The 115343-nt window shown below is 72.3% G+C and carries 100 protein-coding genes and 1 riboswitch (2 of these 101 running past the window's edge); of the genes, 41 read left to right on the top strand and 59 right to left on the bottom strand.

Features of this window, described 5'->3' with window-relative positions:
- The 3 genes from RSE42_RS19035 to rplI all read left to right on the top strand — a co-directional run.
- A protein-coding gene (locus RSE42_RS19035) for a single-stranded DNA-binding protein (protein ID WP_021481583.1) crosses the window boundary here: on the top strand, window positions 1–382 show its 3' portion. 164 nt of this gene lie to the left of the window's left edge; the window shows 382 of its 546 coding nt (coding positions 165–546); its start codon lies beyond the left edge, outside the window; its stop codon occupies window positions 380–382.
- Between the two features lie 101 nt (window positions 383–483).
- Window positions 484–720, top strand: coding sequence for a 30S ribosomal protein S18 (rpsR, locus tag RSE42_RS19030; protein WP_021481584.1), 237 nt, complete (start codon window positions 484–486; stop codon window positions 718–720).
- 19 nt (window positions 721–739) lie between these two features.
- A complete protein-coding gene (gene rplI, locus RSE42_RS19025; protein WP_021481585.1) occupies window positions 740–1186 on the top strand; it encodes a 50S ribosomal protein L9 in 447 nt (148 codons plus the stop codon).
- A 96-nt stretch (window positions 1187–1282) separates the two neighbouring features.
- Here the strand turns inward: rplI and RSE42_RS19020 are convergent, their stop codons facing one another.
- Entirely contained in the window at window positions 1283–2647 is a 1365-nt protein-coding gene (locus RSE42_RS19020) for an MATE family efflux transporter (RefSeq protein WP_415298942.1), read from the bottom strand.
- 403 nt (window positions 2648–3050) lie between these two features.
- On the opposite strand from RSE42_RS19020, the gene RSE42_RS19015 reads away from it, so the two are divergent.
- Window positions 3051–5699 carry a replicative DNA helicase gene (locus RSE42_RS19015; protein ID WP_415297562.1) on the top strand — a complete coding sequence of 883 codons (2649 nt, stop codon included), beginning with the start codon at window positions 3051–3053 and terminating at the stop codon, window positions 5697–5699.
- A 430-nt stretch (window positions 5700–6129) separates the two neighbouring features.
- Here the strand turns inward: RSE42_RS19015 and RSE42_RS19010 are convergent, their stop codons facing one another.
- Together RSE42_RS19010 and RSE42_RS19005 are read right to left on the bottom strand one after the other, a co-directional pair.
- Entirely contained in the window at window positions 6130–6756 is a 627-nt protein-coding gene (locus RSE42_RS19010; RefSeq protein WP_415297561.1) for a PAS and ANTAR domain-containing protein, read from the bottom strand.
- Between the two features lie 801 nt (window positions 6757–7557).
- Window positions 7558–8727, bottom strand: a complete 1170-nt coding sequence (locus tag RSE42_RS19005; protein ID WP_415297560.1) for a choice-of-anchor L domain-containing protein — start codon at window positions 8725–8727, stop codon at window positions 7558–7560.
- A 364-nt stretch (window positions 8728–9091) separates the two neighbouring features.
- Here RSE42_RS19005 and RSE42_RS19000 point away from each other — a divergent pair, with 364 nt between their 5' ends.
- The 9 genes from RSE42_RS19000 (at window position 9092) to RSE42_RS18960 (ending at window position 21363) form a co-directional block, all read left to right on the top strand.
- Window positions 9092–10726 (top strand): glycoside hydrolase family 68 protein, encoded by a 1635-nt coding sequence (locus RSE42_RS19000; protein ID WP_415297559.1) that lies wholly within the window; start codon window positions 9092–9094, stop codon window positions 10724–10726.
- A 122-nt stretch (window positions 10727–10848) separates the two neighbouring features.
- Entirely contained in the window at window positions 10849–12384 is a 1536-nt protein-coding gene (locus RSE42_RS18995; protein ID WP_415297558.1) for a glycoside hydrolase family 32 protein, read from the top strand.
- A gap of 76 nt (window positions 12385–12460) precedes the next feature.
- Complete coding sequence (locus RSE42_RS18990) at window positions 12461–13441, top strand: carbohydrate kinase family protein (protein WP_415297557.1); 981 nt, start codon at window positions 12461–12463, stop codon at window positions 13439–13441.
- A 169-nt stretch (window positions 13442–13610) separates the two neighbouring features.
- On the top strand, window positions 13611–14663 hold the full coding sequence (locus RSE42_RS18985; protein WP_415297556.1) for a LacI family DNA-binding transcriptional regulator: 1053 nt from the start codon (window positions 13611–13613) through the stop codon (window positions 14661–14663).
- Between the two features lie 86 nt (window positions 14664–14749).
- Window positions 14750–16042, top strand: a complete 1293-nt coding sequence (locus RSE42_RS18980; RefSeq protein WP_415297555.1) for a sugar ABC transporter substrate-binding protein — start codon at window positions 14750–14752, stop codon at window positions 16040–16042.
- 234 nt (window positions 16043–16276) lie between these two features.
- A complete protein-coding gene (locus RSE42_RS18975; protein WP_415297554.1) occupies window positions 16277–17119 on the top strand; it encodes a carbohydrate ABC transporter permease in 843 nt (280 codons plus the stop codon).
- 162 nt (window positions 17120–17281) lie between these two features.
- Window positions 17282–18115 (top strand): carbohydrate ABC transporter permease, encoded by an 834-nt coding sequence (locus RSE42_RS18970; RefSeq protein ID WP_415297553.1) that lies wholly within the window; start codon window positions 17282–17284, stop codon window positions 18113–18115.
- A 99-nt stretch (window positions 18116–18214) separates the two neighbouring features.
- Window positions 18215–19183 carry a family 43 glycosylhydrolase gene (locus RSE42_RS18965; RefSeq protein ID WP_415297552.1) on the top strand — a complete coding sequence of 323 codons (969 nt, stop codon included), beginning with the start codon at window positions 18215–18217 and terminating at the stop codon, window positions 19181–19183.
- 113 nt (window positions 19184–19296) lie between these two features.
- Window positions 19297–21363: a glycoside hydrolase family 32 protein gene (locus tag RSE42_RS18960; protein ID WP_415297551.1), complete on the top strand. Its 2067-nt coding sequence runs from the start codon at window positions 19297–19299 to the stop codon at window positions 21361–21363.
- 121 nt (window positions 21364–21484) lie between these two features.
- On the opposite strand, the gene RSE42_RS18955 is transcribed toward RSE42_RS18960, so the two are convergent.
- Window positions 21485–22369, bottom strand: a complete 885-nt coding sequence (locus RSE42_RS18955; protein ID WP_415297550.1) for a choice-of-anchor L domain-containing protein — start codon at window positions 22367–22369, stop codon at window positions 21485–21487.
- A 472-nt stretch (window positions 22370–22841) separates the two neighbouring features.
- Here RSE42_RS18955 and RSE42_RS18950 point away from each other — a divergent pair, with 472 nt between their 5' ends.
- Window positions 22842–24668, top strand: coding sequence for a glycoside hydrolase family 68 protein (locus RSE42_RS18950; RefSeq protein WP_415297549.1), 1827 nt, complete (start codon window positions 22842–22844; stop codon window positions 24666–24668).
- A 152-nt stretch (window positions 24669–24820) separates the two neighbouring features.
- Here RSE42_RS18950 and RSE42_RS18945 read toward each other — a convergent pair whose 3' ends face one another.
- Window positions 24821–25888 (bottom strand): LacI family DNA-binding transcriptional regulator, encoded by a 1068-nt coding sequence (locus RSE42_RS18945; protein WP_415297548.1) that lies wholly within the window; start codon window positions 25886–25888, stop codon window positions 24821–24823.
- Between the two features lie 145 nt (window positions 25889–26033).
- Here RSE42_RS18945 and RSE42_RS18940 point away from each other — a divergent pair, with 145 nt between their 5' ends.
- From RSE42_RS18940 to RSE42_RS18925, 4 genes are all read left to right on the top strand, one after another.
- Window positions 26034–27131 (top strand): substrate-binding domain-containing protein, encoded by a 1098-nt coding sequence (locus RSE42_RS18940; RefSeq protein WP_415298940.1) that lies wholly within the window; start codon window positions 26034–26036, stop codon window positions 27129–27131.
- A 2-nt stretch (window positions 27132–27133) separates the two neighbouring features.
- Entirely contained in the window at window positions 27134–28198 is a 1065-nt protein-coding gene (locus RSE42_RS18935; protein WP_415297547.1) for an ABC transporter permease, read from the top strand.
- Window positions 28195–28971 (top strand): ATP-binding cassette domain-containing protein, encoded by a 777-nt coding sequence (locus tag RSE42_RS18930; protein ID WP_415297546.1) that lies wholly within the window; start codon window positions 28195–28197, stop codon window positions 28969–28971. Before RSE42_RS18935 ends, RSE42_RS18930 begins: the two co-directional genes overlap by 4 nt.
- A 296-nt stretch (window positions 28972–29267) precedes the next feature.
- On the top strand, window positions 29268–32075 hold the full coding sequence (locus tag RSE42_RS18925; RefSeq protein ID WP_415297545.1) for a GH32 C-terminal domain-containing protein: 2808 nt from the start codon (window positions 29268–29270) through the stop codon (window positions 32073–32075).
- A gap of 330 nt (window positions 32076–32405) precedes the next feature.
- Here the strand turns inward: RSE42_RS18925 and RSE42_RS18920 are convergent, their stop codons facing one another.
- The 8 genes from RSE42_RS18920 to RSE42_RS18885 form a co-directional block, all read right to left on the bottom strand.
- Window positions 32406–33860, bottom strand: coding sequence for a glycoside hydrolase family 32 protein (locus tag RSE42_RS18920; protein ID WP_415297544.1), 1455 nt, complete (start codon window positions 33858–33860; stop codon window positions 32406–32408).
- Window positions 33861–33874: 14 nt separating this feature from the next.
- A complete protein-coding gene (locus tag RSE42_RS18915) occupies window positions 33875–34894 on the bottom strand; it encodes a LacI family DNA-binding transcriptional regulator (protein ID WP_415297543.1) in 1020 nt (339 codons plus the stop codon).
- Window positions 34891–35805 carry a carbohydrate ABC transporter permease gene (locus RSE42_RS18910; protein WP_415297542.1) on the bottom strand — a complete coding sequence of 305 codons (915 nt, stop codon included), beginning with the start codon at window positions 35803–35805 and terminating at the stop codon, window positions 34891–34893. Before RSE42_RS18910 ends, RSE42_RS18915 begins: the two co-directional genes overlap by 4 nt.
- Window positions 35802–36683 carry a carbohydrate ABC transporter permease gene (locus RSE42_RS18905; RefSeq protein WP_086151565.1) on the bottom strand — a complete coding sequence of 294 codons (882 nt, stop codon included), beginning with the start codon at window positions 36681–36683 and terminating at the stop codon, window positions 35802–35804. Before RSE42_RS18905 ends, RSE42_RS18910 begins: the two co-directional genes overlap by 4 nt.
- Before the next feature lie 73 nt (window positions 36684–36756).
- Entirely contained in the window at window positions 36757–38094 is a 1338-nt protein-coding gene (locus tag RSE42_RS18900) for an ABC transporter substrate-binding protein (RefSeq protein WP_415297541.1), read from the bottom strand.
- Window positions 38095–38148: 54 nt separating this feature from the next.
- Window positions 38149–39636 (bottom strand): GH32 C-terminal domain-containing protein, encoded by a 1488-nt coding sequence (locus RSE42_RS18895; protein ID WP_415297540.1) that lies wholly within the window; start codon window positions 39634–39636, stop codon window positions 38149–38151.
- A 541-nt stretch (window positions 39637–40177) separates the two neighbouring features.
- Entirely contained in the window at window positions 40178–43381 is a 3204-nt protein-coding gene (locus tag RSE42_RS18890) for a glucodextranase DOMON-like domain-containing protein (RefSeq protein ID WP_415297539.1), read from the bottom strand.
- A 285-nt stretch (window positions 43382–43666) separates the two neighbouring features.
- Window positions 43667–44818 carry an ROK family protein gene (locus tag RSE42_RS18885; RefSeq protein ID WP_194226286.1) on the bottom strand — a complete coding sequence of 384 codons (1152 nt, stop codon included), beginning with the start codon at window positions 44816–44818 and terminating at the stop codon, window positions 43667–43669.
- Window positions 44819–45055: 237 nt separating this feature from the next.
- Here RSE42_RS18885 and RSE42_RS18880 point away from each other — a divergent pair, with 237 nt between their 5' ends.
- The 4 genes from RSE42_RS18880 (at window position 45056) to RSE42_RS18865 (ending at window position 50116) form a co-directional block, all read left to right on the top strand.
- A complete protein-coding gene (locus RSE42_RS18880; protein ID WP_415297538.1) occupies window positions 45056–46342 on the top strand; it encodes an ABC transporter substrate-binding protein in 1287 nt (428 codons plus the stop codon).
- Window positions 46343–46409: 67 nt separating this feature from the next.
- Entirely contained in the window at window positions 46410–47360 is a 951-nt protein-coding gene (locus RSE42_RS18875; RefSeq protein WP_144683782.1) for a carbohydrate ABC transporter permease, read from the top strand.
- The gene (locus tag RSE42_RS18870) at window positions 47347–48270 is read left to right on the top strand and encodes a carbohydrate ABC transporter permease (protein WP_415297537.1); all 924 of its coding nucleotides are present in this window, start codon (window positions 47347–47349) and stop codon (window positions 48268–48270) included. Before RSE42_RS18875 ends, RSE42_RS18870 begins: the two co-directional genes overlap by 14 nt.
- A 109-nt stretch (window positions 48271–48379) precedes the next feature.
- The gene (locus RSE42_RS18865) at window positions 48380–50116 is read left to right on the top strand and encodes a glycoside hydrolase family 13 protein (protein ID WP_415297536.1); all 1737 of its coding nucleotides are present in this window, start codon (window positions 48380–48382) and stop codon (window positions 50114–50116) included.
- Window positions 50117–50222: 106 nt separating this feature from the next.
- On the opposite strand, the gene RSE42_RS18860 is transcribed toward RSE42_RS18865, so the two are convergent.
- From RSE42_RS18860 to RSE42_RS18785, 16 genes are all read right to left on the bottom strand, one after another.
- Complete coding sequence (locus RSE42_RS18860) at window positions 50223–51245, bottom strand: hypothetical protein (RefSeq protein WP_415297535.1); 1023 nt, start codon at window positions 51243–51245, stop codon at window positions 50223–50225.
- A gap of 821 nt (window positions 51246–52066) precedes the next feature.
- Window positions 52067–53229, bottom strand: a protein-coding gene (locus RSE42_RS18855) for an IS3 family transposase (RefSeq protein WP_255218762.1) whose coding sequence is annotated in 2 segments (ribosomal slippage) — window positions 52067–52962 and window positions 52962–53229 — 1164 coding nt in all. Because the reading frame shifts where the segments join, the coding sequence is not laid out codon by codon here.
- Between the two features lie 498 nt (window positions 53230–53727).
- Entirely contained in the window at window positions 53728–54543 is an 816-nt protein-coding gene (locus tag RSE42_RS18850) for a CPBP family intramembrane glutamic endopeptidase (protein WP_415297534.1), read from the bottom strand.
- Window positions 54544–54712: 169 nt separating this feature from the next.
- Window positions 54713–55456, bottom strand: coding sequence for a GntR family transcriptional regulator (locus tag RSE42_RS18845; protein WP_415297533.1), 744 nt, complete (start codon window positions 55454–55456; stop codon window positions 54713–54715).
- A 109-nt stretch (window positions 55457–55565) separates the two neighbouring features.
- Window positions 55566–56258 (bottom strand): urea ABC transporter ATP-binding subunit UrtE, encoded by a 693-nt coding sequence (urtE, locus tag RSE42_RS18840; RefSeq protein ID WP_061268117.1) that lies wholly within the window; start codon window positions 56256–56258, stop codon window positions 55566–55568.
- Window positions 56258–57208, bottom strand: coding sequence for an urea ABC transporter ATP-binding protein UrtD (gene urtD / locus RSE42_RS18835; RefSeq protein WP_415297532.1), 951 nt, complete (start codon window positions 57206–57208; stop codon window positions 56258–56260). The genes urtE and urtD overlap by 1 nt, the downstream gene beginning before the upstream one ends.
- Window positions 57205–58428: an urea ABC transporter permease subunit UrtC gene (gene urtC, locus RSE42_RS18830; RefSeq protein ID WP_415297531.1), complete on the bottom strand. Its 1224-nt coding sequence runs from the start codon at window positions 58426–58428 to the stop codon at window positions 57205–57207. The genes urtD and urtC overlap by 4 nt, the downstream gene beginning before the upstream one ends.
- Window positions 58425–59309, bottom strand: a complete 885-nt coding sequence (gene urtB, locus RSE42_RS18825) for an urea ABC transporter permease subunit UrtB (protein ID WP_021479861.1) — start codon at window positions 59307–59309, stop codon at window positions 58425–58427. The genes urtC and urtB overlap by 4 nt, the downstream gene beginning before the upstream one ends.
- 246 nt (window positions 59310–59555) lie before the next feature.
- The gene (urtA, locus tag RSE42_RS18820) at window positions 59556–60821 is read right to left on the bottom strand and encodes an urea ABC transporter substrate-binding protein (RefSeq protein WP_021479860.1); all 1266 of its coding nucleotides are present in this window, start codon (window positions 60819–60821) and stop codon (window positions 59556–59558) included.
- Window positions 60822–61019: 198 nt separating this feature from the next.
- The gene (locus RSE42_RS18815) at window positions 61020–62003 is read right to left on the bottom strand and encodes an energy-coupling factor ABC transporter permease (RefSeq protein WP_415297530.1); all 984 of its coding nucleotides are present in this window, start codon (window positions 62001–62003) and stop codon (window positions 61020–61022) included.
- Window position 62004: 1 nt separating this feature from the next.
- Window positions 62005–62835: an urease accessory protein UreD gene (locus RSE42_RS18810; RefSeq protein WP_415297529.1), complete on the bottom strand. Its 831-nt coding sequence runs from the start codon at window positions 62833–62835 to the stop codon at window positions 62005–62007.
- 20 nt (window positions 62836–62855) lie between these two features.
- Complete coding sequence (ureG, locus tag RSE42_RS18805) at window positions 62856–63701, bottom strand: urease accessory protein UreG (protein ID WP_415297528.1); 846 nt, start codon at window positions 63699–63701, stop codon at window positions 62856–62858.
- On the bottom strand, window positions 63694–64491 hold the full coding sequence (locus RSE42_RS18800; RefSeq protein ID WP_415297527.1) for an urease accessory protein UreF: 798 nt from the start codon (window positions 64489–64491) through the stop codon (window positions 63694–63696). Before RSE42_RS18800 ends, ureG begins: the two co-directional genes overlap by 8 nt.
- A 1-nt stretch (window position 64492) precedes the next feature.
- The gene (locus tag RSE42_RS18795; RefSeq protein WP_114554011.1) at window positions 64493–66211 is read right to left on the bottom strand and encodes an urease subunit alpha; all 1719 of its coding nucleotides are present in this window, start codon (window positions 66209–66211) and stop codon (window positions 64493–64495) included.
- A gap of 3 nt (window positions 66212–66214) precedes the next feature.
- The gene (ureB, locus tag RSE42_RS18790; RefSeq protein WP_415297526.1) at window positions 66215–66589 is read right to left on the bottom strand and encodes an urease subunit beta; all 375 of its coding nucleotides are present in this window, start codon (window positions 66587–66589) and stop codon (window positions 66215–66217) included.
- Between the two features lie 43 nt (window positions 66590–66632).
- Window positions 66633–66935 carry an urease subunit gamma gene (locus RSE42_RS18785; protein WP_043654671.1) on the bottom strand — a complete coding sequence of 101 codons (303 nt, stop codon included), beginning with the start codon at window positions 66933–66935 and terminating at the stop codon, window positions 66633–66635.
- A 213-nt stretch (window positions 66936–67148) separates the two neighbouring features.
- Between RSE42_RS18785 and RSE42_RS18780 the strand changes: the two genes are divergently transcribed.
- Entirely contained in the window at window positions 67149–69101 is a 1953-nt protein-coding gene (locus tag RSE42_RS18780) for a glucoamylase family protein (RefSeq protein WP_415297525.1), read from the top strand.
- 36 nt (window positions 69102–69137) lie between these two features.
- Here the strand turns inward: RSE42_RS18780 and RSE42_RS18775 are convergent, their stop codons facing one another.
- From RSE42_RS18775 to RSE42_RS18755, 5 genes are all read right to left on the bottom strand, one after another.
- A complete protein-coding gene (locus tag RSE42_RS18775; RefSeq protein ID WP_415297524.1) occupies window positions 69138–70154 on the bottom strand; it encodes a LacI family DNA-binding transcriptional regulator in 1017 nt (338 codons plus the stop codon).
- 160 nt (window positions 70155–70314) lie between these two features.
- Window positions 70315–71484 (bottom strand): glycoside hydrolase family 1 protein, encoded by a 1170-nt coding sequence (locus tag RSE42_RS18770; RefSeq protein ID WP_415297523.1) that lies wholly within the window; start codon window positions 71482–71484, stop codon window positions 70315–70317.
- Window positions 71485–71507: 23 nt separating this feature from the next.
- The gene (locus tag RSE42_RS18765) at window positions 71508–72401 is read right to left on the bottom strand and encodes a carbohydrate ABC transporter permease (protein ID WP_409141538.1); all 894 of its coding nucleotides are present in this window, start codon (window positions 72399–72401) and stop codon (window positions 71508–71510) included.
- A 1-nt stretch (window position 72402) separates the two neighbouring features.
- Window positions 72403–73326, bottom strand: coding sequence for a carbohydrate ABC transporter permease (locus tag RSE42_RS18760; RefSeq protein ID WP_021481814.1), 924 nt, complete (start codon window positions 73324–73326; stop codon window positions 72403–72405).
- Between the two features lie 15 nt (window positions 73327–73341).
- The gene (locus tag RSE42_RS18755; RefSeq protein WP_415297522.1) at window positions 73342–74631 is read right to left on the bottom strand and encodes an extracellular solute-binding protein; all 1290 of its coding nucleotides are present in this window, start codon (window positions 74629–74631) and stop codon (window positions 73342–73344) included.
- Window positions 74632–74772: 141 nt separating this feature from the next.
- On the opposite strand from RSE42_RS18755, the gene RSE42_RS18750 reads away from it, so the two are divergent.
- Window positions 74773–75510 carry a TetR/AcrR family transcriptional regulator gene (locus tag RSE42_RS18750; protein WP_081895914.1) on the top strand — a complete coding sequence of 246 codons (738 nt, stop codon included), beginning with the start codon at window positions 74773–74775 and terminating at the stop codon, window positions 75508–75510.
- Entirely contained in the window at window positions 75507–78929 is a 3423-nt protein-coding gene (locus RSE42_RS18745; protein ID WP_415297521.1) for a GH36-type glycosyl hydrolase domain-containing protein, read from the top strand. The genes RSE42_RS18750 and RSE42_RS18745 overlap by 4 nt, the downstream gene beginning before the upstream one ends.
- A 13-nt stretch (window positions 78930–78942) precedes the next feature.
- On the opposite strand, the gene RSE42_RS18740 is transcribed toward RSE42_RS18745, so the two are convergent.
- The gene (locus RSE42_RS18740; RefSeq protein WP_415297520.1) at window positions 78943–80031 is read right to left on the bottom strand and encodes a DUF1080 domain-containing protein; all 1089 of its coding nucleotides are present in this window, start codon (window positions 80029–80031) and stop codon (window positions 78943–78945) included.
- A gap of 90 nt (window positions 80032–80121) precedes the next feature.
- On the opposite strand from RSE42_RS18740, the gene RSE42_RS18735 reads away from it, so the two are divergent.
- Window positions 80122–80781, top strand: coding sequence for a GntR family transcriptional regulator (locus tag RSE42_RS18735; protein WP_144722927.1), 660 nt, complete (start codon window positions 80122–80124; stop codon window positions 80779–80781).
- 15 nt (window positions 80782–80796) lie between these two features.
- Here the strand turns inward: RSE42_RS18735 and RSE42_RS18730 are convergent, their stop codons facing one another.
- Window positions 80797–81228, bottom strand: a complete 432-nt coding sequence (locus RSE42_RS18730) for a hypothetical protein (RefSeq protein ID WP_009861914.1) — start codon at window positions 81226–81228, stop codon at window positions 80797–80799.
- Between the two features lie 283 nt (window positions 81229–81511).
- Here RSE42_RS18730 and RSE42_RS18725 point away from each other — a divergent pair, with 283 nt between their 5' ends.
- The 8 genes from RSE42_RS18725 (at window position 81512) to RSE42_RS18690 (ending at window position 88157) form a co-directional block, all read left to right on the top strand.
- Complete coding sequence (locus RSE42_RS18725; protein ID WP_034653864.1) at window positions 81512–82963, top strand: basic amino acid/polyamine antiporter; 1452 nt, start codon at window positions 81512–81514, stop codon at window positions 82961–82963.
- Window positions 82964–83006: 43 nt separating this feature from the next.
- Window positions 83007–84278 carry an arginine deiminase gene (locus tag RSE42_RS18720; protein ID WP_085386983.1) on the top strand — a complete coding sequence of 424 codons (1272 nt, stop codon included), beginning with the start codon at window positions 83007–83009 and terminating at the stop codon, window positions 84276–84278.
- Between the two features lie 81 nt (window positions 84279–84359).
- On the top strand, window positions 84360–85745 hold the full coding sequence (locus RSE42_RS18715) for a hypothetical protein (RefSeq protein ID WP_415297519.1): 1386 nt from the start codon (window positions 84360–84362) through the stop codon (window positions 85743–85745).
- Between the two features lie 24 nt (window positions 85746–85769).
- Window positions 85770–85844, top strand: a riboswitch (Fluoride riboswitch).
- Window positions 85845–85885: 41 nt separating this feature from the next.
- Window positions 85886–86446, top strand: a complete 561-nt coding sequence (locus RSE42_RS18710; protein ID WP_043660589.1) for a universal stress protein — start codon at window positions 85886–85888, stop codon at window positions 86444–86446.
- On the top strand, window positions 86434–86880 hold the full coding sequence (locus RSE42_RS18705; RefSeq protein WP_396049840.1) for a CrcB family protein: 447 nt from the start codon (window positions 86434–86436) through the stop codon (window positions 86878–86880). The genes RSE42_RS18710 and RSE42_RS18705 overlap by 13 nt, the downstream gene beginning before the upstream one ends.
- The gene (locus tag RSE42_RS18700; RefSeq protein WP_043657313.1) at window positions 86877–87254 is read left to right on the top strand and encodes a FluC/FEX family fluoride channel; all 378 of its coding nucleotides are present in this window, start codon (window positions 86877–86879) and stop codon (window positions 87252–87254) included. The genes RSE42_RS18705 and RSE42_RS18700 overlap by 4 nt, the downstream gene beginning before the upstream one ends.
- 100 nt (window positions 87255–87354) lie before the next feature.
- Window positions 87355–87840: an SRPBCC domain-containing protein gene (locus RSE42_RS18695; protein ID WP_051876602.1), complete on the top strand. Its 486-nt coding sequence runs from the start codon at window positions 87355–87357 to the stop codon at window positions 87838–87840.
- Window positions 87837–88157, top strand: a complete 321-nt coding sequence (locus RSE42_RS18690) for an ArsR/SmtB family transcription factor (protein ID WP_034652607.1) — start codon at window positions 87837–87839, stop codon at window positions 88155–88157. Before RSE42_RS18695 ends, RSE42_RS18690 begins: the two co-directional genes overlap by 4 nt.
- 10 nt (window positions 88158–88167) lie before the next feature.
- Here the strand turns inward: RSE42_RS18690 and RSE42_RS18685 are convergent, their stop codons facing one another.
- From RSE42_RS18685 to RSE42_RS18635, 11 genes are all read right to left on the bottom strand, one after another.
- Window positions 88168–88773, bottom strand: a complete 606-nt coding sequence (locus tag RSE42_RS18685) for a flavodoxin family protein (RefSeq protein WP_034652636.1) — start codon at window positions 88771–88773, stop codon at window positions 88168–88170.
- A gap of 114 nt (window positions 88774–88887) precedes the next feature.
- Entirely contained in the window at window positions 88888–89301 is a 414-nt protein-coding gene (locus RSE42_RS18680) for a PRC-barrel domain containing protein (RefSeq protein ID WP_137281339.1), read from the bottom strand.
- On the bottom strand, window positions 89298–89738 hold the full coding sequence (locus RSE42_RS18675) for a hypothetical protein (protein WP_415297518.1): 441 nt from the start codon (window positions 89736–89738) through the stop codon (window positions 89298–89300). Before RSE42_RS18675 ends, RSE42_RS18680 begins: the two co-directional genes overlap by 4 nt.
- Window positions 89735–90964 carry an NRAMP family divalent metal transporter gene (locus RSE42_RS18670; RefSeq protein ID WP_415297517.1) on the bottom strand — a complete coding sequence of 410 codons (1230 nt, stop codon included), beginning with the start codon at window positions 90962–90964 and terminating at the stop codon, window positions 89735–89737. Before RSE42_RS18670 ends, RSE42_RS18675 begins: the two co-directional genes overlap by 4 nt.
- Window positions 90961–91467 (bottom strand): hypothetical protein, encoded by a 507-nt coding sequence (locus tag RSE42_RS18665; protein ID WP_415297516.1) that lies wholly within the window; start codon window positions 91465–91467, stop codon window positions 90961–90963. The genes RSE42_RS18670 and RSE42_RS18665 overlap by 4 nt, the downstream gene beginning before the upstream one ends.
- Window positions 91468–91519: 52 nt before the next feature.
- Window positions 91520–92173, bottom strand: a complete 654-nt coding sequence (locus RSE42_RS18660) for an ANTAR domain-containing protein (protein ID WP_051028361.1) — start codon at window positions 92171–92173, stop codon at window positions 91520–91522.
- Window positions 92174–92309: 136 nt separating this feature from the next.
- Window positions 92310–92723 (bottom strand): DMT family transporter, encoded by a 414-nt coding sequence (locus RSE42_RS18655; RefSeq protein ID WP_043657296.1) that lies wholly within the window; start codon window positions 92721–92723, stop codon window positions 92310–92312.
- Between the two features lie 2 nt (window positions 92724–92725).
- Complete coding sequence (locus tag RSE42_RS18650) at window positions 92726–93040, bottom strand: DMT family transporter (RefSeq protein WP_034652619.1); 315 nt, start codon at window positions 93038–93040, stop codon at window positions 92726–92728.
- Window positions 93041–93122: 82 nt separating this feature from the next.
- Window positions 93123–94067 carry a hypothetical protein gene (locus tag RSE42_RS18645; RefSeq protein ID WP_085386992.1) on the bottom strand — a complete coding sequence of 315 codons (945 nt, stop codon included), beginning with the start codon at window positions 94065–94067 and terminating at the stop codon, window positions 93123–93125.
- Window positions 94068–94154: 87 nt separating this feature from the next.
- Window positions 94155–95171: a zinc-binding dehydrogenase gene (locus tag RSE42_RS18640; RefSeq protein WP_415297515.1), complete on the bottom strand. Its 1017-nt coding sequence runs from the start codon at window positions 95169–95171 to the stop codon at window positions 94155–94157.
- A 91-nt stretch (window positions 95172–95262) separates the two neighbouring features.
- Window positions 95263–95973 carry a GAF and ANTAR domain-containing protein gene (locus tag RSE42_RS18635; RefSeq protein ID WP_171468603.1) on the bottom strand — a complete coding sequence of 237 codons (711 nt, stop codon included), beginning with the start codon at window positions 95971–95973 and terminating at the stop codon, window positions 95263–95265.
- 199 nt (window positions 95974–96172) lie between these two features.
- Here RSE42_RS18635 and RSE42_RS18630 point away from each other — a divergent pair, with 199 nt between their 5' ends.
- Window positions 96173–96802 carry a PAS and ANTAR domain-containing protein gene (locus RSE42_RS18630; protein ID WP_137281332.1) on the top strand — a complete coding sequence of 210 codons (630 nt, stop codon included), beginning with the start codon at window positions 96173–96175 and terminating at the stop codon, window positions 96800–96802.
- A 16-nt stretch (window positions 96803–96818) separates the two neighbouring features.
- Here RSE42_RS18630 and RSE42_RS18625 read toward each other — a convergent pair whose 3' ends face one another.
- Complete coding sequence (locus RSE42_RS18625) at window positions 96819–97691, bottom strand: alpha/beta fold hydrolase (RefSeq protein WP_415297514.1); 873 nt, start codon at window positions 97689–97691, stop codon at window positions 96819–96821.
- Between the two features lie 149 nt (window positions 97692–97840).
- Between RSE42_RS18625 and RSE42_RS18620 the strand changes: the two genes are divergently transcribed.
- On the top strand, window positions 97841–99793 hold the full coding sequence (locus RSE42_RS18620) for a BTAD domain-containing putative transcriptional regulator (RefSeq protein WP_415297513.1): 1953 nt from the start codon (window positions 97841–97843) through the stop codon (window positions 99791–99793).
- A 32-nt stretch (window positions 99794–99825) separates the two neighbouring features.
- Here the strand turns inward: RSE42_RS18620 and RSE42_RS18615 are convergent, their stop codons facing one another.
- Entirely contained in the window at window positions 99826–100398 is a 573-nt protein-coding gene (locus tag RSE42_RS18615; RefSeq protein WP_415297512.1) for a TetR/AcrR family transcriptional regulator, read from the bottom strand.
- A 78-nt stretch (window positions 100399–100476) separates the two neighbouring features.
- Here RSE42_RS18615 and RSE42_RS18610 point away from each other — a divergent pair, with 78 nt between their 5' ends.
- On the top strand, window positions 100477–101055 hold the full coding sequence (locus RSE42_RS18610) for a dihydrofolate reductase family protein (RefSeq protein ID WP_085388598.1): 579 nt from the start codon (window positions 100477–100479) through the stop codon (window positions 101053–101055).
- 29 nt (window positions 101056–101084) lie between these two features.
- On the opposite strand, the gene RSE42_RS18605 is transcribed toward RSE42_RS18610, so the two are convergent.
- The 8 genes from RSE42_RS18605 to RSE42_RS18570 all read right to left on the bottom strand — a co-directional run bounded on the left by RSE42_RS18605 (window position 101085) and on the right by RSE42_RS18570 (window position 108213).
- Window positions 101085–101894, bottom strand: a complete 810-nt coding sequence (locus RSE42_RS18605) for an anti-sigma factor (RefSeq protein ID WP_396049857.1) — start codon at window positions 101892–101894, stop codon at window positions 101085–101087.
- The gene (locus tag RSE42_RS18600; RefSeq protein WP_198947259.1) at window positions 101878–102459 is read right to left on the bottom strand and encodes an RNA polymerase sigma factor; all 582 of its coding nucleotides are present in this window, start codon (window positions 102457–102459) and stop codon (window positions 101878–101880) included. Before RSE42_RS18600 ends, RSE42_RS18605 begins: the two co-directional genes overlap by 17 nt.
- Window positions 102460–102547: 88 nt before the next feature.
- Complete coding sequence (locus RSE42_RS18595; protein ID WP_415297511.1) at window positions 102548–103270, bottom strand: class F sortase; 723 nt, start codon at window positions 103268–103270, stop codon at window positions 102548–102550.
- Entirely contained in the window at window positions 103267–104145 is an 879-nt protein-coding gene (locus RSE42_RS18590) for a DUF4397 domain-containing protein (RefSeq protein WP_415297510.1), read from the bottom strand. Before RSE42_RS18590 ends, RSE42_RS18595 begins: the two co-directional genes overlap by 4 nt.
- Window positions 104146–104290: 145 nt before the next feature.
- Window positions 104291–104944: a fasciclin domain-containing protein gene (locus RSE42_RS18585; RefSeq protein ID WP_415297509.1), complete on the bottom strand. Its 654-nt coding sequence runs from the start codon at window positions 104942–104944 to the stop codon at window positions 104291–104293.
- Between the two features lie 139 nt (window positions 104945–105083).
- Window positions 105084–106727 (bottom strand): ATP-dependent DNA ligase, encoded by a 1644-nt coding sequence (locus RSE42_RS18580; RefSeq protein WP_415297508.1) that lies wholly within the window; start codon window positions 106725–106727, stop codon window positions 105084–105086.
- Window positions 106728–106774: 47 nt separating this feature from the next.
- A complete protein-coding gene (locus tag RSE42_RS18575) occupies window positions 106775–107812 on the bottom strand; it encodes a cation diffusion facilitator family transporter (protein ID WP_415297507.1) in 1038 nt (345 codons plus the stop codon).
- A complete protein-coding gene (locus RSE42_RS18570) occupies window positions 107809–108213 on the bottom strand; it encodes an ArsR/SmtB family transcription factor (RefSeq protein ID WP_363372256.1) in 405 nt (134 codons plus the stop codon). The genes RSE42_RS18575 and RSE42_RS18570 overlap by 4 nt, the downstream gene beginning before the upstream one ends.
- 163 nt (window positions 108214–108376) lie before the next feature.
- Between RSE42_RS18570 and RSE42_RS18565 the strand changes: the two genes are divergently transcribed.
- Window positions 108377–109618 (top strand): SLC13 family permease, encoded by a 1242-nt coding sequence (locus RSE42_RS18565; protein ID WP_415297506.1) that lies wholly within the window; start codon window positions 108377–108379, stop codon window positions 109616–109618.
- Window positions 109619–109699: 81 nt separating this feature from the next.
- On the opposite strand, the gene RSE42_RS18560 is transcribed toward RSE42_RS18565, so the two are convergent.
- Both RSE42_RS18560 and RSE42_RS18555 read right to left on the bottom strand, forming a co-directional pair.
- Window positions 109700–110026: a type II toxin-antitoxin system HicB family antitoxin gene (locus tag RSE42_RS18560; protein WP_251177231.1), complete on the bottom strand. Its 327-nt coding sequence runs from the start codon at window positions 110024–110026 to the stop codon at window positions 109700–109702.
- An 83-nt stretch (window positions 110027–110109) separates the two neighbouring features.
- On the bottom strand, window positions 110110–110301 hold the full coding sequence (locus tag RSE42_RS18555) for a toxin HicA (RefSeq protein WP_415297505.1): 192 nt from the start codon (window positions 110299–110301) through the stop codon (window positions 110110–110112).
- 120 nt (window positions 110302–110421) lie between these two features.
- Here RSE42_RS18555 and RSE42_RS18550 point away from each other — a divergent pair, with 120 nt between their 5' ends.
- The 3 genes from RSE42_RS18550 to RSE42_RS18540 form a co-directional block, all read left to right on the top strand.
- On the top strand, window positions 110422–112131 hold the full coding sequence (locus RSE42_RS18550; RefSeq protein ID WP_415297504.1) for an alpha/beta hydrolase: 1710 nt from the start codon (window positions 110422–110424) through the stop codon (window positions 112129–112131).
- Window positions 112132–112262: 131 nt separating this feature from the next.
- Window positions 112263–114182, top strand: a complete 1920-nt coding sequence (locus RSE42_RS18545; RefSeq protein ID WP_415297503.1) for a heavy metal translocating P-type ATPase — start codon at window positions 112263–112265, stop codon at window positions 114180–114182.
- Between the two features lie 103 nt (window positions 114183–114285).
- Window positions 114286–115343: the 5' portion of a ferric reductase-like transmembrane domain-containing protein gene (locus RSE42_RS18540; protein ID WP_083711507.1), read on the top strand. It continues 343 nt past the right edge of the window; only the first 1058 of its 1401 coding nucleotides appear in the window; its start codon is at window positions 114286–114288; its stop codon lies beyond the right edge, outside the window.

Raw genomic sequence — 115343 nt, 5'->3', positions numbered from 1 at the left:
GCGCTGCTCGATCTGGCGCGAGGCTGCGGAGAACGTCGCGGAGTCGCTGACGAAGGGCATGCGCGTCATCGTGCAGGGCCGCCTCGTCCAGCGCTCGTACGAGACCCGCGAGGGGGAGAAGCGCACCGTCGTCGAGCTGCAGGTGGACGAGATCGGTCCCTCCCTGCGCTACGCCTCTGCCAAGGTCACCCGCGCTCAGCGCTCGGGTGGCGGTGGCGGCGGCTTCGGCGGCGGTGGCGGCTACGGAGGTGGCGCCAACTCCGGCGGCGCCTCCGGCGGCGGATTCAGCTCCGGCGGCGGTCAGCAGCAGAGCGACGACCCGTGGGCCACGGCTGGTCCCGCGTCGTCCGGTGGCTCGTTCTCCGACGAGCCCCCGTTCTGATCGTCCGCCACTCCCAGAACACACACCCGTCCCCGCGGGTGCTGCGCCGCTCGTCGGCACGGTCCGCACGCGGGGATCGCACCTTGTAGAGGAGCAACACCATGGCGAAGCCTGTGGTGCGCAAGCCCAAGAAGAAGTCCAACCCGCTGAAGTCGGCCAAGATCGAGTCGGTCGACTACAAGGACACCGCGCTGCTGCGCAAGTTCATCTCCGACCGCGGCAAGATCCGCGCGCGTCGCGTGACCGGCGTCTCCGTCCAGGAGCAGCGCCAGATCGCCCGTGCGGTGAAGAACGCGCGCGAGATGGCGCTGCTGCCGTACACGTCGACGGCTCGCTGAGCGGGAAGGGAGAGAACTCATGGCCAAGCTGATCCTGACCCACGAGGTCACCGGTCTCGGTGAGCCCGGCGACGTCGTCGAGGTGAAGGACGGGTACGCCCGTAACTTCCTCGTCCCGCGCAAGCTCGCCACGCCGTGGTCCAAGGGCGCCGAGTCGCAGGTGACTGCGATCCGCAAGGCGCGCAAGGCCCGCGAGATCGCGTCGCTCGACGACGCGAAGGCGATCCGCGACTCGCTGCAGGCGAAGCCGGTCGTCGTCGAGGCGAAGGCCGGCGCTGCCGGTCGCCTCTTCGGCGCCGTCACGACGGCGGACATCGCGTCCGCCGTGACGGCCGCCGGTGCGTCGGTCGACAAGCGCAAGATCGAGATCGGTCAGCCGATCAAGGCGACGGGGGACTACACGGTCTCCGTCCGCCTCCACCCGGAGGTCTCCGCGACCCTCGCGGTGAAGGTCGTCGCTGCCTGATCTGCTGCTGAGCAGTCCACGAAGGCCCGGCCCCTCCTCGGAGGGGCCGGGCCTTCGTCGCGTCCGGCCCAGTCGCCGGCTGCGCGCGTCGAGCCCTCAGGCGGTGCCGGTGACCATCCAGGCGCTCCCGCGCGCACGGAGCCCGGTGGTGACGGCGCGTGCCGCCATGAAGACCCCCGCGAAGGCGAGCCAGAGCCACGCGAGGCCCGCCGCGCCGTCGGGCGCCCAGTGCCGGACGGCGAGCGCGAACGGCGCGTAGACCACGAGCGTGAGCATGCCCGCCCAGGCGAGGAAGCGGCCGTCCCCGGCGCCGATGAGGACGCCGTCGAGCACGAACACCCACCCCGCCATCGGCAGGAGGACGCCGCACACCGCCATGCCGACGGCGACGGCGGTGCGCACCTCGGGGTCGGACGTGAAGAGGAGCGCGAACCACCAGCCACCCGCGGCCATGACGACGCCCAGCCCTGCCCCGGCGGCCACTCCCCACTGGAGGGTGCGGCGCAGGACGGCGCGGACGCGCGGGACGTCGTCGGCCCCCAGCCCGTGCCCGACGAGCGCCTGCGCCGCGATGGCGAGCGCGTCGAGAGCGAAGGCCGCGAGACCCCAGACGGAGTTCACGACCTGGTAGCCCGCGAGCGTGACCTCCCCGAGCCCGGTCGCGACGAACACGGTGAGGAGGATCGCGAGGCGGAGCGAGAGCGTGCGGACGAAGAGCGGAGCGCCGGCGCGCGCGTTGGCCCAGATCCCGCCCGCGGCGGGCCGCAGCGACGCGCCGTGCCGCCGGGCGCCGCGCACCACGACCACGACGAGTACCGCGCCCATGGTGAGTTGGGCGACGGCCGTCCCGATGCCGGACCCGGCGATCCCGAGCCCTGCCCCGTAGACGAGGACGACGTTGAGGACCGCGTTGAAGGTCGCGCCGCCCGCGGCGACCCACAGGGGCGTCCGGGTGTCCTGCATGCCGCGCAGCACGCCGGTGGACGCGAGGACGAGGAGCATCCCGGGGAGTCCGAGCGCGGACCAGCGGAGGTACACCACGGCGTGCTCGGCGACCTCACCCGTGCCGCCCATCGCGCCGACGGCCCACGGTGCCGTCGTCCACAGGACGGCCGCGAGGAGCGCACCCAGCCCGACGGCGAGCCAGAGGCCGTCGATCCCGGACTGGAGCGCCTCCCGCGTGTGGCCGGCGCCGATGCGGCGCGCGACGGCGGCCGTGGTCGCGTAGGCGAGGAAGACGCACAGGCCGACGAGGGTCACGAGGAGGGTCGACGCGAGGGAGAGGCCTGCGAGCTGCGCGGTGCCGAGGTGGCCGACGACGGCGCTGTCGACGAGCACGAACAGCGGCTCGGCCACGAGCGCGCCGAGCGCGGGGACGGCGAGGGCCAGGATCTCGCGGTCGAGCCGGGACCGTGCGCGGCGACCTGTGGACGACGTACCGGGGCCGGACGGCGGCCCGATGTCGTCGGGGTGGCCGGACGGTGTCCGGCGTGTCGTCGGCGTGTCGCCCGACTTTCTTTCTTCCACACCCCTGAGGGTAGTGATGAGGCTGGTCAGAGGCCGCTCACGGCGATGTACACAGGAAGATCGTGAGGTTGTCCACACCGTTTTCCACCGGGTGTGCACAGTGTGGGGGACTGTGTCCACAGGAACGGGGGTCCCTGTCCACCGGGCGTGCACAGGGCCGTTTGCAGGGCGTCCGGTGGCGATCTAGTGTCGCGGGGTCGTGCCTGTCGGAGGCGGGGGGCGCGGCCACCGGGACAGTCGTGTGGGTGGCCCGCGGTAGAACACGTGTACGACGAAGAGTGGTCCCGGTCGTGCGGTCCCGCAAGGGCCGTTCCAGTCCCGGGGGAGCGAGGGGCGCATGTCGATCGAGGAGCTCGAGGAGAGCTACGGGGGACCGGGGCCGTCGGGGTTCGACCGGACGCCGCCCCAGGACGTCGCCGCCGAGATGAGCGTGCTCGGCGGCATGCTGCTGTCGAAGGACGCCATCGCGGACGTCATCGAGCAGATCCGCGGCTCCGACTTCTACCGCCCGGCGCACGAGATCGTCTACGAGTCGATCATCGACCTCTACGGTCGCGGCGAGCCCGCCGACGCCATCACCGTCGTCGCGGAGCTGACCAAGCGCGGCGAGCTCCAGCGCATCGGCGGCGCGCCCTACATCCACGACCTCATGGCCGGCGTGCCGACCGCCGCCAACGCCGGGTACTACGCGCGCATCGTCCGCGAGCGTGCGGTCCTCCGCCGTCTCGTCGAGGCGGGCACGCGCATCGTGCAGCTCGGCTACGCGACCGACGGCGGCGACGTCGACGAGATCGTCAACAACGCCCAGGCCGAGGTCTACGCCGTGACGGAGCGGCGCACCACGGAGGACTACCTCCCCCTCGCCGAGATCCTCGGGCCCACGTTCGACGAGATCGAGGCCGCCCAGGGGCGCGGCGAGGGCATGACCGGCGTCCCTACCGGCTACTCCGACTTCGACCGGCTCACCAACGGCCTGCACCCGGGCCAGATGATCGTCGTCGCGGCGCGCCCGGCCATTGGAAAATCCGTTCTAGGAATCAATGTTGCGACGCACGCCGCGGTGCACCACCAAATGGCGGCCGTCATCTTCTCCCTGGAGATGAGCCGCAACGAGATCACGATGCGTCTGCTCGCCGCCGAGGCGAAGGTGCCGCTCACGCGGATGCGTTCCGGGAAGATGGACGAGCAGGACTGGCAGAAGCTGGCCTCGACGATGGGCAAGGTCGCCGAGGCCCCGCTGTTCATCGACGACTCGCCGAACATGTCGCTCATGGAGATCCGGGCCAAGTGTCGACGGCTCAAGCAGCGGCACGACCTCAAGCTCGTCGTCATCGACTATCTCCAGCTCATGAGCTCCGGCAAGCGCGTCGAGTCGCGCCAGCAGGAGGTCTCGGAGTTCTCGCGTGCGCTCAAGTTGCTCGCGAAGGAGCTCGAGGTTCCTGTCATCGCGATCTCGCAGCTGAACCGTGGTCCGGAACAGCGTGGCGACAAGAAGCCGCAGATGAGCGACCTGCGTGAGTCGGGCTGCCTCACCGAGGACACGAAGATCCTGCGCGCGGACACCGGCGCGGAGACCAGTCTCGGTGAGCTGTTCGCGCTCAACGCCAAGGACGTCCCCGTGTGGGCGCTCAACGACCGGCTCCAGTACGTGCGCCGTCACCTCACCCACGTGTTCCCCACCGGAGTGAAGCCGGTGTTCAGGATGCGCCTCGCGTCGGGCAAGGAGATCGAGGCGACGGCGAACCACCCGTTCCTCACCTACGACGGCTGGACGGCGCTCGGGGACCTGGAGGTGGGCTCACGCATCGGTGTGCCGCGCCACGTGCCGGGGCCGGAGCGGAACCTGGAGTGGGACGACCGCAAGGTCGTCATGCTCGCGCACCTCCTCGGTGACGGGTCGTTCGTGAAGCGCCAGCCGATCCGCTACGCCTCGATCGATGAGCGGAACCTCGCGACCGTCTCCGAGGCCGCAGGCGCTTTCGGCATCACCCCGATCCGCGACGAGTATGCCGCCGCAAGGGTCACGACCCTGCGCCTCCCGGCGCCCTACCGTCTCGCTCGGGGTCGCCGGAACCCCATCGCCGAGTGGCTCGACGACCTGGGCCTGTTCGGGGCGCGCAGCCACGAGAAGTTCATCCCGACGAGCGTCTTCCACCTGTCCAAGCGTCAGATCGCGCTCTTCATCAAGCACATCTGGGCCACGGACGGCTCGGTGACGATCAACAAGAACGGGCGCAGCGGTCGGATCTACTACGCCTCGACGTCCCGTGAGGTCGTCGACGGGCTGTCGCGCCTCCTGCTCCGCTTCGGCATTTCGACGCGCGTGCGCACGGCGACACCCAAGGGGTCGTACCGCCCCGGGTACACGCTCGACGTGAGCGGGGTGGATGACCAGCGCCGCTTCCTCCAGGAGATCGGCGTGCACGGCGACCGCGGCGATGTCGCCGAGAAGCTGCTGACGATCATCCGCGAGACGCGGGCCAACACGAACGTCGACACCGTCCCGCGCCGGGTCTGGGACGACGTCCGCGAGATCCTCGTCGAGCGCGGCATGACGCACCGCGAGTTCGCGGCAGCGATCGGCACCGAGTTTTGCGGCAGCGCGCTGTGGAAGAACTCCCCGTCGAGGCACCGCCTCGGCAAGATCGCGGCTGTGCTCGAGAGCGAGGAGCTGGAGATCATGGCCGTCAACGACCTCCTGTGGGACGAGGTCGTCTCGATCGAGCCGATGGGGGAGAAGCAGGTCTACGACGCCACAGTCCTCGACGGGCACAACTTCGTCGCGAACGGCATCGCGGCACACAACAGCATCGAGCAGGACGCCGACGTCGTGATTCTGCTCCACCGCGAGGACGCCTACGAGAAGGAGTCGCCACGCGCGGGCGAGGCGGATCTCATCGTCGCCAAGCACCGTAACGGTCCCACCGACACGATCACCGTCGCGTTCCAGGGCCACTACCAGCGCTTCGCCGACATGCAGATGTAGTGACGTGTTGTTGTCGACGTGCAGCTGTCGAGATGCAGGCTACTTTGCCCGATCTTGCGTCTAGTTAACCCGCACGCTGCGCAGTGTTGCGCGAACGCTCCGGGTGAGGTGTGCCGCTGAGCGGCGGTCCAGGCCCGTCAGTGGTTGGTGAGTGAGCTCCTACAGGAGGGGCAACACGTCCACACCACTTGCCCACCGGTTCAGTGTTCCGGTCGGCGATCGCTCGGATCGAGAGGTGGTACCGCATCGGGAGCGCGGAGGGTGTCGGTGGCGGCGCGGACCAGCAGGCCAGGACGGCCAAGATGCACTGCCCGCACGTGCACGAGTACACGCCCCAGAACACGAGCGTCTACGCTTCGGACGGGCGCCGGCGTTGCCGCGCCTGTCGCGAAGGCCGGTAGTCCGGCGCCGCCGGGCGCGTCCGTGTGGGTCAGGTGAGCAGGTTCGTCACATGCTCGGCGCTGGCGCGTCCGCATGACGCCTCGTCGACGACGAGCCGGGAGAGGTCACGCAGCGGGACGTTCTGGTCGTTCGAGGCGCGCTTGAGCATCTGGAAGGACTCCTCGGGGTCGACACCGAGCGCGCCGGTGACGATGCCCTTGGCTTGCTCGATCGGCCCGCGAGTGGCTGCCGAGGCCTGGATGTCGCGCCGCGTTTGCTCCTGCGCGTGGGCCTTGACGGTGCGGGTGATGTCGATGAAATAGCCCATCAGCTCGCTGACCTCGCCGGTGTCGCGGTCGCGTCGTCCTTGCCCGACGATGACGAGGGATCGCTGCTTGCCGTGGGCGTCCATGATCCGGTGGACGCTCGAGAACGGCTCCCCGGTGCGGCACGCCTCCTCGAGCATGGTGCGGGCCCGGTCGCGGTCGTCGGGGTGCTTGTGGGCGAAGATCAGCTCAGTGGTCGGCACGACCTCGCCCGGCTCGAAGCCGTGCATCCGGTACGTCTCGGGCGACCACCACCACCGGCTCGTGGCGAGGTCGAGGCGATACTGCCCGATGTTCTGTTCGGCTCCGCGGGCGAGGGCTTGCTCGAGCGCGTGGAAGTCAGTGGTCATGGGGCGTCTCCGTCTGCTTGAAGAGAGGTGACGAGCCAGGTCCAGACTCGTAAGTACTCCTCGACCGTACGACGCTTCCCCCGGTCGGGCACTCGCAAGGTCCCGGGAAGTGCTCCTAGCGCGGATGTGCGGCCGACGTGCCGTAGCGGGCGCCGGTGGTGAAGCAGCCGGCGGCTCGAGAAGCGCCCGCACGCTTCACCCTCGAGCCACCCTGCAGTGCCCACCGGGGGAGTGACGGTGACCGCTTGTACGTGCCAGGGAAGCGCCCCCGCGTGCCTCCGCAGCCGAATCATCGCGAGCGTGTCCTCGTCGCAGTAAGCACCGAACTCGTCCCCGTAGTGGGCACCATAGACAGTCACGACGCGGTAGATCGACGTACGGCGGCGGTCGTCGTCGAGCACGCCGGCGGCGAGTGCCGCGACCTCTTTCGCCAGCTCAAGGCTGGGGTGTCGTGCCAGATGTGCCCTGGCGTGTGCAGGGTCCACTCGTGACCATCTGGAGCCCGATTGATCTCGAACTCCCGGGCCAGAGTCCTGGGCACGCCAGGTCCTGCCGTCCCGGGTGACCCACGGAAACGGACACACGACTGTCCCTTGAGTTCGGGTAGGTGCGTCTCTGTTTGACGATGCCGTCCGGTGGTGGGCGACCCGGCACGGATTGCCTGTGTCCCATGTGCGGGCCGACCCCTGCATCGGGGCCGGCCCGCGATCGCTCAGGCATCGTTCGCATGTCGCGTGCGATCACTGGGGAGGAAGCCGCGGCACTCATGGGAGGACAGCGACATGCGAGCCTCGAGCGGTTCTAGGACGCGATGACGCCGCGACGACGTGCGTACCACCAGGCTCCTGCACCGGTCCCAAGCAGTCCCACCGCGAGCGTGATCATGCCCGCGATGTCTGCCCCGGTGTAGGCGAGTCCCTTGCCTCCGGCGCCCCCGTTGGGGCCACCGGTGCCGTCACCGGTGCCTGCGCCTGGACCGGGGTCCGAGGGGGAGGGGGCCGGATCGGTGGGCTCGTCGGTCGGTGTCGGTGTGGGAGTGGGCTCCGGTGTCGGCTCCGGAGGCACGTCGGTCGACACGAGCGACGCACCGGTGAGCACGACGGCGGAGTCGAGGTGCCCGTCGAGGGTGTCCGCGACCGCGATCTGTACAGACACCGCCTCTCCCGGCGTGACCTGCGTCTCGCAGGTCATGGGAACGGTGAAGGCGTTGAGCTCGGTGTCGTAGCCGCCTGCGGCGGGGTCGGTGCCCTCGAAGTTGGTGACGAGCTGCGGTGAGCCCTCGACGACTGTCGTCGTCCCGACAGGCGAGTCCGTGCCGGGCACGGTCGAGCAGAGCTCGCCGTCGACGGTGATCGCGAAGGCATCGCCGTAGCCGCGTTCTGCCCAGGATCCACCGGGGTTGGGGTTGGACGTGCTCGTACCACCGTCCCCACCCCCGTATTCCTCACTGCCGAACACGTACCCGAGGGAGAGCGTCGCACCGGCAGGGACGACCTCGAGAGTGAGGACGGCGGCGTCGTAGGTCGTCGCGCCGGACTGCGTGTCGAGCGCGGGATGGCCGGGCAGGCCGAGATCTCCGGTCGTGGTGAGGCTCGTGTTCGGTCCGATGAGCGAGGACCGGGTGAAGTCGACGTCGTCGGGGGATGCGGGGTTGGGATCGATGACCGACCCGGTGCTCAGCGCGACACCGGTCTGTTGCGACGGCACGAGGAGCGCGGAGTCGAAACCGCTGAGCAGACCTGCCTGGAAGTCGGCGCCGGTGAAGGTCGCGTTGGTGATCGTGACGTTCTCGCCCGCCAGGGCGGCGGCGAGGTCGGTCGCGGAGATCTCCCTGAGACTGGTGGCGTCCTGTCCGGGAGATGCGGTGGCGGTGTGTGGCAGGGCGGTGACGAGCGCGATCGCGAGACCGGTGGCCCCGAGGCTCTCGAGGCGTGCTGTGCGCCTTCTGTTCGCGCGGTTGTTCGTGGACATGGTGCTCCGTTGGTCTGTTGGGCCGCAGCGCGGCTGCGGTCGGACGGCGCGGCCGAGGTGATCCGGCCGCGGGGGATGTCCACACACGGAGTACCGCCGAGTATTGGGGGCGCGGACGCAGGAGAGCAAGGGATCCGGGCAGAGCTTCCACTGTGAGGTACATCACAGCGGCCATACCCTCGAATGGATCTCACCAGGTCACGGACCGTTGAGAGCGATCACATCGCCCGACCGTCACCAGTTGGCGTGCCCTCCGTTTACGAGACAACGCTTGCGGGGTCCGGCTGGTGGCGTGACCATCACTGGAGGGGGAAGTCCTCTCACGGTGCAGGCCAGCCGACACCGCACTGGGAGAAGAACGACGATGACGTTGCGAACCACGAGCTTGCGGCGACTTGCCGCAGCGATGACGGGCCTAGTCCTGGCATGCGGCGCGAACCTGATCGCTGCCGCCCCGGCACAGGCCCAGATAGGCCCGGGCGAGGACTGCGATCCAGTCACAGGGGAGCGGTGCTTCCCCGAGCCCACCGAGCACACCCAGGAGGCCTTCGACCCTGCAGAGGACTTCACCTCCCGCTGGACCCGGGCGGACGCGATGCAGATGCAGCGCATGTCCGACCCGGACGCCGGCTCTCGGGAGAGCTCGATGCCGGAGGAGTACACGATGCCGGAGGTCTCCCAGGACTTCCCGGAGACCAACGGTGACGTGTGGGTCTGGGACACCTGGACCCTCACCGACGAACGGTCCCACCAGCTCAGCTTCAAGGGGTGGGAGATCGCGTTCTCCCTGGTTGCTGACAGGAACGCCGGGTACACCTTCGACGACCGCCACACCGAGGCGCGCCTCGGGTACTTCTTCCGCAAGGCCAACGTGCCCGCGGACCAGCGTCCGGAGAACGGCGGCTGGATCTACGGCGGGCACGTCTTCCCCGACGGTGCGACGGGGGCGATCTTCGACGACCAGTCCTTCAGCCACCAGACCGAGTGGTCGGGGTCCACACGACTGTTCGACGGCAACAAGCTGCGCGTGTTCTACACCGCCGTCGCGTTCTACCGCAACGACGACGGGAGCAACCGCAAGCCCTACGACCCGCACCTGGTGCAGAGCGAGGGCCGCATCTTCGCCGACGAAGACGGGGTGTGGCTCACGGGCTTCCGTGACCAGCACGACCTGCTGGAGGCCGACGGCGAGTACTACCAGACCGGTGAGCAGAACGAGTTCTTCAACTTCCGCGACCCGTTCACCTTCGAAGACCCCGCCCACCCTGGCGAGACGTACATGACGTTCGAAGGCAACTCTGCCTTCGATCGCGGCGACCCGGCCGCGTGCACCGAGGCCGACCTCGGGTACCAGGAGGGCGAGCAGTACGGTGAGACGATCGAGGAGGTGCGAGCCTCCGGAGCGATCTTCCAGATCGGTAACGTCGGTCTCGCCCAAGCGCAGAATCTCGCTCTGACCCAGTGGGAGTTCCTCCCGCCGATCCTGTCCGCGAACTGCGTGACCGACCAGACCGAACGCCCGCAGATCTACATCCAGGACGGGAAGTACTACCTGTTCACCATCAGCCACCGCGGCACGTACGCCGCGGGCCTGGACGGCCCCGAAGGCGTCTACGGCTTCGTCGGGAGCGGCATCCGGTCGGACTTCCAGCCGGTCAACCAGGGCAGCGGACTGGCCCTGGGCAATCCGACCAACCTGAACTTCGCCGGCGGACAACCCTTCGCCCCGGACTTCAACCAGCCGCTCGGACACTTCCAGTCCTACAGTCACTACGTCATGCCCGGCGGGCTGGTCACCTCGTTCATCGACTCGATCGGCACCGAGGGCGACTTCCGCCGCGGCGGCTCACACGCGCCGACGGTCAAGCTGAACATCTCCGGCGCCGACGTGACGGTCGACCGCACCTACGGCGGCGACGGCCTCGGCGGCTACGGTGACATCCCTGCCGACCGAGCAGCTGACGTCGACCCCGCACCGGACACGAGACCGATCGGATGAGAATGGGCCGTCCGGCACCTCGTGCCACGGTGCCGGACGGCCCCTCCGCCGCGATGAGGATCATGAGGACAACAACCCGCACCTCGCCGCCGCACCCACGCACCGCACCCATCACTGCGCTGATGATCCTGCTCGCCCTCACCGCGGCCTCCTGCACGGCGGGTGACGATGAGGATCCGGGGCCGACACCCACACCGACCTCATCCGCCGAGCGCCAGTACGACGAGCCCTGGCGGCCCCAGGTGCACTACAGTGATCCCGAGGGGCGACTCGCCGACCCCAACGGCCTGGTCTTCGTCGACGGCGAGTGGCACCTGTTCCACCAGCAGGACGGCACCTGGGCGCACGCCGTGAGCACCGACCTGATGCACTGGCAGCCTCTGCCCGTCGCCCTCGAGCACGACGAGCTCGGCCAGGCGTTGACGGGCAGCATCGTCGTCGACGGCGCGAACACCAGCGGCCTGTTCCCCGACGGGGACGGCGGGCTGGTCGCCACCTACACGAGCACCGAGGGCGGCGAGGCGCAGAGTATCGCCTTCAGTACCGACCAGGGCCGCACCTGGCAGCGCTACGACGACAACCCGGTGATCGACAACGACGGCCGCCGGGACTTTCGCGACCCCAAGGTGTTCTGGCACGAGGCGACCCGATCATGGGTGATGGTGGTTTCCGCCGGGGACGCGGTCGAGATCTTCCGGTCCCCGGACCTGCGCACATGGTCCTTCGCGAGCCGGTTCGGCGACGGGCAAGGGCTGCACGCGGCAGTGTGGGAGTGCCCCGACCTCTTCCCCCTGCGCGTGGACGACGACCCCGACCGGGTGCAGTGGGTGCTGCACACCTCGGTCGGAGCGAACGACCAGACCGACGGCTCGACCGCGCAGTACTTCGTGGGCCAGTTCGACGGCACCACGTTCACCCGCGACCCAGAGGTCCCGCCCGAGACCTGGCAACAGACCGACGCCGGCCAGGACTTCTACGCCGCACAGTCCTTCGAGTCGGCGCCGGACGGTCGACGCGTGTGGCTCGCGTGGATGGGCAACTGGCGCTACCCGTACGGCACCCCGACGACGCCTTGGACGAATGCCATGAGCCTTCCTCGTGACCTCGGGCTCAGGAGCGTGGACGGTCAGGTGCGGCTCGTGCAAGTGCCGTCACCTGAGCTCGAGTCGCTTCGGGGCGAGCCTGTCGCGCACCCGGCCGGTGAGCTGGACGGCGACCTGGCTCTCGACCTTCCCGGTGAGGTCTACGAGACGGCGGTCGCGATTGACGTCGAGGACGCTGACGAGGTCGGTCTGCGCGTGCACGAGCGCCGCGACGACGAGGGGCGGGTCGTGGAGGGCGTCACCGTCGGGATCAGGCCGGGCGAGCTGGTGGTCGACCGCACGCTCGGAGGGCTGGACCGCGTGCAGGACGCAAGTGGGCAGGACGTCGACTTCCGCGCGCGTCGTGCCGTGCCCTACTCGCCGGCCGACGGGATCGTCCGGCTGCGGGTGGTCGTCGATCGTTCCTCGGTCGAGGTCTTCGTCGACGACGGGACGCTCGTCGCGACGCTGCTTTCGTTCCCGAGCGAGGGCGCCGACGGCGCCTCGCTCTATGCGCTCGGGGGAACGGCACGCGTCGAGTCTGCGACGACGTGGGCGCTGGCTTCGGTGTGGTGATGATTGCCCGAGGGCGGCGCAGCCCTTTGGTCACGCCGACTGCCGACGACGGTCATGGATGCGGTTCAATAGCGCGATGACCTACACCGACATCGTTGTCACGCCCGCAGGCTCCGGGCCTCTCGACCCCGCGGGCCAGTCCCAGCACGTCCTCGTCGTCGGCGAGGCCCTTGTCGACGTCGTGCACCGTGCCGACGGGAGCGTCGAGGAGCTGCCGGGCGGCAGCCTCGCGAACGTCGCGCTGACGCTGGGCCGCCTGGGGCGCGACGTCCGGCTCGTCACCTGGCTCGGCCGGGACGACCGTGGAGCAGCCGTGCAGGAGTGGCTCGAGGACTCCGGCGTGACGCTCACCCCGGGAAGCACCCAGGCGCTCTCTACCAGCGTCGCCACCGCGCGCCTGGACGAGCACGGCGCGGCGACGTACGAGTTCGAGCTCGAGTGGGACGTTCCCTCGGGTGCGACCATCGCACCGGGCACCCTTGCTCTGCACACCGGATCGATCGCGGCCGTGCTCGAGCCGGGAGCGTCGGCCGTGCGAGACCTCGTCAAGGCCGCGCGACCGACGACCACCATCACCTACGACCCCAACGCACGGCCCGCGCTCATGGGAGACCCGGCCCTCGCAAAGCCCCGCATCGAGGAGCTCGTCTCGCTCGCGGACGTCGTGAAGGTCAGCGACGAGGACATCGCGTGGCTCGTCCCAGGGTCGGACCCCGTCGCAGTCGCGCGCCACTGGCTCGCCCTGGGCCCCGCCGTTGTGATCGTCACCTTCGGCGGGGAGGGTGCCGTTGCTGTGACCGAGGCAGGTGAGCAGCGCGTGGCCGCTCCGCGTGTGGACGTCGTGGACACCGTCGGCGCGGGCGACTCCTTCATGGGCGCGCTCGTCGACGGGCTGTGGGAGGCCGGGCTGCTCGGTGCCGGTCGTCGCGCCGCGTTGCGGGCGATCGACGCCGGGACGCTCGCCAGCCTCCTGGAGCGCTGCGTCGCGGTGGCTGCCATCACCGTCTCCCGCGCGGGCGCCAACCCACCTCGCCGGGCGGACCTCTCCGTCCGGTGAGACGAGGCGCACTTCCGGGGCGCTGATCCGCCAGCCTGCAGGGCTGACGTCCGGTTCTGCCGAAGCGGTCGCCGGCGGCGGGAATGGTCACGCGCCGTGGCTTGACAACACCGCGCAGGGGGCGCACCATCATGGTGTTCAATCGATTAACCACGAGGAGGTGGGACGGATGGCACGGGTACGGATCTCCGACGTCGCTGCGGCAGCCGGTGTCTCGACGGCCACCGTCTCGTTGGTCCTCAACGATCGCGGCGCGCGCATCTCGGCCGCGACGGCCGACCGCGTGCGGCGTGCGGCGGCCGCGGTCGGCTACACGCCCAACACCGTCGCTCGTGGTCTGCGCACCCAGCGGACCCGCACTCTGGGGCTCATCTCCGACACGATCGCCACCACACCGTTCGCAGGACGCATGCTCGCCGGCGCGCAGGACGCGGCGCGCGAGCACGGCCACCTCGTCTTCCTCGTCAACACGGACGGCGACCCGCAGGTCGAGGAGGAGGCGATCCGCGCACTGGTCGGGCAGCAGGTCGACGCCATGATCTACGCCGCCATGTGGCACCGCGTGGCCGAGGTGCCGGCCGGCCTCCCCGACGGGACGGTCTTCTTGGACTGCCGCCCCACGGGCCGCGGCTTTCCTGCGGTGGTGCCCGATGACCGCGAGGGAGGCGTCGCCGCGGTGCGCGAGCTCGTCGCCGCGGGCCACCGCCGCATCGCCTACGTCGACGTCGACGAGGACGACGCGCCCGTCGCGTCCGGGCTGCGGCACGAGGGCTATCTCCAGGTGCTCGCTGAGGCTGGCATCACCCCCGACCCTGCGCTCCACGTGCGCGGCGAGACCTCGGCCGCAGGCGGCCGGGCCGCCGTCGGGCACCTGCTCGACCTCCCCGCGGACCGCCGCCCCACAGGGATCTTCTGCTTCAACGACCGCATGGCGGTCGGCGCGTACGTCGCCGCGCACCGCCGCGGGTTGGACGTCCCCGGTGACGTGTCCATCGTCGGCTACGACGACCAACAGCTCGTCGCGGGCGAGCAGGACCCGCCCCTGACGACCGTCGCGCTGCCCCATTACGAGATGGGGCGCTGGGCGACGGAGGTCGCGCTCGGGGTCCGCGAACCCCCGCGCGAGAACAGCACGTACCTGATGCCGTGCCCGATCATCCGTCGGGACTCGGTAGGTCCGCCGCCGGCAGCAACGTCAGCTCCGGCCGGCGACGGACCGTGATCAACCGTGACCGCTCCCTCCGCCAAGAATCGGCGGTCACCGAGAAGGTGCGGACGTGGACGTCCCACCGTGAGAGGAACCTGAAGATGAACCGCAGATCCCTCGTGGCGATCGTATCCGCATCGACCGTCTCCGCACTCGCCCTCACCGCGTGCGGCCAGGCCGGGCAGGGCGGCGCCAGCGGCTCCGGTGACGGACCCGTCCAGCTGACCATGTGGACGCACTCCGCCGGCAACCCGGCAGAGCTCGAGGTCTACCAGCAGATCATCAAGGACTTCAACGCCTCGCAGGACGAGTACGAGGTCGTCGAGGAGTCCTTCCCCCAGGGGGCGTACAACGACGCGATCGTCGCTGCCGCGGCGGCCGACGACCTGCCGTGCCTGCTCGACATGGACGGCCCGATCGTCCCGAACTGGGCGTGGGCGGGCTACATCCAGCCCCTCGGTCTGCCCGCCGAGATCACCGACTCCCTGCTGCCGACCGCCGTGGGGACGTACAAGGACGAGATCTACTCGGCCGGGTACTGGGACGCGGCGCTGTCGATCTTCGCCCGCGAGTCCGTGCTCACGGAGAACGGCATCCGCATCCCGACGACCGACGAGCCGTGGACGGTCGAGGAGTTCGACGCAGCACTCGCGACGCTCAAGGGGGCCGGGTACGACACGCCGCTGGACATCGGCGCGGAGGACACGGGGGAGTGGTGGTCCTACGCGTACTCGCCGATGCTCCAGAGCGCGGGCGGCGACCTGATCGACCGGGACACGATGCTCAGCTCGGACGGGCAGCTCAACGGACCGGAGGCGGTCGAGTTCTTCACCTGGTTCCAGGACGCCTTCGCGCAGGGCTATGCGAGCAACGCCGGGACCATCGGCAACGAGGAGTTCAACGCTGACGAGGTCGCGCTGAGCTATACGGGCGTGTGGAACGCGCTCGACTCGCTCGAGGCCGTCGGTGACGACCTGCTGATCCTGCCCCCGCCGGACTTCGGGAACGGGCCGAAGATCGGTGGCGGTTCCTGGCAGTGGGGCATCTCCTCCACGTGCGAGAGCCCCGAGGGCGCGCGCGCGTACCTGGAGTTCAGCTTCGCCGACGAGTACCTCACAGAGTTCTCCGACAAGCAGATCGTCATCCCCGCGACCGAGAGCGCGACCGAGGCGTCGGAGCACTTCTCTGCCGACGGTGACCTGCGGGCGTTCGTCGACCTGTCGAAGCAGTTCGCGGAGCTGCGCCCGCAGACGCCCGCCTACCCGGTGATCTCCTCCACGTTCGAGAAGGCGGCGAAGGACATCATGAACGGCGCCGACGTGCAGTCGACGCTCGACGGCGCGGTCTCCGAGATCGACGCGAACATCCAGTCCAATGACGGGTACGGCTTCTGAGCCGTCCCTCCTGACCGGCACGCACGGTCGGCTGCCGGCACCCCGGCTGCGCATCGCGATCGCGGTGCGTAGCCGGGACCGAGGCCGACCGCTCGTGCCCGGACGGAGTCGACCATGACGCTTCCAGCCAGCACCCCCGCGCCGCCTCACGCGGTGCCCGGACCTCACTCAGGAGCACCGCCACGCGGTCGGCGAGCGGCGGCCCGCCGTCGCGAGGGCCGATCCGGCATCGCGATGGCCGCGCCCGCGCTCGTCCTGCTCCTGCTGTTCCTCGTGATCCCGGTCCTGCTCGCCTTCGGGCTCTCGTTCACCAACGCGCGCCTCATCTCGCCGAACCCGCCGCGATTCGTCGGGCTCGACAACTTCGTACGCGCCTTCACAGCCGACCCGGTGTTCCTGCGCTCAGCGATCAACACGTTCGTGTTCGCGCTCGTCGTGGTGCCCGTGCAGGCCGGCCTGGGCCTGCTGCTCGCCGTCCTCGTGAACCAGAAGATCCGCGGCGTCACCGCGTTCCGCGTCATCTTCTTCATCCCGGTCGTCACGTCGATCGTCGTCGTCTCGATCCTGTGGAAGTTCATGTACCAGCAGGACGGGCTGGTCAACTCGTTCATCGACACCATCACGTTCGGTGCGTGGCAGGGCACGGCGTGGCTCAACAACCCGAGCACCGCGCTCGGCGCGATCATCGTGCTCTCCATCTGGCAGGCCGTCGGCTTCCACATGCTCATCTGGCTCTCGGGTCTGCAGACCATCCCCGAGGAGCTCTACGAGGCGGCGCGCATGGACGGTGCGACGCCGTGGCAGCAGTTCACCAACGTCACGTGGCCCGGTCTGCGCTCGACCATGGTCTTCGTCCTGGTGACCATCACGATCGCCGCGCTCGGGCTGTTCGTGCAGATCGACGTCATGACGCAGGGTGGCCCGGTCAACTCGACCACGACCCTCGTCTACCACGCGGTGCGCAAGGGCTACCGCGAGATGGAGACCGGCTACGGCGCCACGATCTCGCTGATCTTCTTCGTGCTCGTGCTGGTCGTCGCACTGGTCCAGCGGTTCCTGACCCGAGACAAGGACTGAGACATGGCCACCGCATCTCTCGACACGCAAGACTCGGCCCGCCCCACCGGTCGGCACGGGAAGGTGGCCGGCGGCTCCCGGACATCTGACTCAGGCCGTTCGCGCCAGGACCAGGACGAGCACGACGTTCGCCGCCGTCGCAGGATCTGGTCCTACGTCGCGATGAGCGCGCTCGCGCTCGTGTTCCTCTTCCCGCTCGTGTTCATGTTCGTCTCCTCCCTCAAGCCGGACGCGCAGATCCTGGCGGACGTTGACTCCCCGCGCGCGTTCCTGCCGGTGGGAGACATCAGCCTCGACAACTACTTTGGTGTGTTCGACCGGGTGCCTGTCGGGCGTTTCCTCGTGAACTCGGTGCTCGTCACCGTGCTCACCGTCGGGCTCGGGCTGATCGTCAACTCCATGGCCGGGTTCGCCCTGTCGCGCATGCGCTGGAAGGGCCGGACGGTGGTGCTGAGCCTCGTCATCGCGACCCTCATCGTGCCCTTCGAGACGATCGCCGTCCCGATGGTCTACTGGGTCTCCAAGCTGCCGACGCTCGTGCTGGAGGGCGGCATCCCGAAGTACGACTTCGGCTGGCTGAACACCTACCAGGTCCAGATCGTCCCGTTCATCGCGAACGCGTTCTCGATCTTCCTGTTCACGCAGTACTTCTCGACGATCCCCAAGTCTCTCGACGAGGCAGCGCGCATCGACGGCGCCGGATGGTTCACGATCTACCGGCGCATCGTCGCCCCGCTTGCGGGACCGGCGTTCGCGACCGTCGCGATCCTCACCTTCCTGCCTGCGTGGAACCAGTACCTGTGGCCTCTCATGGTCGTGCAGCAAGAAGAGCTGCGCCCCGTGATGGTCGGCATGCAGTACTTCTTCCAGCTCAACACCGCCTGGGGCGAGGTCATGGCGTACACGTCGCTGATCACTCTGCCCGTCCTGATCGTCTTCCTGTCCTTCCAGCGCGCGTTCGTCTCGAGCGTCGCCGCCAGCGGCGTCAAGGGCTAGCCGACTGCCCGACGGCACCCGTCAGGGCGGCCGTCACCGCGTCCGCGAACGTTTCCCTGCGCACCGCGCACCCGTACCTTCCAGCCCGGAAAGGCTCACATGTTCACGCTTCCCGACTCCTGGGTGTGGGACTTCTGGTTCGCCGACGACGGCGAGCGTCACCACCTGTTCTTCCTCTACGCCTCGCGTGCGCTGCACGACCCCGACGCCCGCCACTACCGCGCCTCGATCGGGCACGCCGTGTCCAACGACCTCGTGCACTGGACGCGCGTCGAGGACGCCCTCGTGCGCTCGGACGCCGGCGCGTGGGACGACCTCGCGACGTGGACCGGCTCGGTCGTGCGCCACCCCGACGGCACGTGGTTCCTCTTCTACACCGGCTCGACCCTCACCTCGGCCGGCAACGTCCAGCGCGTCGGGTACGCGACGTCGTCGGACCTGCTCACCTGGACCAAGGCCCCCGAGAACCCCGTGCTCACCGCCGACGCGCGCTGGTACGAGACCCTCGCCGACGGCCAGTGGCACGACGAGGCGTTCCGCGACCCCTGGGTGTTCGCCGCCCCGGACGGCGACGGGTGGCACATGCTGCTCACCGCACGCGGACGCAGCGGACCTGCGGACGACCGGGGCGTGGTCGGGCACGCGTGGTCGCCCGACCTGCGCACGTGGGAGCTGCGCGCGCCCCTCAGCGCGCCCGGCCAGGGCTTCGGACAGCTCGAGGTGACGCAGGTCGAGGTCGTCGACGGCGTCCCCGTCCTGCTGTTCTCCTGCCTCGCCTCGGACATGTCCGCGGCACGGGCGGTCGGGACGACCGGTGGCGTGTGGGCCGCCCCGGCGGCGTCGCTGCTCGGGCCGTACGACGTGGCCGCGGCGCAGCAGCTCACCGACGCGTCGTTGTACGCCGGCCGACTCGTGCGCGACCGGAGCGGGCAGTGGGTTTTGCTCGCGTTCCACCACGACGCGCCCGACGGGACATTCGTCGGCAGCATTAGCGGCCCGATGCCGGTCCGCTGGCAGGACGGGCGGCTCATCGCCGAGCACGCCACCGAGCGGACCACGACGAGCTGAACAACCCGCGGGGCGGCCGGGACCCGCGCAAGACGAAGGGCGAACGGGCCCGCGTCTCGTGCGGGTCCCTCGCCTCCCGCAGCAACTCACCCGATCGAGACGATGGAGTCACGATGAGAATTCGCACGACCGCACGCATGGCCGTCCTCGTCCTGCTCGCGGCGCCGCTCGCCACCGGTGCTGGCGCCGCCACGGCGGCCAGCGGGACGACGACAGGTACGACTGACGTGAGCGGTCCCGTTCCTGAGCAGACAGCGGGAGGGACCTACCGGCCCGTCTACCACCACTCGGTGCCCGACCACTGGAAGAACGACCCGCAGCGACCGATCTGGGTCGACGGAGAGCTGCGCTACCACTACCTGTACAACCCCGACTACGACGAGAAGGTCGGCACGTCGTGGCGACTGACGACGAGCACGGACGGCGTCGTGTTCCGGGATCAGGGCGTCGCAGCGCCCAAGGCGACGAACGCGAACTACGACCTGTGGTCCGGCTCGACCGTCGTCGACCACCAGAACACCGCTGGGTACGGGGCGGGCGCCGTGATCATGCTCACCACCCAGATGGACCACCCCACGCCAGAGGAGATCGCGGACGCCTCCGGCCCCCAGGCGCAGTTCCTGTGGTACTCCACCGACGGCGGGCGCACGTTCCGTCCCGACGGCGACCAGCCGGTCATGGCCAACGAGGGGCGCGCGCACTTCCGCGACCCCAAGGTCGTGTGGGACGAGGAGCGAGGTCGGTGGGTCGCGCTCGTCGCCGAGGCGGACCGCGTGAGCTTCTGGACGTCGCCCGACCTCAAGGACTGGGACCGCGTCTCGGAGTACGTGCGCGACGACCTCGGCATGATCGAGTGCCCCGACCTGTTCCCCGTTCGCGCCGACGACGGGTCGCTGCACTGGGTACTGGGGATCAGCGCCAACGGATACCTCACGGGCGACCCGGCGACGTACGCGTACTGGACCGGCGACTTCGACGGCGAGACGTTCACCCCCGACGCCCACGACCCGCAATGGCTCGACCACGGGTTCGACTGGTACGGCGCCGTCACCTGGGAGGACCCTGACGCGCCGCTCGACCGGCGGTACGCGATCGGCTGGATGAACTCCTGGGCCTACCCCTACACGACCCCGACGTGGGAGACCGACGGGTTCAACGGCACCGACTCGATCGTCCGAGAGATCCAGCTCGCCGCATCCGACGACCCGTCGGGCTACTCGCTCGTGTCCCGGCCGATCAGTGCGCTCGACGACCACGCGACGTCGACCACCACGCTCGGGGACGTCGTCGTCCCGTCCGGCGACCCCGTCGTGCTCGACGAGCAGGGCGCGGCGTACCGGATCGAGACGACGGTCTCGCGCGGCGCCGCCGAGAACGTCGGGCTGCAACTGCGAAGGTCTGTCGACGGGACGCGTCACGCCGACGTCGGCGCGTTCTTCGGTGAGGAGCCGTTCTCGTACCTCAACCGCGGCGGCACCAGCCATCCCGACGCGTCGGGGGAGAAGCTCGAGTCCCAGGCTCCTCTCACGGGAGGCTCGTCTACAGGTGCTTCCGGCGAGGTCCGGCTCACCGTCCTGGTCGATCGCACGACGGTCGAGGTGTTCGTCGACGACGGCCGCGAGGTTCACTCGAGCCAGGTGTTCGCCGAGCCGGACGACGTCGGGATCGCGCTGTACGCCGCCGGCGGCACCGCGGTGTTCCAGGACCTGACGATCACCAGATTCGCGGACGTGAACCGACCGCCCGCCCGGCTGCTCGCCGACTTCGAGGGCGATGCGTTGCCCTCCGGGTGGAGCGTGACGGGCGGGCTCGCCGGCCTCGCACCGGTGGTGTCCGACCTGCCTGGCCAGGCCGGGCACCGCGTGCTCGACACGTTCTCCGGTTCCGACGCGGCGACCGGGGTCGTCACCTCGGCCCCGTTCGTGGTCGACCGCCGCTGGCTACGGTTCCGGATCGGGGGCGGGAACCACCCCCTGGGCGTCGAGCCCGCGACCTCGGTGAACCTCCTGCTGGACGGTCAGCCGGTACGCACCGCGACGGGTGATGACGACGCGACGATGCGGCTCGTCGAGTGGGACCTTGCCGACCTCGCGGGCCGGACCGTGCAGCTGCAGGTGCTCGACGACTCGACGACCGACTGGGGACACCTCATGGTCGACCACGTGACCTTGAGCGACTGACGTCGCTCGACAGGCCGAGGGTGTGGGCATCGCGCTGGGGGCGACGCCCACACCCTCATTGCCCTCATGTGGTGTCGAGCGGCCGGGCGGTGGTGAGCCGCGCCGGTCGCGTTTCGGTCCGTCAGCGGCGCTGCTGCCACCGGGAGTGGCCGTAGCTGACCTTGTCGTGGTCCCGGTGGTGGTCTCGGTCGGCCTTCGGCCCGTTGCCCCGGCTTGAGACGAGAGAGTCGCGCCCGAGCAGGACGGTGCTGTCGAGCTGGCCGTCACGGGTGTCGGCCACGGCGACCCGCACGGTGCTGACCCGGCGCGGTGTGACTCGGGCCTCGCACGTGAGGACCGTGGTGAAGGCGTTGAGCTCGGTGTCGTGCGTCCCGGCACCCGGGTCGTTCGGCGCGAAGTTCTCTACGTACAGCTCCGCGTGCGATCCCGGGTTGACGGTGGCCGTGGACACCAGGTCCCTGGTGCGCGGGACCGTGGAGCACGGGGTGCCGTTCACCCAGATGGCGAACGCGTCGGCGAATTCCTGCTCGCTCCACCCGGCGTACTCCTCGCTGCCGAAGACGTACGACAGAGAGATGCGGTTGCCTGACGGCACGACCCGCATGGTGAGCACTGCCGCGTCGTAGGTGGTCTCACCGACCAGGCGGTCGAGCACGCGTGCGCCGCGACCGCCGAGGTCCCCGGTGGTGGTGAGCTTCTCGTTCGGGCCGAGGATGGCCGATGCGGAGAAGTCGGTGTCGGCATCGGACTGCGGGTCGGCGTCGATGACCGAGCCGGTCGTGAGTGCGACGCCGCGGGCGAGTCCGGTGGAGCTCAGGCCGGCGAAGCGCCCGGCCTGGACGTCGTTGCCGGAGAAGACGGCGCTGCGCACCGTGATGCCGCGCCCGGCGATCGTCGCCGCAAGATCCTCGGCCTCGAGGTCGCGCAGCGACGTGACGCTCTGCCCCGGCGAGGCAGACGCGGGAAGTGCGAAGGCGACTGCGCCGCTCGTGACCAGCGCGGCCACGCAGGCGGCACCGACGATGCGGGTCGCACGCCGGTGCTGACGGGGCCCGCGCCGTGGCTCGGCCGGTGGCCGACCGTGGGCTGTTGAGGTGTTCATGATGCTCCATGAGTTGGTCGGGATGCGCCCGAGGGCGCTGCCGTGCGGGCAGTGCCTGCACGGTCCGGTCTGCATGGAGGGGGAATGCCGCACGCTTCTTCACGTACGGGGTGTTCGGTCGAAGCCGCGGGATGCGGGTCGGCTGACGTGTCGACCTGTGGGACGGGCGGACCGTCCCCGGTGTCCTCACCTTCGTCTGTGCCTTCGAGGCCAGGGCTAGCGACGTCTTCACAAGCCCTTGACAGATGTGGCACAGATCACACTACGGTAGGAACGCGGTTGGGGGAACCGTTCGGACGAAGACGCTCACGCTTCCAGCAGAAGGTGAACGGACGTGAAGTCTTCGACACGCACACGACCACGCACGACGAGGCTGGTGAGCGGACTGCTCGCCACTGGCCTCTTCCTCGGGACCCTCGCGATGGGTTCCGCTACCGCTCTCGCGGCGGAGGACGACGAGGCGCCGGCGCCCGCGTCCCCGACCGAGACGGCCGATGAGACGACGCCAAACCAGGAGCCGGCCCCGACCGAGGGCGGCGAGCTCGCGCCGGCCGAGGAGCCTGCGCCAGCTGAAGAAGCACCACCCGCCGACGAGCCGGCACCGGCCGAGGAGGCACCACCCGCCGAAGAGCCGACCGACGACGGGACGATCACGCCGTTCCGGTTCCCCGGCTTCCCGGCACCCTCGATCCACAGCCAGCAGGCGTACGACCCGGAGAGCGACTTCACGGCGCGCTGGACACGCGCCGACGCGCTGCAGATCCGGGCAATGACGGACCCGGCAGCGCCCGCGGGCGAGAACTCCATGCCGGAGGAGTACACGATGCCCGAGATCCCGCAGGACTTCCCGGTCCTGGTGGACGACGAGGGCACGCAGGTCTGGGTGTGGGACACCTGGACGCTCACCGACGAGCACTCCAACCAGCTGAGCTTCAAGGGCTGGGAGGTCATCTTCTCCCTCGTCGCGGACTCGACAGCCGGCTACACGTTCGACGACCGCCACACCCACGCCCGGATCGGGTTCTTCTACCGGCCGGCGGACGTGCCCGCCGACGAACGGCCGGCGAACGGCGGCTGGATCTACGGCGGACACGTGTTCCAGGACGGGGCGGCCGGCGCGATCTTCGAGGACCAGTCGTTCTCGACGGTCACCGAGTGGTCCGGATCGACCCGGATCATGGAGGGCAACAAGCTGCGGATGTTCTACACGGCGGTCGCGTTCTACCGGGACGCGAACGACCAGGAGATCCAGCCCGCCGACCCGCGCATCGTCCAGACCGAGTTGCGCATCTTCGCCGACGAGGACGGTGTGTGGCTCACCGGTGCCCGCGACCAGCACCAGCTGCTCGTGCCGGACGGGACGCTCTACCAGACCCGTGAGCAGAACGCGTTTGTGAACTTCCGTGACCCGTTCACGTTCGAGGACCCGAACGCCGAGGACAGCCCGACGTACATGGTGTTCGAGGGCAACACCGGGGGTGAGCGCGGGTCGGTGCCGTGCACGGCCGAGGACCTCGGCTACCGCGAGGGTGACCCCTATGCGGAGGCGCCCGAGACGGTGACGGCCTCTGGGGCGAACTTCCAGATGGCGAACGTTGGTATGGCCGTCGCGGAGAACAAGGCGATGACCCAGTGGCGGTACCTGCCGCCGATCTTGTCGGCCAATTGCGTCAACGACCAGACGGAGCGTCCGCAGATCTACGTGCAGGGCTCGAAGTACTACCTGTTCACGATCAGCCACCGTCACACGTTCGCGCGCGGCCCGGACACCGACTCCACCGACCCGCGGTACTGGTACCTGGACGGACCGGACGGCGTGTACGGGTTCGTGGGCAACGGCATCCGGTCGGACTTCCAGCCGCTGAACGAGGGGAGCGGGCTCGCCCTGGGCAACCCGACGAACCTCAACTACGCCGTCGGCACCCCGGCCAGCCCGGACCCGTTCCAGACGGCGCACGCGTTCCAGTCCTACTCGCACTACGTGATGCCGAACGGTCTCGTCGAGTCCTTCATCGATGCGATCGGCAACCCGGACGTGCGACGCGGCGGGACGCTCGCCCCGACGGTGAAGCTCAACATCGCCGGCACCAGCGCGGTCGTCGACCGCAGCTACGGAGACGACGGCCTCGGCGGCTACGGGGACATTCCCGCCAACGCCGAGCAGGACGTCTCGCCCGAACCCGACCCGCGACCCATCCCCTGACCCGGCTCGCGCCGGTCGACTGACGGGTGCGGCGGCGACGTCGTCGGCATGACCTGCCGGCGGCGTCGCCGCCGCAACCACATCAACCTGGAGGGGCGTGCTCGCCGGCGACCGGCACGACGGTAGACCGAACCCGCGAGCGGCGTGACTGGCTACTGTCGTGGACGGATCTCACCCGAGCCGCGCACGACCAGGTGCGTCGGCACGACCATCGTCCGCGGGCGTGACACGTCGCCGTCAAGGCGCGCGAACAGCTGCTCGGCCGCGAGTCGTCCCATCTGCTGAGGATCCTGAGCCACGACGGTGGCGGGCGGGTCGAGCAGGTCACCGAGCGGCACGTCGTCGAAGCCGACGAGCGCGACCTCGTGGGACAGGCCGAGCGCGCGCAGGGCGCGTATCGCGCCGTTCGTGATGAGGTTCTGGGCGCTGAAGATGGCCGTGGGCGGGTTCTTGGACGTCAGGAGCTCGGTCACGACGCGCTGGGCGCCGGCCTCGTCGTGGAGCCCGGTGACCGCGATGGCGTCAGCTTCAGCGATGCCAGCGCGCGCGAGCTCGGAGAGGAACCCGTCGCGTCGCGAGCGGGCGGTCTCGATCTCCTCGAGGTCTCCGAGGAACGCGAGGCGCGTGTGACCGTGCTCGAGCAGGTGTCGCGTCGCGGCGACGGCCCCTTCCTCGTTGTCGCACACCACGGCGTCCGCCTCGATGCCGTGGGGGAGCCGGTCGACGAAGACCATCGGCGTGCCTCGGGCGCGCTCGGGTTCGAGGTAGGACTGGTCGGGGCGGATCGTGGTCAGGATGAGCCCGTCGACGCGACGGCGTAGGAAGGCTTCCACCATGCGCAGCTCGGTGTCCGCGTCGTCGTCCAGACTCGAGGCGAAGACGGCGACGCCCCGCTCGCTGGCCACCTCCTCGACCCCCCGGTGCAGCAGCGAGGCGAACGGGTTGGCCACCGAGCTCACGAGCAGGCCGAGCGTGCGGGTCCGTCCCTCCGACCGGCGCAGGTTCCCGGCGTAGACGTCGGGACGGTAGCCGAGCTCCTCGACGGCGGCCAAGACCTTGGTCATCGTGGCGGGCGAGACGTTCGGCTCGCCGTTGACCACCCGCGAGACGGTCTTGATGCCCACACCCGCGAGCTGCGCGACATCGCGCATCCGCGGGCGACGGGGAACCGAGGCGGTCTGCGCCTCCTCGTCCGCTATGCCCTGCAGGGCACCTGACATCGATGTCACGATCTGGTCTCCATTTCCGGTCGAGCGATTGACCGCTGTCCACATGATCGTCTATCACTGAGGTCTGACAACGTTGTCGGGCACACTTGATGCCCATGAACGAAGGATGACTTCAGTGACGAACTCCCGTTTCTCCCTGAGCCCCACCACTGCTGGTCCCTCACGCGTCCTGGCCGGGATCGCCGGCGTCTCCGCCCTGGCGCTCACCCTCTCGGCATGTTCTGACGCCGGCGACTCCGCTGGCAGCGGCGCGTCGGGTGACGGGGACGCCGTGGGTGTGTCCCTCATCGTCAAGACGACGACCAACCCGTTCTTCGTCGCCATGCAGGACGGCGCGAAGGCTGCTGCCGACGAGCACGGTGTCGAGCTCACCCTCGCCGCGGGCAAGGAGGACGGGGACGAGGACACCCAGATCCAGGCGATCGAGAACGCGATCGCCAAGGGTGACAAGGGCATCCTCATCACCCCGAACGGTCCGTCGGTCGTCGACGCTCTCGGCAAGGCGCGCGACGCGGGCCTGTTCGTCATCGCGCTCGACACCCCGCCGGACCCGGCTGACGCCGTCGACATCACGTTCGCGACGGACAACCGCCTCGCCGGGCAGCTCATCGGCGAGTGGACGGCCGCGTCCTTGGGCGGGGAGCCGGCGACCATCGCCCTGCTCGACCTGTTCGACGACAAGGTGGTCTCGGTCGACGTCGACCGCAACCAGGGCTTTCTGGAGGGCATGGGGATCGACGTCGCCGATCCCGCCGCCAACGGTGACGAAGCCGCGACCGGCTCCTACAGCGGCGGCGACTACGAGATCGTCGGCAACGAGGCGACGCAGGGCGCCGAGGACGGTGGGCGCTCCGCGATGGAGAACTTGCTGTCCAAGAACCCTGACATCAACGTGGTCTACACGATCAACGAGCCCGCTGCATACGGCGCGTACCAGGCCCTGCAGGCCGCGGGCGTGCAGGACGACGTGCTGCTCGTCTCGGTCGACGGCGGCTGTGCCGGAGTCGAGAACATCACGTCGGGGATCATCGACGCCACGAGCCAGCAGTACCCGGTGAAGATGGCCGAGCTCGGTGTCGAGGCCATCGCCCAGCTGGCCAGCGGTGGTGAGGAGCCGCAGACCTCGGAAGGTCTCGACTTCTTCAACACGGGCGTCGAGCTCGTGACCGACACGCCGGTGGACGGGGTCGATAGCATCGACTCCGCCGAGGCGACCGAGATCTGCTGGGGCTGAGCATGGCACCGCAGACCACAGCTCCCTCCACGGGCGGCCCGCCGGCGCCGGCGGACGGTGGACACGACCTCGCCAGCGAGTTCCTCGACCGCCGCACCCCCATCGACCGCGTCCGCGGGATGCTGCACCGGTATCCCGCGTTGAGCCCGGCCGTCGTGCTCGTCCTGGCGGTCGTGGTGTTCGGGCTGCTCAACGACCGCTTTCTCAACCCGGCGAACCTCTCCCTCATCACGCAGCAGGTCGCGGTCGTGGGCACGCTCGCGGTCGCTCAGACTCTGATCATCCTCACGGCCGGGATCGACCTGTCCGTGGGCGCGATCATGGTGCTGGCCGGCATGGTGATCGCGCAGACCGCGACCAACAACGGTCTCCCTGCCCCGCTGGCTCTCGCACTGGGCCTCGGGGTGGGCGTCGCGGCCGGCGGCATCAACGGCGCGCTGGTCACACGGCTGCGGCTGCCACCGTTCATCGCGACACTGGGCACCCTCAACGTGTTCACCGCGCTCGCACTGCTCTACTCGCGCGGCGCGACCGTGCGCGGCACGGACATGCCCGCACTCCTTCCGTGGACCGGGACCACGTTTCCCGTCCTGGGCGTGCGCATCAGCGTCGGCGTCGTGATGATGCTCGCGCTGTACGTCGTGGTCGCGATGATCCTGGGCAAGACCGCCTGGGGACGGCACGTCTACGCCGTCGGGGACGACAAGGATGCGGCCCGCCTCGCCGGCATCCGCGTCAACCGTGTCCTGATGAGCGTCTACCTCGCCGCCGGCGCGATCATCGCTCTCGGCGCGTGGATCCAGATCGGGCGCGCCAACGCGGCGAGCCCCAACGTCGGGATGGACCTCAACCTCGACTCCATCACCGCCGTCGTCATCGGTGGGACCAGCCTGTTCGGCGGACGAGGAACGGTGTGGGGAAGCCTGCTCGGTGCCCTCATCGTCGGCGTGTTCCGCAACGGACTGTCGCTCGCCGGTCTCGACGTGCTCTACCAGACTCTCGCCGTCGGCGTCCTCGTGATCGCCGCGGTGTCCGTCGACCAGTGGATCCGGAAGGTGCGCAGGTGAACGCCGACGAGACCCGTCAGCCCGTGCTCGAGGCCATCGACCTGGTGAAGACGTTCGGCCGCGTCGTCGGCCTGGACGGGGTGAGCCTCGAGCTCTACCCCGGCGAGGTGCTCGCCATCATCGGCGACAACGGCGCCGGCAAGTCCACCCTGGTCAAGTGCCTCACCGGCGCCTACGTCCCCGACGAGGGCCGTCTCCTGCTCGACGGACGACCCGTGCACTTCAAGCGGCCGCAGGACGCGCGCGAAGCGGGCATCGAGACCGTCTACCAGAACCTGGCGGTCTCCCCGGCCCTGGACATCGCGTCGAACCTCTACCTCGGACGCGAGCTGCGCAAGCCCGGCGTCCTGGGCTCGGTCTTCCGCGTGATGGACACCGCGGGGATGCGCAAGCGTGCCCGGGCAGAGCTCAAGGAGCTCGGCATCTCCACCCTGCAGGACGTCACGGTCCCGGTGGAGAACCTGTCCGGCGGGCAGCGCCAAGCCGTCGCCGTCGCACGCGCGGCGGCTTTCGGCTCCCGCGTCGTCGTGCTCGACGAGCCCACCGCGGCCCTGGGAGTGCGCGAGTCAGCCCAGGTCCTGGCCCTGGTCCGGGCCCTGCGCGACCGCGGGATCCCCGTGATCCTCATCAGCCACAACATGCCGCAGGTGTTCGAGGTCGCGGACCGCATCCACGTCCAACGTCTCGGCAAGCGCGCCGCGACCATCACGCCACAGACGCACACCATGACCGAGGCCGTCGCCCTGATGACAGGCGCCGCCGCCGCGGCCTGACACCTGTACACCTTCTCGTCGGCGTGCGCCGCATCCCGGACCGAAGGTCCAAGGCGGCGCACGTCGACGTGCAACCCCTACACACCGAACAAAGGAGTTCGTACGTGTCCACACCTATGCCCCGTCGCGCTCGTCGACGGCGCCTCACTGCCACGAGCCTGCTCGCCGCGGTGCTCCTCACGGCCACGGTCCCTGCCGCAGGGGCGGCCGGACCCGGCGATCCGGGCCCAACGGTGGCTGTCGTCGGGCAGGAGCCGTACCGGCCTGGCCTGCACTACTCGCCCGAGCAGAACTGGATGAACGACCCGAACGGCCTCGTCTTCCACGACGGGACCTACCACCTCTACTACCAGCACAACCCTCACGGGACGTCCTGGGGCAACATGTCGTGGGGTCACGCGACCAGCACCGACCTGTTCACGTGGACGGAGCAGCCGGTGGCGATCCGGCAGACCCTCGACGAGAACGGGGTCAGCGTCGAGGACATCTTCTCGGGCTCGGTCGTCGTCGACCATGGGAACACGAGCGGGTTCGGCACGACCGAGGACCCGCCCCTCGTCGCGATCTACACCAGCGCCTACACGCCCGCTCACCCGACGCACGCCGGGATCCAGGCCCAGTCGCTCGCCTACTCGACCGACGGTGGCTACACGTGGACCAAGTACGCCGCCAACCCCGTACTCGATCGCGGCTCGGCGAACTTCCGCGACCCGAAGGTGTTCTGGTACGACGGCGGCACACCCGAGACGTCGTACTGGGTCATGGTCGCGGTCGAGGCCGTCGACCACCAGGTCGTCCTGTACCGCTCGAACGACCTGAAGAGCTGGGACGACCTGTCGACGTTCGGCCCGGCCAACGCGGTCGGCGGCATCTGGGAGTGCCCCGACCTGTTCGAGCTGCCCGTGGACGGCGACCCGCAGAACACCCGTTGGGTGCTCGTCGTCAACCTCAACCCCGGGTCGATCGGTGGCGGCTCAGGCGGGCAGTACTTTGTCGGTGACTTCGACGGGACCACGTTCACCTCTGAGTCCACTGTCGAGGGCGTGCCTGTCCCGTCCGGCGACGTTCTCGCCGACTTCGAGCAACCGGGATGGGACAGCCCTATCGGGGAGTGGGCGGCGCACAACGAACCCGGCAACGAGACCGGTGGCCCGTTCGGCCGCGCGCCGGCCGCCGGTGCGGTCAACGGCCAGCAGACCGTCACCGGCTTCGTCGGGGACGGACTCGCGAACAGCTTCGTCGGCGGGGACTGGCCCGTCGGCACGCTCGAGTCGCCCCCGTTCACGCTCGAACGCGACCACCTGAGCCTGCTCGTCGGTGGCGGCAAGCACCCGCACGTGCCCGGCGCCCAGCTCGGCAACGAACCGCCGGCCGGCAACCTGTTGTGGGACGGGTTCGAGCTGCCCGACGACCTGACGCTCGCCGACGCCGGCTGGACCGGCACTGGCGACCTCGCACCCTCGGGCAGCCCGTCCACCTCGGGCGGTGACTACTACCTCGGCGCCAAGCGGCTCAACACGTGGGAAGGCGGGCCACGGGGCGACGACAACGTCGGGACCTTGACGTCCCCCGAGTTCACGATCGATGCCGACCACCTGAGCATGCTCGTCGGCGGGGGCCGACGCGTCGATGCCGACGACCAGGTGCTCCAGGTGCAGCTACTCGTCGATGGCGACGTGGTCCGCCACCTGACCGGGCCTCAGGCCGGCGCACTCAACTGGCAGTCCTGGGACGTCGAAGAGCTGCGCGGACGCACGGCCCGCCTGCGAGTGGTCGACGAGGCCACCGGGGGATGGGGACACCTCACCGTTGACCATGTCGTCCTGAGCGACGAACCCGCGCTCGTGCGCTCGGAGGAGACGAGCGTGAACCTCGTCGTCGACGGCGAGGTCGTGCGCACGACCACCGGCCGTGAGAGCGAGCACCTCGACTGGACGAGCTGGGACGTGCAGGACCTGCGAGGTCGGCAGGCGACGCTGCGCGTCGTGGACAACAACCGGTTCGGCTGGGGCCACGTCCTGCTCGACCAGGTCGTCGCGACCGACGAGCCGACCGTGCCCGTCGCCGAGTCGTACGGTTGGCTGGACTGGGGCCGCGACTACTACGCGACAGTGTCCTTCGACAACGCGCCCGACGGGCGCCGACTCATGCTGGGCTGGATGAACAACTGGTCATACTCGGGTGCGACACCGACCTCGGGCTGGCGCTCCGCGATGACGCTCCCGCGCGAGGTCGCCCTCACCGATGCCGGTGGGCGGATCGAGCTCATCCAACGCGTGGTGCCCGAGATCGACGGCCTCGCCGACGCTCCATGGACCGACGACCCACGCACCATCGAGGCGGGCACACACACGTTGCCGGTGACGGGTGACCTGCTGCGGGTCGACCTCGAGGTCAACCCGGGCACGGCCGATCGTGTCGGGCTGGCGGTCCGCGCCTCCGAAGGGTTCACCGCAGGCGACCCCGAAACGGGGGAACCTGCCGCGGGGGAGGGCACCCTCGTGCTGTACGACGCACGGACCCGTCGCGTTGTCGTCGACCGGACCCGATCGGGGGACGTGGAGTTCCACCCGGACTTCGCCTCGGTGTCCTCCATGCCCGTCGAGCGGCACCACGACGGCACGGTCGAACTATCCGTCTACATCGACCGGGCATCGGTCGAGGTCTTCGCGGCAGAAGGAACGCGGACGATCACCGACCAGGTGTTCCCGGACCCTGCGTCGCTCGGGCTCGCGCTCGTCGCCCAAGGGGGCGCGGCCGAGCTGCGGTCACTGACGGTCACGCCCCTACGGGCGTCGATGTTCGCGAACCCTGGTTCTACTGTGGAGCTCGATGTCGATGTCGACGCGCGCTGCCTCGCGGGTAAGGCCTACGTAGCGGTCCGGGCGACCAACCGAGAAGATGAGCCCGTCGTCGTGCGGCTACAGAGCGCCTACGGCTCCCGGACCACCACGGTCGCCCCAGGAGCATCCGCGTACCAGTCGTTCGCGAGCCGGTCCACGAGCATCCCCTCGGGCGAAGCGAAGATCCTCGGCACGTTTGCCAGCGCTGACGGGGCCTCAGGAGAGTACGCAGTGGCATACGACCCCATCGATTGCACGTGAGGCTCCGCGTCGCGCGCGGGGCGCCACGCTAGTTGAGATGAGGGTCGACCGCCCCGGGCGCAAGTGGCACACGCCAGCCCCCGGGGCGGTCGTCACGCATGAGGGAGGGAGGTCGTGGACCTGAGGTCCGCCGTCACGTCTGGTGACAGTGAAGGGAGCGATCTTGAGGATCAGGAGCCGCCGAACACGAGAGTCTGCGTCGCCGACGGCGAGGCTGCGCGGCGATGTCTCTATGCCGTTCTGTGCCGTTCGGGCAGTCCTGCCCGTGTCGCGTGAGCTCGGTTCGGGCGGTCGTCGCCGAGAAAAGGTCGGCGTTGCGGCTGGCGGCGGTCAGGCGAGCGCGGCGACAGGCCGACGGGCGTCCAGCCCTTGCGGCTCGGGGTTGTCGCTCACGGTCACGTGCACGCTCCCCGGCTGTGCCGTGTCGAGACTCGCGGTCACTCCGCCCGTGCCGAGGAGGACCAGGTTCGACGCGGTCGCCTCGCCCTCGCCGACGAAGACCTCGAGGAGCGGGCCGTCGAGGCTCAGGAGCAGCCGCGCCGGGCGGTCCCCCGACAGCGGGACGATGCTGGTCGATGGGAAGTCGGGGTGCACCGCCTCGGCTGCGGGGCCCCCGCGAGTGATGAGCAGCGTCCCGCTGCGGGGCTCGTGCACAAGATCCGCGAAGGCGTCAGCGTCGCCGCGCAGCTTCACGCTGAGCATGTCCGTGGATGAGGGGTCCCATCGGAGATCGACCAATGAGTGTCCACTGAGCGGCAGTTCGGCAGAACGGTCGTCGACGACGACAGTCGTCGGCGCCGCGTGCTCGAGACGCTCGCGGACGAAAGTCGGTGGTGTCTGCACGAGCCGGGGCAGTCCGTCTACCGTGCGCAGCTTGAGTACGCGCGGTAGCGACATCGCGCCGCGCCACGGGGTGGAAGGAAATACGTGCGCGTAGCGCCAGTTGCTCATCCAGCCGATGGTGACGGCCTCACCTCGTGGGGCGTTGTCGAAGGTGACGGCGGCGTAGTAGTCGCGCCCGTGGTCGAGCAGATGGAGCTCGCGGGAGTCGGGGAGGAAAGTGCTCCCGTCGAAGTGCCCGACGACGTAATGCATCGAGGAGCCAGCGGGGTCGGGGTCGTCGCCGACGGGGTTTGTGCTGAGCAGCAGCACCCAGCGGGTGTCGTCGGGGTCGCCGTCCAGCGACAGCCTGACCAGGTCGGGGCACTCCCAGACGACGCCGGTCGCGCCCAGTGGGCCGATGGCGCTCAGGTACTCCCACGACAGCAGGTCGGCGGAGGAGTAGAGCAGGACCTGCCGGTCATCCGCCTCGACGGTGAGCATGATCCAGCGGTCGGAGCCGTCGTCGCCGTAGCGGATGATCTTGGGATCGCGGAACGCGGTCGTACCCCGGTCGAGGACCGGGTTGGTGGGGTCGCTCTCCCACGTGAAGCCGCCGTCGGCGCTGATCGCGCGGGACTGCGCCTGACGCCCGTCGTCGTAGGCGCTCGTGTAGTACGCGGTGAGCTTGTCGTTGCCTGCTCGCGGCGCGACGACGGAACCGGAGAAGATCTGCTCCCCGTCGCGGTGCGGCAGTGCTACGGGGTGCTCGGTCCAATGCTCCAGATCGGGGCTGGTGGCGTGGCCCCAGCTCATGTTGCCCCAGTCGGAGCCCTCTGGGTTGTGCTGGAAGTACAGGTGCCACAGGCCCCCGTGGTGCACGAGCCCGTTCGGGTCGTTCATCCAGTTCCGCCGGGGGGTGAAGTGGAAGCGGGGGCGCGGCACGTCGGCGCTCGTGATTCGCACGGTGGGCTGCCTTCTCAGATCGAGTTCCGGCGTACCGGCGGGCACGCGATGAGACGGGGTCGGTCGTCGGGTGCGGGGTCCATGCCGAGGAGCATGCGCACGCCTGCAGCGCCGAGCTCATAGTGCGGCAGCGCGACCGTGGACAACGTAGGACGCAGGTGGGCTGCGATGACGTCCTGGTTGTCGAACCCCACGACGGCGACGTCGTCGGGGATGCGCAGCCCGCGCTCGCGCAGGCCGTCGTACACGCCCATCGCCACGCGGTCGTTGTGGCAGAACACGGCGGTGGCGCCGGACTCGACGACGTCCGACGTGCCGGCGTAGCCGCCCTCCTGCTCGGGAGACACGGAAAGGACGAGCTCGGGGTCGAAGCCGAGGCCGGTCGCCTCGAGCGCGGTGCGGTACCCGGCGAGGCGGCCTGTCTGCGCGGGGGAGGGGGTGGTGGTGTTGAGGAAGGCGATGCGTCGGTGGCCGGCCGCGAGGAGTTCTTCGGTGGCGGTCCGCCCGCCCTGCTCCTCGTCGGGGACCACGGCGGGCAGCCCGCTGCCGCGGGCGAAGCAGTCGACCAGGATCGTGTCGGTCTGGTGCAGCGGCTCGGGGACGACGATCTCGCGGTGGTACCAGGTGGAGTAGAGGATCCCGCGGACCTGGTGCTCGAGCATCATCGCGATGGCGTCGTTCTCCGCCGCCACGTTCCCGTCGGTGTTGGCGACGAGCAGGACGTAGCCGTGCTTCCACGCCTCGTCCTGTGCACCGTGGATGATCTGGCCGGCGAACGGGGTGGTGGCGATCTCGTCGGCGACGAGGCCGATGAAGGGTGAGGTGCCGCGGGAGAGGGTTTTCGCCAGGGCGTTGGGGCGGTAGCCGAGCTGCTCGACGGCCTCGTGCACGCGTCGTCGGGCGTCCTTGCCGATGCGCGCACCGGGCTTGTCGTTCACGACGTGCGAGACCGTGGCGACCGAGACGCCTGCGAGCTTCGCGACGTCGCGCATCGTGACGGTCGCTCCGTGCTTGCCGTTGCCTGTCGTGCTCATCCCTTGGTCGCCCCGCTCTCGAGTCCGTTGATCATCGCCTTGTTCAGGACGAGGAATACCAGCAGCAACGGGGTCACGGTGACGCATACGGCCGCGAAGGTAGCCGTCCAGTCGGTGTTGCCCATCGCGCCGATGTAGTTCTGCAGGCCGAGTGGGATCGTCTTGAGGCCGTCGGACAGGACGAACGTGTTGGCGAAGATGAAGTCGTTCCAGATGAAGATGCTGTTCACGAGGACCACCGTGATGATGGTGTTCACGGACAGCGGGGTCGTGATGCGGGCGAAGATCCGGTACGGGCCCGCGCCGTCGAGCGACGCCGCCTCGTACATCTCTCGGGGGATGTACTCGTAGAACGAGGAGAACAGGTAGATCGCCATCGGCAGCGAGAACGCCGCGAGCGGGATGATCATCGAGGCGTACGTGTCGAGCAGCCCCACCTGCGCGTAGTCGACGAAGAGCGGGACGAGCGCGATCTGGACGGGCACGATGATGCCCAGCAGGAACAGGGCACGCACGAGCCCGCTGAACCGGAAGCCGAGCACCTGCAGGGCGAAGGCACCCATCATTCCGGCGACGACGATGAGCGCGCTCGCGCCGAGGGTCACGACGAAGCTGTTGACGATGTTCATCCACAGGTTGCCGGTCGCGAAGGCCCGTGCGTAGTTGTCGAGCGTGAGCTCGCCGGGGATCGCGAACGGGTTGCCGCCGGCGAAGTCTGCCGCGGTGCGGAAGCTCGTCAGGAACAGCCAGGCGAGCGGGTAGACCTGGACGACGACGATCGCGACGATCGTGACGGTCAGCAGCGTGCGCTGGACGCGGAGCCGGGAGGAGCGCGACGAGTGCGCTCGGGCCGGCGGGCGCGGGGGGCGCGAGGTGTCGCCCGTGGATCGGGCCAGGACGGGCGTGGTCACGAGGCGTCCCTTCGACGGAGCAGGAGGAAGATGAGGCCGACCGCGACGAGGCACTCGACCACGATGAACACGGAGATCGCACTGGCGTAGCCGTAGTCGGTGTGCACGAACGCGGTCTTGTACATGTAGGTGGTCAGCAGCTCGGAGGCCTGGCCGGGGCCGCCGTTGGTGAGCAGGTACGGGATGTCGAACCCGCGCAGGGCGAAGGTCGTCGCCATGATCGTCGTCGTGATCCAGACGGGGCGGATGTAGGGGAAGCGGATCCGCCAGAACACCTGCCACCACGATGCGCCGTCGAGGCGTGCGGCCTCCTCGAGCTCGCGGGGCACGGCGATGAGCGCCGCGTAGACGATGAGCATGTACAGGCCGGTGAACCGCCACCCCTCAGGAATGGACACCGCGGCGAGCACGGTGTCCACGTTCGACAGCCACGCGGTCTGCAGGCTCTCCAGCCCGACCCATCCCAGGATCTGGTTGAGCAGGCCGACGGGCTCGAGGGAGTAGATGCGCTGGAACAGGAACGCGATCGCGACGGTCGAGATGACGGCCGGCAGCAGGTAGAGGGTTTTGACGAGCTCGCGCGCCCGGGGGAGCGCCGTCAGCAGTCCCGCGACGGCCAGCGCGCCGCCGAGCTGGAGCACGAGGCAGATAGCGAGGTAGCCGAGAGCGTTGCCGAACGCGGTCCAGAAGACGTCGTCGCGCGTGAACATCTTGATGTAGTTGTCCAGGCCGACGAAGTCCATGTCGCTGATCCCGTCCCACCGGAACAGGCTCAAGAACAACGACTGCACGATCGGGAGCAGCACCGCCACGCCGTACAGGACGAGCGGTGGCACCAGGAAGACGAGGACTGCGATCCGCGACCGGCGCGGAAGCATCGACGACCTCAGCGGCGTGCGCCGTGTCTGCGGTCGACGTCGCGGTCGGGCCGCGACGTCGACGGTGGCGGTGTCAGCCATCGGTGTTCTCCCGCAGCGTCGCGTCCATGGTCGTCACGAACTCCTCCGGCGTGATGTCGCCCTGGACCAGCAGCGTCAGCTCCTGCTGGAGCCGGGTGTTGGTGGCCGGGTCGAGCTGGGTGTCCCAGGGCATCGCGATCTTTGGTCCGACCGTGTCCGCCTGCTCGACCGCGCGGGAGTACAGCGGGGTCGCGTCGGCGGGGATCGTGGTCTGCGCGGTCGTCGTGGGAGACAGCGCGCCCGTGGCCGCGTAGATCTCGGGGTACCGCTCGAGCGCGAACTTCAGGAAGTCCCGGACCAGCGGGTCGTACGTTTGGGCGTTGACGGCCATGCCGATCCCGGAGGGCGTGACGTACTCGTCGTCCGTGGTGACGGCACCGTCGATCGTGGGGAGGGTGAAGTAGTCCACGTCGTCGCGCACCCCCGGGTCGAGCGCTTCCGTGGCGAGGTTGCCGAGCTCCCAGGTGCCGATGTTGTAGACGGCGGCCTTCCCCGAGGTGAACAGCGCCTGAGCGTCGGCGTAGCCGGTGGAGGAGAAGCCCTCCTGGAAGCACCCGGCCTTCCCGAGCGCGGACAGCCACTCGGCGGCGGCGACGCCGGCGGGGTCGGCGAACGACGCGTCACCGTTCTTGAGGTCCTGGACGTACTCGGGCCCGGCCATGCGGAACGGGTAGTAGGCCATGTACCGCTCGAGCGGCCACTGGTCCTGCCCGTTGAGCGCGATCGGTGTGATGCCCTGGGCGCGCAGGTCTCGGCAGAGCTGCGGGAAGTCGTCGAGCGTCGCGGGGACCGTGACTCCAGCCTCGTCGAACAGCGCGGTGTTGTACCAGAAGAACTCGAGCTGGAACTCGAACGGCACCATGTACAGCGAACCGTCGTCGAAACGCTGGTAGCCCAGGGCGGCCTCGCGGTAGTCCTCGGCGAGGCCGAGGTCGTCGAGCAGCGCGTCGACGTCGATCATCCGGTCCTGGCTCGCGAGCTTCTGCGCGAACGGCGTGGCGTCGGTGTCGAAGAGCTCCGGGAGCTTGTTCGCGGCCGCGAGCGTCTCGTACTTCTGGATGTACGACGGCCGGTCCGGCGTGGTGATGAGGTTCAGCGAGAAGCCCGGGTGCTCGGCCGCGTACTCGTCGGCGATCTGCTCCATGGCCGTGATCACGCCGCCGTCGGCGGGTCGCGACAGGAGCCAGGAGATCTCGCGGGGCGTGATCTCACCCTCGGGGTTCACGTCGGTGGGGTCGGCGCCGCCGGTCCCGCCCGCGCAGCCGGTGAGCGCGAGGGCGGTGGCGGCGGCGGCGGCGAGGAGTGCTGCGTTGCGCTTCCTGATGGCCATGGTCAAATCTCCGTCGATCAAGGGATGGGTAGGGGTAGCAGGTCGAGATGTGGTCTAGGTGGCTGCGGCGAGCACGTCGTCGAGAGCCGTGGCGTCGTCGAGAGGTCGCGCCGTGTCGTGCGTCGCACGGGGGGCGAGCGCGAGGCGGGTGAGGATGGCGGTGCCCTCCCCGACGAAGGCCCCGACGCGCCCGTCCGTCCGGTCGTAGAGGCGGGTGCTCAGCACCGTCGCGTCGTCGACCGTGGCGACGCACAGGTCGCCGTCGACGATCACCTCGAGCTCGTGCTCGCCGGGGTCGAGCGCGCACGGGCGCTCGAGCTCGACGGCGAACGGCACGTCGCCGGAGATCTGCCACTGTTCCGTGCCGGTCTGCCGGCGCGGCCACCGGTCCAGGACGAGGCGCTGTCGGTGCGGTTCGAGGCGCAGCATGTACCCTTCGTCGCCGTCCGCGCTCGCACGCAGCAGGAGGCCGACCTCCCGGGTGCCCTGGGCGACGTCGAACCGGGCGGTGAGCCGGAACGCGGCCGGGGCGTCCTCGGGTGAGAGAACGCTCGCGAGTCCGTCGGGGGCGACCAGTGACGTCCCGGCGGGGACGACGTCCACGGGCTCGGCGAAGGTGTCGCGCAGCTCGCGGGTGGGGTGGAAGGCGAGCGTGCCGTCCTCGCGCTGCTCGGCCTCGAGCACGGACATCGTGCCCGCCCACTGCCACGCTCCGTCGTCGTTCGCGCCCTCGCGCGAGGCGATCCAGCCGAAGAAGAACCGCCGGCCGTCGCGCTCCGCGGACTTGGCGGCGTAGTAGGCGCGCCCGTCGAGCGTGTCGTGCTCGGGCACGAGCCACGGGCCCTCGAGGCTGCGGGCCATCCGGTAGCGCGTGGTGAAGGCGTCGCTGAACTCGGAGTACACGAGGTACCACCACTCACCCCACTGGAACACCTCGGGGCACTCGTGGGCAACGTACCGGTGCGGGTCCCAGAACGGCGCCGCGGCTTCCCACGTGGTGAGGTCGCGCGAGACGCACTGGGCGATGACGCCCCGTCGGCGCTCCGGCCCGTGGTCGTGGCGGGCCGTGATCAGCATGCGCCACAGCCCGCCCTGGGCGTCCCAGAAGACGAACGGGTCGCGCCAGTCCCCGGTCTCATAACCGGGCGTCGCGCCGAACATCTCCTCGGGGCGGCTCTGCCAGGAACGCATACCGTCGCGGCTCGTCGCGTGCATCACTACCTGGAGCGGTCGCCCGTCCGCGCCCACGCGGGCCGGGTTCTGCCCGGTGTAGAACGCGTGGTGCGTCCCCTCGGCGTCCAGGACGATGCTGCCCGTGTAGACGTTGAAGTCCGGTGCGGACGGTCCACCCGAGGCGAGCGCCTCCCCGGCGTCGCGGAAATCGACCAGGTTGTCGGTGACGACCCGGTGCCAGGGCATGCCGTCCTTCGGCGTGCGACGCGTCTCGTGCAGGTAGAAGAGGTGGAAGACACCGTCCTCCTGCCAGGGGATGACGTCCCCCACCCAGGCGTCCGTCGGCTGGTAGAACCCTCGCTGGTCCATTGCTACCCATCGTCGTGGTTAAGCGGTTGCGCAGACCGTAGCGCGGCACACGACGGTTGGTCAACCGGTTGACCAACGAGACTCGGGGGGTGCTTCCAATGTCGCCAGATTCGTGGTGCGCGCACCCGCCTCCGACAGTGAAGGTCGACGCGTCGCCCTCACCTCACGGGTCCACGACGTCGCGACAACAGGCCGTCGCGCGTGAGAGACGTGGTGTTTTCGGGTTGGGTTGTGGCGGTGTCGAGACAGCGAGGTTGTGGTCTGCCGTACCGTCGCGTCTCCGAACCCCAGATGACCCTGGGTGCGCCCGGCGGCAGCAGGAGCGGGCGGCAGCGTCCACGGCGATTCATCGTCGTGGTCACCAGGGCGCACGGAGAGGGCCGGGTGCGATAGGGCCAGCTTTCTGCCCGGGCGTCGGTGACGCCGATGTACCCAAGACCCGATGGGTTGGATGTGTGTTCAGGGTGTTCGTCCTGAAAGGGGTGTGCGCGGCCCGGTGCCGCCGGACATCACCGGGCCGCGCTGGTTGTCCCCGGACGGGTCAGCAGTCGTGCCCGTCGTAGACGGCGTGCGACGTCGTGCTGACGGCCGGGTGCGGTCGGGCTGTGGTGGTGGTGGTGACGGTGGCGATCCCGGCGTCGACCGCTGTGGTGCGTGCGGCGAACGACTGGTACGCGTTCGCGCCGGGCTTGACGTGGGGGAACGTCTTGGTTCCGTAGGCGGTGCTCAGCGTGATCGACAGCGGCTTGTCGCTCGTGTTCTCGGCGCGCACGGCGACGAAGGCCTTGCCGGCCAGGCACCGGGTGCTGGTGGTGACGGCGACGTCCTCGTCCTCGTCGGTGTCGAGCTCGACGTAGGGCAGGACGACCGGTCCGCGGGTCCAGTTCATGGCGGTGGCCTGGCTGGTCGAGGCTGTGATGACGTCGAACGCGTTGCTGTCGGTGGTGTCGGTGTCGCGGGCCGGGTTCGTGTCGGTCCAGTCACCGGCGCCGCCGCCGCCGCGGTAGGGCCCGACGAAGCTGGGGCAGCCGGTGCCCTGCCAGCACTGGGCGCTGTAGATGGGGCGCACGTTGCCGACGCCCTCGCCGTCCTCGGCGGCGCTAAACATGGAGACCTGGTAGCCCGCGGTGCGCAGGTCGACGCCGTCGAGCGCGTCGGCCGGGACGGAGCTGATGATCTTGCCGCTGGGGATGACGCTGAGCTCGGCGCCTGCGACCCGTGTGAGGTCGGCGGCGTAGGTCCCACCGCCGAAGCGTGCGCCGTCGTTGCGCCCGTCCGCGACGATGGCGTACTGCCACGCGCCGGCGGCGAGGGTGTTCGTCCCCGGCAGGAGCGCAGTGGTGGTGTCCGAGGACCCGTCGCTGAGGTAGATGTTCACCCGCTGGGTGCTCATCTGGTTGCCGCCCCAGGGGTTGCGGATCTCACCGGCGGTGGAGACCACGAACCGGACGGTGTCGCCGTCTTCGTAGACGTCGAGCCCGGTCAGGTCGAAGCTGCCTGGGTTGAACGCACCGTCGGAGGGGTAGAGGTAGCTGCCGGGGCCGTGGTCGTCGCCGGCAGGGTCGGGGATGGCGCCGACCTTGGTGCCGAAGGCGTAGATCGTGAACCGCTGGACGTTCATCACGCCGTTGTCACCCATGGCGGCGATGCGCACGCGGTTGGTGATCTGGTCGAGCTCGATGTCCGCGGCGAACTGGCCCCCGGTCACGGTCGCGGGGGTGTCGGTGCCGTTGACGGTGACGGTGAGCTCGGCGGCGTCCGTGCTGCCGGCGACGTGCAGCGTGCGAGAGGAGGTCGTCGCGCCGTCCTGGAGTCCGTCGACGGTCAGTGTCGGTGCGGGGCCGGTGGGCTGGTCGTCGCTGGTGGCGTTCCAGCTGTCCCAGGTGTCGGCGTCGAAGTCGAGCCGGCCGAGCTCGTCGGAGGCCCAGTTGTCACCGGCCTTGAGGATCGGGACACCGCCGACGGTGTAGTTGTGCAGCAGCAGGCCGTTGCCGTCGGTGACCTCGTTGCCGAGCGTCACCGTGGTGCCGGCCGGGTCGGTGTGGCGCTTGAGCAGGTTGACCTGCTCGGCTGCGTCGAGCTCGTTCCACGCGTCGATGTGCAGCCCGTCGATCTCGATGTTCTCGGTGTTGGACAGGGCGTAGATGCGCAGGGCGCAGTTGGTGGTGCCCTCGACGCGGGTGTCGGTGAACCGCATGTTCTTCACGGTCGTGGCGGTGTCGGCGCGGTCGGTGGCGCCCATGTCCTGCCAGTGGGAGGAGGAGTTGAAGATGCAGGTGTTGTACTTGGTGTCCTTCCAGTACATGCGGTTGTGGATGATGTCGGTGTTCGTCACCGCGACGTCCTGGATCTCCCGCGGTGTCCAGCCCCACTGGATGACGGGCCCGTTCTCGTTCTTCCAGATCACGGTGTTCTCGATCGCCACGTCGGAGTGGTACATCTTCAGCACGTCGTCGTTGGCGTGGAAGAAGGTGTTCTTCATTCGCCCGCCGTCGTAGAGCTCGATCCCGTCGGTCTGCCAGTACCAGGACCCGACCTGCTTGTAGTTGTCGACGTTCATCTGGAAGTTCTCGACGCCGACCTCGGTGTCGCCCTCGTGGGCGTACACGACGAACGAGTGGTAGGGCGGCTGGTTGATGGTGACGCCCTGCAGGTCGAGGGTCTGGGGTTCGGTGGAGGACTCGAACTGGAGCATCTTCACGCAGGTGACGTGGCAGTTGTCGTTGATGTTGTGCTGGTACCCGTTGGAGGTGTCGGCCTCGTAGACGTACTGCTCACCGGAGAGGACGCCGAGCCCGGTGACCTTGAACTGCGGCTGGGTCTCGTGCAGGAAGCGGAAGGCGCCCTTCACGTAGGCGCCGGGGGCGAGGTACACCCACCGCACGTTCTCGGGCAGGACGGCGTGGTAGTCCGATCCCATGGAGTAGGTGCCGGGGGCGAAGTAGACGATCTCCTCGGTGATGTCGTCCAGGTCGTTCACCAGGCCGGGCTGGGGACGGTAGATGGTGCCGGACTGCTCGGTGGGGATGGTTCGCTCGGCCTCGGCCGCCGACGGCGTGGGGTTGGCGAAGACGAGCATGGAGTTCTGCGGCTCGGTGCTGACCGCGCGGTTGCCCTCGGCGCTGGTGGTCAGCACTCCGCTGGTGCCGCTCATGTCGTTGTAGGCGGTGATCAGCTGCGGGTCGAACTCGACGGAGAACCGGTAGCCGTCCTCGCTGAACGGCACCTTGACGCGGACGGTGTCGGCGTCGACGAGCTGGGTCTGAAGGCCCAGGTCGGTGGGGCGGATGGTGACCTGGTCGGCGGAGGTGATCTCCTGCCCGGTCTTGAGGGTGACGTCGACCCACACGTCGGTGGAGTACTCGAAGCTCGACCAGCTCATGGTCAGATCGGCGGCGGATGAGAACTCGGCGCCGTCCTGTTCGGTGTAGCCGATCTTGTCGTTGCCGCTGCGGGGCACGCTGAGGTACACGAACGACCCGAACTGGTCCTGCGGGTTGGTGGTCGTGGCGATGGTGGCGTCGTAGAACGGGGACTGGCGGACCTGGTCGTCGGCGATCGGGTCCGTGGTGGCCGCGGCGTCCTGGTGCCACCAGGTGCGCAGGTCGTCGGTGTTCGCGGTGCGGTCCAGCGTGACCGCGCCGTCCTGTGGGCTCGCCGGGGGGGCGGGTGGGGCCGCGGCGGAGGGGGTGGCGACCAGGAGGCCGGCGACCAGGGCTGCGGCGCCCATGGTCGCGACCGACATCGGTCGTGGTGTTCGGGCAGGATGCATGAGGGTTCTTCTCCTGGGTGCAGTCGGTTGCAAGCGGTCGGGCCCCGGTGAGGGACTCGTGCGCCCGCGGGTGCGGGCGGGCTGGTGGTGCGGGCATGGCAGTGCTCGCACCACCGGTGGTCGGTGGGTGCCGTCAGGTGCTGGGACCGAGACGTTCGTGCGGCATGTGCTCCTCCTTGAGCAGTTCATCGACGGTGATGGGGGTGTGGCTGATCGCCGCGCGGCTCGGTGCGAGCGCGCGGTGCTGCGGGGTTCGGGTCAGTGTCGGGGCAGGTCGGACAAGACGGTGCGCTGGATGGCGACGGCCGCGGCGCCGCGGGCCCACAGGGTGGGGTCGTCGTCGAGGATGCGCAGGTCCAGGGGTGAGGCCTCGGGCTGGCGTGCCTGGGCGATGCCGGCGCGCAGCCGGTGCTGGGCGACGTGCGCCAGGCGGATGCCCTCGCCGGTGAGCAGGATGCGCTCGGGCTGGGCGATGTTCGCCACGGCCGCGATCAGCGTGCCGAAGGCGTGGGCGGAGCGCCCGACGATCTGGTCGGCCAACGGGTCGCCGGCGGCCGCGAGGTCGAGCACCTCGTCGTAGGTCACGGCGCGGCCCAGGACCATGGCGGCCTGGGTGTGGATGGCTTCGGTGGACAGCATCGCGTCCGCGCAGCCTCGGTGGCCCTCGGGGCACGACGGACCGAGGGGGTCGAGCGGGAAGTGGCCGAGCAGACCGATCCCCGAATCGGGGCCGGTGACCAGTCGGTCGTGGATGACCAGGCCACCTCCGACCCCGGCGCCGATCGTCAGGGCCGCGAAGCTGTGCACGTCGCGCCCGTCCCCGAACCAGTGCTCGGCCTCCATGAGCGCGTCCAGGTCGTTGGCTATCGCCACCGGCAGTCGTGTGCGCTCGGCCAGCAGCCGCCCGAGGTCGACGCCGTGCCAGTGCAGGAACGGGGCCCGCTGCACGAGCGTGAACTCGCGGACCGCTCCGCCCAGCCCGACACCGACCGCAGCCGGTGCGCTTCCTCCGCTCAGATCGCTGACCAGCGCGTCGAGGACCTCGACGACGGACTGCGGGTCCTGGGCGGCGATCTCTCGGGTGCTCGTGGCCAGGATGTCCGCGCGCAGGTTGGTCAGCACGCCGTAGGCCCGGAATCCCGTGAGCTTGATCCCGACGAACTGCTGCAGGTCCGGGTCGACGTCCAGCGGCTGCAGAGGGCGGCCACCGCCGCGCGGCGCCGGCTCGTGCACCTCGTGCAGCACCCCCGCGTCCAGCAGCGGCTTGGTGATCCGCGTCAGGCTCGGGGTGGACAGGTCCAGTCGCCGGGCCAGCTCGGTGCGTGCGAGCGGGCCGTGCAGCAGCACCTCGAGTGCCACGCGGCGCGAGGTCGAGGACAGCGGCGTCCAGGGTGATGCGGTGTCGAGCACCTGCGCTCCTCAGTGAGTCGGTCAACACGGAGATAGTACCGTTACGAAACTCCGACGCAAGACCTCTGTCGTGACAGAACCGTGACTTCCTGCGACTTGACGGGATCGAGCGATATCGTAGTTAATGTTGGCACGAAGAAAACCTTCGTCTCGGATCGAGGGGAGCCCGGGCGTCGTCGAGGACGCGGCCGGCCCGAGAGGCAAGGCGACGACGTCGTCGACTCAGGAGGAAGTGGAATGCGTAAGCACACGGCGGTGCTGGCTGCCGGTTCGCTCGTTCTCGCGCTGGGCCTGGCGGCCTGCTCGAGCGGCGACGGCGGTGGTGGGGCTGAGGACGGCAAGACCCTGAAGGTCTGGTGGTGGGAGAACGACGACTCGGCGCTGTCGGCGGCCTGGAACACGGCGATCGACATCTTCGAGGAGGAGCACCCGGACGTCGAGGTGCAGTTCGAGCTCAAGACGTACGAGCAGATGCAGCAGTCCGGTCAGCTCATCCTGGACTCGAATGACGCCCCGGACGTGCTGGAGTACCTCAAGGGCAACGCGACCGCCGGCGTGGTCTCCAAGGCGGGCCTACTCACCGACCTCACCGACGTCGCCTCGGAGCGTGGTTGGGACCTGGACAACACCGCCCAGGACGTCGGCCTGTACGAGAACGGGACCATGGGTTCCGGGCAGCGCTACGGCGTCACGAACTACGGCGAGTACGTCGGCATGTGGTTCAACCAGGACATGTTCGCGGCGCAGGGTGTCGAGGTGCCCACGACGCTCGACGAGCTCGAGGGTGTCATGCAGACGTTCGTCGATGCGGGCGTCACCCCCTTGGCGCTCGGCTCGGCCGACTATCCCGGTCCCCACCTGCTGTACGCCCTGGCGCTGGCGCACATGGACGAGAGCTCCCTGGCTGCCTACCAGAAGTTCGACGGCGAGCCCGACTGGGCCGCATGGGAGGACGCCGCGACGACGTTCTCCGAGTGGGTCGACAAGGGCTACATCAGCACCGACTCGACGGGCATCCCGGCGCAGGACTCCGGCAACGCGTTCGCCGCGGGCAAGTACCCCTTGTTCTACTCCGGCACCTGGTGGGCCGGCAGCTTCGTCACCGATGCCACGAGCTTCGAGTGGGACCAGTTCCTCTTCCCGGGCAACGACATGCACCCGGGCTCGGGCGGCAACATCTGGGTGGTGCCGGCCAAGGCGAAGAACAAGGAGCTCGCCTACGACTTCATCGAGATCACCCAGCGGCCCGAGGTGCAGAACCAGCTCGGCGACCTGGGCGGCGTCCCGGTCGCCGCGGAGGACGGCGGCGTCACCGAGCCCGTCGGCAAGGTCGTCACGGAGCGCTTCAGCGAGCTGCTGTCCGGTGACGGCGGGACGCTCGCCTGGTACCCCGACTGGCCGGTCGCGGGTCTCAACGACGTCCTCATCGCCCAGACCTCGGACCTTGTTCAGGGCAACGTCGACCCCGCTCAGGCGGCGTCGAACATCCAGGCTGCGTACGACGCCGGCAAGCCGCAGGGCTGACCGGCCCACACCATGGTGCGGTGGCGCGAGCACGGCTCGCGCCACCGTGCGTACGAAGGACTCGACCATGACCTCACTGACCGGCGCACCCGTGCGCCGACGTCGCTTCTTGGGCACGGAACGACCCGCCGGGTACTGGTGGTACATCGTCCCGGGAGCGCTCGGCTTCCTCGCGGTGGTGCTCGTCCCGTTCGCGATGAACATCTTCTACAGCCTCACCACCTGGAGCGGGGTGGGCGACCCGCAGTTCGTCGGGCTCGACAACTACACCCAGCTCATGGGCGACGCGACGTTCTGGACCTCGTTCCGCAACAGCGCGTTCTTCGTCGTCGCGATGGCCGTGATTCCCACGGCGATCGGTGTGGTCGTGGCCGCCGTCCTGTTCGACTTCATCGCCCCGCGGTTCGGGACCCGCACCTCGAGCCTGCTGCGCTCGCTCTTCTACCTGCCCCAGATCCTGCCGATCGCGGTTGCGGGCGTGCTGTGGAAGTGGATGTACCAGCCCGAGTACGGGATCATCAACACCCTGCTCAGCGCCGTCGGCCTCGACGGGCTGCGCCAGAACTGGCTCGGCGACTCCGACCTGGCCATCTATTCGGTGATGAACGTGCTGATCTGGCTCCAGATCGGCTACACGGTCGTGCTGTTCATGGCCGGCCTGTCCCGCGTCGACCCGGCCCTGCACGAGGCCGCAGAGCTTGACGGCGCCGGATGGTGGCAGCGGTTCCGCATGATCACCCTCGTCCAGCTGCGGCCCGAGATCGCCGTCGTGCTCATCACGACGTCCGTCGCCGCGCTCAAGGTCTTCGCCCCCATCTACGTACTCACCAAGGGCGGGCCCGGCACGAGCACGATCGTGCCCGCGTACTTCTCGTTCTCCAACTTCTTCACCACCACGCGCGTCGGGTACGGCGCCGCGGTCGCCACCGTCCTCGCCCTCCTCGTGACGGTCATCGCGATCGCGCTCCTGCGCTACCAGACCCGGACCACAGAAGGGTTCGACGATGACGGTCGATAACCTCGCCCGCGGCGCCACCGTCCCGACCACCGGCGACGTCAGCCCGGCACCCGCCGCGCCCCTGCGCACCCGAGGCGGCTCGCGCACCCGGCGCCGCGTCAGCGGCTGGATCGTGCTCGTCGTGGTCTTCGTTGCGGCACTGCTGATGATCTTCCCGTTCTGGATCGCGCTCATCAACGGGTTCAAGCCCGCCGCCGAGTACATCCAAGATGGTCCGATCTCGCTGCCCAGCGAGCTCGACTTCTCCGCGCTCGTCGACTTCTGGCGCGGCGTCGACTTCAACCGCAAGCTCCTCAACAGCGTCGTCATCTCCGGCTCCGTCGCGCTCATCGCCGCGGTGCTCTCGCTGCTCAGCGCGTTCGCGATCGGCATCGGTCGGATCAAGGGACGGGTGTGGATCCTCGCGGTCTTCATGGTCGCGTTCACCATCCCCCAGGAGGCGCTGGTCTACCCCCTGTTCGTCCTGACCCGCGACCTCGGGCTCTACGACACCCTGGCCGGCGTCATCATCATCCTCGCGGTCCTGCAGAGCGCGTTCGGGACCTACATGCTCTCCTCCGTCCTGGGCGCGTTCCCCCAGGAGGTGCTCGAGGCCGCACGCCTGGACGGCGCGAGCCGGCGCCAGATCCTGGGCCGGATCGTGTTCCCCCTGACCCGGCCCACACTGTCGGTGCTCGTCACGTTCTTCTTCATCTGGACGTGGAACGACTTCTTCCTGCCCCTGATCCTGCTCCCGTCGGCGAAGAACCAGACCGTTTCGGTCTCCCTCGGCGCGCTCTCGGGCCAGTACACCTCCGACCCCACGGCCCTGGCTGCAGCCTCGCTCGCTGGCATCCTGCCCGCCCTGGTCTTCTTCTTCATCTTCCAGCGCACCCTCATGCGAGGCGTCAACCTCGGCGCCGTGAAGTAGCACCCCACCGCCTCCTGGCCCGGTGACCGCGCCCCCGGCACCGGGCCAGGACCTCGCGCGATCCCGGTCGAGCCCGGGCCTGCGCCGACCCACCACGAAGGACAGCACCATGACGCTCACCCAGCCCGACCACGCCACGACCACGACCGACCCCCAGTGGTGGAAGAGCGCCGTCGTCTACCAGATCTACCCCCGGTCCTTCGCCGACTCCAACGGCGACGGCATCGGCGACCTCCCGGGCATCCGCTCGCGCCTGGACCACCTGCAGCGCCTGGGCATCGACGTCATCTGGCTGTCCCCGATCTACCGCTCCCCGCACGCCGACAACGGCTACGACATCGCCGACTACCAGGACATCGACCCCGTCTTCGGCACCCTCGCCGACTTCGACGCCCTCCTCGCCGACGTGCACGAGCGCGGCATGAAGCTCGTCATGGACCTCGTCGTCAACCACACCAGCGACGAGCACCCCTGGTTCGTCGAGTCCCGATCCAGCACCGACAGCCCCAAGCGCGACTGGTACTGGTGGCGACCCGCCCGTGACGGCTTCGCACCCGGCGACCCGGGCGCCGAACCGACGAACTGGGAGTCCTTCTTCTCCGGCCCGACCTGGACCCTCGACGAGAACACCGGCGAGTACTACCTGCACCTGTTCGACCCCAAGCAGCCCGACCTCAACTGGGAGAACCCCGAGGTCCGCCAAGCCGTCTACACGATGATGCGCTGGTGGCTGGACCGCGGCGTCGACGGGTTCCGCATGGACGTCATCAACCTCATCTCCAAGGACACCGCACTGCCCGATGGCGCACCCGGCGCCAACGGCCTCGGCAACGGCTTCCCCCACTACGCCAACGGGCCACGCATCCACGAGTTCATGCAGGAGATGCACCGCGAGGTCTTCGACGGCCGCGACGGCGAGCACCTCACCGTCGGAGAGATGCCCGGCGTCACCTGGCAGGACGCAGTTCTGTTCACCGACCCCGCGCGCCACGAGCTCGACATGGTCTTCCAGTTCGAGCACGTCAACCTCGACCACGGGCCCGGCGGCAAGTTCGACCCCCGCCCGCTGCAGATCTCCGATCTCAAGGCGTCCCTCGGACGTTGGCAGCGCGAGCTTGGCACGACCGGCTGGAACAGCCTCTACCTCGGCAACCACGATCAGCCGCGCAGTGTCTCCAGGTTCGGCGACGACGGCCTGCACTGGCGTGAGTCCGCCACCGCGCTGGCTACCGTGCTGCACCTGCACCGCGGCACCCCCTACGTCTACCAGGGTGAAGAGATCGGCATGACCAACGTGCCTTTCGCCGGCGTCGACGCGCTGCGTGACGTCGAGTCGCTCAACCACTACCGCGAAGCCGTCGCCGCCGGCCAGGACCCCGAGAAGGTCCTGGCGGCCATCCGCCACATCGGCCGCGACAACGCGCGCACTCCCGTGCAGTGGGACAACAGCCCGCAAGCCGGTTTCACCATCGGAACCCCGTGGATCGACGTCAACCCGAACCACACGTGGCTCAACGCCGCCGCCCAGCACGACGACCCGGCGTCGATCTACCACCATTACCGTCGCCTCATCGAGCTGCGGCACACCCTGCCCGTCGTTGCGCACGGCGACTTCACCATGCTCCTGGCGTACCACCCGACCGTGTACGCCTACCAACGCCACCATGAGGACACCACACTGCTCATCGTGGCGAACCTCGCCGGCGAGGCGAGCGCCATCGAGATCGACGTCGAGCCGTACCACCTGCTCCTGAGCAACACCGAGAACTACACGGCGCCCACCAGCGAGCAACTCACGCTCCAGCCCTGGGAAGCCAGGGTCTACATCACGACATCGCCCCGATGACTGTGGCCGCTCACGGCTCGACCGCGCCGCGTGCAGAAGGCCCGAGTCGTGAGCGGGCCGGTGCTCGAGGGCGTGTCGGCGTTGCGACGAACCACCGCGACGCTAGTCAGCTCATGCGCTCGGCGAGCTGGTCGAAGAACTCGGCGAGCATCTCGTTCGCGCCGTCCCTGCTGAGCTCGGCCCCACCGAACCGGTAGACCTCGTACCCGGCTAGCCTGAGCCGACGATCCTCCGCGACCAGGTCGCTGTACAGGCTGGGGCTCGCGATCTCGCCCTTCGCATAGTGCTGCTTCCCATCGACCTCGATAACGACGCGGTGCCTGCTGGAGAACAGGATGAGAAAGTCCATCCGCTGTCGCGCCAGCGGGCTGCCGGGTTGCCCGGCAGCCCGCCGGGCAAGCTGGGTCGCGGGGTCGAAATGCAGGTAGACCTGCGGGATCAGAGCCGGAATCTCGAACTGTCCCTTGTAGCGCTTCGCGTAGGCGTTGAAGACGCGGAGCTCGACCGGGTTGTCTCCCAGGGATGCCAGCAGGCGATTGTGCAGATCCATGCCGACATCTCGATCACTCGCGGTATCGGCGAAGCCCTGACGTGCTCGCCACCACTCGATCAGATTGCCGAACGTCAGGCCATCGGCAGGGATCGGCTGGTCGTAGACGAGGCAGTACTCGGCGTTGCGGACGATCTCGATGTCGTTGTTGACGGCGTCGCGCAGTACCAACTCGGGCTTGGGTCCGTTCGCGGCGAAGATCAGATTCTTCGCCGGTGTACCCACACCGCCACCGCGGTCGTACTCGTCGAGTAGCGCAGTCAGGTTGGCGACGGCGCCGGCGGTGATGTCGAGTTCGTTGACGATGCGGCGCGCGAGGGCAACAAGACGGGGGAGGTCCCAGCCCGAGGTGTACTCCTGGATGACATCGCGTTTGCTGAAGTCGCCGTCATCCGGTCGAAGATCCGTGTTCGTCCACGGCAACCGAAGCTCCTCGGCGAGAACCGTCTCGAGGTCGCGCCGCGTATACCTGCCAATGAGCGCGTCCTCAACGGCGCTCCGGATCGTACGCGACGATACCTTCGTCGGCATCTTTGGGGAGCCGACGTGCCCTGCGTGGATAAAGCTGAACCCGGTCACAGCACCATTGTCCCGGTCGCTGACCGCAGCGCTTGGCCCTTGGCCGTTGCACAGCCTAGGAGCCACTGCCTCCCCGTCTGGGGCTCTCTGGAGCTGGCGTCATAGGTCGGCGGTGAGCTCCCGGAGCGCTCTCGACCGCGACCTTGGGGTGTCGCAGGAGATGGAAGCGCAGGGCCTTTCGTCTGCGTCGAAGTGCTGGGCGCTGCTTCTTCGGTGTTGTGGGGAGGGCGCGGTCGATCTCGTCGAGAGCTTCGAGCAGTTCCATTCGTCGCCGGTAGTAGGTGCTGCGGCAGGTGACGCCGCAGAAGGCTGCTGGCCGCCCATCCAGCGGTAGTTGGCAGAGGTTCGTGCAACTGGGGTTCATGCAGCGGAGCGGCTCGTAGAGCCGCGCGTCGTTCATCACGGGTGCCCTCGTGCAGCTCGTTGAGGCTGCCGCGTCGTGGCGGCTGGTCAAGCCGCCGTGCTGGTTGGTAGCCGGTCGGATCGTGTCGATGATCAACGATTCCATCCCCTTCCGGACGTGGATGAGTCTAGTTGGGAGCATCCTGCTAGCAACTTCAAGGAAGCCAGACCCTCGTGCTCGCGCCACCGGTGCAACGGATCATGTCTATCGCTTGGAGCGCTTTGGGACTACGCTCGGACATGCCGCCCGTGGGCGGTTGAGCCTGCGTGAGAACGCAAGTGGGGTGCCGCTGCGCTAACAGCGACACCCCGTTGACGGCTCTGATGTGTCCGGAGAAGACGAAGGGCCGTCGATGGCCAGTCTAGGGTGCGTGGTCCCGGGACTGCTGCAGGATCCGTTGACACGGGTTTGGTGGTGATCATGCCGCAAGCGCGGCGTTCTGGGCGGTGAAGGCGAGCTCGTACTCCACGGGGGTGAGTTTGCCGAGGGCGCGCTGGCGTCGGCGCCGGTTGTAGGTGCGTTCGATCCAGAACACGATCGCGTCGTGCAGTTGGTCGCGGGTGGCCCAGCGGCGACGGTTCAGGACGTTCTTTTGCAGCAGTGCGTGCCAGGACTCCATGGCGGCGTTGTCTCCGGCGGAGGCGACCCGTCCCATTGATCCCTGCAGGCCGGCGGCAGCAAGGACGGCCCGGAAGCTGCGCGCTCGAAATTGCGCTCCGCGGTCCGAGTGGACCACCACGACGCCGCTCGGGGCGCGACGGGCGACGGCGGTGCGTAGCGCGGTGACGGCGAGCTGGGCGGTCATGCGCTCGTCGATCGCGTAGCCGACGATGCGGTTGGAGAACAGGTCCTTGATCGCGCAGCAGTAGAGCTTGCCCTCGCCGGTGGGGTGCTCGGTGATGTCGGTGACCCAGACCTGGTCCGGCTCGGCCGCGGTGAAGTTGCGTTGGACGTGGTCGTCGTGGACCGCCGGGCCCGGAGTCTTGCCGGTCCCGCGCCTGCCCTTGCGCACGGTCACCGACCACAGCTTCTGCGCCGAGCACAACCGCCAGACCCGCCGCTCGCCGACGTCGTGACCGGCGCGCTCGAGCTCGTCGGCGAGGAACCGGTAGCCGAACTCCGGGTCGTCGCCGTGGGCGTCGATCAACGCGTTGGTCAGGTGAGCGTCTTCCAGGTCGCGGTCGCTGACCGGGTTGGCCGCCCAGGCGTAGTAGGCCTGCCTGGAGTGGCCGAGCACCCCGCAGGTCAGCCGCACGGGGATGCCCTCGGCGGCCAGGTCACGGACCAGCGGGTAGCTCATTTTGGGAGCGATCCAGCGGCGAAGTATGCGGCCGCGCGGCGCAGGATCTCGTTCTCCATCTCCAATCGACGCTTCTCCCGGCGCAGCTGGACCAGCTCGTTCTGCTCACTGGTCGTCTGACCATCGGTGACACCGTCGTCGATGTCGGCCTGGCGCACCCAGCGCCTTACCGACTCCACAGAGATGTCGAAGTCGGACGCGACCTCGGCGTGCGTCAGGTCGCCGCGTCGAGCGACCCGCACGACGTCACGCTTGAACTCAGGTGGGAACTTCTTGGGCACAGCGACATCCTTCCAGCAGGACCTCGTCCCGCAGATGGAGTGTCAACCGATCCTGCAGCAGTCCCCCCGGAGTTCATCCTGTTGGGAGCGAAGGCTGTTTCTCCACTCCAGCACGCGGGCGCGAACTGGCGTTTGGCCCGCCTGTGATCGCTGCAACCTACTTTTCGCGACCCCCGCGACACGCCCGAGATCACGCAGAGTACAGCGGCGTGTCCGCGAAATCTGAGCTGCACGTCGACAGTTGTTGCCGAGATGTAGGCCACTTTGATCGATCCTGCGTGGAGTACACCCTGACGCCGCTCCGATGCTCGCGGGTGTCGAGATGCCATGGAGTTCGTCGCATCACCGCTCCGCCTCGTTCGGTAGAACACAGCCGGGAGCTACCGACAACGAGGGCGCCTCTCGACGCAACCTGCGGGCTCAAACCGGTGGTTCGAGAGAGATCGGCGATCCGCGGCCGTGGCGTGCTGTCGCTGGGCTGCCTCTCCACAGTGCCGCTCAGGGCTCGACGCGCCATCGACGAGTCGTCTGAGCCCGCTGGGAGAGCGTCACCGACACGAGGGCAAGGATCACCACCCCTGCGTTGGCGGCGAGGGTGCCCGCCCAGGTCGTCGGCGGGATGCCGAGGGTGAAGCTGGCGGCGTTGAACACCGTGTGGGTGAGGATGCACAGGAGCACCCCGTTCGTGCCCGCCACCCGGAAGATCGCGCCGTAGAGGAAGCGGAACGCCATGACCTGGACCGCGAACATCCAGAAGTCGATCTGACCGGACTCGTGGTTGGTGCCGGGGATGAAGAAGAGCGGCACGTGCCAGAGGAGCCAGATGATCCCGACCACCAGCGAGGACGAGACGAACCCCCATCGCTGATCGAGCCCGGGTTGCAGCGCGGTCATCCAGCCGGCCTCCTCCATGCCGCCGATGACGAGGTTGCCCGGCAGGGACAGGAAGAACATGAACCACGGGAGCGCGTGCGCGGAGGGGCCGGAGACCAGCAGGTGGAGCGCGAAGTACAGTGCGAGCGCGGAGAGGGCGAGCAGAAACCCCGCGGGACGGCCGCGTACGGCGAAGACGAGCCGCAGCCACTCCCGGAGGCCTGAGACCCTCCGGTTCGCTCGCAGGACGACGTAGGAGGCGATCGCGGGCGAGAGGATGTAGAGCGCGAACGGCACGTTCGCCAGGAGCTCGGGAACCGTGGTGACGACGTTGTGCACCTCGTAGCCGGAGCGGCCCGCCACGATCAGACCGCCGGAGAGCCCGTAGGCGATCAGGAACGTGAGCGTCACGAACTGGCGAGCGATCCGTGCGTCCGTCACCCCGCAACGATAGGGCCGGCACCGCAGGCGGACGCCGCTCGTCCAGGCGCGCGGGACGACGTCGGTGCGAGAGGCCAGGACGACAGCCGCACGTCGTCGTCGGGTGGGCGCGGCCGTCCGGTCGCTGCGCGGACGAGGTGCGGTCGGGACGGCGGGTCGTCGTCCGCCGTCAGCCCGCGACCGCCATGCGCGCGAGCGCCTGGGCGGCGCGCTCCGTGACGACCGCGAGCGACGCGCCGACGTGGTGGTGCAGGGCGGTGCGAGCCTCGGGGAGCCGGTCCGCGAGCACGAGCTCGAGGATCCGGACGTGCTCGTCGACGGTGCTGCGCACGCGCTCGTCCTCGACGAAGTCGTACCGCCGCACGGCGCGCACCTTCTCGTTGACCTCCACGAGCGCCTCGGTGATCCGCTCGTTCCCGGCCGCGCGGGACAGCGCCGTGTGGAAGCGCTCGTCGAGCAGCACGAAGCCGGGGTCCGGTCGGGGAGGGGCGGCGCGGAGCTCGACCCACCGCGCGAGCTCGGCGCGCAGCACGTCCGTGTCGTGGCGCAGCCCCGGGTTCTCGATGACGCGGTCGATCCCTCGGAGCTCGAGGGTCGCGCGCAGCTCGTCGAGGTCGCGCAGCTCGGCCAGGCTCGGCACGACGACGGCGTACCCGAAGTCGGTGCGCTCGACGAGGCCGTCGGACAGCAGGCGGGACAGCGCCTCGCGCACGGGGGTGCGTGAGACGCCGAACCGTCGGCCGAGCTTGGGCTCGGTGAGCCGTTCGCGGGGGTCGACGCGCCCGTCGAGGATCTCGCCCCGCAGGCGTGCGTACACGGCGTCGCGCAGCGAGGTGGTGGCCCGTTCCGACGCGGTGACGACGTCCGTGCGGGCGCCCGGGTCGTCGGCCCGGGTCCCGGTCCGTGCTCTCACCGTCCGCACGCGCCGTCCCGTCGGTCGCCGGTGGCCACCCACCGCCCCGCGAGCACGGTGCCTACACCGCCATCGCCGGTGGCCACCCACCGCCCCGCGAGCACGGTGCCTACACCGCCATCGCCGCGCGCACGCTGTGCTCGGCGGCCTCGCCGCCCGCGCCGCGGCTCGTCACGCGCCCGGACTGCAGGACGACGTAGTCGCGTGCCGCGCCGAGCGCGAACCCGACGTGCTGCTCGACGAGCAGCACGGACAGCCCGCCGGCGTCGGTGAGCGTGAGGATCGCGTCCTCGATCTCCGTGACGACGGACGGCTGGATGCCCTCGGTGGGCTCGTCGAGCACGAGCACGCGCGGGCCGGTGAGGAGGGCGCGCGCGATGGCGAGCTGCTGGCGCTGCCCGCCGGACAGGAGCCCGGCCCGACGGCCGAGCAGCCCGCGCAGGGCGGGGAACAGGTCGAGCGCCTCGTCGAGGCGGCGCGGCCCCTCGCGCGACGTGTCGGCGACGAGCTGGAGGTTCTCCCGCGCCGTGAGGTCGCCGAACGACTGCTGCCCCTGCGGCACGTACGCGAGACCGCGCCGCACGCGCTGGTGGGTCGGGAGGCGGGTGAGGTCCTCGCCGTCGAGCACGACGCTCCCCGACCGGGCCTTGAGCAGCCCGAGCGCGGTGCGCAGGAGCGTCGTCTTGCCGGCGCCGTTGTGCCCGAGCACGGCGGCGACGCCCCCGGCGGGCACGGTGACGTCGACGCCGTGGAGCACCATGGTCCGGCCGTAGCCGGCGTGCAGGCCCGTGAGCTCGAGCATCACGCCTCCTTCTCGTCGGTCGTCGGGGCCGACGACGTCGGCGCCGCACCCCGTCGTCGGGCACCGCGGGTCGCGCCCGCGCTGCCGAGGTAGACCTCCTGCACGCGCGGGTCGGCCTGGACCTCGGCGTAGGTGCCCTCGGCGAGCACCTGCCCGAGGTGCAGCACGGTCACCGAGGACGCGAACGCCCGCAGGAACTCCATGTCGTGCTCGACGACCACGACGGTCCGCTGGGCGCCGATGCGTCGCAGCAGCTCTCCGGTCTGCTCGCGCTCGGCCTGGCTCATGCCGGCGACGGGCTCGTCGAGGAGCAGCAGCCGCGCGTCCTGGACGAGCAGCATGCCGATCTCGAGCCACTGCTTCTGCCCGTGCGCGAGGATCCCCGCCTGGACGTCGCGCAGGTGGGCGAGCCCGACGGTCTCCAGCGCCTGCTCGACGGCCGCGGGGGTCGAGGACCGGCGGCGCAGCAGCGTGAGCGGGCCCCGGCCGGCGCCGGCCGCGATGTCGAGGTTCTGCAGCACGCTCAGCTCCTCGAAGACGCTCGCGGTCTGGAACGTGCGCCCGACGCCCGCCCGCGCGATGCGGTGCGTCTTCTTCCCGAGGAGCTCGACGCCCCCGAACTGCACCGAGCCGGACGCCGTGGCGAGACCGGTGATCGCGTCGACGATCGTCGTCTTGCCCGCGCCGTTGGGCCCGATGAGGAAGCGCAGGTCGCCCGCGGTGACGGTGAGGTCGACGCCCTGGACGGCGACGAACCCGTCGAACTCGACGCGCAGCCCCCGGACCTGGAGGTAGTCGTGGCGGAAGCGCGAGTCGTCGACGCCGAGGACGGCCTGCGCGGCCTCCAGGTCGAGGCCGTCGCCCGCGACGCCGGTCTCGAGGACGGCGGCGCCGAGCGCCTCCAGGTCGGCCGCCGCGTCCGCGGCGGGCTCGGTGGGTCGGGTGGTCATGCGGTCCTCCCGGTGGTCGCGGGGTCGTGGTCGACGGCGGTCGTCCCCGAGGTGGCCGACCCGCCCGCGGTGGTGCCGCCGCCCGGGCGACCGCCCTCCGAGGCGGCGTCGCCCGCCGGGGTGGGGCCGTCGTCGGGCACGGAGGTGCTGCGCGACCGGCGCCGTCGCGTGAACAGCTCGGCGAGGCCGCCGGGCAGGAACGCGACGACGAGGATGAACAGCGCGCCCTGCGCGTAGATCCAGCCGGACGGGAACGTCTCGGACAGGCTCGTCTGCGCCCAGCTCACGGCGACGGACCCGAGCACCGGCCCGAGCAGGGTGGCCCGGCCGCCGATCGCGACCCCGATGAGGAAGCCGATCGACGGCACGACCCCCACGTCGGCGGGCGAGACGATCCCGACGATCGGCACGAACAGCGCACCGCCCACGGCGGCCATGAAGGCGGCGACGGCGTACGCGACGACCTTGACCTTCGCGGGGTCGTAGCCGAGGAACCGCACGCGGTTCTCCTGGTCGCGCACGGCGACGAGCAGCTCGCCGAACCGCGACACCATGAGCTGGCGCGCGACCGCGACCATGGCGAGGAGGGCCCCGGCGGCGAGGAAGAAGAGCATCCGCTTGTTCACGGGGTCGGCGAGGTCGTACCCGAAGAACGAGCGGAACCCGTTGAGGCCGTTGGTGCCGCCCGTCGTCGCCTGCTGGCCGACGAGGAGGATCGCGAACGCGGCCGCGAGCGCCTGCGAGAGGATCGCGAAGTACGCGCCCCGCACGCGCCGCGTGAAGACGGCGAACCCGAGCAGCGCGGCGAGGCCCGCGGGTACGACCACGATGGCGAGGATCGTCACGACGGGCGACCGGAACGGCTCCCACCAGCCCGGGACCTCGCCCGAGCCGTAGAGCATCATGAAGTCCGGGACGCCGTCCGGCCCGGCGTCCGCGAGCTTGAGGTGCATCGCCATGAGGTACGCGCCGAGGCCGAAGAACACGCCCTGGCCGAGCGTGAGCATCCCGCCGCGGCCCCACGCGAGCCCGATGCCGACGGCGACCATGGCGAGGCACAGGAACTTCCCCAGCAGGCCGAGCCGGAACGTGGAGAGCGTCGCGGGCGCGACGGCGAACAGCAGGACCGCGGCGACGGCGAACCCGACGACGACGCGGGCGCGCGACGAGCGGTACAGGGCGGCGAGCCGCGACGGGCTCCCGGTCGTGACGGCGGTCATGCGAGGCTCCTCGTCCGGACCGACACGAGGCCCTGGGGTCGCACCTGGAGGAAGACGACGATGACGACGAACACGAGCACCTTGGCGATGCTCGCGGTCGTCGAGTACTCGAAGGTGGCCTGGAGCAGCCCGAGCGCGAACGCCGCGACGACCGTGCCCTTGATCTGCCCGATGCCGCCCGCCACGACGACGAGGAACGCGTCGACGACGTAGCTCGTCCCGAGCGTGGGCCCGATGGACCCGAGCAGGGTGAGCGCGACGCCCGCGATCCCCGCGAGACCCGAGCCGACGAAGAACGTGAGGCGGTCGGTCGCGCGGGTGGAGACCCCGCTCGCCTCGGCGAGGTCCCGGTTCTGCACGACGGCGCGGATCCGCCGCCCGAGCGGCGTCACCTTGAGAACGACGGCCAGCGCGACGACCGCGACGACGGCGAGCGCCAGGATGAACACGCGCGTCTTCGGGACGGCGAGGCCGAACAGGTCGACCGCGCCGCTCAGCCAGGCGGGGGCACGCACGTCGACGTTGGGGGCGCCGAACACGTCGCGCGCGACCTGCTGGAGCACGAGCGCGACGCCCCAGGTCACGAGCAGGGTGTCGAGCGGCCGCTTGTACATGCGGTGGATGAGCGTCGCCTCGAGCAGCAGGCCCAGCAGCCCGCCGACGAGGAACCCGAGCGGCAGCGACACGAGGAGCGAGAGCCCGGCGTTCCCGACGACCCCCTGCACGACGAACGCCGTGTAGGCGCCCGCCATCATGAACTCGCCGTGCGCCATGTTGATGACGCCCATCTGACCGAACGTGAGCGCCAGCCCGAGGGCGGCGAGGAGCAGGACCGAGCCGAGGCTCAGGCCCGCGAAGAGCTGCGAGAACAGCACGTCCATGGGCGTTCGTGCCTTCCGGTGGGTGCGGAGGAGGACGGGTGACGTGACCGCCGAGGTGGGGGGCGGGGGTGCGCGTGCCGGGTCGTGGCGGGTCTGGCCGAGGGAGACTCCGTAGTGAGCTTGCGAACGGAGGAGGATCCCGACCGAGAACACGGGAGCCCGCGAGGAACGAGCGGGCGGATGGTAGACCCGGCACGCGCACCCCCGGTCCCCGCCGGACTCAGCGGGTCGGGAGCGGCGGAGTCGTCAGGAGAGGCCCTCGGCCCAGTCGTATCCCTCGAGGTACGGGTCGGGCTCGATCGGCTCGCCCGAGCTCCACTCGGTGTAGATGAGGCCGTCGGGGCCGATCTTGCCGATCAGGGCGGTCTTCGCGACGTGGTGGTTGTCGCCGTCCACGGTGACGGACCCCTCCGGCGCGTCGAAGGTCACGCCGTCGGCGGCCTCCTGGACGTCGGCGACGTCGAACGACTCGGCCTTCTCGACCATGCCCTTCCACAGGTAGAGCGACGTGTACGCGGCCTCCATCGGGTCCGACGTCACGCGGTCGGCGCCGTACTTCGCCTGGAACGCCTCGACGAACGTGGTGTTCTCCGGGCTGTCGATGGTCTGGTAGTAGTTCCAGGCCGTGAGCTGGCCCTCGACGTTCTCGATGCCGACGCCGCCGACCTCCTCCTCGGCGATCGACACCGACACGACGGGCATCGTGTCCGGGCCGAGCCCGGCGTTCTTGTACTCCTTGAAGAACGCGACGTTGGAGTCGCCGTTGAGCGTGTTGAACACGGCGTCGGCCCCGGCGGACCTCACCTTGTTGACGATCGTGGAGAAGTCGGTGTGGCCGAGGGGCGCGTACTCCTCGCCGAGGACCTCGATGCCGTGGGCCTCCGCGTAGGCGTTGATGATCTTGTTCGCGGTGCGGGGGAAGACGTAGTCGGAGCCGACGAGGAAGATCGACGTGACGCCCTGCTCCTTGAGGTAGTCGAGCGCGGGGACGATCTGCTGGTTCGTCGTCGCGCCGGTGTAGAAGATGTTCGGCGACGACTCGAGGCCCTCGTACTGGACGGGGTAGAACAGCAGGGAGTCCTGCGCCTCGAAGACGGGGAGCATCGCCTTGCGCGACGCGGAGGTCCAGCCGCCGAACACCGCGGCGACGCAGTCGCTCGTGATGAGCTTCTCCGCCTTCTCCGCGAAGACGGTGGGCTCGGACTGGCCGTCCTCCTGGACGATCTCGAGCTGCTTGCCGAGCACGCCGCCGTCGGCGTTGATCTCCTCCGCCGCGAGGGCGAGCGAGTCCGCGACGGTCTGCTCGGAGATGGCCATCGTGCCCGAGAGCGAGTTGAGGAAGCCGATCTTGACGGTGTCGCCGGAGGTGTCGACGCAGCTCTCGGCGGCGCTGGTCGTGGAGCCCCCGCCCTCGCCGGCCTCCGTCCTCGCGCCGCACGCGGTGAGCGTGAGCGCGAGCGCGACGAGGGCGGCGGCCGGGGCGAGACGGGTCGTGGCGCGTGAAGGTGTCACGAGGGTCCTTTCAGCGGGTTCTCACAGCGGGGTTCTCGGCGGGTGCCGACGGCTGCCGGACGGGCGGCCGCTCCTCGCGGGCTCCGGGTACGGGCGCGTATACGGCCGTGCGCCCTGCGCGGTGCCCACGGTCGTCGACGCTAGTGACGGCGTGTTTCGGGCGTTCTGCCCGGGTTGTTAACGGGGCGTGTCAGGCAGTCACGATCCGGTCACGCCGGCCCGGGCGGTGCGACGCCCGGCGGCGCGCAGGCCCGCGCCCAGCACGCCGGCGGTCAGCGCGACGACGAGCGCGACGCCGACGAGCCCTGTGACGCCGACGAAGATCCCGCCGACCTCGCCGTAGTCCGCGAGGGGTGCGCCCGCGAACGCGTGGTCGCGTGCGGCGTCGGCGAACCCGACCGACTCGGCGGTCGCCTCGAGCCCGTCGGGCGTCGCCGCGGCGAACGACGACACGACGACGGCGGCGAGCAGCGCCCCGGTGCCGAGGGCGAGGACGGCGCGCCGCACCGCGGCGAGGGGGGCGGACGGCGCGAGCGCGGGGGCCCGGCGGTCCTCGACGGCCGCGACGCCCGGCGCGACGGCGAGCACGAGGCCGACGACACCGGCGGTGATGAGCGCCTCGCCGAGCCCGACGAGGAGGTGCACGCCGAGCATCTGGCCGACGAGCTCGCCGACCGGGACCGGCACGGTCCCGCCGACGGCGAAGAGGCCTGCGAACACCGCGGCGGACACCGGGACGCTCACGAGCGCGCCGGCGCCGGCGGCGGCCGCGGCGCCCCGGCCGCGCGTCGCGCGGAGCACCCCGCGCGTCACCGCCCAGCCGACGAGCGTCCCGACGACGGCCATGAGGAGCACGTTCGTGCCCAGGGCGGTGAGCCCGCCGTCGGCGAACACGAGCGCCTGCACGAGCAGCACGGCGGTCACGGACAGCACGCCGAGCCACGGCCCGACGAGCGCCGCCGCGAGCGCCCCGCCCATGAGGTGCCCGCTCGTGCCGGCGGCGACGGGGTAGTTGAGCATCTGCACGGCGAAGACGAACCCGGTCGTCGCGGCCGTGAGCGCGACGCGCCGGGGGGTGAGGTCCTCGCGTGCCCGGTACGCGGCGTACCCGACGGCGGCGAGGGACACGACGGCGGTGGTCGCCGACGTGGGGTCGTCGAGGAAGTGGTCGGGGACGTGCATGTCAGGCTCCTGTCGTCAGCAGTGCGGTGCGGTGGTCGGGGAGGCCGAGGTCGGGGAGGCCGCGCGTGGCGCGCACGGCCGCCGCCCAGGCGGTGACGACGCCGTCGGTGCCGGCGTCGTGGGTGCTCGCCCCCAGGTGGCGGACGACGGCGCCCGGACCGTCGAGGTCGAGCCGCAGGGGGCCGGACGGGGCGGCGGCGTGCGCCGCGGGCGGCCGGGCGCCTAGGCACAGCACCGAGTCGACGACGCGGGCGTCGCCGAGGATCCCGGGCAGCGCCCGGTCGTCGTCGAGGTCGAGGTCCTCGACGAAGAGCTCGCGCGCCTGCCGGGGCGTGCTCCCTGCATCTGGTGACTCCCGCGGGGCCCCGGTCTCGTCGGTGGCCCGGGTGCGCGAGCGCAGGCGCCCGCCCCGCTCGCCGGTCCGGCCGAGCACGAGCGTCTCGCGGAGCAGCGCGACGGCGCTCCTGCCGAGGCGCACGTCGGTGCGCCGGTCGACGTCGGCCCCGTCCGCGACGACGAACGGCAGCGCGTCCCAGACGAGGAGACCGTCGTCGTCGACCCGGACGGCGATGTCCCAGGACGCGGACCGGCCGCGCCCGGCGTACGCGACGGTGCCCGACACCTCGACGAGCTCGACCTCGACGCCGTGCCCGACTTGCACCTCGACCCGGACGCGGTCGCCGCCCAGGAGCAGCGCGCGCGTCGCGACGAGCGCGACGCGCACCGTCGTGGGGCTCGCGGACAGCACGCGCGGGCTCAGCGCGCCGGGGCGCAGGTCGCAGCGCACGCGGCCGCCCTCGCGGTACGCCCCGACGCGCGTCACGTCGTCCACGTGCGGCCCGTCGCCCGGGGTCAGCCGCGCCCGGGCGCGGTCACCGGCTCCGCGGCTGCGGCGTCGTGCACGTGGGCGGGGGAGCGGTCGTCGTGGGCGGGCGAGTGGTCGTGCGGGGCGTCGCCCTCACCGTGGGTGTGGAGGAACCCGCCGCCGTCCTCGTCGGCGTGGAAGTGGGGCGCCATCGGGCCCGGGTCCTGCGGCACGTGCGCACCGGCCCGGTGCGCCGCGAGCAGCGTCTGCACCCACGTCGTGAGCGTGTCGATCGACTCGCGGTTGAGGCGCGAGAGCGCGAGCACGGGGGCGCCGTCGCGCGCGGCCGTCGCGTCGAGGACCATGCGCGGGACGTCCACCCCCACGTACGGCGCGAGGTCGGTCTTGTTGACGACGAGCAGGTCCGCCCGGGCGATCCCCGGTCCGCCCTTGCGCGCGACGTCGCCGCCCCCGGCGACGTCGAGCACGAAGATCTGCGCGTCGACGAGCGCGGGCGAGAAGGTGGCGGTGAGGTTGTCGCCGCCGGACTCGACGAGCACGACGTCGAGCGGCGCGAAGTCCTCCTCGAGGTCCTCGACGGCGAGGAGGTTGGCGGTGACGTCGTCGCGGATCGCGGTGTGCGGGCACGCGCCGGTCTCGACCGCGCGGATGCGCTCGGGGTCGAGCACGCCCGCGGAGCGCAGGAACCGCGCGTCCTCGTCCGTGTAGATGTCGTTGGTGACGACCCCGAGGCGCAGCACCTCGGACAGCTCGCGGCACAGGAGCGCGATGAGCGAGCTCTTGCCGGTGCCGACGGGGCCGGCGACGCCGAGGCGCAGCGAGCGGGTCGTGGGGGTCGTGGCGGTCGGAGCGTCGGGCAGGTTCTCAGGCACTGAACAGCCTCTCGGTGGTGCGGGCGTGGGTCTCGGCCCACTGCTCGACGAGCGGTGCGCCGTGCGCGGGGATCGCGCGGGGGTCGGTCAGGGGGGCGACGTCGTGGGCGAGCGCGTCGATCGCGGCCTGCGACGCGACGACCCAGCCCGTCGCGACGACCGGGTCGACGGGCTCGAGCTTCAGCGTGGCCGCGGCGACGGTCTGCACGTCCTCGTACCCGACGAGGCGCGCGACCTGCAGCGCGGACAGCCCCGCGCAGGCGGCCGTCACCCCGAGCACCAGGGGGCGCGGGGGCTGCGGCGCCCGGCGGCCCGACGGCGGTCGGTCGCCCGGACCGCCGCGTCCCTCGTCCGCGGGGCGCGCGGCGGCGACGAGCGCCGCCGCCGCGTCGAGCGCGGCGACCGCGGGGTGCCCCGCCCACAGGCGGCGCAGGAGCCGGAGGTAGCCCCGGCCGAGCCGCTGCGACGTCTCGCGGAGCGCGGGCGACGGCGTCCGCGCCGCCCACGCGACCCAGGTGTCGGCGAGGGCGACCGCGACGGGCGGGAGGTCGTCGTCGGGCGTGAGCGCCGCGTGCCGCGCGACGACCGCGGTCGCGGCCTCGGTGCGCGTGACGGTGGCCAGGCGGGCGCGCACGTAGTCGGGGACGCGCGCGGCGGGCATCCCGGCGCGCAGCGCGGGCTCGAGGCCCGCGGACTGCGTGTGGCCGCCGGTCGGCAGCCGCGCGTCGGCGAGGAGCGCGAGCATGAGCTCGGCGCGCCCGTCGGCGTCGTGGCGGGGGAGGCCGTCCATGTCAGAACAGCGAGTAGAGCTGCGCGAGGGGCAGCCGGTCGGCGGGGGCGGGCACGACGAGCTCGCCGTCGACCTCGATCGCGAACGACTCGGGGTCGATGTCGATCCGGGGCAGGTAGTCGTTGTTCCGCATCTGGGCCTTCCCGACGTCGCGCGTCCCGGCCACGGGCAGGAGCGTCCGGGCGAGGCCGAGCCGTTCCGCGAGGCCGTCGTCGAGCGCGGCGGGCGACACGAAGGACACGGACACGTCGGCCCCGATCGCGTCGGCGAGCGCGGGCCGCATGAGCACGGGCTGCGGCGACGGGATGGACGCGTTGGGGTCGCCGAGCGCGCCCCACACGAGCGCCCCGCCCTTCATGACGACGCTCGGCCGCACGCCGAACAGCTTCGGCTCCCACAGCACCAGGTCGGCGAGCTTGCCGGGCTCGACGGACCCGACGTGCGCGTCGATCCCGTGCGCGACGGCCGGGTTGATCGTGTACTTCGCGACGTAGCGCCGGGCACGCAGGTTGTCGGCCGGCAGGACGGGCCCGGGGGCGCCGCCGGGGATCGGGCCGCGCCGCGCCTTCATGACGTGCGCCACCTGCCACGTCCGCGTCACGACCTCGCCGATGCGCCCCATGGCCTGGGCGTCGGACGACGTGATGGAGATGGCGCCGAGGTCGTGCAGCACGTCCTCGGCGGCGATCGTGGTCCCGCGGATGCGCGACTCGGCGAACGCGAGGTCCTCCGCCACCTGCGGGTTGAGGTGGTGGCACACCATGAGCATGTCCAGGTGCTCGGCGACGGTGTTCACCGTGTGGGGGAGGGTCGGGTTCGTCGAGCCAGGGATGACGTTCGGGTGGCTCGCGACGGTGAGGATGTCGGGCGCGTGCCCGCCGCCCGCGCCCTCCGCGTGGAAGGCATGGATCGAGCGGCCGCCGATCGCCCGGAGCGTCGACTCGACGAACCCCGCCTCGTTGAGCGAGTCGGAGTGGAGCGCGACCTGCAGGCCCCAGTCGTCGGCCGCCCGGAGCGCGGCGTCGATCGCCGCGGGTGTCGACCCCCAGTCCTCGTGCACCTTGTAGCCGCCCGCGCCGGCCATCGCCTGCTCGCGCAGGCCCTCGGCGCTCACGGTGTTCCCCTTGCCGAGCAGCAGCACGTTCACGGGGAGCCGGTCGAGCGAGCGGTGGATCGCCTCCAGGTGCCAGGCGCCGGGCGTGACCGTCGTGGCCTTCGTTCCCTCGCTCGGGCCGGTGCCGCCGCCCGCGACCGTCGTGATGCCCGTGGCGAGCGCCTCGACGACCTGCGACGGCGAGATGAGGTGCACGTGCGAGTCGATGCCGCCCGCGGTGAGGATCCGGCCCTCGCCGCTCACGACGTCCGTGCTCGGGCCGATGTGGAGGTCGGGGTGCACGCCGTCCGCGACGTCGGGGTTGCCCGCGCGGCCGAGCGCGACGATCCGCCCGTCGCGGATCCCCACGTCCGTCTTCACGACGCCCCACCAGTCCAGCACGACGGCGTTGGTGATCACCGTGTCGAGCGCGCCCTCGGCGCGGGTCGTCGTGCCCTGGGCCATCGACTCGCGGATCGACTTCCCGCCGCCGAACACGACCTCCTCGCCCCCGAAGGTGCGGTCCTCCTCGACCTCGATCCACAGGTCCGTGTCGCCGAGGCGCACCTGGTCGCCCGTCGTCGGGCCGTAGAGCGCGACGTAGCGCTCGCGGGAGATCGCGACCATGCGTCAGTCCTCCTCGGGTGCGGTGGGGTCCAGGGCGCCGCCGTCGGGCTTGCCGCGCTGGAGACCGGGGACGCGTCGTCGGCCGCGCAGCGCGACGGCGTGGACCTCGGCGGACGCGCCGGGCTCGAACCGCCGCGACGTGCCGGACGGCACGTCCAGCCGGAAGCCGTGCGCCGCCGCGCGGTCGAGGTCGAGCGCCGCGTTGGCGTCGGGCAGGTGGAGGTGCGAGCCGATCTGCACGGGCCGGTCGCCCGTGTTCGTCACGACGAGGGTCACGCGCTCGTCGTCCGAGCGGTCGGCGTTGAGGACGAGCGGCACGTCCTCCGCGCCCTCCCAGAGCCGGATCGCGCCCGGTCCCGAGGTGCTGATGCCTGCCATGCCTCGCCGTCCTCTCGTCGTGCGTCGCGTCGCCGGGAGCGGCTCAGGCGATGGGCTGGTGGATGGTGACGAGCTTGCGCCCGTCGGGGAACGTCGCCTCGACCTGGACGTCGGGCAGCATCTCCGCGACGCCCTCCATCACCTCGTCGCGACCCAGCACGGCGCGCCCGGAGACCATGAGCTCTTCCACGGCGGCCCCCTCGCGGGCCCGCTCGATCACCCACGTCGTCAGGAGGGCGACCGTCTCCGGGTAGTTGAGCAGGACGCCGCGCTCGCGCCGGTCGCGGGCGACCATGCCGGCGACGGCGAGCAGCAGCTTCTCGGTGTCGGCGGGCGTCAGGTGCATGGCGGCGATCCTGTCGCGCCCGCGTTTCGGGCGTGTATACCCCGCGTTATACGTTCGTGTACCCGCTGCGCGGCCCGTCGTCCGCCACGCCTCCGCGGTCGTGCGCCGGCTCCGGGCGAGCCGTTGACCCCTGCTCGACCGAGGGCTACTCTCTCCGCCCCCATTCGGAAAGTTCGGCCGAAATTTCGGGGCCGCGACACGAAGGAGTGCCTGATGGATGGATCGACCGACCGCGCGTGCGAGACGACGCGGCGCCGACGCAGGGCGACGGGCCTCGTCGCCGGTGGGCTCGCCGGCGGGCTGGCGCTCGCGGCGGGACTCGCCGTCCCGGCCGCGGCCGAGAGCGTCCCGGCCGCCGCCGAGGGCGCCCCGCGCACGGCGAGCGTCCCGGCGACGGTGACGCCCGCCGTCGGGCAGCCCGCCCTGACGGGCGCGCAGCGCGCGACGCTGGAGACGTACCTGGAGGACACGTACACCTCGCTGGAGGCCATGACCGACGAGGAGACCGGCCTGCCCGCGGACAACATCGAGGGCGACCTGGACCCGGCGTCGAGCAGCGCGTACACGTCGCCGACGAACATCGGCGGCTGGCTGTGGTCCACCGTCGTGGCGCGCGACCTGGGCCTGGTCGACGAGGCCGAGGCGCGCGACCGCCTCGCGACGACGATCGACACGGTCGCGTCCCTCGACCGGCACGACGCGAGCGGCATGTTCTACAACTGGTACGACCCGGCGACGGGCGACCGGGTGGAGACGTGGCCGGACGACGGCAACCCGGTGCACCAGTTCCTCAGCTCGGTGGACAACGGCTGGCTGGCCGCGGGCCTGCGCGTCGTCGCGGAGGCGGAGCCGAGCCTCGCGGAGGAGGCGCTGGCCGTCTACGACGGCATGCACTTCGGCGCGTTCTACAACGCGGAGGCGCGCCCGGACCTCGGCGTCGGGCTGCTGCGCGGCGGGTTCTGGGACGAGGAGCCGCCCGGGTGCTCGGTCGCCGGGGACTACCTCGGCACGGGCACCGACGTCTACTACACGTGCCACAACTACGACACGACGGTCTCGGAGACGCGCATCGCGACCTACCTCGGCATCGCCGAGGGCGAGGTGCCGCCGGAGGCCTACTACGCGAGCTACCGGACGTTCCCGGACACGTGCGACTGGTCGTGGCAGGAGCAGAAGCCGATCGGCGAGACGCGCGAGCACCTCGGCGTCCCGGTGTTCGAGGGGGCGTACCGCTACCGCGACCTCGCGGTCGTGCCGGGCTGGGGCGGCTCGATGTTCGAGGCGCTCATGCCGGACATGCTCGTCCCCGAGGCGGAGTGGGGCCCGACGTCGTGGGGCGTCAACCACCCGCTCGTGGTGCGCGCGCACAAGGAGCACGGCCTCGACGAGGCCGGGTACGGAGCCTGGGGCTTCTCGCCCGCGAGCAACCCCTTCGGCGGCTACGCGGAGTACGGCGTCGACGCGATCGGCCTGCGCTCCGACGGCTACCTGTCCGACGGCGAGACCGACGTCGACCTCGGGTTCGAGGGCTGCCGCGAGGCCACGAACCCGGCGCCGGAGTTCGGTGACGGCGTCGTGACGCCGCACGCGTCGTTCCTCGGGCTCGCGTACGACACCGAGGGCGTGCTCGACAACCTGGCCCACCTCGCGGACGACCTCGACGCGTACGGGCCGGGCGGGTTCTACGACTCGGTCGCGGTCCGCTCGGGCACGGTCGCCGAGCGCTACCTGTCGCTCGACCAGGCGATGATCGTCGCCGCGATCGGCAACGTCCTCGACGACTCGCGCCTCAAGGACTACTTCGTCGACGACCGGCTCGAGCAGGCGCTGCGCCCGCTCATGGAGGCGGAGACGTTCTCGGCCGTCGCCGACCTCACGCCCGGCGTGGGCGCCGACGTCGAGGTCGAGGCGCGCTGCCTCGGCAACCGGGCGGCCGTCGCGGTGCGCGCCACCAGCACGTCCGACGGCCGCACGACCGTCGAGCTCGCCACCCCGTACGGGACGCGGTCGTACGACGACGTCGCCCCGCACCGCAGCACCTACCGGGCGTTCTCGGCGCGCACGGCGGAGATCCCGTCGGGCACCGCGACCGTGACGGTGACGTCCGACGACGGCGCGACCGTCCAGGAGCTGCCGTACCGCTACGCGGGCGTCTCCTGCGGCTGACCCCACGCACCGCGGCCGACCGCCGTGCCGCGCGCGTCAGGCGCGCGGCGCGGCGGTCGACGCGCGCACGACGAGGCTCGTCGCGAGCTCCGTGCGCAGGGTGCGGCCGCTCGCGCTGCGTGCCCGGTGCACGAGCGCGACGGCCGAGGCGCCCATCTCGACGAGCGGCTGGCGCACCGTGGTGAGCGGAGGGTCGGTCCAGGGCGCGACGGGCAGGTCGTCGAACCCGACGAGCGAGACGTCGTCCGGCACGGAGCGACCCGCCTCGCGCAGCGCCCGCAGCGCGCCGAGCGCGGTGTCGTCGCTGCACGCGAAGATCGCCGTCGGGGCGTCGTCGAGGGTGAGTAGCCGCTGCGTCTCCTCGTAGCCCGCGGCGACCCCGTAGGTGCTCAGGCGCACGAGGTCGTCGTCGACGGGCACGTCCGCCTGGATGAGCGCGGCGCGGTAGCCCGCGAGGCGGGCGAGCGCGTTGTCCTGCTCGGGGACGCCCGTGATCGTCGCGATCCGTCGGTGCCCCAGGGCGAGCAGGTGCGCCGTCGCCTCGAGCGCGCCCTGGAAGTTGGCCGCCCCGACGCTGAGCACGTCCTCGGGCGGACGGCGGCGCGGGTCGACGACGACGAGCGGCACCCCGGCCGTGGCGAGCGCGGCGCGCGCCTCGGCGTCGGGCACGGCGACGACGCTCACGAGACCGTCCGTGCCCCGGGCGAGCGCGTGCCGGACCCAGGCGCCGCAGTCGTCGGGGTCCAGCTCGACGGACAGCACCACGTCGAGCCCGAGGCGCCGCGCCTCCGCGACCGCCCCGCGCACGACCGCCTCGGACCACGGGCCCTCGAAGTCGACGATCCGGACGTCGACGAGCCCCGTCCGCCGGGACGTGGGGGGCCGGATCTCGTAGCCGTGCCGCCGCAGGACGCCCGCGACCCGTTCGCGCGTCGCCGCCGAGACGTCCGGGCGCGCGTTGAGCACCTTCGACACCGTGGGGACGGACACCCCGGCGTCGGCCGCGACCCGGGCGAGGGGGACGCCCTGCCGACCCGGCCGCGACGCTGCCATCCGAGCCCTCCGTCCGTCGTGCGACCCGCGGCCGGTCCGGCCGGGGGAGCATGCCCCGACTCCGGATGGTAGCGAGGCCCCGGGTCGCGGCCGGGCCTGGCACGGACGACGACGGCCCGGCCGGGACCGCGAGGTCCGGACCGGGCCGCCGTGCGTGCGGTCAGTCGTCGAGCGAGACGGTCCCGCGGGCGACGCCGCCGAGCCAGCCGAGGCTGGGCTTGGGCGTGCGCTCGAAGGTCTCCGGGTCCCACGCGACGAGCCCGAACGTCGGGGCGAACGAGCCCCACTCGTAGTTGTCGAGCAGCGACCAGTGCAGGTAGCCGAGCAGCGGGAGGCCCGCCTCCATCTCGGCGTGCAGCGCGCGCAGGGCGTCGCGCGTGTAGTCGATGCGGCGCGCGTCGTCCGCCGTCGCGATGCCGTTCTCCGAGACGAGGACCGGCAGGCCGGTGATCTCGTGCCCGAGGCGCGCGGCCTCCGCGATGGCGGCCGGGTAGTACTCCCACCCGGTGAGCGTCTTCTCGGAGTCCTCCGGGGCGGGCAGCGGCCCGTCCACGGTGATCCGCGTGCGCGTGTAGGCCTGGACGGCGACGAAGTCGTCGCCGCGCGAGGCCTCGAGGAAGACGGTCTCGCGCGGGTAGGCGTACTCGCGCAGGACCTCCTCGGCGCCGGGGTCGGCGAAGAACTGCTGCGGCGCGACGGACCACCCGACGGGCACCCCGACGGTCCGCACGAGCTCCACGGCCCGGCGGTGCGCGGCGATGAGGTGCTCGGTCGCGACCGGGTCGGGCGCGTGCATCGTGCCCGCCTGGAGCTGCTCGGTGCCCTTGGCGGCCGTGATCATCATCGCGAGGATGTTCGGCTCGTTGATGGTGAACACGTGCGACGCGCGGTCGAGCAGCGGCAGCACGTGCTCGACGTACCGTGCGAACCGCTCGACGGACCGCGGGTCGGTCCAGCCGCCGTCCTCCGTGAACCAGCGCGGCGACGTGAAGTGGTGCAGCGTGACGAGCGGCGTGACCCCGTGCTCGAGGCAGCAGTCGATCATGCGGCGGTAGTGGTCGACCTCGGCCCGCGAGAAGCGGCCCTCGGCCGGCTCGATGCGCGCCCACTCGATCGAGAACCGGTACGAGGTGAGCCCGGACTCGGCCAGCAGCCGGATGTCGTCGGCGTACCGGTGGTAGGAGTCGGCGGCGTCGCCCGACGGCTCGGCGAGGGTCGAGGCCGGGTCGACCTCGCGCGCCCACCAGTCGCTGTTGACGTTGTTGCCCTCGATCTGGTGGGCCGCCGTGGCGGCGCCCCAGACGAAGGACTCGGGGAAGGTGATCGACACAGGCACTCCTCGTCGGTCGCCGGTCACTTGATGCCGGTCATGGCGATGCCCTGCACGAAGTAGCGCTGCAGGAACAGGAACAGGATGAGGATCGGCGTCACGACGAGCACGGACCCGGCCATGAGCAGGCCGTAGTAGGTGCCGTTCGAGCCGACCGAGTACAGCGAGAGCGCGACGGGGAGGGTGTACATGTTCTCCGTCTGCGCGACGACCAGGGGCCACAGGAAGTTGTTCCACGACCCGAGGAACGTGAGGATGCTCAGCGTCGCGAGCGGCGGCCCGCACTGGGGGAGCACGATCCGGAAGAAGACCCGGAACTCGCCCGCGCCGTCGATCCGGGCGGCCTCGATGAGCGCGTCCGGGATGCCGAGCATGAACTGCCGCATGAGGAACACGCCGAGCGGGCCGGCGAGGAACGGCAGGATGAGCGCCGGGTAGGTGTTGACGAGGCCCATGTTGGACACGAGCACGAACATCGGCACGAGCGTGACGACGCCCGGGACCATGAGCGTGAGCATGACGAGCGCGAACAGCACCTTCTTGCCGGGGAACTGCATCTTCGCGAGGGCGTAGCCCACCATCGAGCAGAAGACGATGTTGCCGAGCACGACGACGACGGCGACGACGATCGAGTTGGTGAAGTACTGCCCGTAGTTGAGCTGGGACAGCCACCGCTCGTAGTTGTCGAGCGTCGGGTTCTCGGGCCACCAGGTGATGGGCCGCTGCAGGAGCTCGCCCTGCGTCTTGAAGCTGCCGAGCGCCATCCAGATGAACGGCATGAGCGTCAGGAGCAGCCCGACGACGAGCGCGGTGTACGTGGCGCCGCGCGACCAGCGGACCGGGCGTCGCGGCCGACGGCGCGGCGCGTCCTGGGGGGCCGACGTCGCGGAGGGGGTCCGCGAGGACGTGACGGTCATGTCAATCCTCCTTCGACCGCAGCAGGCGGAACTGGACGGCGGCGAGGGCGGCGATCAGCGCGAAGAGCACGTACGCGGCTGCGGAGGCGAACGCGTAGTTGCCGTACCCGAACTGGTTGTAGACGTAGTAGCTGATGGTCAGCGTCGAGTTGACCGGGCCGCCCTTGGTCATGACGAAGGGCTCCTCGAACACCTGGAGGAAGCCGACCGACAGCAGCACCGCGCCGAGCAGCAGCGTCGGGCGCATCAGCGGGACCGTGATGGAGCGGAAGCGGCGCCACGAGCCCGCGCCGTCGACCTCGGCCGCCTCGTAGACGTCGCGCGGGATCGCCTGCAGGCCGGCCAGGAAGATGATCATGAGCGTGCCCATGTTGCGCCACGCGGCCATGAGGATGATCGACGGCATCGCCCACGTGCTGTCGTTGAGCCAGTCGGGACCGTCGATCCCGACCCAGCCGAGCACGGTGTTCACGAGGCCCGAGTCCTGGAGGATGAACCGCCAGACGACCGCCACGGCGACGATCGACGTCACGACAGGCGTGTAGAAGCCGACGCGGAAGACGCTGCGGAACTTCTCGATGCCCGAGTTGAGCGCGACGGCCAGGGCGAGGCCGAGCACCATCGTCAGCGGGATGCCGACGAGGACGAAGTAGAAGGTGTTGACCAGCGCCTTGCGGAACAGCTCGTCCTGGAAGACGCCGGTGAAGTTCTCGATCCCGACGAAGTTCACCGCGAACGGGGTCTTGATGTCACGGATCGTGAGGTCCGAGAACGACATCCCGAACGAGGCGAGCAGCGGCCCCAGCATGAAGACCGTGAAGACCGCGACGAACGGGAGCGCGAACAGCCAGGCGACGAGCGCTTGCCGTCGCCGGTGGACGGCGCCGGCCGTACGCCGGCGCCGTCCCTCGGTGGTGGTGGTCATGACTGACGGGCCCTGTTACCAGCCGAGCCCGAGCGTGTCGGCCTTGGCCTGGATGGCCTTCGCCGCGTCCTCGGAGGACACCTGACCGTTCGCGACCTTCTCGGCCTCGGTCTCGATGGTGGCCGAGAGCTCGTCCCAGCTCGGGACGGTCGGCGGGGCGATCGTGTTCTCGAGCTGCTCCTGGAGCACCTGGGTGCGGGCGTTCGCGGTGAGCGCCTCGTAGTCCCACGCGCTGTTCAGCGCGGGCAGGTCGCTCGTCGCGTCGAACCACGCCTGCTGCGTCTCGGGCTCGGAGAGCCAGCGGATCAGCTTCCAGGCGCCGTCGGCGTTCTTGGCCTCGGCGAAGACGCCGAGGTGCGCGCCGCCGATGTAGGAGTCGTTGTTGGCGGAGCCGGCGGGCACGGGCACGGTGGCCACGTTCTGCTCGACCCAGTCCTCGCCCTGGAGGTCGGCGAGCACGTTGACCATCCACGGGCCGGAGATGAACGCCGGGTCGGAGCCGTCGACGAACGCGCTGTTCTGCGAGTCGCCGTAGCCGGACAGCGGCGACAGGCCCTCGGTGAAGAAGGACGCGTAGTAGTCGAGCGCGTCGACCATGGCCTGGTTGTCGAGGTCGAACCCGTCGCCGGCCTCGTTGAGGACGGAGCCGCCGGCCTGCGAGTAGAACGGCAGGATGACCTGCGTCGAGTCCTCGGCGTCGCCCATCGGGAGCTGGAGGCCGTAGGTCGAGCCGTTGGCCTTCATGGCCTCCGCGAACGCGGTGAGCTCCTCCCAGCTGGTGGGAGCCTCGACGCCCGCGGCCTTGGCGAGGTCGGAGCGGTAGTACAGGACGCGCGTCTCGACGTACCACGGCACGCCGTACGCGACGCCGTCGGCGACGGTCGAGGCGGCGGCGCCCTCGACGAAGTCGTCGTTGTCGACGAGGCCCTCGGGGACGGGGGCGAGGCCGCCGGTCGCGACCATCGTCGGCATGAAGGACGAGCCGATCATGATCGCGTCGGGCACGGTGCCCGCGGCGACGGCGGTCTGGAACTTCGTCATGACGTCGGCCCACGGGATCGTGGTGACCTCGACGTTCGCGTCGGGGTTCTCCTCCGTGAAGCCCTGGACGAAGTCGGGCAGCTTCTCGCCCTCCTCACCCATCGCCCAGATCGTGATGTCACCCTCCGCGGGCGCGTCGTCCACCGTCGTGGTGGAGCCGGCGCTGGTCTCACCACCCGTGGAGTCGTCGTCCGCGCGACCGCACGCGGTCAGGGCCAGGAGTCCGACGACGCCGATGGCGACCGCCTTGCGTCCGAGCTTCATGAGCAATCCTCCTCATCGAGCAGTCGGCTCGTCCGTGTGAGCCGCTGTGGAAACTACCTTAGCGTGCGCTCGGTTAGTATTTTCAACCGGGGCGTCCAGGCCGTACCGTTGGCGCCGACAGACCTGCCGAAGGAGACGGTGATGAACGAGAGCGACCCCGCAGGTGGCGGCGCCACGACGGGGACGGCCGGGGGCCCGAGGACGACGACCGCGACGGGCGCTCGCGGCACGACGGCGGCCGGCCTCCCCGACCGCCGCATCGTCCGCGGCGAGCAGCGCCGCCGCGAGATCCTCCGCACGGCGGTCGAGGTGTTCGGCGAGCAGGGCTTCCGCGGGAGCTCGCTGCGCGAGATCGCGGCCCGCGTCGGGATCTCCGAGGCCGGGCTGCTGCACCACTTCGGCAGCAAGGCCGGCCTCCTCACGGCGACCCTGGAGGAGCGCGACCGGCGCGACCGGGTGCGCCGCGGCGAGGACGAGGCCGCCGGCGCCGACCTGCTGACGACCATCCGCGACCAGGTGCGCCGCAACGCCGAGACGCCCGGCCTCGTGTCCCTCCACGTGGTGGTCGCCGCCGAGGCGACCGACGCGACCCACCCCGCGCACGACGTCGTCCGCGACCGCTACCGCGCGCTGCGCCACCAGGACGACACCCGCTTCCAGGACGCCGTCGCCCGGGGCGAGCTGCGCCCCGAGGTCGACCCGGCCGCGATCGGCCAGCTCTTCTCCGCCGTCATGGACGGCCTGCAGCTCCAGTGGCTGCTCGACCCCGACAACGTCGACATGGTCGCCCTCTTCGACCAGTTCCTCGCGCTGCTGCGCCCCGACGGCACGTCGCCCGCAGCACCCGAGCCCCGCACCACCGAGCAGGAGACCGCGTGACCCTCACCGCGACCGAGACCCCCGCCCGCGCCACGCTCACCTCGGGCGGCCTGACCGTCGAGCTCACCGGCGGCGGCGACGTGCGCGCCGTCAGCACGGACGGCCTGCTCGTGAACCAGTACCTGCCGGGCGAGCACGACCGCATGCCCGGCGGCATCCTGCTGCGCGCCACGCGCCCCGACGGCACGGTCGAGGTCGCGCGCCTCACCGGCTCGGCCCCCGCCGTGACGGCGGTCGAGGTCGGCGCCGACCGCGTCGTGTGGTCGGGCGCCGCGCTCGGGCTCGCCACGCGCGTCGCGCTCACGCTCGACGGGCGCACGCTCGTCTGGCGCGTCGACCTCACGGCCGGCCCCGCGACGGACGCCGGGACGCGCTACGACGTCGTGCACGCGCAGGACCTCGCGCTCGCGCCGCCCGCCGCGGCGCTGTCGAGCGAGCCGTACGTGTGCCAGTACCTGCTGCACCGCGCGCTCGAGCACCCCGACGCCGGGACCGTGCTCGTCAGCCGGCAGACCATGTCCGCGCAGCCGCGCCTCCCGCTCGCAGTCGCGTTCCTCGTCGAGGGTGCCGTCGCGCACCTCACGGACTCTCTCCAGGTCTTCACCGCGCGCTCGCGGCGCGACGGGCTGCCGCACGGCCTGCTCGGGCCCGTGCAGCCGGGCGTGCTCCAGTACGAGTACGCGATGCCGACGCTCGTCTCGCGCCCGCTCGACCTCTCGACCGGGACGGCGCGCGTGCACGCCGTGACCGTGGTCGACGCCGACGCGCCCGGGCCGCTCGCGGCCCACCTCGACGAGGTGTCCGGCTGGGCCGCCGCCGCGGTCGCCGCCGCGGCCACCGACCGCCCGACCGCGCGCTTCACGCCCTCCGCCTCCGCGCTGCGCGACGCGCCGCTCCTCGCGGGCGACGAGCTCGACGAGGCCGGGCTGCTCGCCGCCGTCGGCCTCGCTCCCGACGACGTGCTCCTGCCCGAGCGCGACGCCGACGGCACGCTCCTGTCGTTCTTCACCGCGACGGGGACGCACGTCGTCGACGCGCGCAAGGACACCGTGACCGAGCGCTCGCACGGGCACGTGCTCAAGGCGGGCGACGACGTGCTGCCCACGGACGACGTCCTCTCCACGACGGCGTTCGCGCCCGGCGTCTTCGCGTCGCACGTCGTGCTCGGCAACACCACGGCGAACCGCCTCGCGACCGTGCACCGCCACCACCTCAACCTCCTGCGCAGCAGCGGCCTGCGCGTGCTCGTCGACGACGGCCGCGGGCCCCGGCTCCTCGGCCTGCCGTCCGCGCTCGTGCTCGACGTCGGCGGCGTCCGCTGGCTCTACGAGACGCCGCTCGGGCGGGTCGACGTGCGGACCGTCGCGCACGACCGCGAGAACCGCATCGACGTCGCCGTGCGCTGCGAGCGCCCGCTGCACGTCACCGCGACCCTCGAGCTCGAGGACGAGGCCGGCGGCTGGCTCGCCGAGCACGTCCCCGCGGCCCCGGGCGACGCCGTCGTGGTGCGGCCCGTGCCGGGCGGCGACGTCGACGCGCACTACCCGGACCTGCGGTACGCCCTGGCGTCGTCCGCGCGGCTGGTCGTCGAGGAGGACGGTTCGGAGACCGGCGCCGGGGGCGCCGCGTCCGGCACGACCCGCCGCCTGACGAGCACGACCGGCACCGGGTCGCTCACGCTCGCCCTCACCGGCTCGCTGCGCGGGGCGGATGCCGCGCTCGGGCTCCTCGCGGGTGCGCACGACCCCCTGGCGGACGTCGACGCGACCCTCGCGCGCCACGTCGAGACCGTCCGTGGCGTCGTGCGGGGGCTGCGGTTCGCGCCGCACGCGACGGTCGAGACGCAGGAGCTCGACCTCCTCGTGCCCTGGTACGCGCACGACGCGCTGATCCACTTCCTCGTGCCGCACGGCCTGGAGCAGTACTCGGGCGCGGCGTGGGGCACGCGCGACGTGTGCCAGGGCCCGTTCGAGCTCGCGCTCGCGGGCGGGCGCCACGACGTCGCGCGCGAGATCGTGCTGCGCGTCCTGGCCCACCAGCACACGTGGGGCGAGTTCCCGCAGTGGTTCATGTTCGACGCCTACGCGGAGCGGTACAACGACTCCTCGCACGGCGACGTCGTCGTGTGGCCGCTGTTCGCGCTCGCCCAGTACCTGGAGGCGAGCGGCGACCTCGCCGTGCTCGACGAGCACGTCCCGTTCTGGGACCACGAGCAGCGCCGCCCGGCCGCCTCGGGGCCCGACGCCGCGGCGACGGTCCGCGACCACGTGGCCCGCCTGCTCGACCACCTCGACCGCGACCGCCTGCCCGGCACCGCGCTGCCGGCCTACGGCGAGGGCGACTGGGACGACACCCTCCAGCCCGCCGACCCGCGGATGCGCACCGACCTGGCGTCGACGTGGACCTCCGCGCTGCTCGTGCAGGCCGCGGAGCTGCTCGCCCGCACGACCGCCGGCCGAGACGACCTCGCCGCGCTCTCCGGGCGCGCCGGCACGCTCGCGGCGGAGGTCCGCGCGGACCTGCGCGAGCGCGCCCTCGTGGACGGCGTCCTCGCCGGGTACGTGCGCCACGGCACCGACGGCGACGAGCTCGTCATCCACCCGTCGGACACCGTCTCCGGGATGCGGTACCGCCTCATCCCCATGACGCAGTCGATCATCGCGGGCATCCTCACGCCCGAGGAGGCCGCGGACCACGAGCGCCTCGTGCTGGAGCACCTGCACTTCCCCGACGGCGCGCGCCTCATGGACCACCCGGCCGCGTTCGACGAGGGCGTGCCGCACACGTTCCTGCGCGCCGAGCAGGCCGCGAACGTCGGCCGCGAGATCGGGCTCATGTACGTGCACGCGCACATCCGCTACGTCGAGGCGCTCGCGGCCCTGGGCCGCGGCCGCGCGCTCGACGAGCTGCTGCGCATCAGCCCGGTCGACCTCGGCCGGCGCCTCGCGCACGCCGCCCCGCGCCAGCGCAACGCCTATTTCTCGTCGAGCGACGCGGACTTCCCCGACCGCGAGAGCTTCGCGCGCGACTTCGACGGGCTCCGCGACGGCAGCGTCGGGGTGCGCGGCGGGTGGCGCGTGTACTCCAGCGGCCCCGGCATCTACCTGCGCCAGCTCGTCCAGGGCGTCCTCGGGCTGACCGAGCGCGGCGGGGAGATCGTCGTCGACCCGGTGCTGCCCGCGGCGGCGGACGGCCTCGCCGTCGACCTGGACCTCGGCGGCCGCACGCGTCGCGTGGCCTACCGCGTCACGGCGACCGGGGACGGCGTGCAGGTGCGCGCCGGGAGCGGTCCGGACGCGCTCGCGCCCGTCCCGACGACCGCGCGCACCGGCGACTACCGGCAGCGTGGCGTCGTCGTCGCGACGCGCGACCTCGGGGACGCCGCGTACGTCGAGGTCACGGTGCCCGCCGGGTCGTAGGCCCGGCCGCCGGTCAGGTGCAGTCGACGCCCGCGTAGGGCGTCTCGACGACCACGGGGCCGTCGACGCCGGGGACCGTGAGCGTCGCGGTCCCCGCGTCGACCGACGCCGCACGGGCGCTGAAGGCGCGGTACGCGTTGCGCCCCGGCGCCACGGCGTCGAACGTGCGCTCGCCGGCCGGCGTGCCGAGCGTGACGTCGAGCGGGTCGCTCCCGACGTTCTCGGCGCGGACGGCGACGTGCGCCGTCCCGCCGAGGCACCGCGCGTCGGCCTCGACGTGGACGGGCGGCAGCTCGCGGACCCGCACCTCGCGGAACGACACGACGTCCGGCGCGGAGCCGTGCGCCTGGAGGCCGACGTACCCGACGAGCCCGCGCGAGCTCGAGTCCGGGTCGAGCGGACGGTCGGGGAACGGCACGCCCGGCAGGTTCTCGTACTCGTTGATGACCACGCCGTCGCGGATCACCGTGTAGTGCTGCCCGACGACGCGCACCTCCAGCTCGTTCCACGTGCCCTTGGCGGTGGGCCGGGCCTCGTCGAGGCCGAGGTCGGCGAACCCGTAGACCGAGCCCGTCTTGCGGGGGTCGTTCGAGCCGCCCTCGGGGGAGTCGTTGACCTGGATCTCGTGGCCGCAGTTGACCGCGATCCACGACAGGTTGCCCGTCTCGTTGCCGTTGAACGTCGTCGGGCAGCCCTCGACGGGCCCGGACAGGTCGGGGAACCGCACCTGGATCCCGCTGTTCGCGCGCGCGTCGCCGGGGGCGTCGTCGCGGAACTCGACCACCATCGAGAGGTCGCCGTACTGGCGCACCGGGTACCAGAGCGTCCCGAACCCGCCGCCCGCGCCGGCGCGGCTGCGCACCGTGCCGTCGTCGAGACGGTCGAACCCGCCGTCGCCCGCGTACTCCCACGCGTCGAACGACTCCGGCGTGCCGTCGAGGATCACCTCGTAGCCGTCGTCGGCGGGTGCCGCGGCGGGCACGACCGCCGCCGCGGGCGCCGCGAGCGCGATCCCCGCGGCCAGGGCCGTCGCCCCGGCGAGCCGGGCGCGGCGCACCCTGCCCTGGGTCGCGCGGGCGGGGGTACGGGTGGTGCTCGTCATCGGAACTCCCTCGTTCGACGCGGTCCCGTCCACCCTCGCACGGTCCGCGCGGGCTCTCAACGGCACCCGGGCCGGTGCGAGAATCGACGCGTGGCCGGAGCCGAGGAGCGAGTGCTGGAGTCCGCGCGGGTCGCGTCCCGGCTGCGGGACGAGATCCTCGACGGCGTGCGCGAGCCCGGCTCGCGCCTCGTCGAGCGCGACCTCGCCGCCGGGTTCGGCGTGAGCCGCATCCCCGTGCGCGACGCGCTCAAGGTCCTGGAGGGGGAGGGGCTCGTCGCGCTGCGCCCGCACACGTGGGCCGTCGTGCGGGCGTTCACCGACGCCGACCTCGCCGACCTGGACGAGGTCCGCACCGTGCTCGAGCCGCTCGCGTTCCGCCTCGCCGCCGAGCGCCACGAGCCGGCGGGGCTGGAGCGCCTGCGCGCGGCGCTCGACCGCGAGCAGGAGGGTGCACGCGCGGCCGACCCCGTGGGGTCGCGCCGCTCGGCCGCCGACTTCCACGAGATCGTCACGGCGCTCGCGGGCAACCGGCTGCTCGACGACATGATGCAGGGCATCCGCAGCCGGATGCGCTGGGCGCTGTCGCAGCACGACGACCTCGCCGACGTCACCGACGAGCACGTGGCGCTGTTCGACGCGGTGCGTGCCCGGGACGGCGACCGGGCCGCGGAGCTCGCCGCGGCGCACGTCGAGAGCAGCCGACGGCGGCGGGCGGCCCTCGCGGCGCGTCGCGCCGCGTCGCGGGCCTGAGCGTCAGACCGCGCGTCAGACCGGCCCGGACGTCCCGTCGCCGACCGACCGGGCCGGGATCTGGACGGCCTTGTCCCACGCGCCGACCAGGCGGCCGTCGGAGGTCTCCAGGCGGAACGGTGCGAGCGGGAGGTTGCCGGCCCGGCGCCGGGCCCGCAGCACGTCGAGCGCCTCCTCGTCCGTCTCCGCGCCGAACGGTTCGCCGCGCCGCGCACCCGTGGCGGTGACGACGCGATAGCTCGTCATCCGGTCGTCGTCGTGGTGGACCTCGTCGGCGAGCGCGGCGACCTCCTGGGCGATCTCGAGGCTCGGCAGCGCGCCCCACGTGCGGCCGGGGCCGTCGAGGGTCCAGGTGCCGGTGTCGTCGCGCCGGACGACGTACTCGCGCGAGGCGCTGCGGGCACGCCAGGTCCGGTGGTCGACGGCGGTCCAGGTGAGCATGTTCATGTGCGGTGAGGTGGGTCGGACGACGGTCGGTCACTCGTCGGTCGAGCAGTTCCCCCCTGCCGTGTCCGGCGACCCACCGGCAGCGTACGCGTACCGATCGCGCGCGCGTGTCCACCCTGAGGAGGAGATCGGGCAGCGGGTCCGGCGCCCGGGGTAGGTCGCGCGGGGGACCTCGGCACCCGACGCGCGGCCCGACCGCGACGCTGCCATCATCGACCGGGTCAGCACGGTGCCGCCGAGCCGCTCGGCGCGGGCCGGCACGCGAGCGCGAGGGGCGTGGGGCATGACCGCTGAGGGCACGGCGCAGGGCACGACGTCCGGCACCACGAAGGTCACCGTGCTCACGCTCACGGCGATGGTCGTGGGCTCCATGGTCGGGGCGGGCGTCTTCTCGCTCCCGCGCCGCTTCGCGCAGGAGACCGGGGTCGCGGGCGCGCTCGTGGCGTGGGTCGTCGCGGGCGCGGGCATGTTCACGCTCGCCCTCGTCTTCCAGCGGCTCGCGGTCCGCAAGCCCGGGCTCGACGCCGGGGTCTACGCGTACGCGAAGGCGGGCTTCGGGGAGTTCACGGGCTTCTACGCCGCCGCCGGGTACTGGGCGAGCGCGTGCGTGGGCAACGTGACGTACTGGGTGCTCATCATGTCGACGCTCGGGGCGTGGGTCCCGGCCCTGGGCGCGGGGGACACGGTGCTCGCGCTCGTGCTCTCGTCGGTCGGGCTGTGGCTCTTCTTCGCGCTCGTGCGGCAGGGGATCCGGGAGGCGACGGCGATCAACCGGATCGTCACGATCGCCAAGCTCGTGCCCATCCTCGTCTTCGTCCTGCTCGCCGTGCTCGCGTTCGACCCCGCGGTCTTCGCGGCGAACCTCCACGGCGCCTCGTACACCGGGTCGCTGTTCGACCAGGTGCGCGACACCATGCTCGTCACCGTGTTCGTCTTCCTCGGGGTCGAGGGCGCGAGCGTCTACTCGCGGCACGCGCGCCGCCGCGAGGACGTGGGCCGGGCGACGATCCTCGGGTTCACGAGCGTGCTCGCGATCTTCGCGTCGGTGACCATCGTGTCCTACGGGATCCTGCCGATGGCCGAGATCGCGGAGCTGCGCCAGCCGTCGATGGCGGGCGTGCTGGAGGCCGCGGTCGGGCCGTGGGGGAGCGTCTTCGTGGGCGTCGGGCTGATCGTCTCGGTTCTCGGCGCCTACCTCGCGTGGACCCTCATGGCGGCGGAGGTCCTGTTCGTCGCGGCCAAGGACCGCGACATGCCGCGGTTCCTCACCCGCACGCGCCGGGAGGACGTCCCGGTGAACGCGCTGCTGCTCAGCACGGCGCTCTCGCAGGTGGTCCTCGTCGTCACGTACTTCTCCGACGACGCGTTCGACTTCGCGCTCGACCTCACCGCGTCGATGACCCTCATCCCGTTCCTCCTGGCCGCGCTCTACGCGCTGCGGCTGCGGCTCACGCGCGAGACGTACGACGGCGCCCCGGCCCGCACCCTGACGGGCGACCTCGTCGTGGCGGTCCTCGCGTCGGCGTACACCGCGTTCCTGCTCTTCGCCGCCGGGCTCGACCTCGCGCTGCTCGCGTTCGTCTTCTACGCGCCCGTCACCGTCCTCTTCGTCATGACGCGCCGCGAGCAGGGGCGGCGAGCGTTCGGGCCCGCGGAGCTCGCGCTGCTCGGCGTCGTCGTGGCGCTCGCGGTGCTCGCCGTCGTCGGGCTCGCGACGGGGTGGGTGTCGCTGTGAGACCACCGGACCGTACCGACCGCACCACTGAGAGGGAGCACCCATGAGCGTCGCGTCCGCCGTCCCGTCCACGGTCCCGCCCGCGCAGCACGGCGTCCACTCGGAGGTGGGGCGCCTGCGCAAGGTCCTCGTCTGCGCACCGGGGCTCGCGCACGAGCGGCTGACCCCGACGAACTCCGACGACCTCCTCTTCGACGACGTCATGTGGGTGGAGGCCGCCCAGCGCGACCACCTCGACTTCGTCAACAAGCTGACGAACCGGGGCGTCGAGGTCGTCGAGCTGCACGACCTCCTCGCGCAGACGCTCGCGATCCCCGAGGCGCGGGCGTGGGTGCTCGACCGCAAGGTCGTGCCGAACCAGGTGGGCCTGGGGCTCGTCGAGGGCACGCGGGCCTACCTCGACTCGCTGAGCGAGCGCGAGCTCGCGCGGTTCCTCGTGGGCGGCCTCGCCACGACCGACCTGCCCGACGACTACCGCACCGGCTACGTGAACCTCGCGCGCGAGTCGACGGGCGGGTTCGAGTACCTGCTCCCGCCGCTGCCCAACACCCTGTACACGCGCGACACCACGTGCTGGGTCTACGGGGGTCTGACGCTCAACCCGCTGTACTGGCCGGCGCGCCAGGAGGAGACGCTCCTCATGAAGGCGGTCTACGCGTTCCACCCCGAGTACCGGGAGTCGACGGTGTGGTGGGGCGACCCGGAGCAGGACTGGGGCCAGGCCACGCTGGAGGGCGGCGACGTCATGCCGGTGGGCAACGGCGCGGTGCTCGTCGGGATGAGCGAGCGCACGTCGCGCCAGGCGATCTCGCAGCTCGCGAAGGCGCTGTTCGACGCGGGCGCGGCGGAGCAGGTCGTCGTCGCGGGCATGCCGCGGCTGCGCGCGGCGATGCACCTCGACACCGTGTTCACGTTCGCGGACCGCGACCTCGTCACGGTGCACCCGGCGATCGTCGACGGCATCCACACCTTCACGCTGCGGCCGTCGGACCGTGCGCCGGGCGTCGAGATCACCGACGAGGGCGACACGCCCTTCGTCGACGTGGTGGCGCGCGCCCTGGACCTGCCCGCGCTGCGCGTCGTGGAGACGGCGGGCGACGCGTACGCGTCCGAGCGGCAGCAGTGGGACTCGGGGAACAACGCCGTCGCCATCGAGCCGGGCGTCGTCGTCACCTACGACCGCAACACCCTGACCAACGCGGCGCTGCGGCGCGCGGGCGTCGAGGTCGTGACGATCGTCGGGGCGGAGCTCGGCCGCGGCCGGGGCGGCGGGCACTGCATGACGTGCCCCGTCGCGCGCGACCCGCTCGACTGAGACGCCGCTCGGCGGACCACCGGCGCGGCACGGCTCCCGGGATACCCTGCACGAGCCGCCCACGACGAGAGGACCCGCCCGATGTCCGACCCCACCGAGCCGTACGAGCCGGTCGACGACCAGACCGTCATGCGGCCGCCACGGCGGTACGGGGACGACGGCGCCGCGACCCCGGGCGGGACGCCGCCCCCGCCGCCCCCGCCCGGACCGGGGCAGCCCCACGCCCAGGTCCCGTACGGCACGGACCCGTACGGGCAGCGCGGGGCGCCGCCCGCGCCGCAGGGGTACCGCGGCCCGGACCCGCACGCGACGCTCCCGCCCGCGGACACGGGCGCGACCTGGCCCCCCGCGGAGACCGGCGCGACGTGGCCGCCCGCCGCGACGTCGTCGGGCCACACCGCACCCCCGCCGCCCGGGCACACCGGGCCGCCGCCCGGGGCGTACGCGGGCGCGCCCTACGGCGCCCCGCCCCACGGCACCCGGCCCACGGCTCCGTACGGCACGCCGTCCGCGCCGTACGGGGCGCCGTCGGGCCCGGGCTACGGTGCGCCCGACGACGCGACGGTCGTCCCGACGGCGACCGCGCCGCCGTCGGACCCGTACGGCTTCTCCCCGTACGCGACGCCGCCGGGCCGCGGCCGTCGCCCGTGGCTCGTGCCGGTGCTCGCCGGCGTGGGCGCGTTCGTGCTCGTCGCGGGCGCCCTCGGCGTGTGGCTCGGGCTGCGCGACGACGCCGCGCCCGACCCCGGGCCGACCACGGCCGAGCAGGCGCCCGCGACGTCGGACGCGCCGACGGAGCCGGAGCCGGAGGAGACCGAGGACCCCGCGGACACCGACGTCACGGACGACGAGCCGTGGCTCGCGCAGGAGTACCGCGCGGGCGCGGAGATGGACCCGGAGAAGGGCCCCGAGCTCGCGCCGATGTCGTGGGCGTACTTCTCCGACAACGACTACCTCGTCAACGACGACCGCATCGCCCTCGTGGCGCGGCGGGACTTCGCGTGCGACGACGTCCCCGCGATCCCCGCGATCCAGGCCCTCGCGGGCTCGTGCCAGGCAGGGTTCGAGGCCCGCGTCGTGTCCGACGACGGCCCGACCGTCGCGCTCGACGTCGTCGTGCTGGACGTCGGCTCGAAGGAGGAGGCCGAGCGCGCCGCCGCGGCGTTCAACGACGCGCCGGAGGGCGACCCCCTGGCCGACACCACCGGCCCGGCCCACCCGACCCTCGCCGCGGCGGTCCCGCAGCCCGGGTTCCAGGGCTCGTACGCGATCCTCGACGACGGGGACGCGCCGTCGGTGATGCTGAGCACGGGCACCGTCGTGATCATGTACCGGCTCGGGATCGACGACGGCCTGGAGCGCGACCAGGTGCTCCCGGTCGCGCAGGCGGTCGGGTTCGTCGTCACCGACCACGAGCTGGCCAAGTCGTTCGAGGAGAAGAAGTTCGCGAAGCCCAAGGCCGGCTGAGCGGACGGTCCCGGCGCTGGCTACGCTGGGAGCGGTGATGGATCCCGCCGGGGCGCAGCCGCCCGAACCGCCGCCAGGGCTGATGGTTCCTGACTCGTCGCACGTCGGCGGGCAGGGCGCTGCCCGCGGGAGGAGGCCGCATGAGAGCACGGCCGCACGCGGGGCCGGTGCCCCAGCCCGCGCTCGACCGGATGGTCCCGTTCGCGGGGCACGCCGTGGTGGTGGGCGTCGTCCCGGGCGGTGACCCGCTCGTGGTCCGCACGGCGGCGGCCTGGGCCGACGCCGCCGGGTCCCGGCTCGTCGCGGCGTACGCCGACGCGTCGCGCGCCGTGGTCGAGGAGAACCCGGACGGGTCCGTGACGCACGTGTCCCTCGACCCGGACTCCGCCGACGACGCCTGGCAGCACACCGCCGAGCGCCTCCGCGCCGAGGTCGGCGCGGAGCTCGCGGGCGCACGCGTGCCGTGGGAGCTGCGCTACCTCGCGGGGCGGCCCGACCGCGCGCTGACCCACCTCGCGCGCGCCGTCGACGCGGCGGTGATCGTCGTCGGGTCGCGCGCGCCGGGCTCGCTCGCGCACGTGCGCGAGCTCGTCGAGGGGTCGGTCGCGGTGCACCTGGCCCACCACCAGCACCGTCCCGTGCTCACGGTCCCGCTCGCCGTCGTGGACTGGAAGGAGATCCGCACCCCGTGGGAGAGGTGACGCGCCGGACCCCGCTGCTCGCGCTCGCGGGCCTCGTCGCGGCCGGGGGAGCGGTCGGCACGACGGCGCGTGCGCTGCTCGAGCAGGCGTTCGCGCCCGTGCCGGGCGCGTGGCCGTGGACGACGTTCTGGATCAACCTCGTCGGCTCGTTCGTGCTCGGTGCGCTGCTCGAGACGCTGCTGCGCGCGGGCCCCGACTCGGGCCGGCGCCGGGCCGTCCGGCTCGGGTGCGGCACGGGCGTGCTCGGCGGCTTCACGACGTACTCGACGTTCGTCGTCGAGGTCGAGCGCCTCGCGAGCGGCGGGCACGCCGCCCTCGGCGCGGCCTACGCGCTGGGGAGCGTCGCGCTGGGGGTCGCGGCGGCGGTGGGCGGCGTCGCGCTCGCGGCCGCGGCCCGACGGCGACGCGTCGCCCGGGACGGTGGCGCGCGGTGACGGGGGTCCCCGACCTGCTGCTCGTCGCCGTCGCGGGCGGGCTCGGTGCGGCGGCCCGGTTCCTCCTCGACACGGTGGTCGCGCGGCACAACCGCTGGTCGACGCCGCTCGGCACGCTCGCGGTGAACGTGACGGCCTGCTTCCTGCTGGGGCTGCTCACGGGCTGGGGGGCGACGCACCCGGGCCAGGGGGACGTCGTGGCGGTGCTCGGCGTCGGGTTCCTCGGCGGGTACTCCACGTTCTCGACGGCGTCCGTCGAGGGGGCGCGGCTCCTCCTCGCGGGTCGCGGCGCGGTCGCGCTCCTGCACGCGCTGGGGATGCTGCTCGTGTGCCTCGCGGCCGCCGTGGCGGGGATCGCGCTCGCGGGCGGGTGACGCGGCGCCCGTGACGGTGCAACCCGGGGGTTGCGCTCGAAGAGGCGTTGTGCAACTGTGGAGTTGCACAGCGAGACCTTCCCCACGGAGAGGACGCACCATGACCACCACCAACGAGCCGGCCGTCGTCGACACGGCGTCGTACACCGTCTCCCGGACCGTGACGATCGACGCCCCGGCCGCCCGCGTCTGGGCGGCGCTCACCCAGGAGGACCTCATCAGCCGCTGGTTCGGGCAGCGCACCTCCCTGCCCGACCTGCGCGTCGGCGGCGAGGGGGTGTTCAGCTGGCCCGACGTCCCCGACGTCCAGGTGCGGATCGAGGAGTACGACCCCACGACGACGTTCGCCTTCCGGTGGGGGACCCCGGTGGGGCAGCCCCTGGACGAGACGACGTCGACCGTCGCGCGCTTCACGCTCGAGCCGCAGGGCCCGACGACCGTCCTGCGCGTCGTCGAGACCGGGTTCGAGCGCACCGCCGACCCCGAGGACCTGCTCGAGAGCCACCGGCAGGGGTGGACGAGCGAGCTCGACGAGCTCGTCGAGCTCCTCGAGGGGGCTCTCGCGGGCGAGGGCGGGCCCGCGTGAGCGCAGCGGCGACGGAGCTCGCCCCCGTGTTCTCCGCGCTCGCGGACGACACCCGGTGGCGGATCCTCCAGGAGCTCGGCAGCGCGGACCTCTCGGCGTCCGCGCTCGCCGAGCGGCTCCCCGTGAGCCGGCAGGCCATCGCGAAGCACCTCGCCGTGCTCGCGGAGGTCGGGCTCGTCGAGTCGGTGCGCGTCGGGCGCGAGGTCCGGCACCGGGCCGTCGGGACGCGGCTCGGCGAGACCGCGCGCGCCCTCGAGGCCATCGGCGCGGCGTGGGACCGCCGGCTCGCGGCGATCAAGCGGATCGCGGAGGCGTAGCGGTCGTCGGTCAGGAGCCGGGAGCGGGGACGGGGTGCGCCGCGAGCGCCGACGCGACGGCGTGCAGGTTGTGCGCCATGAGGCGCCCGGTCTCGCGCGCCCACTCGTGGCCGTGGCCGGTCTGGACGTAGTCCGGCCCGGGCCCCGGGCCCTGGTTCCAGTAGGTCCACGCCTGCCCCGGGATCGTGTAGCCGATGTCCGCGAGGGCGCCGCTCACCTCCGAGATGACGTGGTGCGCGCCGTCCTCGTTGCCCGTGACCACGACCCCCGCGACCCGGTTGTACGCGACCGGGATCCCGTCGGGCCCCTCCTCGGAGATCATCGCGTCCATGCGCTCGAGCATGCGCTGGGCGAGCGACGACGGGCGCCCGAGCCACGTGGGCGTGAGGACCACGAGGATCTCCGACGCGACCAGCCGCTCGTGCACGCGGGGCCACTCGTCGCCCTCCCCGACGTCGGTGACGACGCCGGGCGGCACGGCGAGGTCGACGAGGCGGACGTGCTCGACCTCGACCCCGCGGTCCTGGAGCGCCTCGGCGACCACGCGCCCGAGCGCCTCGGTGTTGGACGGCTCCGGAGAGCTCTTGAGCGTGCAGCTGACGAACAGCGCCTTCATGGGGTCCTCCCGTGGCGCCGGGCGGTCGTGCCGCCCGGGACGGCCGGCGGCGGCTGGCTCCACCGTCCCGTCCAGCGTCACGGGGACGCGCGCCGCTCGCAACGCGCGACGGCGTCAGGGGAGGGCGGCGTCCTCCTGCCGGTAGCCCTGGGCGAGCCGGACCTCGCCCTGCCCGACGGCGGCGACGTCGTCCCACGGCACGAGGAACGTGCCGCGGTGCCGGCGCCGCACGAGCTGCGGCACGGGCCACGGCGCCGTGACGCCCGTGCGCTCGTACCCGAGGAACGACGTCCCGGTCCGTGGGCTCACGAGGATCCCGACGACCCGCGCGCGCCCGACGCGGCTGCGCCGTCGCACCTGATCGCTCAGCGCGCGGTCCTCGGGGTGCGCGTCGTCGGGGTCGGCCTCGCCCGCGGGCGGGCCGTCGTCGGGCAGCGTGTCGAGCGCGAGGCGCACGTCGACGAGGAACCCGAGGTCCTCCCCGGCGGGTCCGAGGACGCGCGCGTCGAGCAGGTCGCCGAGGATCACGACTCCTCCTCGGGGTCGTGCCGGCCGCCCGGGATGCGGCCGACGACGTGCTCGCGCAGCCAGTTCTCGGTCCAGTGCAGGTCGAGCGAGTCCGCGCGGACGGTGAGCTCGAGCGCCGTGCCCACGTGCCCGACGTCGGACCACGGCACGCGCTCCCAGCGCGACGCGGGCGGGCGGCCGCCGAGGAGGCGCGTCACGAGCACCGGCCCGGTGAGGACCGCGCCGACCTCCGCCGGCTCGCCGGGCACCGCGTCCCGCGGGCCGTCGTCCGGCGAGCGGTCCGGCGCGGCGTCGTCCGCGGCGGGGGAGGCGACGAGCTCCAGGTCGTCGACGGTCGTGACCGGCTCGCCGTCGACGTCGAGCACCTGACGGCTCAGCAGGTGCAGGCGCGCGTCCACGACGCGCACCCCCGTCGGCGGGGTGGCGTCCCGGCTCATGACCCTGCTCCCGTCGCGATCATCAGGGGGATCGCCGCCACCGCCGCGACGACGACGATCACCAGGTAGACCATGCCGAGCGCGTTGGTCACGCGCCCGTTGACGTGCTCGCCCATGTACTCCGGGTCGTTGGCCACGAGGAGGATCGGCACGTACGTGAGGGGCAGCGCGACCGCGGAGAACACGACGGACATCTCGGTGACCGCCACCGGGTCGACGCTCGTCATGAGGATCGCGACGGCGAGCAGCAGCGCGACGACCATCGTCAGGTGGAAGCGCGCGGCGCGCGCCGGGCGGCGGAACTTCCCCCACGACCAGCCGAGGTACTGCGCGAGCGTGTACCCGCTCGACAGGGCCGTCTCGAGCGCGGCGCCGAACGTCGCCGCGACGATCCCGACGATCACCACGGCGAGCAGCAGCGTCCCCCCGGCCTCGGCGACGGGCAGCACGATCTGCGACAGCGACGACACCTCGATGCCCTCGGGCAGCAGCACGACGGCCGCGCACGCCGCGATCGCCACCGACAGGAGCCCGCCGAGCGGGAACCCGACGAGCACGTTGACGCGGTTCTGCGCGAGGTCCTTCGCGGTCCAGCCCTCCTCGACGGCCCCGGAGGAGAAGAAGAACACCTCGTACGGCGTCATCGCGGCGCCGAAGAGCGCGACGGCGTAGTACCAGTACGTCGCGACGTGCTCCGTCTCCGGGGGCGACGGCGGCACCGCCTGGCGCAGCAGCTCGCCCCAGTCCGGCCCCAGCAGGAACAGCGCGACCCCGAACCCCACGAGCAGCAGCCCGAGCAGGCCCGCGACGTTCTCCATCACCTGGAACTTCACGCGCCACAGCACGAGCCAGACGGCGAGCGCCGCGACCGGCATCCACAGGCGCGGCTCGACGCTGCTCGCGAGGTGCAGCGCGAGCGCGATGCCGCCGATCTCCGCGGTGAGCGTGAGCAGGTTGATCGCGAACGACGCCGCGAGGTTCGCGCCCGCCGCCCGCGGTCCCAGGCGCTCGCGGATGATCTCGAACGTCGCGCGCCCGCTCACCGCCGCGACGCGGCCCGACATCGACGCGAACAGGCAGATCCCGACGACGCCCACGACCACGACCCACACGAGCGACAGGCCGAACCGCGACCCCACGACGGCGTTCGTGACGAGGTCGCCGATGTCGACGAACCCGCCGATCGCCGTGAGGATGCCGAGCGCGATACCGAGGAGCTTCTTCACGCGCCACCCGCCAGGGCCAGCACCGTGTCGAGGTCGTCGGCCGCGCGCGCGAGGTCGGCCTCGAGCTCGGACGCCGTGAGCGGCACCGCCCCGGCGGCCGACAGGTCGCCGCCCGCCTCCCGTGCGACCCACGCGCGCGCGGTGACGACCTCGGCCGTCGCGTCGGCGACGGCCGCGAGCCCCGCGTCGCGCTGCGCGGACGAGACGTCGTCGGGCGGCACGAGGGTGGTCAGGGCGGTCGTGGACTCCTCGAGCACCCGGACCTGGTCGAGCACGGCGGCGTCCGCGACGGGCGTCGTCACGCGGTCGGCGTCGAGCAGCCGCACGGTGAGCCGCGTCGTCTCGACCGCCGACCCGGCCTGGGCGACCGCGTCGGCGACGGCGGCCGTCGCCTGGCCGGGCTCCTGCAGGCTCGCCGTGCAGCCCACCGTCGTGCCGAGCGCGAGCCCGAGCAGCAGCCCGAGCGCGGCCCCGGACCGGGTGATGCGCGCACGACGTCCCACGTCAGCGATGGTGCCGCTGCTCCGGGAGGCCCGCACCCGGACGGGCCGGCGGTCAGGCGGCCTGGACGCCCGCGAGCACGCGGTCGAGCGCCGGTCGCGGGTCGGCCCCGGCCGGCAGGTCCTGCGCGACGGCGACGACCGACTCGGCGATGTCGCGCACCTTGACGTTGGCGAGGCTCGACGAGCGACGGAGCGACGCGAACGCGGCGTCGGGGGTGACGCGGTAGGCGAGCGCGATGATGCCCTTGGCCTGCTCGATCGCGGCGCGGGACTGTGCCCACAGGCCGATCTGCTCGTTCGCCTGGGCCCGTGCGCCGACGCCGACGACGCTCGTCACGTCGAGCACGACGCCCCGGGCGACGGGTACGCCGGTCGGGTCGGTCCAGGCGACGTCCACGAGCACGATGACCGCGCACTCCCGGCCCCTCGCGTCCCGCATGACCTGCACCTGCACCGGCGCCTCGCCGGACACGGCGCGCGCGATGGCGGTGAGCGTCTGCGCACGGTCCTTGCCCGTGGCCCGGTGGTGCCACAGGAGCAGCTCCGTCGTGGGGACGACCTCACCGGGGGAGTAGCCGAAGAGCTCGAGGAGCGGGTCCGACCACCACCACCGGTCCTCCTCCGGGTAGTACCGAAACTCCCCGGCGGCGACGGCGCCGGGAGAGGGCACCCACGTCGAGAGGGCGGCGTCGGCCGAACCGTTCACTTCTGCTCCTTGCGGCCTCGAGGGCGGCGTCCGGGCCGCTGCATGACCCCGTCGCCCCGGCGCACATGCTCCCGCACCGCGCCCCCGAGCGACGAATCCCGTGCTCAGGGGCGCGGCGGAGCGGTTCGACGCCGCGCTACGGGCGGTCCGGGGCCGTTCCCGCGGGCGCCCGCGCGGAGTCGGCCGACGCGTCGGCCTCCGGGCCGGAAGCCCTCTCGGCCGCCCGCCCCGGGCGCGACGGCACGAGCTTGAGGCCCACCACCGCCGCGATGATCCCGGCGATGGAGACCACCTTGCCCACGCTCACGGACTCGTCGCCCGTGAGGATGGCGTAGGTGACGGTGAGCGCCGCGCCGACCCCGACCCACACCGCGTACGCGGTGCCGATCGGGATGTGCTTGGTCGCCCAGCCGAGGCCGAGCATGCTCAGCGCGAGCGCGACGAAGAAGACGACGGACGGCCCGAGGACGGACAACCCGTCGGACGTGCCGAGCGCCGTCGCCCAGACGGCCTCGAAGACGGCGCTGACGAGCAGGATGATCCACGGCACGGTCAGCTCACCGCCTTGAGCCCGATGACGGAGCCGACGAGCAGCACGAGCAGGCCGACGCGCGCCATGGTGGCGCGCTCCTTGCCCGTGACGAAGCCCCAGACGACGGTCAGCGTCGCGCCGATCCCGACCCACACCGCGTACGCGGTGCCGGTGGGGAGCGTGGTCATCGCCCAGGCGAGACCGACCATGCTCAGCGACATGGCGACGAAGAAGACGACGGTCGGGCGCCACCGGCGGAAGTTCTCCGACGCTCCGAGCGCGGTGGCCCACACCGCCTCGAGCAGGCCCGAGAGGACCAGGACGAGCCAAGCCATGACAAGCAACCCTCCTGAGTCAGTCTTGTCCGTGCGGGTACTGCTCCCTCGTCCGCAGAGCTACCTCGACGCAACTCTGGTACTAACGTACCACATTCGACCTCTCCAGCCGCCAGCCGCGGCTCACGGTCGTCAGCTCGCGGAACCCCCAGGCGCGCAGCTGCGCGATCTCCTCGTGGTCCGTCGCGTCCGTGCCGACCAGGACACGGTGCACCCCGGCGAGCTCGAGCCATGCCCGGGCCTCGGCCAGCACCCCGGCCAGCAGGGCGTCGTCGGCCCCCGGGCCGGGCGCGAGGTCCACCAGCTCGGCGGTGCCTCCCGTCGCGGCCTGTCGCTCGGCGCGGCCGAGGGTCGTGTCGAGCTCGACGTACGCGGCCGTCTCCGTGCCGCGGTGCGCGGTGAACCGCACGCCCCCGCCGGGGCCGAGCGTGCGCCGCAGGGCGACGTCGTCCGGCACGGGGACGGCGCGGGGGAGCGCCGAGGTCGGGGCGAGCAGCACCGTCTCGGCGTGCTCTCCGGGGCGGAAGCCCGCGCGCTCCAGGGCCTCGCGGACGTGCGGCCACTGCTCCGGCACCCCGTAGACGCCCGCGAACGGCAGCTGCCCGTCCGCGTACGCGACGCGCACCTGCCACGCCGCGAGCTGTGCGTGGCACGCGGCCGTCAGCGCGTCCGCGGCCGCGCGGGCCTCGGCGGACTGCTCCGGGTCCTCGTCGTCGGGCGGCGTGAGGAGGAGCCACTGCACGAGGCCGGCGTCGCGGTAGTCGTCGCTCGCCTCCGGCCCGGCCGTGAACCGGTGCAGGTGCGCGGCGCCCACGACCCGGTGCCGGGACTCGACGACGAACGTCGCGCGCTCGACGACCCACGGGTCGACGACGTGCTCGTCGGGCTGGCGCTCCAGGCTCCCGAGCACGCTGTTGACCGAAAGCCGCGCGCCCGGCACGACGGCGGAGAGGTGGGAGTTGACGAGGTCCGTGAGCTGGTCGCGGTCGTCGCGACGGAAGGTCCGGACACGGGGACGTGCAGACATGCGGCTGCCTCCAGGCAAAAGGGTGAGCTGGGAAGGCCGCCACGCGATGCGGTACGCGGGCACCCTAGCAGCCGCGGTCGGCCGCGGTCAGGGGCGCAGCAGCGCCTTGATCGCGCGCCGCTCGTCCATCGCGGCGTAGCCCTCGGCCGCGTCGTCGAGCGAGAGCTCGAGGTCGAACACGCGCGCGGGGTCGATGCGCCGCTCCAGCACGGAGTCGAGCAGCTCGGGCAGGTACCGGCGCACGGGCGCGGGGCCGCCGGACCAGTGCACGTGCCGGTAGAACATGTCGACCGCCGGGAGGTCGACGCCGTGCGGCAGCCCGACGACCCCGACGTGCCCGCCCGCACGGACGGCACCGAGCGCCTGGCTCATGGAGTCCGGCGTGCCCACCGCCTCGACGACGCTGTGCGCGCCGAGCCCGTCGGTCAGCTCGCGGACCCGCTCCACGCCCTCGTCGCCCCGCTCCGCGACGACCTCCGTCGCGCCGAACGCGCGCGCGAGCTCCTGGCGCGGCGCGTGCCGGCTCATCGCGATCACCTGCTCGGCGCCGAGCTGCGCGGCGGCGAGGACCGCGAGCAGCCCGACGGCGCCGTCGCCCACCACGACGACCGTCTTCCCCGGGCCGGCCTCGGCCGCCCGGGCGCCGAACCAGCCGGTCCCCAGCACGTCCGACGCCGTGAGCAGCCCGGGCAGGAGGTCGTCGTCGGGGCGTTCCGGCGTCGCGACGAGCGTCCCGTCCGCGAGCGGGACGCGCAGCAGCTCGGCCTGGGCGCCGCGCACGGGCTCCCGGTGCACGCACGAGGTCTGGTACCCGGCCCGGCAGATCGGGCACGTGTTGTCGGACGCGAAGAACGACCCGACGACGAGCTGTCCCGGGCGCACGGTCCGGACGTCCGCGCCGACCTCCTCAACGGTGCCCACGTACTCGTGGCCCATCGCGACGGGGTGCTCGACCCGGTTGACGCCGCGGTACGTCCACAGGTCCGACCCGCACACGCACGCGGCCTCGACGCGCACGATCGCGTCGGTCGGCGCGAGCAGGCGCGGGTCGTCGCGCTGCTCCACGCGGACGTCGTACGGGGCGTGGATGACGGTCGCGCGCACGGGGGCTCCTCGGGGCGGGCGGGTGGGCGGTCGTCGTCGAGCCTACGGCGGCTGGCGGCGCGGGGCCCGTGCGGCCGTCGAGAGCCTGTGGTCAGCCGTCGTCGGTCCGGAGCGTCTGCACGGCGTGCTCCTCGTCGTAGGCGAAGCTGAGCCGCCTCGTGACGACCTCCTCGGCGACGTCGTCGAGCGTCGTGGACCGGGCGTAGGCGTGCGCCCGGAGCACCGCGAGCGCGTCGCCGGGCGGGATGCGGAGCTGGGCGGTGACCATGCCGGTCGCCTGGTGGACCTCCGCGCGGGGCGCCCAGTCCAACGAGTCCAGGTCGCCCAGCAGGGAGAGCCCGACGGTGTCGGCGAGGAGCTGCACGTCCTCCGGTCCCCGCGCCAGCGTCCGGGAGGAGGTGACGAGGCTCAGCACGCCGACGACCCGCCCTCCCGCGTGCATCGGCACGGCGTGGTACGCGCCCGGGCCCGTGATCGCCTCGACCGCGTGGGAGAAGACGGGGAAGTCGTGCTCGTCGCGGCCCTCGTCGGCCCCGCTGACGACGATGTGGTCCTCCGAGAGGGCGCGCTGGACCGGGCCCTCCCCGATCACCTCGCCCAGCCCCTCGATCCGGGCCGCGAGGCCGTCCGCCGTGGACACGGTGAGCCGGTCGTCCGCCGTCGGCGCGACCGTCAGCGCCGCGCTCCGGGCTCCGAGGACGGTCGCGGACGCCTGGCACAGCCGCGTGGCGAGGGGCAGGCTGCGGTCGGCCCGGGAGAGGGCGCGCGAGAGCAGCTCCAGCAGATCCGGCGCGGCGCCCACGGTGTGCCTCCCTACCTCGTGCACGGTCAGTCTGACAGCGCTCCCCGCGCTCGCTCGTCGGCGGTGCGCGGACGGCCCCGCGGCGCTCCCGGTCCGGGCAGCTCCCGGACCGGTTGCAGGAAACCGCCACCGGGCTAGAGTCCCGGAGTCGAGTCTGGACCTGGCTCACCACCCCGCTGAACGACGACGGAGACGACCCATGTCCGTGGAGAACCCCGCAGCGCTGCACCCTGTCTCGCTCGGCGACGGCACGACGCCCGGGCAGTTCCGGGTCGACCTCGCGACCGACGTCTGGTGGTGGTCGCCGGAGACGTACCGCCTCCACGGCTTCGAGCCCGGGGAGGTCGTGCCCACGACGTCGCTCGTGCTCGCCCACAAGCACCCCGACGACCGCGACCGCGTCCGCGACCTGCTGGAGCGGGCCCGCGTCGACGGGGAGCCGTTCTCGAGCATGCACCGCATCATGGACGCGCGCGGCGCGGAGCGGGTCCTCGTGCTCGTCGGGCACGGCCGTCGCGACCGGGACACCGGCCGGGTCGTCGAGCTGATGGGCAGCTTCGTCGACGTGACGGTCGCCGTCCGGGACCGGGCGGAGCAGCAGGCCGAGCGCGACATCGCGGCCGCGGCCCGCAGCCGCGGACCGATCGAGCAGGCCAAGGGCGTCGTCGCCGCCGCGCTCGGGGTGGGGACGGAGCAGGCGTTCGGGCTCCTCAAGCGCGTCTCGAACGACCGCAACGTGCGTCTGCGGGAGCTCGCCCGGCGGGTCGTCGAGGAGGGCACCACGCCGAGCCCGGACCGGGCCCGGCGCGTCGTGTCCCTCCTGCGGTAGGCGGCGGGCCGGGCGGTCAGCGCCGCGCGAGCGCCCGGACGACCGCGGCGACGTCGCCGGGCGCCTCCTCGGCCATGAAGTGGCCCGCCGTCGTCGTGAGGTGCTCGAGGTCGGGCGCCCAGCGCCGCCAGACGCCCGCGGCGTCGTACCCGAGCTGCGCGCCCCAGTCCTGCTGCACCACGGCGACGGGCATCGCGAGCCGGTCGCCCGCGTCGAGCGACGCCTGGTCGTGCTCGACGTCGATCGTCGCGGTCGCGCGGTAGTCGGCCACGATCGAGTCGACCGCGTCGCGGCTCGACGCGAGGTAGTGCGCGCGCACGTCGGCGGGGATCGCGGCCGGGTCCTGCGTCCACGCGTCGAGGAAGGACCCGAAGAACGCGTCGGCGCTGTTGCGGATCATCGTCTCCGGCAGGCCCGGGGGCTGCGCCATGAGGTACAGGTGGAACGCGACGGCGGCGTGCACGCCGTGCAGCACTCCCCACGTGTCGAGCGTGGGCACCACGTCGAGGATGCCGAGGTGGCTCACGCGGTCGGGGTGGTCGAGCGCCGCGCGGAACGCGACGAGCGCGCCGCGGTCGTGGCCCACGAGGACGAACCGGTCGACGTCGAGCGCGTCGGCGAGCGCGACGACGTCGGCGGCCATGGTGCGCTTGGCGTAGACGTCGGGCGTCGTGGCGGCGGGCTTCGCGCTCTCGCCGTAGCCGCGCAGGTCGGGCACGACGACACGGTGGTCGCGCGCGAGGTCGGTCGCGACGTGCCGCCACATGTGGCGCGTCTGCGGGAAGCCGTGCAGGAGCACGACGGGCGTGCCCTCGCCCGCGGTCTCGGCGCGCAGCGCGACGCCGGGCGCGACCTCGACGGTGCGGGTCTCGAAGCCGGGGATGTGCATGGGGTGTCCTCTCTCGGAGCGGTTCTCGGCCGTGTCGGGGCTGTGCCCGGCCGGTTCGTCGCCATCCTCCGGGCGGCGGATCAGCGTCCGATCAGTGCCGCCCGATCAGTGCCGTCCGATCAGTGCCCCGGCGCGGCGAGAATGGCGGTGTGGTGGAGCTGCGCGTCGAGGTGCTCGGGCCGGTCCGCGTGCTGCGCGACGGCGCGGACGTCGACCCCGGCGGACCGCGCCAGCGCGAGCTCCTCGCGCGCCTCGCCGCCGCGCGCGGGCGCCCGGTGCCGTTCGACCGCCTCGCCGACGACCTCTGGGACGAGCCCGGCGCGGGGACGGGCGACCGGCGCGGCGCGCTCGCGACGTTCGTCGGCGACCTGCGGCGGCGCCTGGAGCCCGGGCGCGCGCCGCGCACGCCCCCGCGCGTCCTCGTCACCGCGCACGGCGGCTACGCGCTGCGGCTCCCGGACGACGCGCTCGACGCGGCGCGCCTGGAGGCGGCCGTCGCCCGGGCGAGCGCGTCTCCCGGGGCCGGGGACGCGGCGTCGGGCACGACGCGCGCGCTGGCGGACGCCGTCGCCGCCTGGCGCGGCGAGCCGTACGCCGACCTGCCGGACCGGGAGTGGGTGCGGGCCGAGCGCCGGCACCTCGTCGAGGTGCACGCGCGCGCCGTCGAGCTGCTCGCGGACGCGCTGCTCGGCGAGGGCCGGGCCGCGGAGGCGGTCGTCGTGCTCGACGCGCACGCCGCCGCGCACCCGTGGCGCGAGCACGCGTGGGCGCTGCTCGCGCTCGCGCTGTACCGCGACGGGCGGCAGGCGGACGCGCTCGACGTCCTGCGGCGCGCGCGCCGCCGGCTCGCCGACGAGCTCGGCCTCGACCCGGGTCCCGAGCTCGTCCGGCTCGAGCGCGACGTGCTCGGCCACGCGGCGTCGCTCGACGGCCCGACGCCGGGGCCGCGCCTCGCCGTCACGGCCCCCACCGGCTCGCGCACGCACCTGCGGTCCACGGTCGACGTCGCGCGCACGCTCGCCGTCGCCGGGGGCGACCACCTCGCGACCGCGCAGGAGCAGCGCGTCGCCGCGGCGCTCGCGGCCGAGGCGACCGGCGACCCGGTGCTCGCCGCGCGGACCGTCACCGCGTACGACGTCCCGGCCGTCTGGACCCGGAGCGACGACCCGGCGGCGGCCGACGCGCTCGTCGGCGTCGCGCGGCGGACCCTCGGGCGCCTCGGCCCGGACGCGCCCCCGGTGCTGCGGGCGCGTCTGCTCGCGGTGGTCGGCATCGAGCACCGCGGGACGCGCGACGCGTGGGCGCGGGCCGCGGCGGAGGACGCCGTCGGGATCGCGCGCGACCTCGGCGACCCGGCGACGCTCGCGCTCGCGCTCAACGCGCGGTTCCTCCAGTCCTTCCAGCGGCCGGGCGCCGGTCCCGAGCGGGACCGGACCGGCGCCGAGCTGGTCGCCCTGGCGGAGGACCACGACCTCCCGACCTTCGCGATCCTCGGCCACCTCGTCCGGATGCAGGCGGCGGCGGGCGCGGGCCGGTTCCCTGGCGCCGACGCTCACGCCGCCGCGGCCGAGGACGTCGCGGCGGGCTACGAGTCGCCCGTGGTCCCGATGCTCACCGCCTGGTACCGGGCGATGCGCGACGCCGAGACCGCCCCGCCCGACGCCGCGGCGCGCGCGTACCGCGCCGCCGACGACCGGCTCGCCGGGGTGCGCATGCCCGGCGTGCGCGACGGGCTGCTCCCGCTCGCGCTCCTCACCGTCCGCGTGCGGCACGGGCGCCCGCTCGCCGGGATCGAGACCGCCGGCCTCGGCCCGTACGCCCCGTGGGCGGAGCCGCTGCTCGTGCTCGACGCGGGCGACCCCGACGCCGCGGCCCGGCTCGCGCGCGCGGCGCCCGAGCCGCCCGCCGACCACCTGCGCGAGCTGCTGTGGGCGCTGCGCGCGGAGACCGCTCTGCGGCTCGGCGACCGCGCGCTCGCCGGGCAGGCCCGACGCGCGCTCGCCCGCACCCCCGACGAGCTCGCCGGGGCCGGGTCGGGCCTGGTCTCGCTCGGGCCCGTCCGCGGCTGGCTCGACCGGCTCGACGAGCGCCGCGCGTCGTAGGAGCGGCCGTCCGGGGGCGGGCGTGAGGCCGCTCAGCGCTCCGGGAGCAACCCCGCCACGAGCGCGTCGACGACGTCGTCGGTCGGGATGTCGGGGTCGATCGGCGTGGTGAGACGGTCGAGGAGCAGCCCGTCGATCGCGTAGTGGAACAGGGCGATCTCCCGGCGTCCGCCGGGCAGGCCGGCCGACCGGTTGAACGCGACGTCGGCCTCGAATCCCGCGCGCAGCCACGGGCCGAGCACGGCCGCGAGCTCGCCCCGACGGCCGGACTCGAGCCGCAGCTCGAACAGGGCTCGGGTGACGTCGGCGTCGGTCGACAACCGGCGCACGATGTCGCGGAGGTAGTCCGCGAACAGCGCGCGGTCGGGCGTCTGGGCCGCGCGTCGGGCGAGGTCCTCGGGTGTCGGCGCGAGCCGCTCCCCGATGCGCTCGAAGAGCCCCGCGACGAGGGCGTCCCGGCTCCGGAAGTAGTTCGACGTCGTGCCCGTCGGGACCCCGGACTCGTCGTCGATCGCGCGGTGCGTCAGGCCGCGCGACCCCTCGCGGGCGAGCACGGCGATCCCGGCGTCCGCCAGGGCGCTGCGCCGTGCGGTGTTCTTCGCCATGCGCCGAGGCTATCGCAACCACTGCACCTGTTGTAGTCTCACCGGCAACCACTTCATCTGTAGTTGTCAGGAGACATGATGCGCGAGCTGACCTACTACGTCGCCGTGAGCCTCGACGGGTACATCGCCGGTCCGGGAGGCGAGTTCGACGCCTTCCTCGCCGAGGGCGACCACATGGCGCCCATCTGGTCCCGGTACCGCGGCACGGCGCCGACTGACCTGGCCGAGGCCGCGGGGCTCCCGGTCGCCGACGGCCCCTTCGACACCGTCCTCATGGGCTGGAACACCTACGCCGTCGGCCTCCCCGACCACCACCTGCCGAACCCCTACCGGCACCTGCGACAGATCGTCTTCACCCGCACGCACGAGGCGCCCGAGGGGAGCGAGGGGGTGCTGTTCACCGGCGCCGACCCGGTCGAGACGGTCCGCGCGCTCAAGCGGGAGGACGGCCAGGGGATCTGGCTGTGCGGCGGGGGAGCGCTCGCCGCCGTGCTCGTCGACGAGATCGACCGGCTCGCGCTCAAGGTGAACCCGATGATGCTCGGCGCCGGCGTCCCGCTGTTCGGCGAGCGGGACTACGCGCCCCTCTCCTGGCGATCGACGGGCACGCAGACGTTCCGCTCCGGCGTCACGCTCGCGGAGTACGCGCGGGCGTGAGCGACGGTCCCGCCGTGACGACCGTGCACCTAGACGTCGAGCGGTCCCCGCACGACCGAGTCGCCCGAGTGGGACGGGTCGCCGTCGAAGTGCTCCTCGGAGACGTCGACCACCGGGAACTCGGCGAGGTCCAGGCCGTCGGGCACGTCGAAGCGGCCCTCCGCGCCGTCGAGCACGCCGAGGCTCACGAGGCCGCTCAGGTCCTCCGCGAGCAGCCACACCTCGCGGTACGTGCCGTCGGGCGCCGGCGCGTCGACCGTCACGACGACCTGGCGCCGCCCGTCGGGCCGCTCCTCGACGCGCGCGTCGCCGCTCGCGCCCTGCCAGTCGGGCAGCGGGTCGAGCGTCGCGCTCGCGACCGTCGTCTCGGGCGGCTCGACCTCGCGGCGCTCCCAGAGGACGCCGCCCACGCCGCCGACGACGAGCGCGGCCGCAGCCGCCGCCGCGACCGGGACCCAGACCCGTCGGCGCCGCGACGCGAGCGGCACGACGACGGCCGTGCCGGTCGCGACGCCGTCCTCCGTCCCGGGCTCGGCTGCGCCCTGCGGGAGCGTCGGCGCGGCCGGAGCGTCGGTGACCGCCGCGGGGGCGACGACGGGCGGAGCGGCGGCGGCGCTCGTCAGGCCGAGCTCGGCCTGGATTCGCGACCACACCGCGGCGTCGGGGGCGACGAGCTCGTCCGCCGGGTCCGCGCCGTCGAACGCGTCGACGACGCGCGCGAGCCCTGCGACGGCGTCGGCGCACTCCGGGCAGGAGGACAGGTGCGCGCGCGCGTCGTCGTCGAGCACGTCCTCGCCGAGCGCGAGGAGCGCGAGGGTCTCGTCATCGATGTGCTGCACCGTCCACCTCCAATCGGTCGCGCAGCCGGATCAGGCTTCGTCGTACGTGGCTCTTGACCGTACCCAGCGGCAGGCCGAGCTCCTCGGCGATCTGCACGTGCGTCAGGTCGCGGAAGAACGCGAGCTCCAGGATCGTCCGCCCCGGGTCGCCGAGCCGTCGCAGCTCCTCGGTGAGGAGCACGCGGTCGGCGACACGTCCGACGTCGGTGTCCTCGCTCGCCGCGCGGCCCGCGTCCGGGGCGGTCGTGGCCGCGGCCTCCTCCGACCGGCGGACCCGCGACCGGGCCTCGTGCGCGTCGGCCACCGTGTGCCGCGTGATCCCGACGAGCCAGGCCGGGAGCCGGGCCCGGTCGGGGTCGAACCGGGACCGGCCCCGCCAGGCCGCGACGAAGACCTGCTGGGTGACGTCCTCGGCGTCGGCGCGCGTGCCGAGCGAGCGCAGCGCGATCGTGTGCACGAGCGCGGACCAGCGCCGGTAGGCCTCGGCGAGCGCCTGCTCGTCGCCGTCGGCGAAGTCGCGGCCGAGGCGCCACAGGTCCGGGTCGGTGGTCCCGGTCTCGGTCACGTTCAGGGCGGGTCCTCGAGGGTCGGTGCCGACCACCCGGGCGGCAGCGGCGAGCGGGTAGCAGCGATCGTAGCGCCCGTGCGGGCCGTCACCGCGACGGGACCGCGGTCACGACGACGTTGTCCGAGTACGAGCGTCGTTCGGCGTCCCAGCGGCCGCCGCACGTCACGAGGACGAGGCGGCGCTCGCCGTCGCGGTCGAACAGCGCGTCGAGCGGCACGTCGGGCTTCGCGATGCTCCTGATGTCGGTCACTGTGTAGGTGTACGAGGTGCCCGTCGCGTCGACGACGTCGACGCTCGCGCCCGTCGTGATCTCGCGGAGCCGCGCGAACGGCCCGACGCCGTCCGGGTCGTCCACGTGGGCCGCGACCAGGGTCGTCCCGGTGGGGCTCGCCGGGGCCGGTCCGAACCGGTACCACGCGGCGACGTCACCGGAGCCCGGCAGCGCCATGCGCCCCTCGGGGTCGACGCCCGCCGGCTCGACGGGCAGGTCGATCTCGAGGTCACCGACGATGACCCGTGCGGGTGCCGGCGGCGGGGGAGCCGGGACGTCCCGGGCCGGGCGCACCGGCACCGGTGCGTCCCGGGCCGGCCCGGGCGTCCCCGCGGTCGCCTCCCCGCCCTGGTGGGGGGCCGGGGTGGGGAGGGGGTCGGCCGACGGTCCGAGTCCGTCGGCAGACCCGTCGGCGGACGGCAGGGAGCATCCGCCGACGACCGCTGCGGTGACGAGCACCGCCCCCAGGAGGGTCCGGAGGCCGGCCCGCGCGCCCCGGGCGGGGCGCGCGGGACCGGCGGTCGTGCGCTGCGTCATGCCGTCCGGTCGCTCCGGACGGCCTGGGCCGCGTGCTGCTGGCGCCACGCGCGCGCCAGCATGAAGGTGGCCGCGACGAGCAGCAGGCCGAACAGCGACGCACCGAACGCGATGGCGACGCCCGTGGCGGTGCTGCTCGGCGCGTCGGCCGCGAGGCCCGAGAGCCCGGCCGGGACGCCCGACGGCGACGAGTGCAGGCCTTCGACCGTCTGCGTCGCGAGGGCGAGGTTGCCGTCCTCGAGGCTGCCCCACGCGTACGCGATGGTGTTGACGCCCTCGGCGACCGTGAGGTCGGCCGGGCCGAGCACGGGCTCCGTGGTGCCCGCGGCGGCGATGGACGCCGAGATCGTGCCGGCCGGCAGGTCGAGCACGGCCTCCTTCGGGTTCTCCAGGCCGGTCACGACCGCCTCCCCGCCCGCGAGGACGTCGACCGCGGGCGCCGCGGCGACGTGCCGCACGGTCAGCCGGCCCTGGCCCGCGGCCGTCGGCTTCGTGTCGTTCGTGAAGAGCGTCGCGGTCGGCTGGCCGCCCGCGTCGAGGTGCGCGACGGCGGTGTAGCTCGTGCCGCCCGCGAGCTGGAGGTCGACCGGGCCGATGACCGGGGAGCTCGTGTCGGTCGCGTCGGGCGCGGTGATCGCGACCGTGTACGTCCCGGCGGGGAGATCGAGCGGACCCGCGAGGTCGCCGGGCTGGAAGTCGTCGAGCGTGAGCTCGTCGTTCACCCAGACGTCCACGGGCGTGTCCGGCACGCCGTGCAGGACGGAGAGCGAGGCGCCGTCGTCGGTGGCGGCCTGGGCGGGGAGCGCGACGGCCCCCAGCGCGACGAGGGTCGCTGCGCCCGCGAGCGCGGCGGTGCGTCGTGCGGTGCGGTGCATGGTGTCCTCCGGTGGTCGAGCCCGGTCCGTCCCGGGCGCTCGATCTGCTGACACCCCCTCTTCCCCCGCAGGTGCGGATCTGGATGCACACGCATCAAAAAAAGTGCCCGGCCCCGCGGGTGCGGGGCCGGGCACGGGGGACCGGTCAGAGGTTCTGGGGCCGCAGCACCGCGCTGATGCCGTGCGCGATCTGGACGTTGCCCTTGTTGAGGTCGACCTTGCTCTTCACGAGGAACGGGTCGACGTCGTTGCGGTCCTGGTCGACGAGGCGGACCAGGGCGAGGCGCTTGCTCAGCACGTCGACCCGGAACGTCGCGCCCTGCGCCGTGGTGAGGACGGCGTCGTCGGACCGCAGCGCGGTGCCGGAGTCGATCGTCGCGCCGGGGACGACGTGGTAGAGCAGCACCTGCTCGATCGCGTCGATGCCGACCGCCCCGGCGAGCGAGGTGAGCACGCGCTCCTCCGTGGGCTGCCAGCGGTGCGTGAGGTCGAACGCGAGGAGCTGGAACGCCCGGTCGTTCGGCAGGAACGCGGTGAGCGGCACCGTGCCGTCGGCCAGGACCGCCACGGGGCTGTCCGGCTTGGCGGCGAGGACCGCGGCCACGGCCTGGTCGACGATGTCGAAGTCGTACCAGTTGCGGTCGAACGTGTCGCCGTCGGCCGCGAGCACGGAGGCGAGGCTCGCGGTGCCCGACGGCGGCGCCGTCGTGGGGGCGGGTGCCGCGACGGCCGGTGCGGCCGCGGCGGTCAGGGCGAGGAGCGCGGCTCCCGCCGCGGTGAGCGTGCGTCGGAGGTTCATCGTCGAGTCCCTTCGTCGTGCACGGGACGGCGGTGCGCCGTCGGACGCCGGGCGGCGTCCACCTCTCCTTCACCCGGACCGCCGCCCGCGGATGCACCCACCGCCGACGACTTCTTGACGCGCTCGACGCGCCGCCCGCTCAGCCCTCCGCGTCAGGCCCCTCCGTCGCGCCGCCCCCGAGGGGACGCGCGAGCGCGCGGACCGTCTCGATCGTGTCGGCCTCGGCCGCCGGCTTGTCGTCGCGGTACCGGACCACGCGCGCGAAGCGCAGCGCGAGCCCGCCGGGGTAGCGGGTCGAGCGCTGGAGGCCGTCGAACGCGATCTCGACGACCTGCTCGGGGCGCACGTGCACGACGTACCCCTCGTCGGAGGTCTGGAGCTCGCGGAAGCGCTGCGTCTGCCACGCGAGCATCTCGTCGGTCATGCCCTTGAACGTCTTGCCGAGCATGACGAACCCGCCCTCGGGGTCGCGCGCACCGAGCCAGATGTTCGACAGCCACCCGCTGCGCCGGCCGGAGCCCTGCTCGACGGCGAGCACGACGAGGTCGAGCGTGTGCCGCGGCTTGACCTTCACCCAGCCGGCACCGCGCCGCCCGGCCGCGTAGGGCGCGTCGAGCGACTTCACGACGACGCCCTCCTGGCCCTCCGCGACGGCGGCGTCGAAGAACGCGGTCGCGGCCGCGACGTCGTCGGTGACGAGGCGCCGCACGGCGAGCGGCCCGGCGGCGTCGGCGATCAGATCGTCGAGCACCGCGAGCCGGTCGCGCAGCGGCTCGTCCAGCAGGTCGCGGCCGTCGGCGTGGAGCACGTCGAAGAAGAACGGGGAGAGCTCGAGCGAGGCCGCGAGCTCGGCCTCCTCGGCGGCGCTGCGCTCGCCCTGGGTCGCGGAGCGGGCGGCGGTCTCCTGGAACGGGCGGGGGACGCCGTCGGGCCCGACGACGAGCGCCTCCCCGTCGAGGACGAGCGCCCGGGCGGGGAGCGCCCGCACGGCCGCGACGATCTCGGGGACGCGCTCGGTGATGTCGTCGAGCGAGCGCGTGAAGACGCGCACGTCGTCGCCGTCGCGGTGCACCTGGATGCGGATGCCGTCGAGCTTCACGTCCACGGCGACGGCGGTGCCCGACGGGTCGCCCGGCGCGGCCCCGAGCTTGTCGAGCGCGGCGCCGACGTCGGGTGCGGACTGCGCGAGCATCGGCCGCACCGGGCGGCCGACGGTGAGCCGGAACGCCGCGAGCGCCTCCGTCGCGGCCTCCGGGCCGCCCGCCGTGAGCGCGGCGCGGGCGACCGGCCCGGTCGCGCCCGCGAGCATGACCGCGCGCCGCACCGCGTCGGCGGGGACGCCCGCAGCCTCGGCGACGGCGTCGACCACCACGGAGTCGAGCGCGCCCTGGCGCAGCTCGCCCGAGACCAGTCCGGCGAGGAGCGACTGCTCGCGCGCCGTCGCAGCGCCGAACAGGGCGGCCGCCTCGGCCTGGCGCGCGGTCGACGACCCGGGGCCGGAGAGGTCCGCCATGCGGGCGAACGCGGTGTCGACGTCGGTCAGCGTGAGGCCGGGTTCTTCCGCGGGCGCGGGGAGGTCGCGCAGCGACCGCCACCCGAGCCCGGTGCGGCGCTGGCGCAGCTCGCCCGCGAGGTACGCGACGGCGATCTCCACCTCCGCGCTCCCGGCCTCGGCGTCGTCCGCGACGCGCCGCAGCAGGTCGGCGATGGCCGCGCGCTTGGCGAGGCGCGAGCGCGTGGCGGCGACGGCGTCGGACGTGGCGGCGACCTCGGCGAGCAGCATGCCCCATCCTCGCGCCGACCACCCACGCCTCGCCCGCCGGGGCGCGCTCAGGGGGAGGGGGCCACCACGACGTCGACCCGCCCGACCGACGGCAGGACGTGCCGCAGCGCGTCGTCGGCGCGGGCCGACGTCCAGTCGGCGACGGCGACCGAGGTCTCGGGCGGGACGAGGACGCGCGCCTGCACGGTGAGCCGGTGCCCTGCCCAGCGCAGACGGACGTCGTCCACGCCGTCCAGCCCGTCCACCGCGTCGAGCGCGCGGCGGGCGCGGTCCGTGAGCGCGGGGTCGACGCCGTCCAGCAGCCGACGGCCGACGTCGCGCGCGGTGCCCCACAGGAGGACGAGGATCGCGACGGTGATGAGCAGGCCGACGGCGGGGTCGGCGAGGGGGACGCCGACGAGGACACCGAGCGCGCCGAGCACGACCGCGAGGGAGGTGAACCCGTCCGTGCGCGCGTGCACGCCGTCGGCGACGAGCGCGGCGGAGCCGATGCGGCGCCCGACGCGGATCCGGTAGACGGCGACGGCCTCGTTCCCGGCGAACCCGACGACGCCCGCGGCGACCACCCACCCGAGGTTCTCCACGGGCTGCGGGTCGGCGAGGCGCCGCACCGACTCGACGCCTGCGACGACGGCCGAGAGGGCGATCATCGCGACGATGAACAGGCCCGCGAGGTCCTCGGCCCGGCCGTAGCCGTGGGTGTACCGGCGCGTCGCGGCACGACGGCCGAGCACGAACGCGATCCACAGCGGCACCGCCGTGAGCGCGTCGGAGAGGTTGTGCACCGTGTCGGCGAGGAGGGCGACCGACCCGCTCACCGCCACGATGGCGAGCTGCGCGAGCGCGGTCAGCCCGAGGACCACGAGGGAGACCTTCACCGCCCGGATGCCCTGGCCGCTGGCGACGAGCTCGTCGTCGATCGAGTCGGCCGCGTCGTGGGAGTGCGGCACGAACACCTCGTGCAGCCAGCCGCGCAGGCCCGTCGGGTGCTCGTGATGATGGTCGTGGTCGTGGTCGTGGTCGTGGTCGTGGTCGTGGTCGTGGTCGTGCGGGTGGCCGAGGGCGGCCGGCCGCGGCGCCGTCACCGCGCGGCCTCGTCCGCACTGCCCGCGGCCGGCTTCTCCGCCGCCTGGTGCGCGCCGTCGGCGTGATGCTGCGGGTGGTCGTCCACCGCGTGCTGCGCCTGGAAGACGGCCTGCGTCACGAGCGTGCGCGCGTGCTCGTCGACGAGCGAGTAGAAGACGCGGTTGCCCTCCTGGCGCGCACGGACGATCCGGCCCCACCGGAGCTTCGCGAGGTGCTGGGAGACCGCGGTCGGTGACTTGCCCACCACCTCGGCGAGGGCGTTGACGGGGAGCTCGGCGTCTCGCAGGGCGAGGACGATCCGGACCCGCGTCGCGTCGGCGAGCAGCGAGAACACCTCGGCCGCGAGCTCGACGTAGGGGCTCTCGGTACCGAAGGTGCAAGCCTTCGTATCTTCACGCATACGCAGATAGTAGCGGTCCGGCTGACCCCCGTCCTTGCTCGGACGACCGCCTCGGTCTCGCCGTGCACGACGCCTCACGGGTCGGAGCAGCGCGCCCCCGTGGCTGCGAGGGCACGAGCCCCCGGACCGCCGAGCGTGGCGCACCGGTCGTACAGTGACCGCCGTGACGACCGAGCCTCCCCCTGATGTCGGCGCGGACTCCGGCGCCGCCGCGGGCACGGCTCACCGGCGACGCCGCCGTCGTCTGCCGCCGTGGCTCCTCGCCGCGGTGGTCGTCGTCGCGCTCCCCGCGACGGGGCTGCTCCCCGCGGCGGACGCGCGCGACCTGCTCGTGCGCACCGGGCCGGTCCTCGTGTTCCTCCTCGCCATCACGGTGGTCGCGGAGCTGTGCGCGGGCGCGGGCCTGTTCGACGCCGTCGCCGCCCGGGCGGCGCGGCTCGCCCGAGGTCGGCGGATCGTGCTGTGGGTGCTCGTCGTCCTGCTCGCGACGGCCAGCACCGTCGTGCTGTCGCTCGACACGACGGCGGTGCTCGTCACGCCCGTCGTGCTCGCCCTCGCCCGGCGCACGGGCACCAGGCCCCTGCCGCTCGCGCTCACCGTGCTCGCGCTCGCGAACACGGCGTCGCTCCTCCTGCCGGTCTCGAACCTCACCAACCTGCTCGCCGCGGACCGGTTCGGCACCGGGTACGTCGGGGTGATGTGGGCGCCGGCGCTCGCGGTCCTCGTGGTGACGGTCGTCGTGCTGCTCGCGCTGCACGGTCGCCACCTGCGGGGACGGTTCGACCTCGTGGGTCCCGGCCCGACGCCGCCCGACCGGGTGCTCCTGCGCGTCACCGGGGCCGTCGTCGTGCTCCTCGCGGTCGCGTTCGCGCTCGAGCTGCCCGTCGCGCCGACGGCGCTCGCGGGTGCGGCGGTGCTCGCGCTCGCGACGTGGTGGCGGCGCGTGCGCCCGCTCGTGCCGGTGCGCGAGATGCTGCCGTGGCGGTCGGCGCTCGTCGTGGCGGCGCTGTTCGTGGTCGTGGAGACCTGGCACGCGCACGGGCTCGGCGACCTCCTCGCCGCCGTCGCGGGCACGGGGACCGGACCGGGCGACCTCGCCCGCCTCGCCGCGACGGGCGTCGTCGCGGTGAACCTCGTGAACAATCTGCCCGCCTTCCTCGCGCTGCTCCCCGCGGCGGGCGAGGACGTCGAGCGGCTCGCGACCCTGCTCGTCGCGGTCGACGCCGGGCCGCTGATCACGCCCTGGGCGTCGCTCGCGACCGTGCTGTGGTGGCAGCAGTACCGCCGTCACACCTTCGGGCAGGAGGCACCGCCCGCGTGGCACGTGATCCGTCAGGGCCTCGTGCTCGCGCCCCTCGCCGTCGCGGCGGGGGTCGCCGTCGTGGTGCTGACCCGGCCGACGTGACCCGTCATCACGGCCGAGCGGTATGACGAAGCCCGCGCGAGGAGACGAGACGAGATCTCCGGACGCGGGCTCCGTGCTGTCTCAGGCGGAGAGCTTGTGGTTGGCGAGACGGTTCATGGAGATGCCCTGCGCGGCAGCCTCCTCGACGAGCCGGCGGTGCATGGCCGGGGGGATGCGCACGCGGAACTCGCCGGAGTAGTGGCGCTCGGACAAGGGCTCGGGGACCTCTTCGCCAGAAGCTGCCAGGTCCTCGACCACCTCGGAGGCGAGCTTCCGGATCCCGGCGAACGCGGCGGCCGACTCGGGCTCGAGCCACGAGAGGGAGGGCAGCTCGAGAACCGTACCGACGAACTCTCCGTCGTCTGCGGACCAGGACACGCGGTAGCTGTAGTGCTCGGCGGTGTTCACTTCTCCTCCTCCGAGGGGTCGTTCTCCTCGTGCATGGCCTCGAGCCTGTCGATCGCCTCGAGGACCTGTTTGACCTGGTAGGCCTAGGCCCGGCCGTTGCTGTTCTGGATGTTGACCCGGGGGTCACCGGGCCACGGCATGGCATAGACGTGGTGCGAGCCCCCGCTGCGTCTGGGCTCGCCGAAGTAGTGGTCGCACACGGCGGCGAGCTCGTCGAAGCGAACGCTGCCGGGGCTGTTCCGCATGCGGTCCAGCACCTTGTCTCGCTTCGTCACAAGACCTACGGTACCAATAGTGGTACCACCCGTGCTGTGGCCCGGCGTGCTCGGCCGCACAGGTCCGGGTGCGCTCGCCACGGGCCCGTGGTCGGATGGGGAGCGATGACTTCGCGATCGATGACGACACGAACTGTCCGCGCCGCCGCCTCGTCGCTGGCGGCGGTCCTCCTGCTCGGCGGGGTCCCCGCCGCGGCCGTCGCGGGCCCGGGGGGTGAGCCCGCCCGCACCGGTGCCGCCACGGCGTCGGCCCGCACCGGACCCGCCACGACGACGGCCGTCCAGGTCGAGGCCCCTGTGCCCGAGATCGCGTGGGGGCCGTGCGACGGCGACGGCCTCGAGGCGTTCGAGTGCGCGACGGCGAAGGTGCCGACCGACTACGACCGCCCCCACGGCCGCACGACGACCATCGGCCTGACGCGGCTCCCGGCGTCCGACCCGGAGCAGCGGATCGGGAGCCTGTTCACCAACTTCGGCGGCCCCGGCGGCCCGGGCGTCGAGACGCTGCACCTGCTCGGGGGCTCGCTCTTCGACGACGACGTGCTCGCGCGGTTCGACGTCATCGGGTTCGACCCGCGCGCCGTCGGGACGTCCGACCCCACGACGTGCTTCCGCGACCAGGAGCGGGAGAACGCGTTCCTCGCGGGCCTGCCCGCGTTCCCCGTGACCGACCGCGAGGAGACGCGCTACCTCGGCCAGATGGCGGCGTTCGGGGCGTCCTGCACGCTGTTCTCGGGCGACCGGATCGCGCACGCGTCGACGGCGAACGTCGCGCGCGACATGGACCTGCTGCGCCAGGCGGTGGGCGACGAGCAGCTCAGCTACGTGGGGTACTCCTACGGCACGGTGCTCGGCGCGACGTACGGGGCGCTGTTCCCGGACCGCGTCCGCGCCCTCGTGCTCGACGGCACGATGGACGTCGACGCGTGGTCGGGCGTCGGATCGCGCGAGCTGATCGGCGCTCGGATCGGGCAGGCCGCCGGTGCGACCGAGACGTTCGGCGAGTTCACGCGGCTGTGCTCCGAGGCGGGGCCGTCGGCGTGCGCGCTCGCGTCGCTCGGCGACCCGGCCGACGTCGTCGAGGCGACCTACGCCGCGCTCCGCGAGGCGCCCGTCGACGTGCCGCTCCCCGACGGCACGAGCGTGCGCGTCGGGTACCCGGACACGGTGGCGCTCGTCTTCCAGTACCTGTACGAGCCCGCCGCGTGGGGCGACCTCGACCTCACGCTCGCGTCGCTCGCCGTGCTGAGCGGCGCCGTCGAGCCGCCCGCGGCTGCGGACCGCCAGCGCACGCTCGGTGCGCTGCCCTCGCTGGGGGAGCTGCTCCGCCGCGCGGGCTTCGCCGAGGACTACGCGTCCGTCGGCGGCGCGCTCGCGAGCCTGTGCGTCGACACGACGACCCCCGGCCGGCCGTGGCAGTACCCCGCGAAGGTCGACGCGCTCGACGCGCAGTACCCGCACTTCGGGCGCTTCCGCGGCTGGGTGGGCGTCCAGTGCGAGTTCGTGCCCGTCGAGGACCGCGACGCGTTCACGGGCCCGTGGGACCAGACGACGGACGCCCCCGTCCTCGTGGTCGGCACCCGGTTCGACCCCGCGACGCCGTACGGGTTCACGCAGCCCTACGCGGACCGCTGGCCCGACGCCCGCGTGCTCACCGTCGAGGGCTGGGGCCACACGATCATCGGCAAGAGCGCGTGCGCGGACGACGCTGTCGCGCGGTACCTCGTGGACCTCGACGCGACCGACGGCGCCACGTGCGAGCAGGACGTCGTGCCGTTCCAGGGCCCGTCGGTCCCGCTCGGGGAGGCGCTGCGCCTCCCGGTCGTCTGACCCGCTGACCGCTGACCACTTACCCGCTGACCCGCTGACCCGCTGACCCGCCGGACGGTGCCCGCTGGTCCCTTGCGGTCGCGGCCGTTCGGCCCTACCGCCAGGTCTCGGCGTCTGCCCACCCTGGAGGCATGACCGGACCGGGCCACCGCGTGACGGAGGCCGCCCGGCGCTACCCGTGGGTGGTCGCCACGGTGGCGGTGGGCGGTCTCGGCGGCGTGCTCGAGGCCTGGGGTCCGGACCGCTCGGCCCAGGTCGTGGTCTCGGCGTTCGCGCTCGTGCTCGTCGTGGTCCGGGCGCGCGCGATGGTGGCGGACCTGCGGGCGGGCGCGTACGGCGTCGACCTGCTGGCCGTCCTGTCCGTCACGGCCACGGTGCTCGTGGGGGAGTACTGGGCCGCGCTCGTGGTGTGCCTCATGCTCTCGGGCGGCGAGGCGCTCGAGGACTACGCGAACGGGCGCGCGCGGCGCGAGCTCTCGAGCCTGCTGGCCGGCGCCCCGCGCGTCGCCCACCGGGCCGGGCCCGGCGGGGAGCTCGAGGACGTCCCCGTCGACGACGTGCGCCCCGGCGACGAGGTGTGGGTGCGGCCCGGTGAGGTCGTCCCGGTGGACGGCGTCCTGCTCAGCACGGCGGCCACGCTCGACGAGTCGTCGCTGTCCGGGGAGTCGCTCCCCGTGGAGCACCGGCGCGGGGACACCGTGCTGTCCGGGTCGGTCAACGGCGGCGGAGCGGCGCAGGTCCGGGCGACCGCGACGGCCGCGGGCTCGCAGTACCAGGCGATCGTCGAGCTCGTGAAGCAGGCGCAGGAGTCCAAGGCGCCGTTCGTGCGCCTCGCCGACCGGGTGGCGGTGCCGTTCACGGTCGCCGCCCTCGCGCTCGCGGGCGCAGCGTGGGCGCTCAGCGGCGAGGCGACCCGCTTCGCCGAGGTCCTCGTCGTCGCGACGCCGTGCCCGCTGATCATCGCGGCCCCGGTCGCCTTCATGTCCGGCATGTCCCGCGCGGCCCGGAACGGGATCATCGTGAAGTCGGCGGGCACGCTCGAACAGCTCTCGCGCGTGCGCACCGTCGCGTTCGACAAGACGGGCACGCTGACCCACGGGGCGCCGGTCGTCGTGGAGGTCCTGCCCGCGGGCGACCGCACGCCGGACCGCGTGCTCGCGCTCGCGGCCGCCGTCGAGCAGTACTCGGTGCACCCGCTCGCGGCGGCGATCGTCCGCGCGGCCCAGGAGCGGGACCTCCCGCTGCCCGCCGCACGGGACGCGACGGAGGAGACCGCCCGGGGAGCCCGCGCGACGGTGGACGGCCACGCGGTGGCGGTCGGTCGGCTGGCCTTCGTCACCGCGGGCGCGCCCGCGGGCGTCCCCGTGCCCGGCGCGGGCCGCAGCGCCGTCCACGTGGGCGTCGACGGCGCGTACGCCGGGACCGTGCTCCTCGCCGACGAGCTGCGGGCCGAGGCCCGCCCCACCGTCGCCGCCCTCCACGCCGCGGGCGTGCGGACCACCGTCATGCTCACCGGCGACGGCGCGGCGACCGCCCGGCACGTCGCGGACCAGGTGGGCATCGACGACGTGCGCGCCGGCCTCCTCCCGCAGGACAAGGTCGACGCGGTGCGTGCGCTGCCGGACCGCCCCGTGATGATGGTCGGGGACGGCGTGAACGACGCCCCGGTCCTCGCGGTGGCCGACGTCGGCATGGCCATGGGTGCACGGGGCTCGACGGCGGCGACCGAGTCCGCGGACGCCGTCGTCGTCCGCGACGACCTCGCGCGCACCGTCGGCGCCGTGCGGATCGGCCGCCGCACCGTGCGGGTCGCGTGGCAGGCCATCGGCATCGGGATCGCCCTGTCCGGGCTGCTCATGGTCGTGGCCGCGACGGGGCGGCTCCCCGCGCTCGCGGGGGCGTGGCTCCAGGAGGTCGTCGACCTCGCGTGCATCCTGTGGGCGCTGCTCGCCACCCGCCCGGGCAGGGACGAGACGCCGCCCGGACCGTCCCGGTCGGCATCCGCCGCGGAGGTCGGCGAGCCGCTCGTGCCGGCGGCGTCGTCCCGCTGAGACCCGGCGTCCACCCGCCCACGGGCGGACGAGAGGATCGGACCCCGGACCCCCGGCACCGTCTCCGAGAATGCTCTGAGAATCGGCGGGCACGCTGTCTCGCATGAGCATCCTCACGACGCGCCGGACGTCGGCCCAGCAGGCCCAGCCCCAGGACCGGGCCACGGCCCGGGCACGGCGCGGAGCGGGCGCACCCGCTCCGGGCGCGGTCGTCCTGCGGGCGGCGCTGGTCGGTGTCCTCGTGCTCGTCGTCGCGTTCTGGTGGCGGGGCACGCCGCCGTCCGCCGGGGCGTCCCCGGCCGGCGCGCTCACCGGCGTGGGGGAGCTCGTGGGGCTCGTCGCGTCGGTGCTGGTCTGCGCCCAGCTGCTCCTCGTCGGGCGCGTGCCCTGGTTCGAGCGTGCGGTGGGCCTGGACCGGCTCGTCGCGTGGCACCGCGTCCTCGGGACGGCCGTCGTGCTCCTCGTCCTCACGCACACGCTCCTCATGGTGGCCGGGACCGCCCTGCCGGCGCAGGCCGCGTCCTGGTGGCAGGCGCTCACCCTCGTGCTGGCGGAGCCGGACATGACGGCGGCGCTGGTCGGCACCGGCCTGTTCGTGGTCGTGGGGGTGTCCGGCGCGCGCCTCGTGCGGCGGCACCTGTCGTACGAGGCGTGGTTCCTCGTGCACCTGACGATCTACGCCGGGGTGTACCTCACGTTCGCGCACCAGGTCACGGCGGGCGCGCACTTCGTCGCCGACCCGACGGCCCGCGCCGCCTGGGTGCTCCTCTACGCGGGCACCGCCGCGGCCCTGCTCACGTGGCGCGTGGTGCTGCCGCTCCTGGGCGTGCTCCGGGACGCGCCGCGGGTGAGCGCGGTCGTGCCGGAGGCCGGGGGGATGACGAGCGTGTGGGTGTCGGGTCCGGCGCTCGCGGACGCCGGGGCACGGGCGGGCCAGTTCTTCCTCGTGCGCTTCCTCGCGCGGGGCCACGTCGTCACCGCCCACCCCTACTCGGTCTCCGTCGCGCCCGACGGCGAGCACCTGCGCTTCACCGTCGGTGGCCTGGGCGACCACTCGCGCGCGGTGGCCCACCTGCGGCCGGGGACGCGCGTGCTCCTCGAGGGACCGTTCGGCCGCTTCACCGCCGCCCGGGCGCGACGCCGCGGTGTGCTGCTCGTCGC

Source organism: Cellulosimicrobium sp. SJTW-1, assembly GCF_047716875.1.
GTDB lineage: Bacteria > Actinomycetota > Actinomycetes > Actinomycetales > Cellulomonadaceae > Cellulosimicrobium > Cellulosimicrobium funkei.
The sequence above is the reverse complement of the archived record's forward strand: the minus strand, read 5'-3'. Positions and strand labels throughout refer to the sequence as shown.

Bases quoted from the DNA above. Each gene is read 5' to 3' on its own strand.
- RSE42_RS18775 (WP_415297524.1), bottom strand. From the start codon at position 70,154: ATGGCAGCGTCGCGGCCGGGTCGGCAGGGCGTCCCCCTCGCCCGGGTC.
- RSE42_RS18615 (WP_415297512.1), bottom strand. From the start codon at position 100,398: ATGGCGAAGAACACCGCACGGCGCAGCGCCCTGGCGGACGCCGGGATC.
- rpsR (WP_021481584.1), top strand. From the start codon at position 484: ATGGCGAAGCCTGTGGTGCGCAAGCCCAAGAAGAAGTCCAACCCGCTG.
- RSE42_RS18895 (WP_415297540.1), bottom strand. From the start codon at position 39,636: ATGGACCAGCGAGGGTTCTACCAGCCGACGGACGCCTGGGTGGGGGAC.
- RSE42_RS18880 (WP_415297538.1), top strand. From the start codon at position 45,056: ATGCGTAAGCACACGGCGGTGCTGGCTGCCGGTTCGCTCGTTCTCGCG.
- RSE42_RS18965 (WP_415297552.1), top strand. From the start codon at position 18,215: ATGTTCACGCTTCCCGACTCCTGGGTGTGGGACTTCTGGTTCGCCGAC.
- RSE42_RS18630 (WP_137281332.1), top strand. From the start codon at position 96,173: ATGTCCGTGGAGAACCCCGCAGCGCTGCACCCTGTCTCGCTCGGCGAC.
- RSE42_RS18675 (WP_415297518.1), bottom strand. From the start codon at position 89,738: ATGAGCCGGGACGCCACCCCGCCGACGGGGGTGCGCGTCGTGGACGCG.
- RSE42_RS18960 (WP_415297551.1), top strand. From the start codon at position 19,297: ATGAGAATTCGCACGACCGCACGCATGGCCGTCCTCGTCCTGCTCGCG.
- RSE42_RS18765 (WP_409141538.1), bottom strand. From the start codon at position 72,401: ATGACCGTCACGTCCTCGCGGACCCCCTCCGCGACGTCGGCCCCCCAG.
- RSE42_RS18795 (WP_114554011.1), bottom strand. From the start codon at position 66,211: ATGGTCGCGATCTCCCGCGAGCGCTACGTCGCGCTCTACGGCCCGACG.
- urtC (WP_415297531.1), bottom strand. From the start codon at position 58,428: ATGACCGCCGTCACGACCGGGAGCCCGTCGCGGCTCGCCGCCCTGTAC.
- RSE42_RS18730 (WP_009861914.1), bottom strand. From the start codon at position 81,228: ATGAACATGCTCACCTGGACCGCCGTCGACCACCGGACCTGGCGTGCC.
- RSE42_RS18580 (WP_415297508.1), bottom strand. From the start codon at position 106,727: ATGCTGCTCGCCGAGGTCGCCGCCACGTCCGACGCCGTCGCCGCCACG.
- RSE42_RS18760 (WP_021481814.1), bottom strand. From the start codon at position 73,326: ATGACCACCACCACCGAGGGACGGCGCCGGCGTACGGCCGGCGCCGTC.
- RSE42_RS19015 (WP_415297562.1), top strand. From the start codon at position 3,051: ATGTCGATCGAGGAGCTCGAGGAGAGCTACGGGGGACCGGGGCCGTCG.
- RSE42_RS18990 (WP_415297557.1), top strand. From the start codon at position 12,461: ATGACCTACACCGACATCGTTGTCACGCCCGCAGGCTCCGGGCCTCTC.
- RSE42_RS18550 (WP_415297504.1), top strand. From the start codon at position 110,422: ATGACGACACGAACTGTCCGCGCCGCCGCCTCGTCGCTGGCGGCGGTC.
- RSE42_RS18995 (WP_415297558.1), top strand. From the start codon at position 10,849: ATGATCCTGCTCGCCCTCACCGCGGCCTCCTGCACGGCGGGTGACGAT.
- RSE42_RS18590 (WP_415297510.1), bottom strand. From the start codon at position 104,145: ATGCACCGCACCGCACGACGCACCGCCGCGCTCGCGGGCGCAGCGACC.
- RSE42_RS18685 (WP_034652636.1), bottom strand. From the start codon at position 88,773: ATGAAGGCGCTGTTCGTCAGCTGCACGCTCAAGAGCTCTCCGGAGCCG.
- RSE42_RS18725 (WP_034653864.1), top strand. From the start codon at position 81,512: ATGACCGCTGAGGGCACGGCGCAGGGCACGACGTCCGGCACCACGAAG.
- RSE42_RS18780 (WP_415297525.1), top strand. From the start codon at position 67,149: ATGGATGGATCGACCGACCGCGCGTGCGAGACGACGCGGCGCCGACGC.
- RSE42_RS18900 (WP_415297541.1), bottom strand. From the start codon at position 38,094: ATGGCCATCAGGAAGCGCAACGCAGCACTCCTCGCCGCCGCCGCCGCC.
- RSE42_RS18715 (WP_415297519.1), top strand. From the start codon at position 84,360: ATGTCCGACCCCACCGAGCCGTACGAGCCGGTCGACGACCAGACCGTC.
- RSE42_RS18750 (WP_081895914.1), top strand. From the start codon at position 74,773: ATGAACGAGAGCGACCCCGCAGGTGGCGGCGCCACGACGGGGACGGCC.
- RSE42_RS18915 (WP_415297543.1), bottom strand. From the start codon at position 34,894: ATGAGCACGACAGGCAACGGCAAGCACGGAGCGACCGTCACGATGCGC.
- RSE42_RS18935 (WP_415297547.1), top strand. From the start codon at position 27,134: ATGGCACCGCAGACCACAGCTCCCTCCACGGGCGGCCCGCCGGCGCCG.
- RSE42_RS18905 (WP_086151565.1), bottom strand. From the start codon at position 36,683: ATGCTTCCGCGCCGGTCGCGGATCGCAGTCCTCGTCTTCCTGGTGCCA.
- RSE42_RS18645 (WP_085386992.1), bottom strand. From the start codon at position 94,067: ATGTCTGCACGTCCCCGTGTCCGGACCTTCCGTCGCGACGACCGCGAC.
- RSE42_RS18785 (WP_043654671.1), bottom strand. From the start codon at position 66,935: ATGCACCTGACGCCCGCCGACACCGAGAAGCTGCTGCTCGCCGTCGCC.
- RSE42_RS18585 (WP_415297509.1), bottom strand. From the start codon at position 104,944: ATGAACCTCCGACGCACGCTCACCGCGGCGGGAGCCGCGCTCCTCGCC.
- RSE42_RS18710 (WP_043660589.1), top strand. From the start codon at position 85,886: ATGAGAGCACGGCCGCACGCGGGGCCGGTGCCCCAGCCCGCGCTCGAC.
- RSE42_RS18800 (WP_415297527.1), bottom strand. From the start codon at position 64,491: ATGGACGGCCTCCCCCGCCACGACGCCGACGGGCGCGCCGAGCTCATG.
- RSE42_RS18985 (WP_415297556.1), top strand. From the start codon at position 13,611: ATGGCACGGGTACGGATCTCCGACGTCGCTGCGGCAGCCGGTGTCTCG.
- urtE (WP_061268117.1), bottom strand. From the start codon at position 56,258: ATGCTCGAGCTCACGGGCCTGCACGCCGGCTACGGCCGGACCATGGTG.
- RSE42_RS18755 (WP_415297522.1), bottom strand. From the start codon at position 74,631: ATGAAGCTCGGACGCAAGGCGGTCGCCATCGGCGTCGTCGGACTCCTG.
- rplI (WP_021481585.1), top strand. From the start codon at position 740: ATGGCCAAGCTGATCCTGACCCACGAGGTCACCGGTCTCGGTGAGCCC.
- RSE42_RS18975 (WP_415297554.1), top strand. From the start codon at position 16,277: ATGGCCGCGCCCGCGCTCGTCCTGCTCCTGCTGTTCCTCGTGATCCCG.
- RSE42_RS18695 (WP_051876602.1), top strand. From the start codon at position 87,355: ATGACCACCACCAACGAGCCGGCCGTCGTCGACACGGCGTCGTACACC.
- RSE42_RS18595 (WP_415297511.1), bottom strand. From the start codon at position 103,270: ATGACGCAGCGCACGACCGCCGGTCCCGCGCGCCCCGCCCGGGGCGCG.
- RSE42_RS18980 (WP_415297555.1), top strand. From the start codon at position 14,750: ATGAACCGCAGATCCCTCGTGGCGATCGTATCCGCATCGACCGTCTCC.
- RSE42_RS18865 (WP_415297536.1), top strand. From the start codon at position 48,380: ATGACGCTCACCCAGCCCGACCACGCCACGACCACGACCGACCCCCAG.
- RSE42_RS18570 (WP_363372256.1), bottom strand. From the start codon at position 108,213: ATGCGTGAAGATACGAAGGCTTGCACCTTCGGTACCGAGAGCCCCTAC.
- RSE42_RS19000 (WP_415297559.1), top strand. From the start codon at position 9,092: ATGACGTTGCGAACCACGAGCTTGCGGCGACTTGCCGCAGCGATGACG.
- RSE42_RS18890 (WP_415297539.1), bottom strand. From the start codon at position 43,381: ATGTCGGTCGCGACCATGGGCGCCGCAGCCCTGGTCGCCGGCCTCCTG.
- RSE42_RS18970 (WP_415297553.1), top strand. From the start codon at position 17,282: ATGAGCGCGCTCGCGCTCGTGTTCCTCTTCCCGCTCGTGTTCATGTTC.
- ureB (WP_415297526.1), bottom strand. From the start codon at position 66,589: ATGGCAGGCATCAGCACCTCGGGACCGGGCGCGATCCGGCTCTGGGAG.
- RSE42_RS18925 (WP_415297545.1), top strand. From the start codon at position 29,268: ATGAACGACCCGAACGGCCTCGTCTTCCACGACGGGACCTACCACCTC.
- RSE42_RS18650 (WP_034652619.1), bottom strand. From the start codon at position 93,040: ATGGCTTGGCTCGTCCTGGTCCTCTCGGGCCTGCTCGAGGCGGTGTGG.
- urtB (WP_021479861.1), bottom strand. From the start codon at position 59,309: ATGGACGTGCTGTTCTCGCAGCTCTTCGCGGGCCTGAGCCTCGGCTCG.
- RSE42_RS18720 (WP_085386983.1), top strand. From the start codon at position 83,007: ATGAGCGTCGCGTCCGCCGTCCCGTCCACGGTCCCGCCCGCGCAGCAC.
- RSE42_RS18740 (WP_415297520.1), bottom strand. From the start codon at position 80,031: ATGACGAGCACCACCCGTACCCCCGCCCGCGCGACCCAGGGCAGGGTG.
- RSE42_RS18815 (WP_415297530.1), bottom strand. From the start codon at position 62,003: ATGCACGTCCCCGACCACTTCCTCGACGACCCCACGTCGGCGACCACC.
- RSE42_RS18870 (WP_415297537.1), top strand. From the start codon at position 47,347: ATGACGGTCGATAACCTCGCCCGCGGCGCCACCGTCCCGACCACCGGC.
- RSE42_RS19010 (WP_415297561.1), bottom strand. From the start codon at position 6,756: ATGACCACTGACTTCCACGCGCTCGAGCAAGCCCTCGCCCGCGGAGCC.
- urtD (WP_415297532.1), bottom strand. From the start codon at position 57,208: ATGACCACCCGACCCACCGAGCCCGCCGCGGACGCGGCGGCCGACCTG.
- RSE42_RS18610 (WP_085388598.1), top strand. From the start codon at position 100,477: ATGCGCGAGCTGACCTACTACGTCGCCGTGAGCCTCGACGGGTACATC.
- RSE42_RS18625 (WP_415297514.1), bottom strand. From the start codon at position 97,691: ATGCACATCCCCGGCTTCGAGACCCGCACCGTCGAGGTCGCGCCCGGC.
- RSE42_RS18945 (WP_415297548.1), bottom strand. From the start codon at position 25,888: ATGTCAGGTGCCCTGCAGGGCATAGCGGACGAGGAGGCGCAGACCGCC.
- RSE42_RS18545 (WP_415297503.1), top strand. From the start codon at position 112,263: ATGACCGGACCGGGCCACCGCGTGACGGAGGCCGCCCGGCGCTACCCG.
- RSE42_RS18875 (WP_144683782.1), top strand. From the start codon at position 46,410: ATGACCTCACTGACCGGCGCACCCGTGCGCCGACGTCGCTTCTTGGGC.
- RSE42_RS19005 (WP_415297560.1), bottom strand. From the start codon at position 8,727: ATGTCCACGAACAACCGCGCGAACAGAAGGCGCACAGCACGCCTCGAG.